The 115,343-nt window shown below is 50.6% G+C and carries 116 protein-coding genes and 2 pseudogenes (2 of these 118 running past the window's edge); 79 read left to right on the top strand and 39 right to left on the bottom strand.

Annotation, left to right across the window (positions count from 1 at the left end; genetic code table 11):
* The 5 genes in view from RCA23_RS04410 to RCA23_RS04390 are tightly spaced (at most 60 nt apart) and all read right to left on the bottom strand, a layout consistent with a single transcriptional unit that may run on beyond the window.
* A protein-coding gene (locus RCA23_RS04410; RefSeq protein WP_044049265.1) for a TRAP transporter small permease subunit crosses the window boundary here: on the bottom strand, positions 1-49 show its beginning. 452 nt of this gene lie to the left of the window's left edge; only the first 49 of its 501 coding nucleotides appear in the window; the start codon lies at positions 47-49; the stop codon falls past the left edge of the window.
* A gap of 56 nt (positions 50-105) precedes the next feature.
* Positions 106-1,119 (bottom strand): TRAP transporter substrate-binding protein DctP, encoded by a 1,014-nt coding sequence (dctP, locus tag RCA23_RS04405; protein WP_044049264.1) that lies wholly within the window; start codon positions 1,117-1,119, stop codon positions 106-108.
* 60 nt (positions 1,120-1,179) lie between these two features.
* Entirely contained in the window at positions 1,180-1,791 is a 612-nt protein-coding gene (gene leuD, locus RCA23_RS04400) for a 3-isopropylmalate dehydratase small subunit (protein ID WP_044049263.1), read from the bottom strand.
* Positions 1,791-3,197: a 3-isopropylmalate dehydratase large subunit gene (gene leuC, locus RCA23_RS04395; protein ID WP_044049262.1), complete on the bottom strand. Its 1,407-nt coding sequence runs from the start codon at positions 3,195-3,197 to the stop codon at positions 1,791-1,793. Before leuC ends, leuD begins: the two co-directional genes overlap by 1 nt.
* Positions 3,194-3,994, bottom strand: coding sequence for a GntR family transcriptional regulator (locus tag RCA23_RS04390; RefSeq protein ID WP_044049261.1), 801 nt, complete (start codon positions 3,992-3,994; stop codon positions 3,194-3,196). The genes leuC and RCA23_RS04390 overlap by 4 nt, the downstream gene beginning before the upstream one ends.
* A gap of 144 nt (positions 3,995-4,138) precedes the next feature.
* Between RCA23_RS04390 and RCA23_RS04385 the strand changes: the two genes are divergently transcribed.
* The 6 genes from RCA23_RS04385 to RCA23_RS04360 are packed head-to-tail and all read left to right on the top strand — an operon-like array spanning position 4,139 to position 11,289.
* Positions 4,139-4,705 (top strand): nuclear transport factor 2 family protein, encoded by a 567-nt coding sequence (locus tag RCA23_RS04385; protein ID WP_044049260.1) that lies wholly within the window; start codon positions 4,139-4,141, stop codon positions 4,703-4,705.
* Positions 4,702-6,396 carry a hydantoinase B/oxoprolinase family protein gene (locus tag RCA23_RS04380; RefSeq protein WP_044049259.1) on the top strand — a complete coding sequence of 565 codons (1,695 nt, stop codon included), beginning with the start codon at positions 4,702-4,704 and terminating at the stop codon, positions 6,394-6,396. Before RCA23_RS04385 ends, RCA23_RS04380 begins: the two co-directional genes overlap by 4 nt.
* A complete protein-coding gene (locus RCA23_RS04375) occupies positions 6,393-8,450 on the top strand; it encodes a hydantoinase/oxoprolinase family protein (protein WP_044049258.1) in 2,058 nt (685 codons plus the stop codon). The genes RCA23_RS04380 and RCA23_RS04375 overlap by 4 nt, the downstream gene beginning before the upstream one ends.
* A 1-nt stretch (position 8,451) precedes the next feature.
* Positions 8,452-9,072, top strand: a complete 621-nt coding sequence (locus RCA23_RS04370) for a cysteine hydrolase family protein (protein WP_044049257.1) — start codon at positions 8,452-8,454, stop codon at positions 9,070-9,072.
* Positions 9,069-9,935 (top strand): isocitrate lyase/PEP mutase family protein, encoded by an 867-nt coding sequence (locus RCA23_RS04365; protein ID WP_044049256.1) that lies wholly within the window; start codon positions 9,069-9,071, stop codon positions 9,933-9,935. The genes RCA23_RS04370 and RCA23_RS04365 overlap by 4 nt, the downstream gene beginning before the upstream one ends.
* Positions 9,919-11,289 (top strand): FAD-dependent oxidoreductase, encoded by a 1,371-nt coding sequence (locus RCA23_RS04360; RefSeq protein ID WP_044049255.1) that lies wholly within the window; start codon positions 9,919-9,921, stop codon positions 11,287-11,289. Before RCA23_RS04365 ends, RCA23_RS04360 begins: the two co-directional genes overlap by 17 nt.
* A 36-nt stretch (positions 11,290-11,325) precedes the next feature.
* Here the strand turns inward: RCA23_RS04360 and RCA23_RS04355 are convergent, their stop codons facing one another.
* Positions 11,326-11,661, bottom strand: a complete 336-nt coding sequence (locus RCA23_RS04355; RefSeq protein ID WP_169701327.1) for a hypothetical protein — start codon at positions 11,659-11,661, stop codon at positions 11,326-11,328.
* Between the two features lie 432 nt (positions 11,662-12,093).
* On the opposite strand from RCA23_RS04355, the gene RCA23_RS04350 reads away from it, so the two are divergent.
* The 3 genes from RCA23_RS04350 to RCA23_RS04340 are packed head-to-tail and all read left to right on the top strand — an operon-like array spanning position 12,094 to position 13,047.
* Complete coding sequence (locus tag RCA23_RS04350) at positions 12,094-12,423, top strand: hypothetical protein (RefSeq protein ID WP_044049253.1); 330 nt, start codon at positions 12,094-12,096, stop codon at positions 12,421-12,423.
* A 39-nt stretch (positions 12,424-12,462) separates the two neighbouring features.
* Positions 12,463-12,750: a hypothetical protein gene (locus tag RCA23_RS04345; protein ID WP_044049252.1), complete on the top strand. Its 288-nt coding sequence runs from the start codon at positions 12,463-12,465 to the stop codon at positions 12,748-12,750.
* 39 nt (positions 12,751-12,789) lie between these two features.
* Positions 12,790-13,047 (top strand): DUF3303 family protein, encoded by a 258-nt coding sequence (locus tag RCA23_RS04340; RefSeq protein ID WP_044049251.1) that lies wholly within the window; start codon positions 12,790-12,792, stop codon positions 13,045-13,047.
* Between the two features lie 90 nt (positions 13,048-13,137).
* Here RCA23_RS04340 and RCA23_RS04335 read toward each other — a convergent pair whose 3' ends face one another.
* The 12 genes from RCA23_RS04335 to RCA23_RS04280 all read right to left on the bottom strand — a co-directional run bounded on the left by RCA23_RS04335 (position 13,138) and on the right by RCA23_RS04280 (position 24,047).
* A complete protein-coding gene (locus RCA23_RS04335; protein ID WP_052377034.1) occupies positions 13,138-13,569 on the bottom strand; it encodes a nucleoside 2-deoxyribosyltransferase in 432 nt (143 codons plus the stop codon).
* A gap of 342 nt (positions 13,570-13,911) precedes the next feature.
* Positions 13,912-14,763 (bottom strand): CopD family protein, encoded by an 852-nt coding sequence (locus RCA23_RS04330; RefSeq protein ID WP_236631393.1) that lies wholly within the window; start codon positions 14,761-14,763, stop codon positions 13,912-13,914.
* A complete protein-coding gene (locus RCA23_RS04325) occupies positions 14,760-15,104 on the bottom strand; it encodes a copper resistance CopC family protein (RefSeq protein ID WP_044049250.1) in 345 nt (114 codons plus the stop codon). Before RCA23_RS04325 ends, RCA23_RS04330 begins: the two co-directional genes overlap by 4 nt.
* Before the next feature lie 34 nt (positions 15,105-15,138).
* A complete protein-coding gene (locus RCA23_RS04320) occupies positions 15,139-15,573 on the bottom strand; it encodes a c-type cytochrome (protein WP_044049249.1) in 435 nt (144 codons plus the stop codon).
* A 297-nt stretch (positions 15,574-15,870) separates the two neighbouring features.
* Positions 15,871-17,103 carry an MFS transporter gene (locus RCA23_RS04315; RefSeq protein WP_081870890.1) on the bottom strand — a complete coding sequence of 411 codons (1,233 nt, stop codon included), beginning with the start codon at positions 17,101-17,103 and terminating at the stop codon, positions 15,871-15,873.
* Positions 17,104-17,112: 9 nt separating this feature from the next.
* Complete coding sequence (locus tag RCA23_RS04310; RefSeq protein WP_044049247.1) at positions 17,113-18,054, bottom strand: VOC family protein; 942 nt, start codon at positions 18,052-18,054, stop codon at positions 17,113-17,115.
* Positions 18,055-18,137: 83 nt separating this feature from the next.
* The gene (locus RCA23_RS04305; protein ID WP_044049246.1) at positions 18,138-19,442 is read right to left on the bottom strand and encodes a TRAP transporter large permease; all 1,305 of its coding nucleotides are present in this window, start codon (positions 19,440-19,442) and stop codon (positions 18,138-18,140) included.
* Positions 19,439-19,951: a TRAP transporter small permease gene (locus tag RCA23_RS04300; RefSeq protein ID WP_044049245.1), complete on the bottom strand. Its 513-nt coding sequence runs from the start codon at positions 19,949-19,951 to the stop codon at positions 19,439-19,441. The genes RCA23_RS04305 and RCA23_RS04300 overlap by 4 nt, the downstream gene beginning before the upstream one ends.
* A 2-nt stretch (positions 19,952-19,953) precedes the next feature.
* On the bottom strand, positions 19,954-20,931 hold the full coding sequence (locus RCA23_RS04295) for a TRAP transporter substrate-binding protein (RefSeq protein ID WP_044049244.1): 978 nt from the start codon (positions 20,929-20,931) through the stop codon (positions 19,954-19,956).
* Positions 20,932-21,007: 76 nt separating this feature from the next.
* Positions 21,008-22,408, bottom strand: a complete 1,401-nt coding sequence (ligM, locus tag RCA23_RS04290) for a vanillate/3-O-methylgallate O-demethylase (protein ID WP_044049243.1) — start codon at positions 22,406-22,408, stop codon at positions 21,008-21,010.
* A 17-nt stretch (positions 22,409-22,425) separates the two neighbouring features.
* Complete coding sequence (locus RCA23_RS04285) at positions 22,426-23,103, bottom strand: FCD domain-containing protein (RefSeq protein WP_081871010.1); 678 nt, start codon at positions 23,101-23,103, stop codon at positions 22,426-22,428.
* 224 nt (positions 23,104-23,327) lie between these two features.
* Entirely contained in the window at positions 23,328-24,047 is a 720-nt protein-coding gene (locus tag RCA23_RS04280; RefSeq protein ID WP_169701326.1) for a TSUP family transporter, read from the bottom strand.
* A 311-nt stretch (positions 24,048-24,358) separates the two neighbouring features.
* Here RCA23_RS04280 and RCA23_RS16835 point away from each other — a divergent pair, with 311 nt between their 5' ends.
* The 12 genes from RCA23_RS16835 to RCA23_RS04225 all read left to right on the top strand — a co-directional run bounded on the left by RCA23_RS16835 (position 24,359) and on the right by RCA23_RS04225 (position 36,057).
* Positions 24,359-24,484, top strand: a complete 126-nt coding sequence (locus RCA23_RS16835) for a hypothetical protein (RefSeq protein WP_268870337.1) — start codon at positions 24,359-24,361, stop codon at positions 24,482-24,484.
* A gap of 84 nt (positions 24,485-24,568) precedes the next feature.
* On the top strand, positions 24,569-25,303 hold the full coding sequence (locus RCA23_RS04275) for a PIG-L deacetylase family protein (RefSeq protein ID WP_044049242.1): 735 nt from the start codon (positions 24,569-24,571) through the stop codon (positions 25,301-25,303).
* Between the two features lie 179 nt (positions 25,304-25,482).
* On the top strand, positions 25,483-26,154 hold the full coding sequence (locus RCA23_RS04270; protein WP_044049241.1) for a 4-carboxy-4-hydroxy-2-oxoadipate aldolase/oxaloacetate decarboxylase: 672 nt from the start codon (positions 25,483-25,485) through the stop codon (positions 26,152-26,154).
* Positions 26,147-27,220 carry a 4-oxalomesaconate tautomerase gene (locus tag RCA23_RS04265; protein ID WP_169701325.1) on the top strand — a complete coding sequence of 358 codons (1,074 nt, stop codon included), beginning with the start codon at positions 26,147-26,149 and terminating at the stop codon, positions 27,218-27,220. Before RCA23_RS04270 ends, RCA23_RS04265 begins: the two co-directional genes overlap by 8 nt.
* Before the next feature lie 119 nt (positions 27,221-27,339).
* Positions 27,340-28,539, top strand: coding sequence for an ABC transporter substrate-binding protein (locus RCA23_RS04260; RefSeq protein ID WP_044049239.1), 1,200 nt, complete (start codon positions 27,340-27,342; stop codon positions 28,537-28,539).
* Positions 28,540-28,589: 50 nt separating this feature from the next.
* Positions 28,590-29,462, top strand: coding sequence for a branched-chain amino acid ABC transporter permease (locus RCA23_RS04255; protein ID WP_044049238.1), 873 nt, complete (start codon positions 28,590-28,592; stop codon positions 29,460-29,462).
* Positions 29,459-30,391 carry a branched-chain amino acid ABC transporter permease gene (locus tag RCA23_RS04250; RefSeq protein WP_044049237.1) on the top strand — a complete coding sequence of 311 codons (933 nt, stop codon included), beginning with the start codon at positions 29,459-29,461 and terminating at the stop codon, positions 30,389-30,391. Before RCA23_RS04255 ends, RCA23_RS04250 begins: the two co-directional genes overlap by 4 nt.
* Complete coding sequence (locus tag RCA23_RS04245; RefSeq protein WP_044049236.1) at positions 30,388-31,128, top strand: ATP-binding cassette domain-containing protein; 741 nt, start codon at positions 30,388-30,390, stop codon at positions 31,126-31,128. Before RCA23_RS04250 ends, RCA23_RS04245 begins: the two co-directional genes overlap by 4 nt.
* On the top strand, positions 31,121-32,254 hold the full coding sequence (locus tag RCA23_RS04240) for an ABC transporter ATP-binding protein (RefSeq protein WP_044049235.1): 1,134 nt from the start codon (positions 31,121-31,123) through the stop codon (positions 32,252-32,254). Before RCA23_RS04245 ends, RCA23_RS04240 begins: the two co-directional genes overlap by 8 nt.
* A 1-nt stretch (position 32,255) precedes the next feature.
* Positions 32,256-33,731, top strand: a complete 1,476-nt coding sequence (locus RCA23_RS04235) for an aldehyde dehydrogenase family protein (RefSeq protein WP_052377032.1) — start codon at positions 32,256-32,258, stop codon at positions 33,729-33,731.
* Between the two features lie 2 nt (positions 33,732-33,733).
* Positions 33,734-34,522, top strand: coding sequence for a coniferyl-alcohol dehydrogenase (locus RCA23_RS04230; protein WP_044049234.1), 789 nt, complete (start codon positions 33,734-33,736; stop codon positions 34,520-34,522).
* 11 nt (positions 34,523-34,533) lie between these two features.
* The gene (locus tag RCA23_RS04225) at positions 34,534-36,057 is read left to right on the top strand and encodes a flotillin family protein (protein ID WP_044049233.1); all 1,524 of its coding nucleotides are present in this window, start codon (positions 34,534-34,536) and stop codon (positions 36,055-36,057) included.
* Between the two features lie 74 nt (positions 36,058-36,131).
* Here the strand turns inward: RCA23_RS04225 and RCA23_RS04220 are convergent, their stop codons facing one another.
* Positions 36,132-37,826, bottom strand: coding sequence for a thiamine pyrophosphate-requiring protein (locus tag RCA23_RS04220; RefSeq protein ID WP_044049232.1), 1,695 nt, complete (start codon positions 37,824-37,826; stop codon positions 36,132-36,134).
* A 137-nt stretch (positions 37,827-37,963) separates the two neighbouring features.
* On the opposite strand from RCA23_RS04220, the gene RCA23_RS04215 reads away from it, so the two are divergent.
* The 7 genes from RCA23_RS04215 to RCA23_RS04185 all read left to right on the top strand — a co-directional run bounded on the left by RCA23_RS04215 (position 37,964) and on the right by RCA23_RS04185 (position 47,196).
* Positions 37,964-38,914 carry a TAXI family TRAP transporter solute-binding subunit gene (locus tag RCA23_RS04215; protein ID WP_052377031.1) on the top strand — a complete coding sequence of 317 codons (951 nt, stop codon included), beginning with the start codon at positions 37,964-37,966 and terminating at the stop codon, positions 38,912-38,914.
* Positions 38,915-38,920: 6 nt separating this feature from the next.
* The gene (locus RCA23_RS04210) at positions 38,921-40,855 is read left to right on the top strand and encodes a TRAP transporter permease (protein WP_044049231.1); all 1,935 of its coding nucleotides are present in this window, start codon (positions 38,921-38,923) and stop codon (positions 40,853-40,855) included.
* On the top strand, positions 40,852-41,640 hold the full coding sequence (locus tag RCA23_RS04205; protein WP_052377030.1) for an IclR family transcriptional regulator: 789 nt from the start codon (positions 40,852-40,854) through the stop codon (positions 41,638-41,640). The genes RCA23_RS04210 and RCA23_RS04205 overlap by 4 nt, the downstream gene beginning before the upstream one ends.
* The gene (locus RCA23_RS04200; RefSeq protein WP_044049230.1) at positions 41,637-42,653 is read left to right on the top strand and encodes an amidohydrolase family protein; all 1,017 of its coding nucleotides are present in this window, start codon (positions 41,637-41,639) and stop codon (positions 42,651-42,653) included. The genes RCA23_RS04205 and RCA23_RS04200 overlap by 4 nt, the downstream gene beginning before the upstream one ends.
* On the top strand, positions 42,650-44,074 hold the full coding sequence (locus RCA23_RS04195) for an aldehyde dehydrogenase family protein (RefSeq protein WP_044049229.1): 1,425 nt from the start codon (positions 42,650-42,652) through the stop codon (positions 44,072-44,074). Before RCA23_RS04200 ends, RCA23_RS04195 begins: the two co-directional genes overlap by 4 nt.
* Before the next feature lie 5 nt (positions 44,075-44,079).
* Positions 44,080-45,621 (top strand): FAD-dependent monooxygenase, encoded by a 1,542-nt coding sequence (locus tag RCA23_RS04190; protein ID WP_044049228.1) that lies wholly within the window; start codon positions 44,080-44,082, stop codon positions 45,619-45,621.
* Between the two features lie 726 nt (positions 45,622-46,347).
* Complete coding sequence (locus RCA23_RS04185) at positions 46,348-47,196, top strand: EamA family transporter (RefSeq protein WP_044051275.1); 849 nt, start codon at positions 46,348-46,350, stop codon at positions 47,194-47,196.
* A gap of 24 nt (positions 47,197-47,220) precedes the next feature.
* On the opposite strand, the gene RCA23_RS04180 is transcribed toward RCA23_RS04185, so the two are convergent.
* Positions 47,221-47,688, bottom strand: a complete 468-nt coding sequence (locus RCA23_RS04180; protein ID WP_044049227.1) for an Lcl C-terminal domain-containing protein — start codon at positions 47,686-47,688, stop codon at positions 47,221-47,223.
* Positions 47,689-47,844: 156 nt separating this feature from the next.
* On the opposite strand from RCA23_RS04180, the gene RCA23_RS04175 reads away from it, so the two are divergent.
* From RCA23_RS04175 to fliD, 3 genes are all read left to right on the top strand, one after another.
* A complete protein-coding gene (locus tag RCA23_RS04175; protein ID WP_044049226.1) occupies positions 47,845-48,606 on the top strand; it encodes a motility protein A in 762 nt (253 codons plus the stop codon).
* Between the two features lie 38 nt (positions 48,607-48,644).
* Positions 48,645-49,868: an OmpA family protein gene (locus RCA23_RS04170; protein WP_044049225.1), complete on the top strand. Its 1,224-nt coding sequence runs from the start codon at positions 48,645-48,647 to the stop codon at positions 49,866-49,868.
* A gap of 74 nt (positions 49,869-49,942) precedes the next feature.
* Positions 49,943-51,580: a flagellar filament capping protein FliD gene (gene fliD / locus RCA23_RS04165; RefSeq protein ID WP_044049224.1), complete on the top strand. Its 1,638-nt coding sequence runs from the start codon at positions 49,943-49,945 to the stop codon at positions 51,578-51,580.
* On the opposite strand, the gene RCA23_RS04160 is transcribed toward fliD, so the two are convergent.
* Positions 51,552-52,703: a sigma-54 interaction domain-containing protein gene (locus tag RCA23_RS04160; protein ID WP_052377029.1), complete on the bottom strand. Its 1,152-nt coding sequence runs from the start codon at positions 52,701-52,703 to the stop codon at positions 51,552-51,554. The two genes, fliD and RCA23_RS04160, sit on opposite strands and share 29 nt — an antisense overlap.
* Before the next feature lie 175 nt (positions 52,704-52,878).
* On the opposite strand from RCA23_RS04160, the gene RCA23_RS04155 reads away from it, so the two are divergent.
* Together RCA23_RS04155 and RCA23_RS04150 are read left to right on the top strand one after the other, a co-directional pair.
* A complete protein-coding gene (locus RCA23_RS04155; protein ID WP_044049223.1) occupies positions 52,879-53,268 on the top strand; it encodes a hypothetical protein in 390 nt (129 codons plus the stop codon).
* Positions 53,265-53,897, top strand: a complete 633-nt coding sequence (locus tag RCA23_RS04150; protein WP_052377028.1) for an SEL1-like repeat protein — start codon at positions 53,265-53,267, stop codon at positions 53,895-53,897. Before RCA23_RS04155 ends, RCA23_RS04150 begins: the two co-directional genes overlap by 4 nt.
* 17 nt (positions 53,898-53,914) lie before the next feature.
* Here RCA23_RS04150 and RCA23_RS04145 read toward each other — a convergent pair whose 3' ends face one another.
* From RCA23_RS04145 to RCA23_RS04125, 5 genes are read right to left on the bottom strand one after another with little or no spacing between them, the layout of a single operon-like run.
* Positions 53,915-54,205 carry a hypothetical protein gene (locus RCA23_RS04145; RefSeq protein WP_044049222.1) on the bottom strand — a complete coding sequence of 97 codons (291 nt, stop codon included), beginning with the start codon at positions 54,203-54,205 and terminating at the stop codon, positions 53,915-53,917.
* A gap of 29 nt (positions 54,206-54,234) precedes the next feature.
* Complete coding sequence (locus RCA23_RS04140) at positions 54,235-54,534, bottom strand: flagellar biosynthesis anti-sigma factor FlgM (protein ID WP_044049221.1); 300 nt, start codon at positions 54,532-54,534, stop codon at positions 54,235-54,237.
* Between the two features lie 34 nt (positions 54,535-54,568).
* Positions 54,569-55,309: a flagellar basal body P-ring formation chaperone FlgA gene (flgA, locus tag RCA23_RS04135; RefSeq protein ID WP_044049220.1), complete on the bottom strand. Its 741-nt coding sequence runs from the start codon at positions 55,307-55,309 to the stop codon at positions 54,569-54,571.
* On the bottom strand, positions 55,306-56,451 hold the full coding sequence (locus RCA23_RS04130; RefSeq protein ID WP_236631423.1) for a flagellar assembly protein T N-terminal domain-containing protein: 1,146 nt from the start codon (positions 56,449-56,451) through the stop codon (positions 55,306-55,308). The genes flgA and RCA23_RS04130 overlap by 4 nt, the downstream gene beginning before the upstream one ends.
* Before the next feature lie 5 nt (positions 56,452-56,456).
* The gene (locus RCA23_RS04125) at positions 56,457-57,050 is read right to left on the bottom strand and encodes an LPP20 family lipoprotein (RefSeq protein WP_052377027.1); all 594 of its coding nucleotides are present in this window, start codon (positions 57,048-57,050) and stop codon (positions 56,457-56,459) included.
* A 248-nt stretch (positions 57,051-57,298) separates the two neighbouring features.
* On the opposite strand from RCA23_RS04125, the gene flhA reads away from it, so the two are divergent.
* From flhA to RCA23_RS04105, 4 genes are read left to right on the top strand one after another with little or no spacing between them, the layout of a single operon-like run.
* A complete protein-coding gene (gene flhA / locus RCA23_RS04120; protein ID WP_052377026.1) occupies positions 57,299-59,461 on the top strand; it encodes a flagellar biosynthesis protein FlhA in 2,163 nt (720 codons plus the stop codon).
* Positions 59,462-59,472: 11 nt separating this feature from the next.
* Complete coding sequence (locus RCA23_RS04115; RefSeq protein ID WP_169701324.1) at positions 59,473-60,774, top strand: hypothetical protein; 1,302 nt, start codon at positions 59,473-59,475, stop codon at positions 60,772-60,774.
* Positions 60,771-61,577 carry a MinD/ParA family protein gene (locus RCA23_RS04110; protein WP_044049217.1) on the top strand — a complete coding sequence of 269 codons (807 nt, stop codon included), beginning with the start codon at positions 60,771-60,773 and terminating at the stop codon, positions 61,575-61,577. Before RCA23_RS04115 ends, RCA23_RS04110 begins: the two co-directional genes overlap by 4 nt.
* A complete protein-coding gene (locus RCA23_RS04105) occupies positions 61,574-62,299 on the top strand; it encodes a sigma-70 family RNA polymerase sigma factor (protein ID WP_044049216.1) in 726 nt (241 codons plus the stop codon). The genes RCA23_RS04110 and RCA23_RS04105 overlap by 4 nt, the downstream gene beginning before the upstream one ends.
* A gap of 8 nt (positions 62,300-62,307) precedes the next feature.
* On the opposite strand, the gene RCA23_RS04100 is transcribed toward RCA23_RS04105, so the two are convergent.
* Positions 62,308-62,664 carry a hypothetical protein gene (locus RCA23_RS04100; protein ID WP_044049215.1) on the bottom strand — a complete coding sequence of 119 codons (357 nt, stop codon included), beginning with the start codon at positions 62,662-62,664 and terminating at the stop codon, positions 62,308-62,310.
* A 2-nt stretch (positions 62,665-62,666) separates the two neighbouring features.
* Positions 62,667-63,209 carry a DUF7302 family protein gene (locus RCA23_RS04095; RefSeq protein ID WP_044049214.1) on the bottom strand — a complete coding sequence of 181 codons (543 nt, stop codon included), beginning with the start codon at positions 63,207-63,209 and terminating at the stop codon, positions 62,667-62,669.
* 94 nt (positions 63,210-63,303) lie between these two features.
* On the opposite strand from RCA23_RS04095, the gene flgB reads away from it, so the two are divergent.
* From flgB to RCA23_RS15925, 12 genes are all read left to right on the top strand, one after another.
* Complete coding sequence (flgB, locus tag RCA23_RS04090) at positions 63,304-63,690, top strand: flagellar basal body rod protein FlgB (protein WP_044049213.1); 387 nt, start codon at positions 63,304-63,306, stop codon at positions 63,688-63,690.
* A gap of 1 nt (position 63,691) precedes the next feature.
* Positions 63,692-64,108, top strand: coding sequence for a flagellar basal body rod protein FlgC (flgC, locus tag RCA23_RS04085; RefSeq protein ID WP_044049212.1), 417 nt, complete (start codon positions 63,692-63,694; stop codon positions 64,106-64,108).
* 15 nt (positions 64,109-64,123) lie between these two features.
* Entirely contained in the window at positions 64,124-64,825 is a 702-nt protein-coding gene (locus RCA23_RS04080; RefSeq protein WP_044051270.1) for a flagellar hook capping FlgD N-terminal domain-containing protein, read from the top strand.
* Between the two features lie 67 nt (positions 64,826-64,892).
* Positions 64,893-68,654, top strand: a complete 3,762-nt coding sequence (locus tag RCA23_RS04075; protein ID WP_044049211.1) for a flagellar hook-basal body complex protein — start codon at positions 64,893-64,895, stop codon at positions 68,652-68,654.
* Between the two features lie 66 nt (positions 68,655-68,720).
* On the top strand, positions 68,721-69,440 hold the full coding sequence (locus RCA23_RS04070; RefSeq protein ID WP_169701323.1) for a flagellar basal body rod C-terminal domain-containing protein: 720 nt from the start codon (positions 68,721-68,723) through the stop codon (positions 69,438-69,440).
* Positions 69,441-69,501: 61 nt separating this feature from the next.
* Positions 69,502-70,290 carry a flagellar basal-body rod protein FlgG gene (flgG, locus tag RCA23_RS04065; protein WP_044049209.1) on the top strand — a complete coding sequence of 263 codons (789 nt, stop codon included), beginning with the start codon at positions 69,502-69,504 and terminating at the stop codon, positions 70,288-70,290.
* Between the two features lie 10 nt (positions 70,291-70,300).
* Complete coding sequence (locus RCA23_RS04060; protein WP_044049208.1) at positions 70,301-70,984, top strand: flagellar basal body L-ring protein FlgH; 684 nt, start codon at positions 70,301-70,303, stop codon at positions 70,982-70,984.
* Between the two features lie 13 nt (positions 70,985-70,997).
* A complete protein-coding gene (locus tag RCA23_RS04055) occupies positions 70,998-72,134 on the top strand; it encodes a flagellar basal body P-ring protein FlgI (protein WP_081870886.1) in 1,137 nt (378 codons plus the stop codon).
* A gap of 12 nt (positions 72,135-72,146) precedes the next feature.
* Positions 72,147-72,497, top strand: a complete 351-nt coding sequence (locus RCA23_RS04050; RefSeq protein ID WP_052377023.1) for a rod-binding protein — start codon at positions 72,147-72,149, stop codon at positions 72,495-72,497.
* A 2-nt stretch (positions 72,498-72,499) separates the two neighbouring features.
* Positions 72,500-76,741 (top strand): flagellar hook-associated protein FlgK, encoded by a 4,242-nt coding sequence (flgK, locus tag RCA23_RS04045; RefSeq protein ID WP_044049207.1) that lies wholly within the window; start codon positions 72,500-72,502, stop codon positions 76,739-76,741.
* Between the two features lie 16 nt (positions 76,742-76,757).
* A complete protein-coding gene (gene flgL, locus RCA23_RS04040; protein ID WP_044049206.1) occupies positions 76,758-78,047 on the top strand; it encodes a flagellar hook-associated protein FlgL in 1,290 nt (429 codons plus the stop codon).
* Positions 78,044-78,880: a transglycosylase SLT domain-containing protein gene (locus RCA23_RS15925; RefSeq protein ID WP_052377022.1), complete on the top strand. Its 837-nt coding sequence runs from the start codon at positions 78,044-78,046 to the stop codon at positions 78,878-78,880. Before flgL ends, RCA23_RS15925 begins: the two co-directional genes overlap by 4 nt.
* 4 nt (positions 78,881-78,884) lie before the next feature.
* Here the strand turns inward: RCA23_RS15925 and RCA23_RS04030 are convergent, their stop codons facing one another.
* Positions 78,885-80,657 (bottom strand): chloride channel protein, encoded by a 1,773-nt coding sequence (locus RCA23_RS04030; protein WP_052377021.1) that lies wholly within the window; start codon positions 80,655-80,657, stop codon positions 78,885-78,887.
* Between the two features lie 57 nt (positions 80,658-80,714).
* On the opposite strand from RCA23_RS04030, the gene RCA23_RS04025 reads away from it, so the two are divergent.
* Positions 80,715-81,518, top strand: coding sequence for a flagellar hook-basal body protein (locus RCA23_RS04025; protein WP_044049205.1), 804 nt, complete (start codon positions 80,715-80,717; stop codon positions 81,516-81,518).
* A gap of 32 nt (positions 81,519-81,550) precedes the next feature.
* Here RCA23_RS04025 and RCA23_RS04020 read toward each other — a convergent pair whose 3' ends face one another.
* The 4 genes from RCA23_RS04020 to RCA23_RS04000 all read right to left on the bottom strand — a co-directional run bounded on the left by RCA23_RS04020 (position 81,551) and on the right by RCA23_RS04000 (position 84,090).
* Positions 81,551-81,790 (bottom strand): hypothetical protein, encoded by a 240-nt coding sequence (locus tag RCA23_RS04020; RefSeq protein WP_044049204.1) that lies wholly within the window; start codon positions 81,788-81,790, stop codon positions 81,551-81,553.
* Positions 81,791-82,309: 519 nt separating this feature from the next.
* Positions 82,310-82,723, bottom strand: coding sequence for a hypothetical protein (locus tag RCA23_RS04015; RefSeq protein WP_044049203.1), 414 nt, complete (start codon positions 82,721-82,723; stop codon positions 82,310-82,312).
* 118 nt (positions 82,724-82,841) lie between these two features.
* Positions 82,842-83,213, bottom strand: coding sequence for a flagellar export chaperone FliS (locus tag RCA23_RS04010; RefSeq protein WP_044049202.1), 372 nt, complete (start codon positions 83,211-83,213; stop codon positions 82,842-82,844).
* Between the two features lie 337 nt (positions 83,214-83,550).
* A complete protein-coding gene (locus RCA23_RS04000; RefSeq protein WP_044049200.1) occupies positions 83,551-84,090 on the bottom strand; it encodes a flagellar basal body-associated FliL family protein in 540 nt (179 codons plus the stop codon).
* Between the two features lie 291 nt (positions 84,091-84,381).
* Here RCA23_RS04000 and RCA23_RS03995 point away from each other — a divergent pair, with 291 nt between their 5' ends.
* The 21 genes from RCA23_RS03995 to RCA23_RS03895 all read left to right on the top strand — a co-directional run bounded on the left by RCA23_RS03995 (position 84,382) and on the right by RCA23_RS03895 (position 101,773).
* Positions 84,382-85,536, top strand: a complete 1,155-nt coding sequence (locus RCA23_RS03995; RefSeq protein ID WP_044049199.1) for a sigma 54-interacting transcriptional regulator — start codon at positions 84,382-84,384, stop codon at positions 85,534-85,536.
* A gap of 14 nt (positions 85,537-85,550) precedes the next feature.
* Entirely contained in the window at positions 85,551-85,865 is a 315-nt protein-coding gene (fliE, locus tag RCA23_RS03990; protein ID WP_044049198.1) for a flagellar hook-basal body complex protein FliE, read from the top strand.
* 42 nt (positions 85,866-85,907) lie between these two features.
* Positions 85,908-87,659, top strand: a complete 1,752-nt coding sequence (fliF, locus tag RCA23_RS03985; protein ID WP_236631392.1) for a flagellar basal-body MS-ring/collar protein FliF — start codon at positions 85,908-85,910, stop codon at positions 87,657-87,659.
* A 28-nt stretch (positions 87,660-87,687) separates the two neighbouring features.
* Positions 87,688-88,728 carry a flagellar motor switch protein FliG gene (fliG, locus tag RCA23_RS03980; protein WP_044049196.1) on the top strand — a complete coding sequence of 347 codons (1,041 nt, stop codon included), beginning with the start codon at positions 87,688-87,690 and terminating at the stop codon, positions 88,726-88,728.
* Complete coding sequence (locus RCA23_RS15920; RefSeq protein WP_052377019.1) at positions 88,725-89,744, top strand: FliH/SctL family protein; 1,020 nt, start codon at positions 88,725-88,727, stop codon at positions 89,742-89,744. Before fliG ends, RCA23_RS15920 begins: the two co-directional genes overlap by 4 nt.
* A complete protein-coding gene (locus RCA23_RS03970) occupies positions 89,741-91,072 on the top strand; it encodes a FliI/YscN family ATPase (RefSeq protein WP_044049195.1) in 1,332 nt (443 codons plus the stop codon). Before RCA23_RS15920 ends, RCA23_RS03970 begins: the two co-directional genes overlap by 4 nt.
* A 1-nt stretch (position 91,073) precedes the next feature.
* The gene (locus RCA23_RS03965; protein WP_044049194.1) at positions 91,074-91,493 is read left to right on the top strand and encodes a hypothetical protein; all 420 of its coding nucleotides are present in this window, start codon (positions 91,074-91,076) and stop codon (positions 91,491-91,493) included.
* A gap of 57 nt (positions 91,494-91,550) precedes the next feature.
* Positions 91,551-93,503: a flagellar hook-length control protein FliK gene (locus RCA23_RS03960; RefSeq protein WP_044049193.1), complete on the top strand. Its 1,953-nt coding sequence runs from the start codon at positions 91,551-91,553 to the stop codon at positions 93,501-93,503.
* A 17-nt stretch (positions 93,504-93,520) separates the two neighbouring features.
* A complete protein-coding gene (locus tag RCA23_RS03955) occupies positions 93,521-94,114 on the top strand; it encodes a flagellar basal body-associated FliL family protein (RefSeq protein ID WP_044049192.1) in 594 nt (197 codons plus the stop codon).
* A 14-nt stretch (positions 94,115-94,128) separates the two neighbouring features.
* Positions 94,129-95,121, top strand: coding sequence for a flagellar motor switch protein FliM (fliM, locus tag RCA23_RS03950; RefSeq protein ID WP_430903336.1), 993 nt, complete (start codon positions 94,129-94,131; stop codon positions 95,119-95,121).
* Positions 95,122-95,133: 12 nt separating this feature from the next.
* A complete protein-coding gene (fliN, locus tag RCA23_RS03945) occupies positions 95,134-95,448 on the top strand; it encodes a flagellar motor switch protein FliN (protein ID WP_044049190.1) in 315 nt (104 codons plus the stop codon).
* A gap of 131 nt (positions 95,449-95,579) precedes the next feature.
* Positions 95,580-95,855 (top strand): flagellar biosynthetic protein FliO, encoded by a 276-nt coding sequence (locus RCA23_RS03940; RefSeq protein ID WP_044049189.1) that lies wholly within the window; start codon positions 95,580-95,582, stop codon positions 95,853-95,855.
* Positions 95,848-96,609, top strand: coding sequence for a flagellar type III secretion system pore protein FliP (fliP, locus tag RCA23_RS03935; protein ID WP_044049188.1), 762 nt, complete (start codon positions 95,848-95,850; stop codon positions 96,607-96,609). The genes RCA23_RS03940 and fliP overlap by 8 nt, the downstream gene beginning before the upstream one ends.
* 6 nt (positions 96,610-96,615) lie before the next feature.
* Positions 96,616-96,885, top strand: coding sequence for a flagellar biosynthesis protein FliQ (gene fliQ / locus RCA23_RS03930; RefSeq protein ID WP_044049187.1), 270 nt, complete (start codon positions 96,616-96,618; stop codon positions 96,883-96,885).
* Positions 96,882-97,703 (top strand): flagellar biosynthetic protein FliR, encoded by an 822-nt coding sequence (gene fliR / locus RCA23_RS03925; RefSeq protein WP_052377018.1) that lies wholly within the window; start codon positions 96,882-96,884, stop codon positions 97,701-97,703. The genes fliQ and fliR overlap by 4 nt, the downstream gene beginning before the upstream one ends.
* Positions 97,696-98,853 (top strand): EscU/YscU/HrcU family type III secretion system export apparatus switch protein, encoded by a 1,158-nt coding sequence (locus RCA23_RS03920; protein ID WP_044049186.1) that lies wholly within the window; start codon positions 97,696-97,698, stop codon positions 98,851-98,853. Before fliR ends, RCA23_RS03920 begins: the two co-directional genes overlap by 8 nt.
* Position 98,854: 1 nt before the next feature.
* Positions 98,855-99,073: a hypothetical protein gene (locus tag RCA23_RS03915; RefSeq protein WP_044049185.1), complete on the top strand. Its 219-nt coding sequence runs from the start codon at positions 98,855-98,857 to the stop codon at positions 99,071-99,073.
* 217 nt (positions 99,074-99,290) lie between these two features.
* Positions 99,291-100,103 carry a hypothetical protein gene (locus tag RCA23_RS15915; RefSeq protein WP_052377017.1) on the top strand — a complete coding sequence of 271 codons (813 nt, stop codon included), beginning with the start codon at positions 99,291-99,293 and terminating at the stop codon, positions 100,101-100,103.
* 9 nt (positions 100,104-100,112) lie between these two features.
* Complete coding sequence (locus tag RCA23_RS03905; RefSeq protein ID WP_044049184.1) at positions 100,113-100,922, top strand: hypothetical protein; 810 nt, start codon at positions 100,113-100,115, stop codon at positions 100,920-100,922.
* 129 nt (positions 100,923-101,051) lie between these two features.
* Positions 101,052-101,405, top strand: coding sequence for a cyclic nucleotide-binding domain-containing protein (locus RCA23_RS03900; protein WP_044049183.1), 354 nt, complete (start codon positions 101,052-101,054; stop codon positions 101,403-101,405).
* On the top strand, positions 101,405-101,773 hold the full coding sequence (locus tag RCA23_RS03895) for a cyclic nucleotide-binding domain-containing protein (protein ID WP_044049182.1): 369 nt from the start codon (positions 101,405-101,407) through the stop codon (positions 101,771-101,773). The genes RCA23_RS03900 and RCA23_RS03895 overlap by 1 nt, the downstream gene beginning before the upstream one ends.
* Before the next feature lie 13 nt (positions 101,774-101,786).
* Here RCA23_RS03895 and rpoN read toward each other — a convergent pair whose 3' ends face one another.
* Positions 101,787-103,262 carry an RNA polymerase factor sigma-54 gene (rpoN, locus tag RCA23_RS03890; protein ID WP_044049181.1) on the bottom strand — a complete coding sequence of 492 codons (1,476 nt, stop codon included), beginning with the start codon at positions 103,260-103,262 and terminating at the stop codon, positions 101,787-101,789.
* A 354-nt stretch (positions 103,263-103,616) separates the two neighbouring features.
* Here rpoN and RCA23_RS03885 point away from each other — a divergent pair, with 354 nt between their 5' ends.
* The 3 genes from RCA23_RS03885 (at position 103,617) to RCA23_RS03875 (ending at position 108,457) form a co-directional block, all read left to right on the top strand.
* On the top strand, positions 103,617-105,476 hold the full coding sequence (locus RCA23_RS03885; RefSeq protein ID WP_052377015.1) for a flagellin N-terminal helical domain-containing protein: 1,860 nt from the start codon (positions 103,617-103,619) through the stop codon (positions 105,474-105,476).
* Positions 105,477-106,716: 1,240 nt separating this feature from the next.
* Entirely contained in the window at positions 106,717-107,070 is a 354-nt protein-coding gene (locus tag RCA23_RS03880; protein ID WP_044049180.1) for an HGGxSTG domain-containing protein, read from the top strand.
* 307 nt (positions 107,071-107,377) lie between these two features.
* Positions 107,378-108,457 carry an IS481 family transposase gene (locus RCA23_RS03875; protein WP_044049179.1) on the top strand — a complete coding sequence of 360 codons (1,080 nt, stop codon included), beginning with the start codon at positions 107,378-107,380 and terminating at the stop codon, positions 108,455-108,457.
* A gap of 27 nt (positions 108,458-108,484) precedes the next feature.
* On the opposite strand, the gene RCA23_RS03870 is transcribed toward RCA23_RS03875, so the two are convergent.
* Both RCA23_RS03870 and RCA23_RS03865 read right to left on the bottom strand, forming a co-directional pair.
* Entirely contained in the window at positions 108,485-108,748 is a 264-nt protein-coding gene (locus tag RCA23_RS03870) for a tyrosine-type recombinase/integrase (protein WP_169701322.1), read from the bottom strand.
* A 47-nt stretch (positions 108,749-108,795) separates the two neighbouring features.
* A complete protein-coding gene (locus RCA23_RS03865) occupies positions 108,796-109,206 on the bottom strand; it encodes a hypothetical protein (RefSeq protein ID WP_044049177.1) in 411 nt (136 codons plus the stop codon).
* A 66-nt stretch (positions 109,207-109,272) separates the two neighbouring features.
* Between RCA23_RS03865 and sbmA the strand changes: the two genes are divergently transcribed.
* The gene (gene sbmA, locus RCA23_RS03860) at positions 109,273-110,520 is read left to right on the top strand and encodes a peptide antibiotic transporter SbmA (protein ID WP_044049176.1); all 1,248 of its coding nucleotides are present in this window, start codon (positions 109,273-109,275) and stop codon (positions 110,518-110,520) included.
* Between the two features lie 240 nt (positions 110,521-110,760).
* Positions 110,761-111,468 (top strand): annotated as a pseudogene (locus RCA23_RS03855) (IS6 family transposase).
* 137 nt (positions 111,469-111,605) lie between these two features.
* On the opposite strand, the gene RCA23_RS16730 reads toward RCA23_RS03855, so the two are convergent.
* Entirely contained in the window at positions 111,606-112,541 is a 936-nt protein-coding gene (locus tag RCA23_RS16730; protein WP_236631391.1) for a L,D-transpeptidase, read from the bottom strand.
* A gap of 296 nt (positions 112,542-112,837) precedes the next feature.
* Between RCA23_RS16730 and RCA23_RS03845 the strand changes: the two genes are divergently transcribed.
* Genes RCA23_RS03845 through RCA23_RS16395 form a run of 3 tightly spaced genes read left to right on the top strand, consistent with a single transcriptional unit; the run spans position 112,838 to position 114,166 of the window.
* Entirely contained in the window at positions 112,838-113,461 is a 624-nt protein-coding gene (locus tag RCA23_RS03845) for a DUF6854 domain-containing protein (RefSeq protein ID WP_044049175.1), read from the top strand.
* 32 nt (positions 113,462-113,493) lie between these two features.
* The gene (locus RCA23_RS03840; RefSeq protein ID WP_044049174.1) at positions 113,494-113,802 is read left to right on the top strand and encodes a DUF3764 family protein; all 309 of its coding nucleotides are present in this window, start codon (positions 113,494-113,496) and stop codon (positions 113,800-113,802) included.
* A gap of 25 nt (positions 113,803-113,827) precedes the next feature.
* The gene (locus RCA23_RS16395) at positions 113,828-114,166 is read left to right on the top strand and encodes a hypothetical protein (RefSeq protein WP_169701321.1); all 339 of its coding nucleotides are present in this window, start codon (positions 113,828-113,830) and stop codon (positions 114,164-114,166) included.
* Here the strand turns inward: RCA23_RS16395 and RCA23_RS16725 are convergent.
* Positions 114,094-114,297, bottom strand: a pseudogene (locus tag RCA23_RS16725) (IS6 family transposase); the annotation flags it as partial. The gene RCA23_RS16395 and the pseudogene RCA23_RS16725 sit on opposite strands and share 73 nt — an antisense overlap.
* Before the next feature lie 32 nt (positions 114,298-114,329).
* Positions 114,330-115,343 carry the 3' portion of an IS481 family transposase gene (locus RCA23_RS03835; protein WP_044048845.1) on the bottom strand. 66 nt of this gene lie beyond the right edge of the window, so 1,014 of the gene's 1,080 nt are visible here — the last part of the coding sequence; the start codon falls outside the window, past its right edge — the gene reads right to left on this strand; the stop codon is at positions 114,330-114,332.

The following is a 115,343-nucleotide window of genomic DNA, read 5'->3' as shown; positions in this document are numbered from 1 at the left end:
AAATCCCGGCCATCACGTATAGCAGTGTTTTATATGTGGTATTGATCATAGATCGTCTTTCATGGACAACGCAGGCCCGCCCGAAGGGTGGACCTGCGAAAGGGCTTATTTTGCTGCATCGAGATCGTAAAACAGCTCAACCAAGCGATCATAATTGCCTGTGCCGCCGGGCTGTCCGGACATAACTTCCTTCATACGCTCCAATGTTTTCTCCCGTGCCGCGGCAAGGTAATTGGCTTTGGCTGTGCCTTCTAGCGACACGACTTTCATGCCCGCAGCATCAAGCGCGGCAAAGTCGTCATCCCGTTTGGCGCGCAAGGCTTTAACACTGTCTTGCTCGTGCTGAATTGCCACATCTTGAAGGATTTTTTTGGCCTCATCAGAAAGCGAGTTCCACTTTTCGTTGTTCACAATCACACCGAGATCTGTCGAAAAGAAGCAAGGTTCGATGCGGTAGTTCAAAAACTCGTTCCACTTCAGATCAATCAGGCCAATCTGAGTCCAACCTGTCGCATCGACAACGCCGCGCTGAAGCGCAGAGTAGACTTCACCTGTTGGCAAATCAATGACCTGCGCGCCAAGATAATTCGTGAAGAATGCATTATAAACGTTGTTCCCACGTAGCTTCAAACCATTGACTTCGAGGTTGCCCGCCGCATCAAAGGTGGGTTGCTCACGCGTCCACAGATTGTAGCAAACACCACTGTCGAACCAACCGAGGTACTTAAGGCCCATTTTTTCTTGATGAATCTGGTCGATCAGCGCAGTGCCACCATTTTTACGCGTTTCAACCGCTGTCAGATTTGACGACACCATAGCGTCTTTCTCTGGAAGAGCTCCTCCGTAAAACGAGCCAGGCGTATAGACCATATCAACGATACCATCGCGCACGGCGTCAGGCTGTTGGAACATGCCAATCGCTTCAGGCCCACCGCGCACGTCAATCTGGATGACGCCCGCGCCTTTTGCATTGACCTTATCGACAAAGCTCAAAAAGCTTTTTGTGTAAATTAAAGTTTCAGGAAATGCGTGCACGGCCGATATTGTCTCTTCAGCTTTAAGCGTGCCCGCAACGAGTGTGGCCCCGGCTAGGAGGCTCCCCAGTAGTTTCATCTTCATCGTTTCTTTCTCCCTGTTTTGAGGCTTGCACCCCCATTGCCCGCGCAGATGGCGGCTTTTTCAATCCGCGCCGTTGGGCCAGGCCCAAGCGGTGGTTTGATATCGAGTATTTTTGAACGCAGCGATGGCCGCTCTGTGATGGCGCGTAAGATCAATGTCGTCCCAGCCATTGATCAATTTCAGCGCCCAACTGTCATCGATTGAGAAACGCGCCCCAACAGACCCAAGCTGAAGACTGCGGGCGCCAAGATCTATCGTGATGGTTTGAGGCCTGCGCTCTAAGGTCTGCGAAAGTGTCTCGTAAGTCGCTTCGTCAATCTGAGCCGGTAACAGCCCATTGTTCACGGCATTTGACGCAAAAATATCCCCAAAACTTGGCGCAAACACGGCACGGATGCCTGAATCAACCAACGCATAGACCGCCGCCTCCCGCGAGGATCCGCTGCCAAAATTGCGGCCCGCGATCAACACGCTCATGCCGTCCTGGGCATTGAGCGGGAAATCAGCCTTCAAATCCCCCGCCTCCTCGCGGCGCATGTCATGCAAAAGAAAGCGCCCGTAACCCTGCGCCCGTGGCACGGACATAAAGCGCGCAGGGATCAGTTGGTCGGTATCGATATTCGCCTGTGGCAGACACACGGCCATGCCTATATGTGTGCTCCAGCCAGCCATCACTGGCGCCCCTCAAGAAGCCGGCGCACATCTGTGAGCATGCCCGTGACTGAAGCCGCAGCAACCATCGCCGGGCTCATGAGATGTGTGCGCGCACCGCGCCCTTGGCGCCCCTTGAAATTGCGATTGGTTGAGGATGCGCAGCGCTGGCCTTTCTCAACAAGATCACCATTCATCCCAACACACATTGAGCAACCAGAGGCGACCCAATCCAGGCCAGCTGACCTGAATATCTGGTCAAGCCCCTCCGCTTCAGCCTGAGCTTTGACCTTGGCAGAACCGGGAGAGACCTGACCAGGTATCTTTGCCTTACGGCCCTTGAGCACATGCGCCGCTTCGCGCAAATCCTCTATTCGCCCATTGGTGCACGAGCCGATAAAGACTTGATCCACTGCCGTACCCTCAAGCTTATCACCAGCCTTGAGCCCCATATACTCGAGCGCATCACGGACAGCCTCACGTTTGGCGGGCGTCACATCATCCGCCGCCGGCACTGCAGCCGTTATCGGCAGCGCTTGCTCTGGACTGGTGCCCCAAGTCACGGTCGGTGCGATCTCAGAGGCATCCAACACCACCTCACGGTCAAACTGAGCATCTTTATCACTGCAAAGCGCGCGCCACTCCGCACAGACTTGTTCCCATGCCGCGGCTTTAGGCGCAAAGGGACGGTCTTTGATATAAGCGAAGGTTGTCTCGTCTGGCGCTATGATCCCAAATCGTGCGCCGCCCTCAATCGACATGTTGCACAGCGTCATCCGGCCTTCCATGGACAGCCCTCTGATGACGGCGCCTGCGTATTCCACGGCATGGCCTTGCGCCCCATCGGTTCCCAGCTTGCCAATCCAGCCAAGCGCTATATCCTTAGCCGCGACGCCGAAACCCAAGGCGCCTTCGACACGGATGCGCATGGATTTTGGTTTGCGCTGCCATATGGTTTGCGTGGCCAGCACATGGGCCACTTCTGTCGCGCCAATACCAAAGGCCAGCGCACCAAAGGCACCGTGGGTTGACGTATGGCTATCACCGCAATTGATGAGCAAACCGGGCAGCGTCAAGCCCTCTTCGGGGCCCACCACATGGGCGATGCCCTGTCTTGGGTCATCCAGATCATAGAGGCGGACCCCATGGTCATGAGCGTTCTGGCGCAGTGTCTGGATCATGCCCAATATCTGCGGGTCACAGGTCTGCGAACTGCGTCGCGTCGGCGCATAATGGTCAACGAAAGCAAACGTCAGATCAGGCTCGCAAACAGATAGTCCCCGCTCTTTGAGTTTGGCAAAAGCATGATGCGACCCCTCATGAACCAGATGGCGGTCAATCCAAAGCAGCGAAACACCGTCGTTGCGCCGCAACACTTCATGCGCAGCCCAAAGCTTGTCCAACATGGTTTGAGAGGTCGGCTTCATATGCCGCCCTCATCCTTGCCAATGGCAGGTTCCCAATGGCGCGCGGAGCCCTGCCCAACACGCATGAGCGGCATTTCGAGCCGGAACATATCCGGTCTGTAGAGCCCTGCGAGGTACTCGACACCGTCTCCATGCACATCCCGCACAACCCGCCGCAATGAGAGCAATGCCGAGCCAACTTCAACATCAAGAGCCTTAGCGACTTCAGGACCGGCCAAGGTGGCGCTTACGGATTGATGCGCCTCCTTTATCTGCACGCCACTTCGCTCCAAAAGCTGAAAGAGCGGCGTTGTGGCCAGATCATTCTCGGAATAGTTTTGCGCAATCTGAGCCGGCACATAAGTTGTCAAATGAGAAAATGGAACATTGCCCGCAAGCCGAACCCGCGTCGCAATCTGAACTTCGATATCTCGCTTAAACCCCATCGCGAGGGACACGAAATCGGGCGCGCCACCGTAGGTGAATGATAACAGCCGCGCGGTCGTCTTTTGGCCCATCTCGACCAGTTGCGGCATGAGTGTGTTGAAATTCATGGCAGCGCGCTGGGCCACTGCTGGGCGCGCGCGAACCTTCGTTCCGCTTCCAGCCCGGCGCTCTATAAAGCCTCCCTGCGCCAGTGCGTCCAGCCCACGACGGACAGTGACTCGACTGACACCAAAAGCCTCGGCGAGTTTCTGCTCGCTGGGTAGGGTTTCACCATCTCGCAGATCACCGACCGTAATCTGATCGCGCACTGAAAGGTAAACACGGAGCGCCTTGGTCCCCTTTGGCAATATCTGAACAGACTCAGCCCGCATTCATGATTCCTCAACCGTACCCAGTTGAGCGTAAATATGTTCCCTACAAAAGCAAGTATTAGTATTCAGAATATCCAAAAAAAAAATCTGGAAAGATACAATATATGTATTACAGATAGTACAGGTTAAGCGAGGGAGACGGCGATGCCTGTGGTCGAACTGCACGTATTAGAAGGCTATGATTCATCAGAAAAACAACGCCTTGGTCAGGCTTTGACAGATGCTGTGCGATTCGTGGTCCCAGCTACCCCAGAGCTTGTCACGATCATGATTCATGACATGCCAACCGAAAATTACTATCGCGGTCGTATCCAGCGCAGACCGGCAGCGGCAAGGCCGGACCCAGAGCTCATCGTAAAAGATTATCTCTCAGCCATGGAAGCGCGTGATCTGACAAAGGCAGGCGCATTGTTGGCTCAGGGCTTTACAATGTCTTTCCCCGGCACCGGGCCAATGACGACGCTTGACGCGCTGATACAATGGTCGAAGCCACGCTACAAATTTGTCACAAAAACATATGAAGGTTTTGATGCGCTTCAGAGCCCAGACGAGGCCTCCATCGTCTATTGCCGCGGCACGTTGCAAGGCGAATACCACGATGGCAGCTGCTTTGAAAGCATCCGTTTTATTGATCGCTTCGAAGTCGTTGATGGAAAGATTACCAAGCAGGATGTTTGGAACGATATGGCCGAAGTGAGGGCAAATACATGAGTGAAATTGATCCAATAACCCTATCGGTGCTTGCGGGCAGGATGGAACAAATTGCAGATGAAATGGACGCAACCCTCTTTCGTGCGGCCTTTAATCCCATCATCGCCGAGGCGCATGATGCCAGCCATGGGCTTTATCATGCGGTCTCGGGCGACACTTTGGTGCAAGGCAAATCGGGATTGCCAATATTCGTTGGTGTGATGTCTTTTGCGGTCAAGGCCGTGATCGAGAAAGCTGCCAAAGACGGCGATTTGCAAGATGGCGACATTTACATCTTCAATGATGCCCATATTGGCGGCACACATCTGTCAGATATGCGTTTGGTGCGTCCATATTATCACGCGGGTAAGCTGTTTTGCTATCTCGCCTCGGTCGGCCATTGGCACGATGTCGGCGGCGCTGTTCCCGGAAATTACAACCCGGCCGCCACTGATGTTTTCCAAGAAGCCTTTAACTTGCCACCCGTGAAACTTGCGCGTGCCGGCAAGGTGAACCAAGACATCATCGACATTCTAATGCGCAACACCCGCCTGCCACAATCCGCCATGGGCGATCTCAACGGTCAGTTGGGCGCGCTCGATCTGGGTGTGAAGCGGATGGATGAGCTGCTAGATGAATATGGTGGCGTGACGATCACAGCCGCACTTGAAGCCTTGGGCCACCGCGCTGAGGCGCTCATGCGCTCAGAGTTGACGGAGCTGCCAGATGGGCGCTGGGAAGCGGAAGATTACCTGGATAACGACGGGATCAATGATGCGCCGCTTAAGATCAGAATCGCTCTTGAAATCAAGGATGACACCATGCTTCTTGATTTCACAGGCTCGGCTCCTCAATGCGCCGGTCCTGTAAACATTGCCCTGCCGACAGCCGTGGCAACAGCGTACGTCGCAATCAAACATATCTTTCCTGCGCTACCTGCGAATGCTGGGGTCATGCGCCCTATTGAGGTCGTCGTGCCCGAAGACAGCCTTCTGGCCGCGAAGTTCCCCGCGCCAACGGGCGGATATACGGAAACCATCCTGCGTATGATTGACGTTGTATTTTCTGCCTTTGCGCAGGCTGCCCCGGAGCGGGTGGTTGCAAATGCATACGGAACAATCAATGCGCTTTCCATTGCAGGCAAGCGCAAAAACGGCCAGCCATGGGTCATGTTTTCCTTCTACGGAGGCGGTCACGGCGGCTCTATCGAGACAGACGGTCTAAACCATGGCAACGCGCCAATCTCAACCGCCACAATTCCGCCAATGGAAATTTTAGAAGCGGCCTATCCTGTGATGTTTCGAACATGGGCTCTGCGCCCCGATAGCGCAGGAGCTGGGGCGCATCGCGGCGGCTTAGGCGCGATCTATGAAATTGAAGTTCTTGAAGAAAACGGCGCAGAAGCCTTTCTCTTTGGAGAGCGTGGTTGCTTCGCACCCAAGGGAATCGCAGGTGGTGGCGATGCTGCGCTCAATGTTTTTCAATACGAACAAGATGACGGATGGCACAGCCCCCCGCTGACCTCAAAGATGCGTGGAATTACTCTAAAAGCTGGGCAAGCTGTACGCCTACAAACACCGGGAGGTGGAGGCTACGGCAGGGCTGATGACCGCAGCCATGAGGCCATCGCCCGCGATGTGGCGCGCGGATTAATGAGCGACGTCGAGGCTGACGCCGTCTACGGAACAAAGTGGCGGGAGGGCACCCTATGAGCAGCCTCATGATCGGTGTCGATGTTGGCGGCACATTCACGGATATTTTTGTTCTCAACGAAACAGCCGGCACAGCCCGGGTTGCAAAAGTACCCACCACGCGCCCTGACCAATCGGCGGGCTTCCTAGATGGGATTAAACAAGAGGTCAGCGATTTTTCGAAAATTTCTGTTGTTGTTCATGGAACAACCGCAGGCACCAATGCGCTCTTGGAGCGCAAGGGCGCCAAGACCGGCGTCATCTGCACGCAAGGACTGCGCGATGTGCTCGAAATGCGCCGGCGAGATCGCCCGCGCACCTGGGGCCTTCGCGGGAATTTCGAGCCTGTGGTTGACCGCAGAAACCGCCTTGAAGTGCCTGAGCGCACGCTGGCAGATGGCACTGTGCGCACCCCCGTTGATCTTGACGCGGTACGCAGCGCCGCGCAGGCCTTGCAAGCCAATGGCTGTGAAAGCGTGGCAATCCTATTTGCCAATTCCTATGCCAATACGGCAAATGAAGAGGCCGCAGTCGCGTTGCTCCGTGATATTTGGCACAATCAGCATGTCTCCGCGTCCTCCGAAATTCTACCGGAAATACGCGAATTTGAACGCTTTTCAACGACGGCGCTGAATGCCTATCTACAGCCAGAGGTTTCAGGTTACTTTGCCCGTTTGGAAAACGCGCTTAAGGCCGACGGCTTTGAGGGCGAGTTCATGATCGTTCAATCCAATGGCGGCGTGATGGCGGTTGATACGGCCTGCCGCCTGCCTGTACGCACTGCCCTGTCGGGACCGGCTGCGGGGGTCATAGCCGCGGCCTATATCGCCCAATCGGCAGGCTTTGAAAATGTCATCACCGGCGATATGGGGGGCACAAGTTTTGACGTGTCGTTGATTTCAGCGGGGCGCTCGATGCTTTCGCCTCAGACCTCCATTGATTTTGGAATGGTCGTGCGCAACCCGATGATCGAGATAACCACAATCGGCGCGGGCGGCGGATCTATCGCTTGGGTGGACAAGGGCGGTCTGCTCAATATCGGCCCACAAAGCGCCGGGAGCAACCCGGGACCAGTGGCCTATGGCCTGGGCAATACAAGACCGACGGTGACAGACGCCAATGTCTTCTTGGGACGGATTGACCCTGAAAACCCAATTGGTGGGGAACTTGAGCGCCTGGATATAGACGCCGCGGGCCGCGCAATTGACGAGCATGTTGGCAAGCCATTGGGTCTCACAACAGTGGAGGCCGCCGAAGCCATCTTGAAAGTTGCAAACAGCCGTATGGCTGGCGCTATTCGGCTCGTGAGCATCGAACGAGGATTTGACCCGAAAAATTTTGCCTTTATGCCTTTTGGTGGCGGCGGTGCATTGCACGCTGGCGCGATGCTGGCGGAAGTTGGTATCGCGCGGGCGATTGTCCCACGCTACCCGGGCGTGACCTCCGCTATGGGCTGCGTTATTGCCGATATGAGGCAAGATTTTGTTCAGACCATAAATTCGCGCGTTGATATGCTGGATAAGGCGGCATTGGCGGCCTTCATGCACGCACATGTAGATCAAGGCCTGGCTTTGCTTGATGCCGCAAGAACAAATTTCGAAGCCCGCGAGCTAAGCTTTGAGCTTGATATGGCCTATGTCGGACAAACTCATACTGTTTCGGTGCCGCTCAAGGTCAAAACAGACGGAAGCACTGTGGCAGCCGTCACGCGTGCCGAAATCGAGACTGCCTTTGATGCCACATATAAAGCAACCTATGGCAGATTATTGCAAAACGGCGTGCGGCGCATTTTGAACCTGCGCAGCGCGGTGACAGGCAAACGTCCCAAGTTTGACCTGAGCACCCTTGCACCGCCCGAAGGCGGACGGGCGGAAAAAGTTGGGGTGCGCCGGGTGCACTTTGGCGACAAATGGTATGACACGGCCATATATGATCGCCTTGCCTTGCCCTCAGGAACCAAAATAGTTGGCCCCGCCATTTTGACCCAACCTGACACAACTGTCTTGATCGAGCCCCACCTGCAAGGCCGCGTAGATCGGTTTGGCAACACCATCATTGAACCTCAGGAGGAATGAAATGAGTGATCTGAGTACCTGGAACCTGTCGCGCACAGCCTTGCTGACCATCGACTTACAAAATGACTTCCTCCACCCCGAAGGAGCCTACGGGCGCGCCGGCCAGAGTTCGGCGAAGATCGCAGCCCTACCAGGTCGCATTGCTCCCTTGGCGCGCGCCTTGCGATCTAAAGGGGGGCGCTATTTTTCGGCGCAGTTCACGCTTGTCCCTGACAAAGACGGAGAGCCGCTGATCGCCCCGCACCTCAAGGAGCTTCGCCCCTTCCTTGACAAAGGAGATTTTGCGCCAGGCAGTTTCGGGCACAGTCTTGTCGACGCGCTCCACCCTGCGGATTTCGTCATTGAAAAAGTGGCTTATTCAGCTTTCTTCCAAACGCGTCTCGAGTATTTGATGCGGGCCACAGGCATTGATCATCTGATTGTGGGCGGGATCGTCACCAATGGGGGCGTGGCCTCAACACTACGCGACGCGCACCTACGCAACATTGAAACACTCATGCTGACAGACGGCTGCGCCGCCTTCAAAACCGAGGTGCATGACGCAACACTCCTGTCGCTTGATACTGTCACCAAACAAATGAGCTGCGCCGAAGCCTTAGCTCTGATCGAGGGAAGATCATGAGCCTTAAAACTCGTTTTCAGAATAAAAAAATCGTCGTTATGCCAGGCGTTTACGACGGGCTTACAGCCTCGCTTGCAGAGGCGGCCGGCTTTGAGGCGCTTTACCTAAGCGGGGCTGCTGTCGCCTATACACGCCTGGGGCGACCGGATATTGGGCTGACAACTGCCTCTGAAATGGCGGATACAATGATGCTGATTGCCGATCGCACATCTCTACCTGTGATCATTGATGCCGATACAGGTTTTGGAAATGCGCTCAATGCACAACGCACAATGCGGCTTTATGAGCGCGCAGGCGCATCTGCTCTGCAAATCGAAGATCAAACCTTCCCAAAACGCTGTGGTCACCTGTCCGAAAAGTCGCTGATCTCCACTGGGGAAATGGTTGGGAAAATTGCGGCCATGGCCGACGCCCGAAGCTCTGACGAAACACTGATCATCGCGCGCACTGACGCCATTGCCGTGGAGGGCTTCGGCGCTGCCGAAGATCGTGCTGAGGCCTATCTTGAAGCCGGCGCGGATGTGTTGTTCATTGAAGCACCACAGGACCGAGCCCAATTGGAACAAATTGCAGCGCGCTTCTCTAAGCGCATCCCACTTTTGGCGAATATGGTTGAAGGGGGGGCAACCCCCATTACGAGCGCCGATGATCTGGAAGATCTTGGTTTCTCCATTGTAATTTTCCCTGGTGGCATCGTGCGCGCAATCGCACGCACGACGCAAGACTATTACCAAAGCCTCGCCAAACATGGCTCCAACAAGCCATTTGGAGAGCGAATGTTTGATTTCGATGGCCTCAACGCTGTGATTGGTACGGCTGATATGCTCAAAAAAGGTGCGCGTTATTATGGCTCCAACGGTTAAGGAGCCCCCCCAGAAATTCGACTTTACGGTCGAAACTCTGATCGTCGGAGCTGGTGCCTGCGGCCTGATCGCCGCCCTGTCAGCAATGGAGGCGGGACAAGAGGTTTTGGTGATAGAAGCAGATGCGGTTCCGTCTGGATCGACGGCGCTCTCTGCTGGATTGATCCCTGCCGCGGGGACAAAAATTCAACAGGCCGCGGGAATAAAGGATAGCACCGCCCTATTTGCAGCCGATATTCAAGCGAAGGCCCATCAAGAAAACAACCAAGCGCTGGTCGATCTTTTGGCGCAAAATGCAGCTGAGGTGATCGACTGGTTGACACAAACGCATGGTCTTGCCTTTTCGCTGGTCGACGATTTTGATTACCCTGGCCATTCAAGCCGCCGAATGCATGGCTTGCCGACCCGAGCGGGCAGTGAGTTGATTGATGCTCTGAGAAGCGCAGCCGAACGGGCGGGTATCGACATTATTTGTGGGCGTCGTGCAGAAACGCTTTATTTCGCGGATGGCTTGGTTCATGGCGTCGCTGCCCTGCGCCCTGATGGCGGCATTGAGACGATTGGCTGCGACCGGCTGATCCTTGCCTGCAACGGCTTTGGCGGCAATCGCGCGCTGGTGTCGGAGCATATGCCTGACATTGAAAATGGGCTTTGGTTCGGCCACGACGGCAACCGAGGCGAAGCTGTGCTTTGGGCCAGTCAGATCGGCGCGGCAACGGAACACCTCGGGGCGTTTCAGGGGCACGGAAATGTCGCCCATCCGCATGGTATTCTCATCACATGGGCAACCATCACAGAGGGCGGTGTGCAAGTAAACGCTGCGGGCGAGCGGTTTTGGAATGAAGCCCAAGGCTACTCCGAAGCGGCACGGGCAGTGCTATCGCAAGCACAGGGTGTAGCCTATGCTATTTTTGATGAGCGCATCGCAGAAATCGCAGAGCAATTTGAGGACTTTAAACGCGCCAAATCTGAGGGGGCTATCAAGAGTTCAGGCACGCTCGAAGGGCTGGCCCAAGCTCTTGGTCTACCTGCTGACACCCTCAGCAAAACGATTGCAGAGATCTCGCCAAACGGCACTGACCGTTTTGGCCGAACCTTTGGTGAAACGCTACTCAGTCCACCCTTTTGCGGCGTGCGCGTCACGGGCGCACTTTTTCACACGCAAGGCGGGCTGCAGGTGGACGCATCCGCACGGGTGATCCGAAAAAATGGCGGGGTGATCTCGAATTTATACGCCGGTGGCGGCGCAGCCTGTGGTGTCTCCGGCAGCGGTGATCGTGGCTATTTGTCAGGCAATGGCCTGCTTGCCGCAGCGGTGCTTGGCCGTATCGCTGGGCGCGCCTTGAGAGGTTGAAGGCACAGACATCAATACTGTTTTCAAACGCTCGTTTTACCGTGATGATTTTATTGAAAAAAAACTGCACAACACAAAGCCCTTCAAAGTTTTGTGCTCATAACGGAGAGCATGAACCTTGGCCCACCCACCCATTGGCTGCATCGTATCGGCGGTGTACTCGGCGCCGTTGTTTTTATCCCGCTGCACCTGCTCTTCATTCATCATCGGTTCACTGAGTGCTGAAAAATCTGTGATATTGGCCAGGACTACAAAGGAGTGATCACTTTCTTTTGCGACAGTCCAACCAGTGTGCACCGCACTTATAGTGGACATGTGATGTTCAAGCCTGGCGATCATCTCCGCCCAAGTGCATTTGAAAGTTGCGCGCATGCAAGAATTCTTTTGTCCCATTGCCGGACCGTAGTGTAAGATTAATCGCTTCTATTACTATTGAAAGCAATGTTCCTTATTGTGCCCTCTGAAAACCGTTTTTCAAAGTGGAGCGACTCTAATTTTTTCCATCTTGTGCGAATTTTCTAGGCCATGATTTCGGTATATGAAGGTTTAATATTAGACATTCACTCAGCCTTTACCAAACCGCCAAGCTCACTATTCGGGCTCTGTTAAACTCGAATTCGTTGGGGGTGTTTAAGGCGGCTCTGTTTCAAAGCAAAATTTTCGCAATTTTACACTTCAATATGCCGCCTTAGCAATCATCGGCTTATGTCTGAAATTCGGCAAAACCAGTTCAACATATGCCGTGGATTTTTATTTTTAAACGTTTTTAATTGAGCCATAAATCCATTTAAGGGAAAATCAAATATGGCGATGATCGCAATGATGATGCCCATTTTGCCAGGAAAGAAAGACACTTGGCTTGCAATGATGGCGCAGATGACCGGTGATAACAAAGCTGAGGCGGACGCGATCAGGACTGGAGCTGGATTGCATGAACGGTCATTTCTCCAAGAAACACCCGCAGGAGATTTCGTGATCTTAACGTTTGAAGGCGATGATCCAGCTGCTGGTTTTGCGAAAATGATGGCCGATCTGCCACCAGAATTCGCTGAGGGTGCGATGGATGTCCATGGTCTAGATATGGCGGCACCACCACCGCCAATGCCGACTTTGATCTACGATAGTCGTCGTTAATTTGACAATTAGATGAAATGTTAACTCTTGGAGGTCCACATGCAAAAGCTATCAATTATCAAGTTCAAACCTAAGCCAGGGTGTCTTGATGAATTTGCTGCCAACTTAAGCGCATACAATGAAACAAAGCACCGAGTTTTCCACCTAATGAAATCGGGCGAAGAGTTGCACGCGATCGTCATACGAGATGCCAATATCCTGGCTCAGGATGCCGCCGAGGGCGTTACGTTCCTGGACAGTCAGCGACATCTTCTACAGGAGTTCGATTCCGTAAACAGGCATACAATCCCGTTAAGTGGCGATTTAGTATACACCACCGTGAAATAATTGCGAGCTTAAGGCTCCCCTAAGAAAGGCAAGTTATCGATGTTATTTATGGTAAAAGTTACGCACGATTACTCGACATGTCAGGTGCATCACCCAACAAAAGCAGACCTTTATAAAAATACGTTAGCGAACTTGGGTGACCATGGAATTAAAGTTCATGGGCAATACTCAAATCGGCTCATCCATACAAACTTCATCATATGTGAAACAGACAGCTTTGAGTCATTAGATGCAGCTTTTGATCCAATCCTTGAGATGGGTCATTTTGAAGCCACTCCCGTTATGAAGCGGGATTAATCAAGCTCTCCCGCATCCCCTCAGCAAATTTGCATTGTCTGACAGGCACTCATCAGCATCAATGAGGAGAGATGTTTTGTGCCTTCAGGGTCAGCCCTGCGGGTTGAGGGATGAAATCGCAGGAAGAAGGTCATCAACATCATTTACTGTTTTGCTGATCATTCCGTCCACAAATAAATTCCTAAATCGTCTTTCATAGGCTGTAATTGCTATGATGGGCCGATCCTTCGCGTAGGTGAAGCCAATTTCAGCCGCCGTACCGGAGTCGATGTCCTGACCCGTTATCAGCGCAACTGTTAAGTCCGCCGCCTTCAATGCCGTCAGATCAGCATTAAAGATTTTATCCTTTGTGCCTTGGCTCAAATTCGTGCCTTCCAACTCAGAGTCATCAATTCCGGATTGATCCCTATGGGGCAAAAAGCAATTGTAGCCACGCCCTTCCAATTCGGCAGCGATAAGCTCGAGATAGCTTCTCTCATGCGCGTTGAACAATGGGCCTGCGATATATATATTTTTGATCATGCGTTTAAACTCACCTATTTAGGTTAACTATGAACTTATGGAGGGAGATTTAAAAAAGCCAGCCTGCATGGCGGTCTGCGTCCAGTGTTTCAGCGCAGGCATTTGATCGCCCGGACCGGCCCCGGCTCGACACCATCATTTTGACCTGTCCCGGTTCAATGCCGCGGATTTGATGGCACGGGTTGCACCACAGCACACAGACTATGGCACTCAACAGCGGGTGACGTCCGCCAAGTCGCTAGAGGATTTGGACCTCGCCAAAGCCTATGAAAGCTGCATCCCGAATACGGGCCGCTTAAAGCGGCGCAGGTCGATAACAGGGGTGTCGTCGCATATTATATATCATAGGGGTAAAGTAAGATTTGTTGTCAAAACGGCTGTCGTGCCGAGCAAGGCACTTATAATCACCCATTCAACCTGTATGGAGTTGGATAGATGGCGCGCTGCGGATGGATCGCCCGAGCGAAGCGCAGGAACGAACCTAAGTTTATTTGCAGCGGCAAGCACCAAAAGTAAGCCCAGCAGCAAAGTTTTGACAATCAACGCCCGCCCATATTCAGTTTCTATAAGCGCTGCGAGAGATCCAATCAGATGGTAACTCATGTAGATTCCCGCGACAATCAGCCCGGGAACAGTAAACGAAGCGATAACACCAAACTGATGCCCAACGGTCGCAGCCGCAACATAGGTTTTGCCAGATGATGCCAAACGTCTCAGCGGTGTGAGAATGCCAATCCAAAGCGCAATTGCTAACAAGTGTATCAGCAATGTGAGGTCCAAAAGCAAAGCCGCACGGTCAGAGATATGGCCGACCTGGCCGAAAGACCCAACGGCAATGACGCCCCCCAACATGGAAATCCAAATCCCAACGCGCCCAAGGAATAAACCTAGGATGAGAAGACATAGGCCTAAAACACGCGCGATTAACGCTGTACCAACCGGGGTCGCCCATAGGAGGCCGAGCATTTCAGGATCAATCATACCGCTGGCATCACCGGTCAGGTTGGCACCGCGCAGTAAAAACGCAAAAATCGCGGCAATCAGTCCTAAACACGCAAATGCCGCAGCCAGACCATTTGTTCGATCCAGTTGAAATATTCGCGTCGCCATGACCGTCCCGGTTGCCGTTAAAACACCGAGATAAAGTGAAAATTTCGTAATGATGGCCGCCAGACCAAAAATATCAAGCATCATTGTTTTACAGTGAAATTGAACGTGCCATTTAAGGCATGACCATCCGCCCCAAGTCCGCGCCACTCAACCACATAGCTCCCCGGCCCCATATCTTGCATGGGCAAAGCAAATTCTTGAGCAAAGGTTTTCTGTCCGCCTAGATCCACGTTGATTGCGCGACTGTCGGCATGTGATAATGTTACCCGCGTAAGGCGAATATCACCTTTGAAGTCCATCAAAACTTCGACTGGCATTTCCGACACGATTGACCCATTGGTGGGTGTTGTTCCATCGAGGGGGGAGTGGGCCACAGCGGTTGTTGCCCAAATTGCAATAGCTCCGGCGCATAGAATAATCTTCATCGTTAGTCCCCGCTATTTGTTTTGTTACAGACGATCAATTGATCCCATTGGCACGTTGTAATTCTCGAATATAAGTGATGATCATGGTGACATCACCTCTCGTCAAACCTTCAATCGCTAGCATATTACCAAAGCGCCAATGGTGGGCCTGAACACCCAATGCAACGGCCCGTTGAAAGCTCTCGTCAGCGTGATGGCTTGGCTCGTAAATCTTATGTATCAAAGGTGGCGCTAACCCATCCTTGCCTGCCGCGTTTACGCCGTGGCAACTCGCGCATTTTGCTTCAAAACCAAGTTTGCCGATCTGAGCGTGCTGTGACAGGCTGTCAGGCAACAAAACCATGGCCAGCGGCGCAGCTTCGACGCTTTCGACATGGTCAAAAGCGCTCGTTTTTTCTCCATCCGGCCAAAATGAATAGCTAAGGACAGCTGCGACCACAAAAGCCGAAATTATGATGGTAGGTTTCATAAAATGATTTTATGTTGCTTTGCATTAAAAATAAAGGTTTTTATAGATTTAAGGACGTGAGCAGCCTCACTTAAGTGGTCCAAGAAAGTTTGTGCATGATTGGCCTTTGGTCCATCGGTGTCGTGGCTTCGGACGTAGGCGCTCGTTCTCTTTTTGTAGCCGCTTCAGTTCCTTAAGTTGTTCTACACCCATTCCGCCGCACTTCTTCTCCAAATATTCCGTGATCACCTTCAACCTGCCCTGCCCGCGTTACCTAAATTTAAGCGAACACCATCCCTAGCGCCCCTCCCACAAAACTTACAGATCCGGCATGTCTTTGGATAATATACGCAAAGCCATGGCGGCCAAAAATATCAATCCAGCAGCACCCCAAATAAGGGGTGCCGCAGCCAACCAACTTTCTGAACGCGCAACGACAAAGCCCACAAGTGGCGCGCCGATCAATTGCCCAATTGCTGAGGCCTGTACCAATCCAGCGTTGATAAATGTTCGCACAGATGGCGCGGCCGATAGCCGTGGAATAGCCGCAAAAAGGGAGCTGGGCACGAAGCCGGAAACAAAGGACAACAGAGCTGACGCCGCAAGTCGCAGCCCTATAGGCGCAGCCTCCGCCAACACAAGAGGAGCCAAAAGCGCCAATCCCACAGATGCGGTACAAATCAACGCCCAAGAGGCGACACCGGCGCGGTGCAAAATACCAGAGAAAAAATTCCCCCCGGCATTCAGCGCAATGAAAATCGCCGTTACTGCCGCAATTTGAAACATGTTGTCCGTTGACAACTCTCGAAAAATCTTTGGTAGAAAATTCGCAAAAACATAATATTGCGCCGAATATACTGCAAAACAGCTCGCCAGAACGGTCAGATAAAGCCAGCCATGGAGGCCCATCTGCGGTACAAAGGGCACTGTTTTGATGCCAGAATGTCTCTGCTGCACATCCAACCGCGCAATAAGCCAAGCCATGCCCAAAAGCGCAATGGCACTCACCACCCAGACGACACGCCAACCGAAGATCGGCAAGATCACAGCGCTGATGAGCAACATCACGCAGGTGCCCAGTGGCAAATACATCGCCCAATAGGCCATCGCTGCGCTGGCCTGTCCTTTCGGCGCCAATTGCCCAATGAGCGGCGGCAGGCATAAAACGCAAAGGATGAACCCAAGCCCCTCAAAAGCGCGGGTCACAAGCAGCCAGCTCACATCTGGGGTCATACCGCCCAAAAGACTGGCGCACATGCTGATCATCAACCCCGACAAAAGCATGGGTTTGAGCCCGAAAACCGACAGCGTAAAGGACAGCAGCACGGCGCAAACCGCGCCCATAACCGCAAAAAGCGATGCGACCCAGCCAGCCATAACCAAGTCAAACCCAAAGTCACTTTGTAAATAATTCAGGCTCAGAGGGATTTTACCAATCTGAAAAGCCGCGACCACCCCAGTGGCCACCAAAAGCGCCACCGGCCGCCAGCTTTCCACCGGTACAGCCCTTCGTGGAGGTTTCAATGATCGTCCGTCTTTGGGGCCCTGCATTAATCAGCCCTATTCTACCGGCGGCGTTCCGTGCGTATGGAAGGTCTCAATGGTTTTTAGCCCCCAAGCCTGCCCCTTTTTGCGCTCGCTCTCAGTCCAAACCACCGGCTCCCAATCGGGCGCCAAAATCAACCGAGCACCGGAATTTGCAAGTTCAATCCTATTGCCGGCAGGCTCCCAAATATAGAGAAAAAATGTGCCTTGGATGGCATGTTTATGGGGACCGGTTTCAATGTGAACACCATTTTCAAGGAAAATATCTGCGGCCCGCAATATATCCTCACGTTGATCTGTGGCATATGTGAGATGATGGAAACGGCCTGTGCCCGCGCCATGTTCTTCCGTACAGGCCAAATCATAGGTCTTATTATTCACGGTAAACCAACATCCACCGATCCGGCCATTGTCGAGCTGGATCATTTCTGTGACCCGGCTGCCAAGGCAGGTTTCCATAAATCGTTGAAATTCTTCAACATTGGCTGCCAAGAGGTTCAAGTGATCCAGGCGCCGGGGCGCGGCACCGCGTCCGTGATAGCGCTGAGCAATATTTTTTAGCGCTGGCTTTTCTACATCTGGGGCATGGTAACGCTGCGTCTCCCAGTAAATTTCAAAAACATGTTCGAAAGGATCTTTGAAGCGAAAGGCGCGCCCATGTCCCGGGTCGCCATCCACCCATCCGATCACCTCATAGCCACTGGCCTCAATTTTGGCGACACGCGACAGCAAGGCCGCTTCAGAGGAAGCCCGATAGGCAATATGCGCCACACCGGTGGTGTGATGCCGGGTCAGTTTCAAACTGTGATGCTCATAATCATCAAAGGCGCGCAGATAGGCACTCGTTGCATCTTGCTCGGTGAGCGTGAGCCCATAAACGCGCGTGAAAAAATCCAAACTGGCGTCAAACTGATTTGTGTAAAGCTCTACATGCCCCAGATGTGCGATATCATTCATCCGCCTATGCCCCCTGCTGCGAGCATCATGCCCGGTGTTCGCTCTTGTTTGAGGTGAGATCCGATCATGGTGCGCTCCCGGCTCTAGTTAAACATTGTATTGGGCAAGAGGAGTGAAATCTGAGGAAAGGCGATCAAGATCCCCAGCGTCACCAGCATGGCCAGCCAAAAGGGCAAGACGCCGCGGAAGATATCGGCCAAGGCCACTTTGGGGGCCACAGATTTGACGATAAACACATTGATGCCCACCGGCGGCGATATGAGCCCCATTTCTAATGTCAGCACGACCAAAACCCCAAACCAAATGGGATCAATACCCATTTGCAGGACCACCGGGAAAAATATCGGAAGCGTAAGCACCAACATCGCAAACCCCTCCAAAAAACACCCCAGGACCAGATAAACCAAGAGCATCAAGACCAAAGTGCCCAGCACGGGGATATCCAAGGCAATCAGCGCTTCGCCCACATAGGTTGGCACATGGCTGAGGGCGAGGAATGGATTGACCATATGGGCGGCGATCAAGATCAGCATGACCGTAGCTGTGGTCACAACAGAGGCCCGCGCCGCTTGCCAGAACGCGGACAGTGACAGGCTGCGCGTGACGATACCATAGATAATGACAAAGGCAGCGCCCACTCCAGCGGCCTCAACCGGAGAAAATAGCCCCCCATAGATGCCGCCAATGGTCGAGGCAATCACCAATAAAATCGGCAAGGCACCCGTGACTGCGGTCAATTTTTCAGACAATGACCTGCGCAGGCCGGGCGGGCCGGCTTCGGGACGAAACCAGCAGATGATGCTCACCGTGATCACAAAGATGGCTAAGAGCAAAAGCCCAGGAAAGACACCGGCCAAAAATAAGCGACCGATGGATTGCTCGGTTAAAATTGCAAAAATAACAAAGCCCGTCGACGGTGGGATCAAGATTCCCAAGGTCCCCCCCGCCGCCACGACCCCGGTGGATAAACGTGGATCGTATCCATAGCGGTCCATTTCCGACAAGGACACTTTACCCATGGTGAGGGCAGAGGCCACGGACGACCCAGATAGCGCCGCAAAACCACCACAGCCCAAAAGGGTTGCGGATGCCAATCCACCGCGAATATGGCCAATGACGGCATAAGCGGCATTGTATAATTGCCGGCTCATTCCGGTTGTCGAGGCGATATTTCCCATCAGGATAAACAGCGGAACCACGACCAACTCACTGCTGGAGGCGAGCGTGAAGGTTTCCGACGACAAAAGCCCCATCGCTCCATTCCAACCGTTCAATGCCCAAATGCCCAAAAATCCGACCAGAAACATGGCAAAGGCAACGGGAACACGCAGCACCAAGAGGATCAGAAGGGCAACAATACCGCTAAAACCGAGAGCTTCTGCACTCATGAGGCCGTCTCCTTTGTTGAAGGGCGGTCGACCCCAGGCAGGCACAACTCAACCGCACGCAGGGTCATGCCAAGGGCGGTAATTATAGAAAATCCAGCCAATCCCCACTGAAACCATGCTTTTGGCAAGCGCAACAGATTGGTTGAGAGGTTCAACATGACGCTCAACTTAGCGCTGTCGATAATCGCATAGGCAATAAAGGCAAAAACAACAGCGCCCAGAAGCGCGGCCAGAATATCAATTGCTCGGTTCAAGGCGGCGGGAAAGCGCGGCTCAAAGAGATCCACGGCGATATGTCCACGCTGGCGATCACAAAGCGCCATGGCGCCAAAGACCAAAACGACCATCGACATCGAAATCAAATCTTGCGAGCCATAAAGTGGCACGCCAAAACTTCGACCGATCACATCCACCAATATGACACCCACTTCGACGATAAGGCCCAAGGCGCCAAGGTTGGCGGACAAGCCAATCAGCCTGTCCGCCCAGATGCGCAAATGCGCAATCATCTTTATTTGGCCTGCATCGCAGCTTGCGCTGCTTGACCGCCTACCGCATCAACATATGCGCCGGTGACCGGTGCAATCGCCGCCGCAAAAGCCGCGGCTTCCGCTTCAGTCAGGTCAACGAATGTATTGTCATCAAGCAAACGAGCTGCGGCGACACCTTCAATCGCAGTTTCATTCCATGCGTCCTCTGCACTTTTCGACAGGGGCATTCCTCTGACATTGTCCAAAGCCGCGCGATGCTCTGCCGATAGGCTGTCATATTTCTTTTTGTTCATCACCGCGTAGAAGGACAAGCGACCAAGGTTCGCGCCAAAGGTGTAACTGTTGGCAACCTCGTCCAATTTAAAGTCATTCAATGTCGATGAGCCTGTAATGACCCCATCAATCAAGCCTGTTTGCAACGCATTGTAGACTTGGTTGATCGGCATTTGAACAGGCGTCGCTCCTAAAGCGGTGGCAACATCGGCCGCCGTTGCGCCCGCGACCCGCACCTTTAGCCCAGCCAAATCAGAGGGTTTACGGATCACATGGTCTTTCATGATAAACACATTGGGCTCAGACGTCCAAAGAGCGACAGGCACGGTGCCCGGGAATTCGCTGGCGAGGTGATCGCTGTAAGCCTTCCACATTGCCGCATAGCCCGCGTCCTCATTGCTCAACGTGCCGGGCAGCTCGACAATCATGGTTTTTTCAAATTGCGAGCTGGTATAGCCAGGCAGGCCCCAGGCAATATCGGCCACGCCTTGCACGACGCGCACATATTGCTCCACGGGCCCAGCGCCCAATTCACCGCCATGATAGCCGCGCACCGTCAATGCGCCCCCCGTCGCCGAATTGAGATCAACGTTCATTTTCTCGATAACCGAGGCATTCACTGTATGGAACGGTGGGGTAAAATTGGCAAAGCTCAACTCCTCTGAGCTTGCCGGCAGGGCCGCCAATGTTAAGGCGGATACTGCAAGTATATTGGCAAATTTCATCGTCTTTTCCTCCCAGGATCAACTTTTGTTGGTCTTATGTTGGCGCAGCGCCATAACAACACTGCGCCCGTTTTTATCAGTCAGCCTTTGTGCGCCAACTGTCTGCGTAATTCTCTCTTGCGTCCTTGGCATAGGGTGTTGCTGATACCCGCACGCGGATTTCAGTTTGCTGATGCGGTTCTGTAGAGGTTTTGCCGGTGGTTTCCGGTTCGCCCCATTTAAGGGTCAAAACATCCCCAATGTTCACATCCGCCGCCACGACGCCCAGGCTCAAAAAGCAGCGCTCATTGTAGCTGTAGCCATTGAACATGCTCATCCCGACCATTTTGTCGCCTTGCATCACCATATCCGCCGAAGAGGAGGCATAGTTTGGCTGCGGGAAATCGATCCATTTGAATGGCGTACCCTGTTCAAGGCCACTTGCGATGACTTTCAACACATCTTCGCGGTTCCATTCGAACGTCACCTTTTGGCGGTTTGGCGCATCTTTCAATTTAAGCAGCGCGTCCTTGCCGATGAAATTTTCTTTCTTCCAGCCAATATAGAAGCCATAGCCCAGCTCAAACGGGTTGACGTAATAGTCCGAGATCTCTTTCGACACAAAGCTACCACCAATCGAACCAGCCGCCTCATAGCTGTCAGCGCCCAACCAATCACGGTATTCCTGCATCATACCATCGCCGGTGTAAATTCCTGGCAAAGGCGATGGAATCCAGCCGGATTCCAGTGTGTTGGTCGAATAGGCACGGCTGCCCACCTGCACCAGATCAACGCCAATGTCGCGCGCCGCCTGCTGAATGGTGGATTGAATATAGTGTTTGTCGTCATAGGGTCCCCAAATCTCCAATCCTGGTGCCCCGGCCATCCCGTGCCGCAGCGCCTGCACTTTTTTGGAGCCCACATTGATCCAATCCACATGGAAGAACGGAATATCCGCCACCGGGCCACCATTGATTTTTTCAAAAATCGCCGGCGCATCCGGACCTTGGATCTGGAAACGGTGATGGGTGCGCAATACCCGCTCGCCATCCGGGCGGCTGTTGGAGCGCGGATCATGGAATAGGCGCACTTTCCAAGTGCCAATCGCCGCTTGAAACTTCACCCAATTTGCCGTTGGAGCGCGGCCCACCAGGATGAATTTATCCATGCGCTCGCGGAAAATAATCATATCCCCGATGACATGGCCCGCAGGGGTCACAGGCACAAAATGCTTGGCACGGTTGAGATCGAAATTGCCAAAAGCATTGATGCCTACGTAGGCAAGAAAAGCCTCTGCATCTGGCCCCTCGACAATCAACTCATCCATATGGTGCGTTTGATCAAACAGAACCGCAGACTTGCGCCAAGCGGCCTGTTCATTGCGCCAATTGGTATATTCTGGCGCAACCACAGGATAGACATACATGCCGATCTGCGAATTGCGCAGCATATCTACTGCATTCCCGTGGCTTTCGATTTTTGCACTTAAACTTGTCATAGAGTTCTCCAAGGACGTTATTTTTCAGTAAGAAGAGCCAGCCCAGGTACGTTTCTTGCCCGGGCCGGCTTTTGTTCGGTGAGATAGTTAAAATTCATCAAGGCCAGACGCGCGTGTTCGCGCGCCAAAGCCTCCGCACGGCTGCCTTCGCGGTTCTCAATAGCTTCAAGAATGGTGCGATGCTGCCGCTGAGCATGTTTCAAGGACTCCTGAAAATCCGGGATCAATTCCTGATCGCTCAAAAAGGCCGAAGGGGACGCCAAGGGCAGTTGAGCCATCCGGTCCAATTCGCGGATCATGAGCGCACTGCCAGACAGATGCGCAATAATATCATGAAACGCCCGATTGGCACTGACATAGGCGTCAAAATCAATCCCTCCGCTTTCACTCAAGGCCGTGTCAATCTGGCTCAGGATGGATTTCGCATGGGCGAGAAGATCTGGATCCGCGCCGCGCTCTGCCGCCATACGGGCCGCCGTGCCTTCGATGACCCCGCGGATTTGGATCGCATCCGCGATATCTTCTTTGGTAAAGCGCGCCACCCGGCACCCGCCCGTCGAAATCCGATCCAGCAAACCCTCCGCCACCAGCCGATCCATGGCTTGCCGCAGCGGGGTGCGCGAGATGCCCAATTGCTCAGAGACCGCGATTTCAGGCAGACGTTGACCGGTTTTGAATCGACCTGCCATAATCATAGATCGTAGCCCAATCAGAGCTTTTTCCGTTTGATTGAGGTGTTTTGATCCCAATGCCGCCTCCAAAACCAATCTGTCTTACGTTGTTTGCTCTCAAAATTGTATACAATTGTCCCGACATTGAAAGTGATTCTTTAAAATAGACGGAATTTATCGCAAATCTACGACGTCATCGCACAATATTGTATACATTAATCAGGTTTGACGGCCGAAAAAATCCGCGCTTACCCCGACCCGAGCGCTTTGAAAATCAAACTCAATACCATCACAAATAATAGAATTTGGATAATTTCATCAAACCGCTCCGCTGGGAACTTCGATATGATCCACTCACCAAACGGCATGCCTATAAAGATCAGCGCCGTGCCAATCACCCCATATCCCGCCAACTCCAGCGTTAACAATTCGTAGTGCACCAGCAGGGGCATTTGCACCAAAGACATGGCAACAAAGAACATGGAAACCACTGCAATAAAACCAGAGCGTGACAGCTTAATGGCATTCAGAAAGGTTATAGACACAGGCGCCGAGATACCCGCCGCCCCCTGCAACGTCCCAGCAATAAACCCAACCAACGGCCCAACTCGCTTGGCGACTGGCAGAGGAAGGCTCCAATCCGGCTTGACCCTGCGAAAGATCAAATAGGCAATCACAATAGCGCTGAGTATCACAGACAAGAGCGCAGGCGGCAGATATGCCAAGCCCAAAGTGCCCACCCCGGCCCCCAGGAGCCCGGCGCCCGCAAAAATCCGAGCAAAGCTGCCTGTGACTCGATGGCTTCGAAATTTCCAACTTTGCCAAACATTGGACAGGAAATTCGGCACCGTGAATGCAGCCACCGCTGTCGGCACGTCGTAAAGTAAGGAGATGATCGGTATGGCGATTATAGGTGCACCCGCGCCTGTTGCCCCCTTAATCATGCCGCCAAAGTAAAAAGCGAGCACCAAACAAACTATATTCACCCATTCCATCGCTTGCCATCCAACTAAACACCCCAAAGGCTCCGCACCCCCTTGTCGAGGCCGCATACCGCTGCGCTGGCATGGCATATAACTTCAGCCTCATCAATTGATGCCGCGCATAGAACGCACAAAAAGCCCTTAGGTCATTCAATGAATTCACCTCCAGGGATCGTCAAATTGTATACATTATGGTGGTTTTCTTGGCGAATTTCGCGAAAATACGGTAAGAATCACTTGCCGAACAAAATTTCTGTATGCAATCTGACATCACCTCTGCGCATGTTCCGACCACTATGAAAGAAACTCTCCGTGTCAAAACGCAAATTCCACCACTCCGGCCAGGCCCGCTTTTGGACGTCATCTTCAAGGACGAAACCAAAGATGTGTTGCGGGACCCAAGGGTTATCTCTGGCCGGTGACCTGGGCGGTCTTGCGCATAAGCCTCGGCGTCGCGCAGCGGTGGCTTTTCCAGCCTGAAACCACTTCTAGAAAGAGGTTATACGATGACTGATCAAAAATCTGCCCTGGTTGTTTCTGCCCATTCCGCTGATTTCGTCTGGCGCTGCGGCGGGGCCATCGCCTTGCACCAGAAACAGGGCTATGACGTCACCGTGGTCTGTCTTTCTTACGGCGAAAGGGGCGAAAGTGCAAAGCTGTGGAAACAAGACGGCATGACCCTGGAGCGGGTCAAAACCGAGCGGCGGATCGAAGCCGAGACTGCGGCTGCCGCCCTCCATGTGCACGACATCCAATTTTTTGATTTGGGCGACTACCCATTGGAATTGACCCGCGATGATAAATACAAGCTGGTTGATGTGATCCGGGCAGTGCAGCCTGATTTCATGCTTAGTCACTCCAAGATCGACCCCTATAACACCGATCACGCCTATGCGACGCAAGTCGCCCTTGAATGCCGTATGATCGCCCAAGCCTGGGGTCATAATCCTGGGCAAAAAGTGCTTGGAGCGCCGCAACTCTATCTATTTGAACCCCATCAAACCGAACAAATGGCGTGGAAGCCTGATACCTTCCTCGACATCACACCTGTTTGGGATCAAAAACGCGCGGCCATTGAATGTATGCGCGGTCAAGAACACCTCTGGGAGTATTACACCCGTGTCGCCCAACAAAGGGCCAACCATTTCAAACGCAATTCAGGCGGGCAATCTGGTGGCCGCGATTGCAAATATGCCGAAGGGTTCCAGTCAGTGTTTCCCCGCACGATCGACACGTTATGAGCCGCCGCGCGGGCCTCAGTCATCCTGAGCGATACACAGATCAAGGGCCACTTAGTTTGGCAAACGGGCTGACGCAAACCGCAACCGCTTTTGCGCCCCTCAAAAGGAGACACCGACATTGACATCTCTTAAATCCTCCCAAAATCACGGCGTCTTGCCAAAGCTTAAGGGCGCTTGACGTGAACGTGGTTGTCCAGACTGTCGCGCGCGCCGATCCTGAGGTCATCGACAGGCTCGCACGCGCAGGTGTTGCCACGGTCCATGAAGCCCAAGGCCGCACCGGGATGTTGGCCAGCTACATGCGGCCAATTTATCGCGGGGCGAGCATCGCAGGATCTGCGCTCACAATCCTGGCGCCACCGGGCGACAACTGGATGCTCCATGTGGCAATTGAACAAATCCAGGCTGGTGACATTCTGGTTCTGGGCACGACACAGCCATCCGACGCGGGCTATTTTGGGGATCTTCTGGCGACATCGGCAATGGCGCGCGGGTGCCGCGGTTTGATCATCGATGCGGGTGTGCGCGATGTACGGGATCTTGAAGCGATGGGCTTTCCGGTTTGGTCAAAGGCGATTTCAGCCCAGGGCACCATTAAGGAAACCTTGGGATCTGTGAACGTTCCCATAATCTGCGCCGGTGTTGAAGTTGAGGCCGGCGATGTGATGGTCGCAGATGATGACGGAGTCTGCCTCGTCAAACGCAACGATGCGGCTGAGGTGTTGAAAGCCGCTCAAAAACGCCTCGCCAATGAGGAGCTCAAACGCGCGCGATTGGCCAAAGGTGAACTTGGCCTTGATATGTATAACATGCGCGCGCAGCTGGAGGCCAAAGGGTTGAAATATGTCTAGTGGGATCCCATGCATGTGGATGCGCGGCGGCACGTCTAAGGGCGGATATTTTTTGGCATCCGACCTCCCGGCAGACCCGGCGGAACGCGATCTATTGTTGTTGTCGATCATGGGCTCGCCTGATCCGCGCCAAATAGACGGCATGGGCGGGGGCGATCCTCTGACCTCCAAGGTCGCAATCGTCGCACCATCCAGGCGGCCGGGCATTGATGTTGAATATTTATTTTTGCAAGTTTTTGTCGAGGAAGGCCGCGTCAGTGATGCACAGAACTGCGGAAACTTGCTGGCTGGCGTGGCCCCATTTGCCATTGAGCGCGCATTGGTCACCGCGCAAATCGGCGAAACACCCGTGCGCATTTTCATGCAAAACACCAGCCAAGTTGCAATCGCGCGTGTTAAAACGCCAAACAAACGCGTCACCTACTCTGGGGATGCCCGCATTGACGGCGTTCCTGGCACATCTGCGGCCATAGCCGTGACGTTCGAAGACACAGAAGGATCCAGCTGTGGCGCAGTTTTCCCGACCGGGCAGCCCATAGATACGATCAACGGCATTGAGCTCACCATGATCGATAATGGCATGCCCTGCGTACTGATGCGCGCAATCGACCTCGGGCTAACCGGTACAGAGGCGCCGAGCACGCTTGAGACGAACGCAACCCTACGTGCGCGCCTCGAAGCCATTCGCCGCATCGCCGGCGCCCGCATGACTCTCGGCGATGTGGCCCGCAAAACGGTCCCAAAGGTGACGATTATCTCACCGCCCCAAAATGGCGGCGCCATTACCACCCGAACGTTCATTCCCCACACATGTCATAAAGCCATTGGCGTTTTGGGCGCTGTGAGTGTCGCGACGGCCTGTCTCACAAAAGGCACCGTCGCAGAGGCCTTGGCCGAATTTGATGCAACGGATCTGATGACCCTGTCCATTGAACATCCAAGCGGCGAAATGACAATTATGGGCCGCACTGAGAATGGTCAGCTCGTCGACATCGAAGTCTTGCGCACCGCCCGAAAACTGATGGATGGTGCGGTTTTTGCGTCCAGCAAAAATGTTGCAACATAAAACTAGACTCTCTGGACTATATCAGGTCCAATCGAAAAAAAAGGGTCCGGACGCGAATGAGGCCCACGGCCAGCCCAAATTGTTGGTCGTTTGTTTAATTAGTCACCTGGGAGGACATAATGTTCACAAGAACTCTGAGAAAACTTGCCACAGTCGCGACGGCTATGGCTCTCTTTGCATCGGGCGTACAAGCGGCCGATGTTATAAAAATTGGCGCAATTGCACCCAAAACGGGCGGTTTGGCCGGCGGTGCGGTGGTGACGCAATGGCCCAATGTTGAATTATGGGTTAACCAAGTCAATGCGCGCGGCGGTTTGGATGTCGGCGGCAAAATGATGCAAATTGAGCTGATTGAATATGACGATAAAACCAATCCTGGCGAACATATCAAACTGGCTCAACGCCTTGCGACACAAGACAAGGTCGATTTTATCGTGGCGCCCTATGGCACCGGATTTAACATTGCGACCGCGCCCATTTACGGAAAATTTGGCTACCCAATGATCGCCGTATCAGCCATCACCGATAAAATGGAAGAGCTGACACAGCGTTATCCAAACCTGTTCTTTACCCTCGGGACAACAACGGCATTCGTGCAGGGCGTGACCGAAATCTTGGTCGAGCAGCGCGCCGCAGGCACGATTGGAAATGAGGTTGCAATGGTCAACGTTGCCGATGCCTTTGGGATTGAATTGGCCGACCGCGCGCGGGAACTCTTCGCAGCAGAAGGTTTTGACATTGTTTATGACAAATCTTACCCCCTGGGCACTCCAGATCTTTCACCGGTTATGAAGGGCGCGAAAGAGAGCGGTGCAAAAGCCTTTATCGCCTGGTCCTATCCACCCGACAGCTTCGGTTTGGCCGAGCAAGCGATCATCGAAGATTTGGATGTAAATGTCTATTATTCCGCCGTTGCAACGAGTTTTCCAGCGTTTAGCGGTGTTTACGGCAGCAAAATCAATAATGTGCTTGGAGCCGGCGGAACCAATGTAGATGATCCGGCAATCGCAGCCTATCGCGCAGCACATTCTGAGATTACCGGCAAAACTGCGGACTATTGGGCCTCTGCCAATACCTATGCGGCTTTGCAAATTTTGGAACAAGCAATCGTCGGCGCTGCGACTTTGGACCGCGACACGGTCACGCAATATATCAAGGATAACAGTTTCGACACAGTGATGGGCGATTTGAGCTTTAAGAACAATTTTTCCGATACGTTTTGGTCAGTTGGCCAATGGCAAGACGGCGTATTTCGAGGCGTTAAAGGATCCAACGTCGAAGGTGCCGTTGATGTCCGCCTAAAAGATGGCTGGAAATAATATAGAGCAAATCCCCGGCGCGCCGACCGCGCCGGGGAGAAACAAGCATCATGCAAATCATCGATATAATTATTTCGGGCCTCCTGCTTTCAGGCACCTATGCGCTGGTCGCTATGGGTTTGAATCTACAATATGGGGTCGCGCGCATTATGAATCTCGCAAATGGCGAGGTTTTGGTCTTTGGCTCATTGGCCGCATTTTGGCTTTACACATCAAGCCAGATTAGCCCGCTTTTGACGATTTTGATCGTGATACCCATCAGTTTCATTGGGAACCTTTTAATTTATAACCTTTTATTGGCTCCCCTGGTGCGCCGCTCCAAATCTAGGGGAGCGCTCGAAGTGGATAGCATTCTGGCAACCTTCGGCATGTCCTTCATCTTGATTGGCATAATGACTTCCATAGAGGGTGGCTTTTTCGCCTATAAATATCTCAGCGAGCCCATCCAAATTCTCGGGTCAACAACCTCATTGAGCCGATTGGTGGCGTTTTTAATCGCCACATTGATCGCCCTTGTGCTGTATCTGTGGCTCAATAAAACACGCTCCGGCGTTGCGGTTCGCGCCGTCTCTGTGTCGACCGAAGCGGCAGGACTGGTGGGCATCAATGTGCCAAGACTATCGGCCGTCGCCTTCGCCATAGGTGGAGCGATAACGGCCGTCGGTGGCGCCCTGATTTCGACCTTTATCACGCTGGATGCATCCATCGGTGTGGTGTTCACGCTTAAGGCGCTGATCATCGTTATCATGGGCGGCGTCGGCGAAATTCGCGGTGCGATCATTGCGGCCATTATTCTCGGAATTGTAGAAACCACCGTGGCCACATTGGTCGACCCTGGCCTGACCTTGGCTGCTGCTTACTTCATCTTCGTTTTGATCTTACTGTTTCGCCCGCAGGGCCTGTTTGGAAGGCGCAACACATGAAAGCCTCAACTGTTCAAGAATTGATCATTGCAGCAATCCTTGCGTTTTTAGCAGCGCTTTGGCCCTTAGTTGTGGATATTTATTGGCTGGGCATTGGCGTTGATGTCATGATGTATGTCGCGCTGGCCACATCCTGGGTCCTCTTTTCCGGGCCAACACATTACATCAGCCTCGCAACAGCCGCTTTTTTCGGCATTGGCGGTTTTTTGGTGGGCTCAGGCATGAGTGACTATGAGGCCAGTTTTTGGTCCATGGCGGCTTTTTCGGCCTGTGTTGGGGCGGTTTTAGCGGCGTTGATTGGGCTCGCCACGCTCCGCCTCTCCGGCGTCTACTTTGTCATCTTCACCTTGGGCTTGGCAGAAATGATCCGCAATTTGGTCTCCTGGATCCAAAATAACTTTCTGGGATCACGGGGTCTTTATGTCTTTACCGATTTCACCGACAAACATCTCTATTGGATGCTGCTGGGTGTTGCCGTGGCGGTCTATCTTTTAGGCTGGATCATCAGCCGATCTCGGCTGGGTTTTGCACTTCGAATTATTGGCGGTGATGAAACTGTGGCGCGGCATGTCGGCATAGATACAGCCACGGTCAAGGTGATCCTATTCACCACGACCGGATTTTTCGCTGCGCTTGTCGGCGCCATCATTGCCCCACGCTGGAGCTATATTGAGCCCAACCAAGTCTTCTCACCACAATTGAGCTTCTTTGTGGTGATCATGGCACTTTTGGGCGGCGCAGGCCGGCTTTGGGGGCCAGTTGTCGGGGTCATCCCCTTCTTGCTGATTTGGAACTGGGTCGACACGAACTTTCCCAACCAATCCATATTGGTGCTGGGCATTGCCTTTTTGGTGATTGTGTATTTCCTTCCCCATGGCGTGGTTGGACGGCTTGAACAATTGCGCATCTGGTCGAGGACTTTGAAATGAGACACAAGACTCAATCTGTGCTCTCTGTGCAAGGCGTGACCAAACGCTTCGATGGGCTGGTGGCTGTCTCGAAAATGTCTTTTCATGTAGCCGCGCAGGAGATGGTTGGGGTGATTGGCCCGAATGGCTCTGGCAAAACCACAATGATGAATTTGATTTCTGGCGTCTACACCCCAAGCGAGGGGGGGATTTCTTTGCACGGGCGCCAGATCTCTAATCTGCCACCGCAACACATTTGCCGTGAAGGGATCGGACGCACCTTTCAACTGGTACGCCTTTTGCCGGGCCTTACTGTTTTAGAAAATGTCAAAGCCGGGGCGGTGTTTGGGCATAAACGCCGCTGGGGTCGCGATGCAGATCAATTCGCCTTGGAGATGCTGGAGCGCGTCGGCCTAGAGGGGCAAAGCCATGCGCCCATTTCTACGCTCACATATATTGATCAAAAGCGTGTTGAACTGGCGCGCGTATTGGCCGGGGAACCCGAAGTTCTCCTTTTGGATGAATGGCTCGCTGGTCTCAACCCAACGGAATTGGAAACTGGAATCCAACTTATTCATGATTTGCGTGATGAGGGGAGAACTGTCGTGATGGTCGAACACGTAATGGATGCCATCAGATCGCTGTGCGACCGTTGTGTGGTCATGTCTTCCGGGACCAAAATAGCCGAAGGCACACCCGAAGAAGTCCTGTCCGATAAAGAAGTCATTAAAGCCTATCTGGGAGATGACAATGCTTGACGTGCGAGGGCTCAGCGCGGCCTATGGGCAACATCCAGCTTTAAATGAAGTGTCACTCAGCGTTGGACCCGGTGAAATTGTGGTCATTTTGGGGGCCAATGGGGCCGGGAAATCAACTCTGCTCAGAGCTATTGCCGGAATATGCGAAGGCCGAGTTTCCGGCCAAGTGATGCTGAATGGCGCATCGCTTACCGCGCTCAACTCAGATCAAATTGTTGAGCAAGGCGTGGCGCTGGTGCCAGAAGGGCGGGCAATATTTGGCGATTTGACGGTCAAGGAAAATTTGCTACTCGGCGCCTATTCCGCCCGCGCCCGCGCCGATGAGGGGCAAAATCTTGAGCGTGTCTTAAATCTCTTTCCCAAATTGATTGAACGGCAAACTCAAATCGCGCGTACCATGTCTGGTGGCGAACAGCAGATGGTGGCTATCGGCCGTGCAATGATGTCAGCGCCGGATATATTAATGCTGGATGAACCCTCATTGGGCCTATCTCCGCTATTGTGCCGGGAATTGTTCCAAAACCTTGCTGTCGTCAAAGATCTGGGCATTGGCGTTTTGCTGGTTGAACAGAATGCCAAACAAAGTTTGGCCATCGCCGATCGCGGATATCTACTGGAAAACACCCGTATCACACGCGAAGACAGCGCGGCGCAGTTGCGCTCCGATCCCTCAGTTCAAAAGGCATTTTTAGGGGCTAACAACACTACGCGCAATCAGCCGCCGCCTCAGACGATTGAGACGCAGCCTGTGGAGCCGCGCTTTACCCCAGGCCCGGCTTTGCCGCGCAGGAGCGCCGAACAGCTGATTGGAGGCTCGATTGAGGATCTCATTTCTTCAGCCAGCGAAGCATCGACGCGGGCCTTGACCTCTCCGTCAAGCAGCAGAGTTAAGCAGGCAGAAAAGGTGGCGCAATCGCGCCTGGAGTCCGTGTTGAAAGATATAGAATCCGCCGCCGCCGCCGCTCGCCGTCAGAGGCCGGCCTCGCGCCCGACCTACGTCGCCTCTCCATCGCCACAGCCCGTGCCACACGAAGACGGCCCACCTCCGCCTGTGGTTGAAATTTACAAACGCCCGCACGTCGAAGTCTTTCGCAGACGTCCATCGGGCCAATTTGAAAGGGAGTAACATGCTCGATAGCACCCACACGGCCGAAAATATAAAAGGCCTCTTCATCAATGGGCAATGGCAACAAACGAGCGGTCATTTTGACGATCTCAATCCGTCCGACGGTCAGGTTTGGGCGCGGGTGCCCAATGCCTCAGTAACGGAAACCAAGCAGGCGATTGACGCGGCCCAGCAAGCCTTCCCCGCATGGTCAGCTCTGAAATTTCAAGAGCGCGCTGAATATATGTTGAAAATCGCGGCGGCGATCGAACGCAAGGCAGATCAATTTGTCAACGCCGCCCAATTTGAAGGTGGCGGCTGGTATGGCAAGGGCATTTATGAGACCAAGGCCATGCCGGAGATATTCAAGGCCGCAGCCGCTTTGTGCTATGCTCCAATTGGAGAGATCCTGCCTTCGTTAAACGGTAAAGTCAGCCAAGCAATCAGAACCCCTATGGGGGTCATCGGTGTCATAAGTCCTTGGAATGTTCCAGGTATTTTGGCCGCACGTCCGTTTTCTTTCGCAATGGCCATGGGCAATACCATCGTTCTCAAGCCTTCGGAAGAGACACCCTATATGGGCGGCATTTTCTTCGCTGAGGTTATGGAAGAAGTGGGACTGCCCCCCGGAGTGTTCAACGTCATTACCTGCTCACGCGATAACGTGGCATCGGTGGGCGATGAAATGGTCGATAATCCGACGGTGAAGGGTGTGGCATTTACAGGCTCAACCGCCGTTGGCAGGCGCATTGCCGCCAAATGTGGCGCGCATTTGAAAAAAGCCTGCATCGAGCTCGGAGGTAAAGACAGCCTCATTGTCTTGGATGATGCGGATATGGACAGAGCGACATCCGCTGCAAGTTTTGGCGCCTTTATGCATCAGGGCCAGGTGTGTATGAGTGTGGAAAAAATATTGGTCCAAGACAGCGTCTATGACAGTTTTATGCAAGGGTTTGTGGCCCGCGCGGCCAAATTGAAAACTGGCAATGTTGCCGATAAATCGAACGTTATCGGACCCTTGATCAATGATCGTCAGGCAGAGCATGTGAAATCTCAATTGCAAGATGCCCTGGCCAAAGGCGCGAAACTTGCGCTGGGTGGCACTGTGAATGGCCGCTTTGTTGAACCTACAATTTTGACTCATGTAAATCCAAGCATGGATATTTGGCGGGATGAAACCTTTGGTCCCGTTGCAATCGTCAGCCGCTTTCACACAGATGCAGAGGCAATCGCGATGAACAATGATACCGAATACGGTCTCTCCTGTGGGATCATCACAAGAAATGAACATCGCGCGATAGACATGGCGCAGAGCCTCGAGACGGGCATGTGCCATGTCAATTGCGCACCGATCAACGATGAAGCCCACGCCCCCTTTGGTGGCACAAAGGCAAGCGGATTAGGCCGCTATGGCGGGCGATGGTCGTTAGAAAGCTTTTCTGAAACGCGATGGATCACCCTAGACCGTGGTCAAAAACCCTTCCCACCTGTGTTTTAATCATGCGCGATTTAGTCAAAGGAAAACGCATTGTCGTCACGGGCTCCTCTTCTGGCATTGGTTGGGAGACAGCGCGCCGTTTAACGGAGCAAGGGGCAGAGGTGCTCGGGATAGATATGACCAAAAACTTCGACCATGTTGAAGAATTCTATCGCGCAGATCTGTCCGACCCCCGCGCAATCGACGCGCTTATTGATGTCTTACCCGATAGGATTGACGGGTTGGTCAATAATGCCGGCCTGCCTCCCACCAAGACTGCAGACCTGCTGCTTCGGGTGAACCTCGTTGGTTTGAAACGCTTAACTTATGGGCTCATCCCAAAACTCGCGGAGGGTGCCAGCATTGTGAATGTCGCCTCACTCGCCGGGATGGGCTGGCCCGACTCTGTCGATGCGATCAAAGCCGCCGAGCATTTAGATTTCTACAATCTTGACGCATTCATCGCGCAATGGAACGTCACATCTGACGGCGGGCGAAGCTATTTCTTTTCGAAAGAAGCGCTTATCGCTTGGACCATGCAAAACCGATGGACCTGGCGAGACAGGGGCATCCGCATGAATTGCGTCAGCCCCGGCCCCGTCGATACTCCAATTCTTGATGATTTCCTCCAAACCCTGGGAGCCCGGGCGGAGGAGGATCGTCGGATCATGGACCGCCCGGGCCGCGCGGAAGACATCGCGCCCGTGATTATGTTTTTGTTAAGTGACATGACCAGCTGGATTCGCGGGACAAATATCCCGACAGACGGCGGCATGGCGTCAAACATTCTGTGCAATAAGCATAGTTTATAAGGAGAGAGAATATGAGTTTCTTAGGCTGGATAATTCTCGTGGTCATCTGTGTGGCCGTTTTCATTGCCCTTGCAGCATGGTGGTATGACCGTGCCACAAATGAAGTGGCCCTCCTGCGAACCGGGATCGGTGGTCGGCGCGTTGTGATTGATGGCGGGGTCATTGCAATCCCCTATTTTCACGAAATCAGCCGCATCAATATGCAAACCCTGCGCCTGGACGTCAGCCGTCATGGGGAGGCCTCATTGATTACGCAAGATCGTTTGCGGGTCGATGTCGGCGCGGAGTTTTATGTGTCCGTATCCCCCAATGCCGATGCGATCACACGCGCCGCGCAAACCTTAGGAAAACGCACATTCCAACGCGATGAGCTTCGCAATCTGATTGATGGCATGATGGTTGACGCGCTCCGCTCTGTCGCAGCGCGAATGACCATGGATGAATTGCACGAAAATCGCGCCCAATTTGTGGCCGATGTGCGCGACGGGTTGAAAGACACTTTGGCGCGTTACGGGTTGCAATTGGACAGTGTGTCCCTAACTGGCCTGGATCAAACTCCCTTCTCCGCGCTTGATGAAAATAATGCTTTCAACGCCGTAGGCATGCGCAAACTTGCTGAGGTGATTGCCAAATCGAAGAAAGAACGCGCCGAAATCCATGCCGATAGCGAAGTCTCTGTTCGCCGTGCAGCGATGGAAGCCTCACGCAAGAGCCTGGAGATTGATCTCGAAGAACGCCGGGCGCAAATCGCGCAACAACAAGAGATTGAAACCCTCGCTGCGGCACAAATTTCTGAAATCGCACGGCAAAAGGCCGAAAGTGAGCGGGCCTCAAGTGAAGCAAAAATCCAAATGGAGACATTCATTCAAAAAGCTGAGGTCGAACGGGAACGCGATATCCTGATCGCCGAGCAAGAGAGTAAAATCGCCGTTTCTGCCAAAAGCACTGAAGAAAGCAAAGCGCAGGCCTCGGCGGATCTCGCCCGTGCAGAGGCGGTCAAAGCCCATGAAACGATTGGCACAACCCGCGCCATCGCCGAGGCCAATCGCCGGGCTGAATTGGCGAAACTATCGGCACAATCTGAAGCCGCAAATACGGCGCTGCGCGCATCGATTGCCGCGGAAAATGAGAAATCCACAGCAAAAGATAAAGCGGCGGCCATTCGCGAGTTGGCGGCCGCAGAAAAAGCCGCACAGATTGCCCAATCGGAAGCCAATCGCGCGCATATTGAGGCAGAAAATGCCCGGTCTGACAATATGATCGCGATGGAGCTGGAGAAAAGCCGGCTCAACGCCATGCCCAAAATCATCACTGAAATGGTGAAGCCAGCAGAGAAGATAAAGTCTATCAACGTGAATCATATCTCTGGCATGGGTCATGGGGTGAGCTCTGGTGGAAAAAGTGATCCGGTCGGGCTGGCGATGGACTCCATCATGGATATGGCCGTCCAATTGCCTCTGCTCAAGAAAATTGGGGATCAGATGGGGGTCTCTTTTGACGAAGTCGCAGATTTCAGCAAGAAGCCAAAAGACTAGGACAAAACCAAAGGCCCAGGCAGCTCACACGGCCGCAGCACCCCCACACAGGCTGGCATCCTCCTGCAATGTGGTTAATGCATGTCTGAGACGGCACAGCGTAGATCAAGCAGTACCTGGCGCTTTTCGGTTCTTATGATGCCAACTGCACGTTGGAGCGCCGCCGGCAGCTCGCGCCCATCTTCGATCCGTTCGGCATGCGCCCGTGACGCGCGCGCGATGGCAGCGAAGTCTGGAAGCGGTTCAAGCGAAGTCAAAGGAACGGTGTTTGACATCGCAGCCGAACCGTCAGGATAGCCATTCACCACAGACCGGCGCACAGCATTCCACATTGCATTATTCTTGATGATCGTGAGAATGGGCAGGCGCAAAGCCTCTGCGATTTGGTGGCAAGCCACGGGATTGGCGAACATATAACTGCCATCACCCATACATGCGATTGTCAGCCGGTCCGGTCGCATCAATTGCGCGCCAAGCGCGGCAGGCATCGCCCAGCCCAGCCCTCCTGCGTGGACGTTATTGAACAGCCTGTTCGGCCCCTTCAGTGTCATATATGCGGGCAATAGGCCCAATTCAGAAAATGCAACGGCCTCCTCGTCCATTATCTCAGACACGCAGTGGCTGATCCATTCAGCGCTCATTGGATTTGTATCGCCTGCCTTGGCTTTGACTTGGGCCGCGTCCCGCCTCTGCGTTGCCGATTGCGCAAGAGCTTTGCTGCGCTGTCCGGCTGCCGACGGTGCCCGCGCCGCGCGGTCAACTGCGAGAATCGCCTCGACAGAATCTGACGAAATGGCAAGATCGGTCCTAAATCCACGCACTGGCATACGCGCGAAATGAGGATCCGGGCCAATGTGTACGACAATGGTTTCTGGACCTGGGGCATTGGTTGCCTCAATCCATGGTGTATCACTATCAAGGACGATAATAAGGTCGGCATCACTTGGCCCGCTGGCATGATAGCCCTGCAAAGCCGGATCGTTTGACGGCAGGACATTGCGCAGCAAAAAAGGTTCAAACACCGCAATCCCATGTTTCGCTGCAAGGGTTGAAAGCGCCCTCGAAAGACGCCCTTCAGTGTCACCGCGCTGGCAAATGATCACGGGGTTCGAGGCCGTTTCAAGAAGACGCGCAAGTTTGATGATGGCCTCTGGATCGGGCAAGATCTTGGTCGCAGAGGGTGGCATCGGATGATGCGTTTGCGTGATTTCTGGCACTATTTCGGACAAAGGTTCTTTCGGGAGTGAGAGGTAAACGGGGCCTTGAGGCTCAGAGGTTGCCAATGACATGGCTCGCATAACAAGTTGTTTTCCCTGCTCAGGATAGCGCATTTCGTAACTATATTTCACCAAATCCCGAACGAGAGACGTCTGGTCAAACATCTCTTGACCATATTGGATCGGCGTCATTCGCGCGCCCTTGCGGCCGCGCTCTGAAATCGGTGTGCGACCTGACATGACCAACATCGGGATATTGTCAGACGCCGCGTTGATCACACCCATCACGGAATTGGCGAGCCCCACATTCACATGCACCATCACCGCCTGGGCGCGACCTGTGACCAAGTAAGCGCCGTGAGCCATTGCGACGGCGGCGGTTTCATGCGGTATCGTCAATGCAACAGGCGCCGCAGATGGATCACGCCGCGCGAGAGCTTCGATGATCGGCGGAAAATCCGTACCGGCATTTGCGAACATATATTGAATGCCAGATTGCGACAGCCCCTCCAGCAAAGACTCCGCGCCCGTTTGTTCGTGACTATGGTCCATCTCTTATCCCTTGCGCCTGAATAAGTTTATTAGGCCTTGTCGGATCGCAAAATTCAAGTAATTTGGTGGATAATCTCACATTGTGGGATTTTAAGAGTTTACTTCGGCAAACCGAAGACAATCTGGGAGGATTACTAATGAAATTTTTATGTACAGCCGCCGCCTTTAGTGTGGCCGCGCTCGTGGGGAGCACCGCATCTGCGCAGAACGTTGGAATTGCGACGTCCAATCCGGGATCTCTGTTCCATAATATAGGAACCGCGGTCGCGAATGCGGCGAATGCAAACGGTCTCAACACGACGATTCAACCCGCAACAAGCCCAAACCAGTTCATTCCCTTCGTCAATGACGGTGGCATCGAATTCGGCGTGGCGAACCTGCAAGAGGTGAATTATTCGATCACGGGCGAGGCCTGGTGGAACGGTAATAAGAATGAAAACATCCGCGTCGTTGGTCAGTTGCAACCTTTGGTCGAGGCCATCTTTGTGCGCAAAGACAGCGATATCATGACAGTTGGCGATTTACGCGGTAAAGCCATGACCGATGGATATACCGCGCAGAATACGATTTTGCCTCAGCTCTCTGCATTTTATGCCACAGCAGGCATGACACGCGATGATGTTGAACAGGTTTCGGTGGCCTCTGTGGTTGCGGGCGCAAATGCCTTTATGGCGGGCGATACGGTCGGGTTCATCTTTGCGCATGGCGCTGGCAAGGTGCGTGAAGCAGATGCCGCCGTGGGTGGTTTGCGTGCTTTAGGCGTAGATGACACCAGCGATGCGGCCCTTGCGGCGGCGCGTGCGCATTGGCCAACGGCCTTCTTCAAAGAGCTCAAAGCGGGCGCAATGCCAGGGGTTCTGGAAGATGATACTTACATCGCTTTCCCGCAAGTTGTCTTTACGCATGCAGGTGCTTCAGATGAGGCGGTCTACCAAATGGCCAAAGCGATGTATGAGCAGGGCAAAGTCATGGGTGAAACATTCCCACCTATGCGCGCGTTCAAACCGGCTGACATGCGCGGAGACATCGGCATTTCAGAATTCCATCCCGGTGCGATCCGTTTTTATGAAGAAGTCGGGTTGAAATAAACGTCGATGAAAGACACCGCGCAAATTCAAGAGGGCGTTCGCGGCCTCTTGCCTGGGGGGTGGAGCACGCTCAGCAATGCGCTGGCGGCTCTGCTGACCTTGATGGCCATAGGCTGGGCGATGTCGTTCCAGCGCCAAATCGGTCTTGATCTTTATCCTCAGCAATTCTTTGCGGCGATGTTGGCTTTGACTTTGGCATTGGCGTTTTTGACGCTGCCGTTCAGACGTGGCATAAACCGCCCAAAGGCGCCCTGGTACGATGTGGTACTGGCTTTGATCAGCTTGATTGCCGTTGGATATATTGCAGTGCGTTATCCTGACCTGGTGTTGATGATTTTCTCACGCCCACCAGAGCTTTGGATCCCCAGCGTGCTCATTGTTCTATTGACGCTCGAAGCCCTGCGGCGCGCCTGTGGATGGGCTTTAGTCATCATCATTATGGCTTTCCTGTTTTACGCTTTATTTGGCGATCTCTTCCCCGGAAGACTTCAGGGCCGCGCACAGAACTGGCAATTGCTTGCAGGCTATATGGCTGTAGACTCAAACGGCATCCTTGGCTTGCCCATGTCTGTCGCCACAACCATCGTGGTCGCCTTTATCTTCTTTGGTGTTTTGCTTGGCGTCACAGGCGGGACTACTTTTTTCACAGATGCTGCGATGATTGGGATGGGGCGATATCGTGGTGGATCAATGAAAATCTCAGTGCTCGCCTCTGGCTTGTTCGGTTCCATCTCAGGCTCTGCCGTGGCAAATGTTGTGGGCACAGGCGTTGTGACGATCCCGATGATCAAGAACGATGGTTATCCCGCGCATAAGGCCGGCGCGATTGAAGCGGTCGCCTCCACGGGCGGGCAATTGATGCCGCCTGTCATGGGGGCTGCGGCCTTCTTAATGGCTGAATTTCTGGCAGTTCCATATTCTGCAATCGTGTCAGCAGCGCTTATCCCAGCGCTCCTCTATTACGTTTCGTTGTTCATTCAAGCGGATCTTGAAGCCGCCAAACTTGGCATTCGCCCCGTGTCAAAGGATCAAATCCCTTCAGGGCGAAAAGTATTGACGGGTCTGCATTTCGCCTTTGCTTTTGCAGTGCTGATTTACCTGTTATTTTGGCAACGATATCAACCTGAGCGCGCGGCGCTTTGGGCCGCGCTTGCGCTGACAATCACATCCTTAATGATTGGTTATGGCGGTGTGAGACCAAGCATCCGGGCTGTGTTCAACGCCTTTTCCAAGACAGGCCATTCGGTTGTCGAAATTTTGCTTATTTCTGCCGCAAGCGGCTTTGTCATCGGCGTTTTGAACATCACCGGGCTCAGCTTCAACCTGACCTATCTTTTGGTGCAGGTCGGAGGATCATCCTTGATTGCACTGCTGGCATTATCGGCAATCGTGTGCATCGTCTTGGGCATGGGACTGCCGACGCTCGGGGTCTATGTCTTGCTTGCAGCTTTGGTCGCGCCTGCGCTCATTCAGCTTGGGGTCGAGCCCATTGCGGCACATCTTTACGTGCTCTATTTCGGTATGATGTCAATGATTACCCCACCCATTGCACTCGCAGCCTTTGCCGCGGCCTCAATCGCGAGGGCACCTTCAATGGCAACAGGTTGGGCTGCTATGCGCTTTGGATGGTTGGCATATGTCATACCGGTTCTCTTCGTATTCTCGCCTGCCTTGATCATGATCGGAACCCCTTTGGCCATCGGGGTTGCAATTTTGACTGCGGGTCTCGGGGTTTGGTTGATTTCGGCGGCGCTGGCGGGATATTTTAGCGGCCCGCTCTCCGCCTCCATGCGCATTTTGTTTGGCGCCACAGGCGTTCTGGCGCTCATTCCGTCAGATGCTTTTTCAGGGGCTGGTTACACCGATGCACTTGGCGTCGTGCTTGGCCTTGCTTTGATGCTTTACGATGTCTATCGCCGCCGGCAAGAGAGGCTAACATGAATTCTGCGGACAAATTGCTTGGCGTGCTTGGGCTATTTTCTGAAGAACGGCCTGAGTGGACCGCAGAGCAAATGATGAAAGAAACTGGCTTCACGCGGCCGACGCTATATCGCTATCTTAAATCCCTGCGTGAAACCGGCTTAGTGACATCGGTTTCAGGGTCAGCGTTTTCCTTGGGGCCGCGCGTGACGGAACTTGATTATTTGATGCGCAAGGCCGATCCATTGATCGCGCACGGGCAAAGCGCTTTGGAGGAGCTCACCGCGCAATCCCAATGTTCCGCTTTTCTCGTGCGTTGGTACAGGCGCAAAATTCTTTGCGTTTCCTCCCTCGTTTCTGCGCGCGCACCCGTTACAAGCTATCCGCGCGGACGCCCGATGCCTTTAGCGCGCGGCGCGATCTCGCGGGCAATCTTGGCTTGGCTGTCAAAACGCGAGCAGGAGGAGATCGGGGGATCTAATCTGGCTGAATTTGCCCGAATGGGAGCCGGTGAAACTGTTGATCAAATCCACGCAACCCTGCGCCGCGTGCGCAAAGAAGGAGTTGCGATTGCTTATGGTGAATTAACGCCCGGCGTGGTTGGTATTGCAGCGCCCATTCTGGATGCAGGCTCCGCACCGGCGGCTGCGCTTTGCATGACGGTCGCCGAGACAGAAGTCACACCAAAACAAACCACTTACCTTGCAAGCCGCGTGCGTGATCTGGCGCAAGGTATCTCTGCGAAATTGATTGACACCGACAACACCAAGCACAGCGCTCAAGAAAATAGAATGGAAACCAGATGAAAAAAATAGACGTCTTTACCCATATTTGGCCAAAGCCTTTTCATAACGCGCTGATTGATCATTTGGGCCACACAACGGATATCACACGCCGGTCTGAAGCAGTGCCTATGATGACCAATTTAGATCGCCGTTTCGAAGTTATGGATATGTTCGGGCCAGATTACTGCCAGATCTTATCGCTCGCGTCGCCGCCCTTTGAATTATATGCAGATCCCGCAAAGTCACTCGATTTAGCGACAATTGCCTCCGATAGTATGGCTGAACTTTGCCAGCAATATCCCGATCGCTTCCCCGGCTTTATTGGCACCGCAATCATGTCAAATCCCGAGAAAATGGTTGAGGACGCGCGCCGCAATATTGAAGATCTTGGCGCAGTTGGCATGCAGATTTTTACCAATGTAATGGGCAAGCCGCTTGATTTGCCCGAATTTGACCCATTTTTTGAGTATATGGCCAGCACTGGAAAGCCAATCTGGATGCATCCGTCGCGGGGTGCGAATTTCACCGATTATTTGACTGAAGAGCAGTCGGAATATGAGATTTGGTGGACTTTCGGCTGGCCCTATGAAACCTCAGCTGCGATGGCACGGCTTGTGTTTTCCGGCACCTTTGATCGTCATCCCAATCTAAAAATTATTACCCATCACGCTGGCGGCATGATCCCCTTCTTTGAAGGTCGTGTGGGCGCTGGTTGGGATCAGATGGGCGCGCGCACGACAGCCAAGGATTTACAGAAGGTTCTCAAAGCCTTGAAACGCCCCCATTTGGAGTATTTCAAGGAATTCTACGCCGACACCGCAAGCTTTGGCTCGCAAAAGGCGATTGAGCATGCGATTGAATTCTTTAGCGAGGATCGTGTCATGTTCGCCTCCGACGCGCCTTTTGATCCTGAGGGTGGGCCGATGTATATCCGCGACACAATGGCCGTTATTGATCGCATGGATATATCAGATGCGGCGCGGCAGAAAATCTATCAGGACAACGCAGTCGCGCTTTTGGGCCTCAAGCTATGATTGCTGGGCACCATATCGCAGGCGCGCCAATCTATGAGGGCGCGGTTGAACAAAGTGTTGACCCGGCGGATCAAACTGAGGTTGGCACTTATCATCTCGGATCTCGAAACTTGGTCGATCACGCAGCGCAGGTGGCGCGCAGGGCATTTATTGAGCTCAACTGGTCGGCCAATCCGCGCTTGCGTGCCCAGGCTTTGAGCGAGATTGCAGATCAGCTTGAGGCCGCAAAAGAGTCGATTGCGGATTTGGTCGTGCAAGAGAATGGCAAGCTGCGCAGCGAAGCCATGGGCGAAACCATGGGCGCGATTTCTGAGACGCGCTATTATGCAGGTCTTGCGCGCAACATTCGCGGCACAATGCAGGAAGTTTTGCCTGGTCAGATGTCGTTGTTTCACCGTGAAGCCGCTGGTGTCGCTGGCATTATTGTGCCGTGGAATGCGCCTGTCACCTTGCTCATGCGCTCCCTTGCGCCTGCTTTGGCGGCGGGTTGTACCTGTGTGATAAAACCTGCAACGCAAACGCCACTGGTGCACGCAAAACTGATGGAGTGCATTACGGGTGCTCCATCTTTGCCAAGTGGTGTGGTCAATTCCGTCAATGAGAATGGCATCGAAGTCGGGCAGGCCATCGTTGCCTCACCATTGATTGATGTGATCTCTTTCACCGGCTCCAGCAGGACAGGTCAAGCCGTCATGGCGGGGGCGTCAACCACCCTTAAACGTGTGGGTTTGGAGTTGGGTGGCAAAGCACCGGCCTTGATTTTTCACGATGCCGACATCGACAAGGCCGTGACGGAGCTGACCTACGGCTCCCTGAATATGGCCGGTCAAATCTGCGTTGCCGCGGCGCGCTTCCTTGTTCACTCAAGCATTGCAAAGAGGTTCGAAGAGCGCATGATCGCAGCCTATAGAGCTGTAAGAGTTGGGCGCGGCAGTGATCCTGCCAGCACAATGGGCTCTCTCATTGATCTTCCCAGCCAACAGCGCATTTTGCGGTTGATTGAGCAGGCTGGCGACGAAGGTCGTATGATACTGCAAGGCGGTTGGGACGGCGCCGGGGCGTTTTTGACGCCAACCTTTTTTGGCATAGAGGACGTCACCTCTTCCCTCGTTCAGGAGGAACTCTTCGGCCCAATCGTGTCGCTTGAAACATTTGAAGACGAGGCAGAAGCCATTCACAAAGCCAATGCAACGCCCTATGGTTTGGCGGCTTCCGTCTTCACCAAGGATGGAGCCCGCGCGCTCAGGATTAGCCGCGCGATCAGATCGGGCACAGTATGGGTCAACTCGCATTTACGACTTTTTGCCGAAGCGGAAACAGGTGGCTACGGTCAGTCGGGTTTGGGACGTTTGCACGGACCTGAAGGCATGCACGATTTCCTAGAAACCAAACATATCTATCTTGAACCCGGACAGGTGTAGCTCCCATGTATGACGTGATAATAAATGGCGGCGGTCCCGTTGGTACCGGCCTCGCGATTGATCTAGGCCAACGGGGCCTGCGCGTGGCCTTGGTCGAAAAATATCCCACACCCCAACCTGTGCCGAAGGGACAGAACCTGACCCAGCGCACAATGGAACATTTTCGCAGTTGGCACTGCGAAGATGCGCTGCGCGCGGCGCATCCCATTCCGGAGGGCGGTGGTATTGGTGGGATGACCTGTTACGGCACACTTATGACGGACCACCACTATGATTGGCTAAACCGTTCAAAAGTGAAAGACTACTACGCCTGCGCGAACGCGCGTCTGCCGCAATATGAAACGGAGGCAGTTCTACGCGACCGCGCGGCCGAAATAGACGGAATCGACGTGCTCTATGGTTGGCAAGGCGATGTCTTCAAACAAGATGATACCGGGGTCTCATTGCGCGTGTCAGAACGCCACGGTGAGGCTCAAAAGACCCTGCGCGGTGCCTATCTTGTCGGGTGCGATGGCGCCAAATCAATCGTCCGTAGAAGCAGCGGCATTAGGGAGACCGCGACCGAACATGGCAAGCTGATGTCACTTTTAGTTTTTCAATCAGAAGAACTCGATCAACTGCTCAAGCGTTATCCCGGCAAGGCTTTCTACAACGTCCTACACCCTGACTTTGAAGGCTATTGGCAATTTTTTGGACGTGTCGATCATGGGTTGAGTTGGTTTTTTCACGCTCCTGTGCCGCTTGGTACAACTGCGGAGAATTTCGATTTCAGCGGGATGTTGACTAAGGCGGTTGGACAAGAGTTCTCCTTCGACATTAGCTACATTGGCTTTTGGGATCTGCGCGTGACCGTTGCCGACACCTATCGTGCAAACCGTGTTTTCGTAGCGGGTGACGCGGCTCATTCTCATCCCCCCTATGGTGGCTATGGCATAAACCTGGGCTTTGAGGACGCACGCAATTTGGCTTGGAAACTTGTCGCAAACCTGCAAGGCTGGGGCGGCCCTGGCCTGCTGGACAGCTACTCGGGGGAACGACAGCCTGTATTCGCAACAACCGCAGCCGAGTTTATTGAGCGCTTTATCACAGAAGACCGTGATTTCTTGGCGACGCACAGCCCTTCGGATCCCAATTTCGCCGAGCTTTGGCAGGGGCGCAACCAAGGTGCGGACGAAGTCATGGCCTTCGCACCAAACTATGAAGGATCTTCAATTATAGGCGGAAGCGGCCGCCCTTCTGCGCGCGGGAACCACCAATTCACGGCACGCGCTGGTCACCATTTGGCACCGGCAACATTGGCCGATGGAACTCAAGTTTTTGACGCCTTTGGCTCTGGCTTTACTTTGCTCACGACCATAGGCAGCGCGGGATTTGACACGGCGGCGGAAACGCTTGGGGTGCCGTTGCAAGTATTTGAAATGTCACAAGAGGCGGCGGATAGATACCAAAGCCCAATGGTCTTAGTCCGTCCAGACCAATTCGTTGCCTGGGCAGGATCCAGCTGTGATCCGACGTTTGCACTCAAGCGAGCTATTGGTGCGAATTAGGCAAAGGGAAAGCTTGCCCAACCTCCAATTTATGTACCATTTCTTAATAAAGACCTCAACATAACCCAGCTGCCACGCCAAAACATTATGCCCAGTGGCAACACCGGGCTGCGCCTGCCTGCGCCCGGCAGGCGCAGCCCTCATTTCATGTTGAAATGGCGTTATGCAGACGTCTTTAATAGGGTGTTGCCCGCGGAATTCTGACAACATCACTGATTGCATTGAAAGTTTGGTAGCGGCACAGGGACTTGAACCCCGGGCACGCGGATTATGATCGAATACAGTATAATTTAAAAGATTAAAAACATATATTTACAACACAATTATTATGATGTGCTAATAAATGCGCTAAACTCTAACTCACATATTGCATACTCTCCGTGTTCAACACTCACAATATACCTCAAAATCTGTATGGCGTCCAGCAGAACATGTCGCGATAAGTACCCATAAAGTCGCCCTGCCCGCTTCAAGCAAGTTTACTCTGACAGTACCCTCAAATCTCTTTGTCACAAATTTCCACTTGCATAGTTTTCTTTTTTACCACCTTGCTTGTGACAGTGATATTGGCATCGATGTTTACAATTTTGAATTCACCAAACGCAAAGCAGACCCAGAAAAGGTTTCTATAGTCGCAGCAAGTTAATCATCTTACACTGCATGACCGGACGGTATATAATGCTAATATTCACTTCGAAAATTAGAAAATTGCCCCAAAAAAGCTTTATGGGGATTTTGTATTTTGCCGCAGGCATGTTCTTGTTTGCTGCTGTGGATACCATGGCCAAAGTTCTTACTGAAAGTTTTCACCCTCTCCAAGTCGCATGGTCAAGGCAATTAGGCCTGTTTATGGGAATTGTAGTGTTGTTAGTAATTAAAGGGACAGTCATACTACAAACCGATCACTTTTATCTACAGGTTTTGCGAGGCTGTTTAGCAGCAGCTTCAGCCCTAATGTTTATATTTGCAATATCAGTAGTGCCTATTGCTGATGCTGTAGCAGTAAGCTTTGTAGCACCCTTTTTTGTTACAATTTTGGGTGCACTGGTTCTGAGAGAAAGCGTAGGTGTTCGAAGATGGACTGCAATCGCCATCGGCTTTATTGCGTGTTTGATAATTATCAGACCTGGTTTTAGTTCATTTCAACCAGCAGTACTTTTGGTTGTGATCGCAGCGCTTGCTTATGCATTTCGCCAAATAGTATCGCGAATTTTGAGCAGTTCCGATCTCACAATTACAACGGTTGCGTATACAGGGCTGACCGCGAGCTTTCTTTTATCCATTCCACTTCCACTAGTGTGGCGCACACCGGTTGGAAGTAACGAATTTATATTGATTGGAGCGTTGGCGACACTGGCAGCCTTAGCTGAAATATTGGTTATTAAAGCCCTCGAGCTAACACAAACTGTAGTTCTAGCACCGATCCACTACACTTTATTAATTTGGGGCACCGCATACGGTTGGATGGTGTTTGGTCAGTTCCCAGATCAATGGACCTGGTTTGGTTCAGCAATAATTTTTGCAACCGGAATTTATGTGGCGTTGCGAGAATGGAGTAAGAAAAATCAACGCTGACTTCTTTCCTCGCTCTAAAACGGCCTAACGATCCGAAACAAGACGGACAGCTAATTGCTGTTGTGGGAAGAACCTGCCATATTTCAGGCCCGTCATAAAACTGACACTCCAACGGCTGCGTGGGGCGATCCAATTTGCCTCCGATGTCCAATACGGCTCGCTCGCAGTATTTGGGAAAATATTTTTATCAATTTTTGGCGCAGGACATTCAAGGCAAACGATACCCTCCAATTCTGCCAGGCTGGGTAAACGCCATTTCCCTCCAAGCTGTTCATTTGCCTGTAAAATTGCCTGGTCTATCTCGGCATGGCTGAGCCGCATAGCCTCCCCCTGACACTGGTCCTTTGTCGGATCCCATCGCTGACCCAATGAGCAACGCAGCCAAATGATACCCTGTTCCAAATCGGTTACGAAGTTTCCCTGTTTGTAGAATTGTGCATGAGTTGAAGTCGCCAAAATCAGCCCTAATATCAAAACTAGTTTCTTTAACATTTTTCTCTCACCGCTAGAGTTAGTGTGTTACATACAGCAATATGTATACCACCTTCGACTTTTTTGTGCGGAGTTAAACAATTTAGTTTCCGACCAATTCCAACTTGGTACGAAAATTGAAGATGAAATGTCGACAACGATGAAAAGGTACTCAGAATGGATCTAGCTTCTCTTATTGGCCTGGTGGGCGCAGTTGGCATGATCGTGGGCGCCATGCTCTCTGGGGGCGGCCTCGGGGCGTTCATTGATACGGCATCGATCTTGATCGTGTTCGGCGGAACATTTTTTGCTGTCATGTATACAGCGCCCCTGCCCGTTTTTCTGGGCAGTTTTGGCGCCATGTCAAAAGCGTTTTTACCCCCCGTTAAAAAGCCAGATGCTATGATTGAGCGCATGATCGAACTGGCAGCTGTTGCGCGGAAAGATGGCATGATGGCTCTTGAGGGTCAGGCCGTTCCCGACAAATTTTTCGAAAAAGGTTTGCAGATGTTAGTCGATGGCGCAGATGAGCGCACTTTGGTAAGGCAAATGAACCAAGAGATCAAAGCAATGAAGCTGCGCCACGAGGCTAATCAAGGCGTCATCAAAGCTTGGATCGACATCGGTCCAGCAATGGGCATGATCGGAACCTTGGTTGGTTTGGTGCTCATGCTGGGGAATATGGCGGATCCAAAAGCGATCGGCCCTGCTATGGCCGTGGCTTTGCTGACCACCCTATACGGCGCGTTTATAGCCAATGTGCTGTTCGCTCCCATGCTCACGAAGCTGGAAGGCTATACGCTTCACGAGACGACCTATCGCCAGATGGTCATTTCCGGTCTGAGCGGTATTGCCAAAAGCGAAAGCCCGCGCACGATCCAAGACCAGATGGCAGCAAACTTGCCGCCGAAACAACAAGCAAAACTTGAAGCGGCGTAACATCATAAACACCGACTTGCGCCACACCGGAGGCTGTTATGGCTGAACCTGCCGATATTGAAGAAGACGAAGACGAAGACGAATGCCCAAAGTGTCCGCCAGTCGGCGCGCCGGCATGGATGGCAACTTTTGCCGATATGGCTACATTGCTGATGGCCTTTTTTGTTCTGATTTTGTCCTTTGCAGAATTCAATACACCAAAATTTAAAATGATTTCCGGATCCCTTAAAAACGCTTTCGGCGTCCAAAAAACTGTGCCCGTGGTGGAACAACCCAAGGGGACAACCGTGATTTCTCTTGAGTTTAGCCCCTCGCCTAGCCCCTCTGTCACCCAAGAAATGACGCAGCAAACAACGGAACTGCAGAAACCCGAAATTGAGGTTGATAGTAAAAAAGAAGATTCAGTAGACGGCAATCGTCAAGACGATTTTGGCCAAAATCAAGGGACCGGACAGACAGGTGACATGCAAGGCGAACGCACGGCGGCACAAATGGATGCGGCTGAATTGGGTGCAGCGCTTCAATCCGCCATTCAAGATGGCGATGTCTCCGTCGAAATGCTGGGGGAAAATGTTGTAATCAATTTCCCATCCCCTAACGAAACGGAAAAAGATCTACCCAGTCTGCTGGAAGAGACTTTGGCAGCTTTGGCCGAAGCACGAAACGCCAGCGGACAAGCGAAGAGCGAAATTCTTTTGGGCGGCTTGGAACAACAGCTGAAAGAGCTGTCCATGGCCGTTAACGCCGAGGGCAATGGGCCCGGACCCTCCGCGAGGGAACAAGAAAACGAGGTACGCGAACAAGCCGTTCTTGCCAATGCGACGCTCACCGAAAATCAATTGGCAGTAGCGCTACAAGATGAAATTGAACAAGGTTTGGTGACCGTTGAACGTCGAGATGGTTCTGTTTTTGTCACAGTAGGTTCGGGCGGCGCTTTCCCCTCAGGTTCAGCAGATCTCACAGGCGCCGCAACAGATATTCTAAGCCGCGTGGCTTTTGCTTCTATGACATCCAACAGCGAAGTGACAGTCACCGGCCATACAGACAATGTTCAAATATCTGACGGCGCGCTCTATAGAGACAACTGGGATTTGGCCGCAGCGCGGGCTGCGAGCGTGGTGCAATCTATGCAATCCACCGGACTTGTGCCCGCCGGCAAGTTAAAAGCTGTTAGCCTCGGCGAAACCAAGCCTGTCGCGGATAATGACACACCCGAGGGGCGCGAAAAAAACCGCCGTATCGAAATTGAAATCAGTTTTTAACCCACTCACAAGACTTAAAATCTTCTGAAGCTGGTCGTTAAACTACACGAGAGTCAAGCAAAGGGCATAGGTTCATGGCTGTTGATTATTTGAGTACTTTAAACAGCGGCGGCTCCGGTCTAAACATCACGCAGCTGGTGGACAGTATAGTTGCAGCCGAAATTGAACCTGCAAAAGCACTCATCAACAAACAGGTGAGCGAAAACGATCTCGCTATTTCAGAGGTTGCAAAATTTCGCGCGCGCGCAGCAACTCTGGAAGGTGCCCTGAGCGTTGCAGGTGCAACCGGCATATTTCAAGTTCAAAGCTCCAGCGCCGCCACCGCCATTGCCGTGACGGACATGAGCGCATTAGAAACCGGATCTATGTCTGTAAAAACCAATCAATTGGCCACAAGGCAGGTGCTAGAATTCGAAGGTTTTGCCTCACTCGACGCGACAATTCCAGCGGGAAATTTAACTATAGAAACAGGTTCTTGGTCCGTAAATAATGTGTTCACAACGAATCCGGGCGGCACAGCGCAAACGGTTACAATCGCCAGCGGTGGCACATCCCTGTCCGAGTTTTCAAATGTTTTAAATGCTTTAAGCGGAGTGACAGCTCAGGTTATTGCCAAAGGGGATGGCACATTTTCCTTGAGTGTCATGTCTGATTATGGCGCCGAAAATGCATTGCGTCTGACCGCCTCATCTGGCGGGCCAACAGATTTTGACACGACTGACGGCGGCAATGAAATTACTGCTGCGCAGGATGCCGAACTGATTGTCAACGGCATTACTATTTCACGCGAAACCAACACTATATCTGATATTGTAGCGGGTACGACCCTGACGCTTAATGAGGTCACAACCTCAAATGTTAATCTAACAGTCGCCACAAACCTAACAACCGCTAAAGCTGACTTGCAAGCTCTGATCGATCAAATCAATACAATGCGCAGTTATTTGGCAGCAGCAACAGCCCGAGGGGCTAATGGCACAGAACCTGGCGCATTGGCCGGTGACGCATCCATATCTGCCATCAAACGTGAATTGAGCTCAATCACAACAGCGCCCCTAAATGGATTTGGAGATAATCCAGTATATTTGTCAGAGGTAGGCGTTAAAACCAATAGGGACGGAAGTTTAAGCCTCGATGAAACTCAACTAGAGACAATTCTAATCAACAATCCAGAGAAGCTAGATGCGATTTACAACTCCCTAAATGCCATAGAACTCGACACATTAGAGGTCAGCTTTAGCTCCAACGCAACGCCACCTGAGGGCGTACATAGCTTTGCCTATGATGCCGCCAGCGATACCGCAACGCTCAATGAAATATCGCTATCTTCGAGAATTAACAGCGCAGGGGCCCGGGAATTTTACAAAATCGGCGGCACATTTAGTGGGTTGGTCATTAACGCCGGAAACCATGTACAAGCGGATGGCGATCTCAGCACCAAAGTTTACGTTGGTCAGTCCCTTGTCGATAAGTTATCAACCTACTTAGAGACGATTACGGCCACCTCAGGGGACATAACCAAAAAAGAAACATATCTGAATGCCCGTTCGAGCGAATACAAGGAACAGCTTACCGAAGCGGAGACAAAGGCCGATATTATACAGGCTCGAGAGCTTCGTAAGTTTGCAGAAATGGAAAAAGCAGTCACCCAACTTAAGTCAACTGGTGATTATATTACGACACTCATGGATGCCTGGGCGAAGGAGAGCTAACTTTAATATCTTTCGCAATCATCAGCTTATTCATCTTCTGTATCAGCGTGGTTCGACCAATATTAAGTCGATCAGCTGCTGCACTTACCATCCCCCCTGTTTCCTGAAGCGCAGCCTCAATCAACACAACTTCAATGTCGCGCAAATGGCGACGTAAATCGATGTGGTCGTCATGTTCAAACCAGTTCCGATAGTCTTCCGGTTGAGGCAATATGGCCTCGTCAGAACCGAACACTTGCCCCGTCGCATGACCTGGTAAATCACGCGTTGCCTCCCACATCGCATTATTTTCTTCCTCAGGAACAACGCCAGGCACCCGAAGCGTTAAGAGGTTTTCGCGGACATGTTTGCCACTCACCTCCGCACCGGAAAAGATTATAAAAGCCCGTTCCACAACGTTTCTAAGTTCGCGCACATTCCCGGGCCAATCATAACTCATCAAGGCCGTTAAAGCGTTCTGTGAAAACACGGGCAGGGGAACGCCTGGAGATTGCTCGCGCCGTTTATCTATAAGTACGGTAAGCAATTCCAAAACATCCTCACCTCTTTGTTTTAAAGGTGGCACCGTGATCGGGAAGACATTCAATCGATAAAATAAATCTGCACGAAATGTACCTTCCTCAACCATATCCTGCAAATTTTTATGTGTCGCGCAGACAATTCTTAAATCCAATTTAACATCGCTCTTGCCGCCAACTCTCTGGATTGAGTGGTTTTCCAAAACGCGCAGTAATTTGGATTGTAAAGCGAGTGGCATATCTCCGATTTCATCTAAGAAAAGTGTTCCACGGTGGGATTGTTCAAAGCGACCAATGCGTTGTTTGTCAGCACCGGTAAAGGCACCTTTTTCATACCCAAACAACTCTGACTCAATAAGATCACCCGGAATAGCGGCGCAATTTAGCGCTATCAACTTGCCTGATCTCGCACTGTGCGTATGAATTTCTTCTGCCACCAACTCCTTACCTGCTCCTGTTGGACCACAGACCAATACAGGTCCGTTGGAAGAAGCAACAATTTCTATAAGATGCCTCATATCCATCGTTGGCTTTGAGCTTCCAACTATGATTGAATCATTTTTATGCGCGGTTAACTTAGTCAACTTGTCATTTTTACCATTCATAGCGTCGCAACATAAGATTATGTCTACAATATAATTAATACAATAAAAATCCTATACTAAGATGTTAGTAACATCTAACTTCTTGTGTGTTGCCAGTAAATTAAATATGTACTTAAATATACTCTTATCGCAAATACTCCAGTTTGCTGGCAAGGATGATACTTGAGGTCGCCACATGGAACGCAAAGTCTCAACTGCATTGGTAGCTGTACCTACGGCATCGACTGCGATTGCGTTACGCAAGCCTAAACAAGAATCGAAACTGTTGCTGGCAGATGGAGACGTCATTCTGACAAATCGTGAAGAGGTTCGCAATCGCTTGCCCGATATTCTGGGCCGGGCGTTAGCACGCGCCTGGTTGGATTTGCAATTTGAAAAAGACTTTATGACGGACCCCTTACAGGCGCTGGCGGACAGTGGTGTGCACCTACCATCAACTATGCTTGTAGAGGTCAGTAAGACCACTGCGGATCGACCTAAAATTGTCGTTTATGAACAGCAGCAAGGATCAAAGTTTAAGTCTAGAGTTCTGTATTTGCAATTGGTTATGGTGGCCGGAAAATGAGCGTACCGCGCCATATATTGCCCTTGTGGTTTTTACTCGCATTCCTGGTTTTACCAAATTTCCTTTGCGCCAATACCCACGAAACGGATACCGACCAGCAATTTGAGGAAGCCGTCACTGCAGTCCATGCAAAAGCCTATCGTAAGGCGCTCATGCTTTTCAAAAATCTTGCCGAAGATGATATTAGTGACGCTCAGTTCAATGCTGCCCTGTTGATTAAGGCAGGAATGGGACAGCCGAGAAACTATTCGGAAGCCTACTATTGGGCGGTTCTGTCGGATCTCGGCGGAGAGCCCCGCGCACAGACCTTAGTATCCGAACTCGCGGGCATCTTGCCTGCAGAGGACATGGACAGCAACCACACTCGAATTTTGGAACGGTTGACCAAACAATTGGCTGACGGCACATCTCACGCAATCATGAAATTCGCGCGACTTCACTTTGAATTTTTAACAGAGCCGGACTACGAAACCGCCTATATTTGGTATTCGATTGCACAAGCTGTGGGTATAAAAGGTGGTTTTGAAGGCAGTAGGGATGTTGCAAACTACTTGGAATCTATCGATTTGATTGCCGCTCAAAATAAATCTGTCGAAATTTTTGAAAATTCTGCTTTCGCTGAGAATTGAATTCTTAATAAATTTGTTTATTTGCGGTCTGATTGAACCGCATTAGAAATCACCGCGTCTATAGCTGATTTATGATTATCAAGTTTAGCTTCTAATTCGTCAAATTTACGCACAAGCTCGGCCAATTTTTGAATCACCTGCTCGGTTACGGGAAACGCTCCCCGTTCAATCTGACTTTGCTCAATAATATCTGAGACTAAAGTCTGAATTTGAACTCTACAAACGCCTAGATCATTGGGGTTGTTTCTTAAATCCCAACATTTTGAAATGAGGGCCGCGGCTTCATCTAATGATTTGTCAATTTCCATTGCGATGACTACCAAATACTGCGAACAGTTCAGCCCTTCATTTCTAGGTAACTTTCCATAAGGCGCTCGGAGACCAAATCTAGATTAATCGGGTATTTCCCGGCTTCAATCTGTTGCTTGATCCGGCTTACAACCTCGATATCAATCGGTGGTGTTTCCCCCAACGCAGAGACCGAAGCCTTTATAGACAAGCTACTGGCATCGACAGAACCCGCCGAGACCGCTGTAACGTCTGCGGACGCTTGCCCACCTCGGGGCGGCGCCGCCTTGGCATCCTGTGCGCCTGGCACAAGCATTTGCCGCATGTTATGTTTAATAGCGTCAACCATGACATCCTCCTGATAAACCATTAACGACGCAGATCTAGTTGATGTTAGCGATTGGTGTAACTTTTCTTGAACTTTTTACACGAACCGCAATTATTTTACCCGACTTTATATTTCTTACGTCCGTAATATCACCAATCTGCGCATTATCAAGGGCTTCGCCGATCGTTGAAATTTCTAGGCCAGATATTCGTTGCACAATTTGCACCGGCTGCCCAGTTGTCAGCGCCCAATCGAACTCTAAGTTGCGCGCGCGGAGTGGTTGCATTGCGCTTATAGCTTGAGTTGTTCTGCGTCCTACCACATCTTCTATCCGATAGAATGAGCCTATTCTCGATCCGCGTGGCGCGGGAGTGAGTGTCACAATATCGGGCGTTAAAACTTCTCCTTTTTTAACACTTGCTATTAATACGACGACTTTAGGTGAATTGTTAGCGTCAGGTTGATTGTTTTCCTTAAACCCAGGGGACGCGTCCACAACTCGGATCATTACCGACCATGATAACGCGACATCTTGATGTGGACAGGTAACGGTCACGGTATCCCATTTGCCCGGGTATTTTGCCTCCACAAGAAGAGCCTGATCGCATGTGTAGTAAAGCCTATGATCCGCAACTTTCGGCACGGCCATGATGTCTTCATGTGCCAGCCGCTCTAAGATTGCAGATTTGATATCTAATCCGGTCACAACCGTATTGGCCAAAGCCGGTGTAAGAACGGCAATGGCGGCTATCATCGGTGGGATCAGTAACCCAAGTCGATGCGAAAAGGCTCTCATTTCAGCTCCATAAATTGAACGGTTTGACCGGCAAAGAACGCGCTTGTCCGTGAACTATCCAAAGGACGAACTTCGGCGGATTGATCGTTTAGGACTTCAATTTCCAGAATTTCATAGGGCGTATCCCTGCCCTGTGTATAGGCAAGATGATGGCGGGTGAGGCCATCATTCCGGCCGAAAGGGGCTGTGAGTGTTCCTTCGCGCAGGACCAACTTAGCGGAAAGGGATTGGCACATCCTTTGAACAATCATATCGCGCGCCATATCACGCGCCATAGCTCCGATTTGCGTCAAGATTTCTTGCCGAGTCGCGCGGGAATTTGCGTTCACCAACTGGATTGGCGTGGTGCGATTCAGTAACAATTCCCGCGTCACCACCCGCACCAAAGGCGCGCTCTCCAAGCTGGGATCAAATAACTTACTTTCAACTTGGACCAACAGACCGTTTTTGAACGCACTGCTTTTACTGCCAGATAAAGAAATAGTAGTGGATAGGGTTTTTGCTTGAGCCTTGGCGCCAGCCTCTTGCAGCACACCAAGGGTTAAAGATGTATAGTCAAACTCCGCCGCCAGACTGGATTGGCTTTGCCTGCTAACGTCGGATGCCTCAAATAGGGTCACACCGTCGAGCGCGTTGATGTCGCGATCTAGCAGCGCTGCGGTCACCTCTTCAGTTGCAATCAGCCAGGCGGGCGCAGAAGCCGCTAGTTTTACCTGCGGGCGTTGTAGCCCAATGTCCAAAACGGCCCGGCGAGCGCAAGCGGGCGGTGTATCGATGCGCCCAACATAAGCTTGAATAGCAATCCTTGCGGTGGAGCGGGTCACCTTCTCCTCCACTATCCTATAGTCAAGAATCTGACTGTCTGGTCTGACCACCAATACATCACTTGTCAAAACAGCGTTAGAGGTGACGCTATAACCGTTTATCCTTGCGCCACCCTTGAGGGCCGCCTGATAGAGCGCATCTTGCAAGGCGCGGGACCTGAGGCGCGCATCAGAGGCTGCGCCGGTCGCAACCGCCTGTCCCACGGCCTCAACGCGTTTTATTTCACCCTCGGCCGATACAGGCATAGCCGCAATAAATGTGACGGCGATGAGCACATATTTTATGCCGCGTAAGACTGTTTGACCGCCGGCCCGCATCACGATCACCAGCTACGGTTGGCGCGTAGCAATTGCCGGATTGTACCGCGATCAATTTCGAGCGTTACAGCATAGGTGTCAGAGCCCTTTGGTTCGATCTTAACCGTGCGCGCACCGGCAATCAATCCCGCCAGGGATGCGCGGAAGACATCAGATTGCACCACATTCTCGGAGACCTGCGTATCCCCCAGCACGGTCAATCCATGCACCTGCTCTGTCAGCATGCGCATGGCGTCCATTCGCGCGGCTCGGATGGCCATGAGACGGCGTTGGTTCAAAGTCTTACCTGGTTGGGATCCGATCGAAGAATAGCCTATAGCGGAAATTGTTGGAACAGTTGCCGATGCGGCAACCACTGGCACGGGCAAGTTAGATGACAGAGGGCTGGCCGCTTTCTTCGGCGTGTCGGACTTGAGAGCCGTCCGCACAACTTTCAATTCTTTGGCTTGCTCTTGCGACGTAATCTCGGCTTGAGTTTTTCCGGTTAAGTCAAAACCGGACATAAGATCACTGCAACCAGACAGGCTCAAGGCGCAAAGCCCGGCCACAATGGTCCAAACATAGGGTCGCGACGGTTTTTGGGTCGAATGATGGCGCATTGTTCATAGCTCCTGTGGGAATTCATTGCCTCAACCCTGCAGGTTCCATGCCAAGCAGTCTTCTCCCACTAAAAAAGATTTAATCAGTTGGCACGGGTTTTGCTTCTTCTAGCTTGTAAGGCCTTCGCCGCCTACCAAAACAAGGAACACAAGACCGTGAAATCGTCCATTTATTCAATAAACACGACTCTTATAGCTGCGCATGCTCGCTTTGCCAGTGGTCGGGTTTTTGACGGGGGCACCATGTCATGGATCTGACACGCAACCAAATCCTGACAGCTGACCTTAAATCTGCCATGGGCGGTTCCGTTCTGCCCATTGGCATTTTGATCTTGGTCGCGATGATGGTTTTGCCATTACCAGTCTTTCTTTTGGACACATTCTTCGTGGTCAATATAGTCCTGTCCCTGCTGATACTAATGGTCGCCCTGCACACCCACCGCCCACTTGATTTTTCCTCTTTTCCAAACTTAATCTTGATCGCAACGGTCTTGCGATTGGCCTTGAATGTGGCTTCAACGCGCATTGTTTTGAGCGAAGGTCATACAGGCAGTGACGCCGCAGGGCAGGTCATCAAGGCTTTCGGCGATTTTGTAGTCGCTGGGAATTACGCAGTTGGCATCTTCGTTTTTGTCATTCTCGTGATTATCAATCTCGTGGTTATTACCAAAGGTGCCGGCCGAGTATCGGAAGTATCCGCAAGGTTCACCTTAGACGCCATGCCCGGAAAACAAATGGCCATTGACGCCGATTTGAACGCAGGCATTTTGACGCCAGAAGAAGCGACCGCACGCCGCCAAGAAATTGGCAATGAGGCGGATTTTTATGGCTCCATGGATGGGGCGTCAAAATTTGTCAAAGGTGACGCAGTCGCTGGCTTGCTGATCCTTGCGATTAACATCTTGGGCGGGCTGATTATTGGTATCGCGCAGCATGACATGGCCGTCGGCGATGCCGCGCAAGCCTATATCTTGCTCTCCATTGGTGATGGTCTTGTGGCCCAAATCCCGTCGCTGCTGTTGTCGATTGCCACAGCCATCATCGTCACCCGCGTCTCCTCAACCCAGGACATGGCTCAACATATTGGCGGCCAGGTCAACCTCTCACGCGCTTGGATTCCCACCGCACTCGTCATGTTCATAATTGGATTGGTTCCAGGCATGCCTAACCAATTGTTCATCGCTTTTGCGGGCATGGCAGCCGCAGCTGCTTATTTCTCCCGCCAATCAGAGGCTCAAAAGGTGATAGACGATGAGCTAGAGGAGCTTGCCGATGCGGATGATGAGGAGCCAGAGGCGGACTCTGTACTGTTATCAGATATCACCGATTATTCAGCAATCTCAATGCAACTAGGCTATGGATTAATTGGCCTGGTCGATGAAGAACAATCGGGCCCTCTCGTGAGCCGCGTCACTGGTATTCGTCGGGAAGTCTCTCGCGGCTTGGGCTTTGTGGTCCCTGGCGTGCGCATCCGTGATGATCTGTCCTTGGAGCCCAACCAGTATCGAATCCGCATCGGGCAAACCATCGTTGGAGAGGACATTATATATCCCGACCGCAAGTTGGCCCTACCCGGTGACGGAACACATATTCAGCTAGATGGAATTGAAGTGAAAGATCCTTCCTTCGGCATTGATGCCATCTGGATCCGCCCAGAGCAGCAAGCAGAAGCCGAAGCCCATGATTATGCCGTGGTTGAGCCTGACTCTGTGATTTCCACCCATTTGAGCCAGTTACTCACCAAACATGCCGCTGACTTGGTTGGACAAGATGATGTGCAAACCCTCTTGGATCGTCTGTCCGAAATCAGCCCAAACCTTGTTAAATCCATTGTGCCAAAATTAATTCCACTTCACGTGCTGACGCTCGTCTTACGCCGATTGCTATCTGAACGTATACCAATTTCTGATTTCCGCCGCGTGCTGGAAGGCCTATCGAATCTTGTTGGTCCCAACATGGGCCCCAATGAAATGGCAGAAGCCCTGCGCCCCTCTTTGGCCCCACTTCTGATCCAGCAGGTCGCGCCACTTGGCACTGTATTGCCATTGATGACCCTTACACCTGAGCTTGAGCAGCTGATGCTGCGCACCGCGCGTCAGAGCGGCGATGAAGGGTTGATATTAGAAGGTACTTTAGCCCAGCAACTCATGCGCTCTATCAATGAAACAAGTGAGAAGCTAAGCGCTGAAGGCCGCCCGAGCATCATGGTCGTCGCGCCCCAAATTCGCCGGTTGTTTTCCGACTTCGTCCGCAGCCATGTGCCAGACATCATCATCCTGAGCTTTACGGAATTGCCGGAAAACCGACGTGTTGAAGTCTACGCCACAATCGGTGGATTTGATGCCCTTGCCTCTGATGACGACCGCGCTGATGTGCCGAAGGCATCAGAACGCCAACCTGAAACCGTATGAAGGGAATAAACATGCCCACAATCACAGTGACAGCTCCCGATAGCGCTATGGCGATGGATGAAGTTGTAAGGCAACTTGGATCTGAAGCCTATATCCTTTCCACATCCCACCAAGATGGCCTGGTGCAGATTAAGGCGAGCCTTGATCCACTGAACAGCTCTCCTCGTCGCCCCAAAGCCATTCAAACTGTATTTGAAAAAGAGATGGAAAAACAGTTTTACTCTTTCCCCAAGGTACAGACTGACCCTGCCAAAGATGGCATAAAAAACCCTGTAAAAAAATCATCAGAACAGATAGTTGAGCAGGATTCCTTAACGACCCCAGGCAAACAAGCGGCGCGAATCGAACCGAGTTTAAAAATCGTACCCTCGCAAGCAAAACCGGGCCAAGACACAAGAGAAGAGAAAGAAAACCAGAGTATTGAAGCGCGTGTCACGAAATTGGAGCAAGAATTAAAACTTATTTCACCTTTCGGTCTTGAAGAGAAAATATCAAAAGAAGGAGTCCTAAGCGCTCCTTTATCATCGAGCCTTACCCATCACAGTTTGGTGCAGTTGGGCTTTGATCGCAATTTAATTCATGCTTCCATGTTGATACAAAGCGCCCAGGGCCTGCCAACTTCGAATACTAATCTAATCGCCCACCTATCTAAGCAGATGGTTGCGCATGAGGCACCGAGCACTCTGGACGCAGATGTGATTTTAGTTGTCGGCCCCTCTGGCAGCGGAAAGACCACTTTAAGCGCAAAATTTGCTTCTATGATACACGAAAACACGAAAACACGTGGTGTAAAGTTTGTCAGCTTAGCTAACATCAATCGACCTCACTCCAGCCTTTTAAGACACTACGCAAAACTGTTAGATGCCCCAATCTCTCGTTGGTCAATTTCCCGACCAAAGGCCTGGCGCCCAATCGAGTCCAATACGATACAAATTATCGATGTGGCCTGTACAACTAACGAAATAATTGAGATTTGGCCTGAATTACAAGCTCACTTTGGTGATCACAAAGTACAGGTTATAATGGCTATACCAAGCGGTTTAGCCACCGATAGGCTTTCCAATGAATTAGACAAGGCCACGGAGTTAAATGCGCATGTTGTGCTAACAAAGCTGGACGAATTTGAATTTTCCATTCCAGAATTCTCCAAACTGCTTACTAAAGCAGCCAAAGTAGGTTGGTTGACTGGCAGTACTGATCTCAAAGGAAATTTAGCGAAAGCCACAAGTCAAATTATGGAACAACATTTACAAGCATATGCTATAGAACCTACAACAGAAGTAGATAACACGAGTTTGGGCAAAAATTCATGACCAGCACAATCACAATCGCTAGCGGTAAGGGTGGCGTAGGGAAGACATGTATTGCCGTTAACCTGGCGATTATGTACGCGCAACTTGGTCATCGAGTGTGCCTTTTTGATGCAGATTTTGGGTTAGCCAATTCTCACATATTGATGGGTAAAAATGCTCAAAAAACACTCTATGATACGCTCACTGGTGATTTAACAATTGAAGAAATAATCGAGACTGGACCCGATGGCGTGAAGCTTTTAGCGGGAGGGAGTGGCCTGGTTGACATGATGAACATTGACGCGCGCGCGCGCTATCAACTCATTCGAAATGTCGACTCTTTGCAAAGTAAAACAGACATTCTCATTACCGACGCCCCTGCAGGCGCGAGTGACAGTGCTTTGGCGTTTGTTGCCGCATCCCAGCGCGTGCTGGTCGTGGTGGTTGCGGAACCCACAAGTTTCATGGATGCTTACGCGGTCATAAAGGCCGCCCAATATGAACATAAGCTTCATCATTTTTCCATCGTCATTAATATGGCGAAAGACGGCGCGGAAGCCTTCAAAAATTTTGAAAAATTCCAGAGTATTGCCACAAAATTTCTAGATGTAAATCTGACCTTTGCAGGGCATATCCCCTTTTCAAACGCAATGCGACGCGCGGTTGTACAGCGCAAGGCGCTCCTTTCCACCGCATCTAAGGCTCATGAGAAGGAACTCATGGCCTTCAAGTCGCTTGCGCGGGAAACACTGAAAGCTCCAATGAACGCGTTTGACGGGATACGTTTTTTCGACGGATCTACCTCACCGAAAGAAGGATCATGACTGTAAGTAAGGGATATTACCAAGAGCAGAAACCGGACCCGGAAGATCTGATTATGTCAGAACTGCAAACGGTCCGAAAACTCGCGTTTTATTTCTATGGACGAGCAAAGGGTGCCGTTGAAGTGGATGATTTACTGCAGGTCGGATATATTGGCTTAATTGACGCAAGCCAGAAATACGTCAAAAAACCAGGTGTAACCTTTAGCAGCTACGCCAAAATCCGTATTCGCGGGTCTATCGTAGATCATTTGAGGCGCAGCTCAAATTTATGTCGCACGACAATCGCGATGAAACAAAAAGTAGATAAAACGATCCTAAGCCTAGAGCGAAAGTTGCAACGCGCTCCATCAGACGATGAAGTTGCTGGGATTTTGGAATTGACGACCGAAGAATTACGCCGGTGGCAACAGGCTTTTGAGGCAAATTTACATCAATCGCTAGATGAAATGCATGATGCACATTCCATTTGGTTCGTTTCCAAAGAAGCCAATCCGGAAGAGTCCTTAAGCAATAACGAAATGAAAAGAGGCTTGAGAGACCAATTGGCAAAGCTATCAGAGCGCGAAGCTTTGGTCATGCAGCTCTACTATGTAGAGGAATTGAATGTTTATGAGATTGCAGAAATCCTTGGGGTGACCACCGGACGTGTCTCACAAATCAAGAAATCTGCGATTGGTCACCTTAGAGAAGGAATGGCCGAATTCCTTGAGTCGCCCAGCTAAAAGAGAACTCACATGGAAAACTCTGTGGTTTTACATTTTGAGCTTTTCAACTTTGAGTTTTCTTGTACCAAGACTTTTTCATTCGCAAAATCTATGGAAAACCGCAAACGCCGCTGGTCATGATCGGCGATAATAACCCCATTTGAGATCGCCGTAATAATCAAAGTAAAACTCCCCTGTGGTTGGGTTAGCTGTGCGGTCTGTCCAACTTTAGCCCTGTTGACCACCAGCTCAAATGGACCGATCATTGGGTTTGAACAGCTCATTGTACGATGCTCAAATCTTTTTAAAGATCCAAGGCTTGTAATCCCAACACCGGCAATAACTCCAAGGGCCAAAAGACCGGCTATTGTAGACGCTTTCATGATTATTCCTTCGCTTTTTTGGCCGGCTTCTTCGGCGCGGACGGCGGCGCTTCAGCTTCTACTTTCTCGGCTTTATTTGCAGATATCAATTTCTCTGCATCAGCATCACTGACATTAATCGTGGTATTTTCAAAAAACTGCATTCCGTTGACTTCGGTTTCTTTTATGATTTTGACCAATTGCCATCCAGTCGGACCATCTTGTGCCGTTAGTTTAACAGGCTCCTCCGATTTAGCCTTTGGCTTCATCGCGGCCAATTTATTCTTTGGCAGAAACTCCCCCATATGATCCTTCACAGATGAGGGTTCATCCAAACCAATACGAACAAATTTTTGCCGAATGATCCAGGACTGCGCAGCCATTGTTGCCAAGCGGATGTTGACATCTTTCTCCACATCATACCGCTCTTTCAAGAAAGATAGCGCATCATCCAAGGTTTCGTCTTGTACAGTTTTAAGAATTTTAGTGCGGATACGCATTAAATTTGCAGAAAGTTTTTTACTGGCGTCTTCCCGCGCTGGAGATTTTTCTGAGTTCTTTAACATTTTTTTTCTTTCTTAGGACCGTTTGGCATCCAACTTGCAATTATCGCTCCAAGATGGGGAGCATCCCTCTAAGAGTTGAAGAAACGAGACAGACATGAACGGTATCCGCGATCACTTCGGTTTACATGATGACGCACTAGCATTGCGATCAAAGCGCAATAATATCTTGGCGTCAAACATCGCTAACGCAGCAACACCGCACTTTAAAGCGCGGGATATCGATTTTGAAGCGGCTCTTGCTAAGGCTATGCCCTCCGGCCCAATCACGACCACCAGCAGCAATCACATCACAAGCGGCGGAAAGTCAATGGGCGGTTCGCTTGAATATCGCACGCCAATCAACCCATCACTCGACGGCAACACTGTTGAATTGTCGGTTGAGCAGATGGAATTTTCAGAAAACGTTATCCGCTACCAGACATCTTTGACGTTTTTAAACCGTAAAATATCGGGGCTCATGTCCGCGATTAAAGGGGAATAAAATGGCTGGTATTCAGAATATTTTTGACATCTCTGGCCGTGCCATGTCGGCGCAATTAACTCGGTTAAATACAGTCGCCAGCAACCTTGCCAATGCGAAAAGCTTTGCAGGAAGTAAGGAAGAGGCATTTGTGGCTATCAAACCGGTATTTGAAACTGAATATGCCACACATGCAGAAAGTTCAGGCATTGCATCCGTTAACGTAAGCGGAATTACAACTTCAGATCTGCAACCCCAACGGGTCCACCTGCCCAGTCATCCGAAAGCTGATGAAGGAGGTTACGTTTGGGGATCTGCAGTCAACATCGAAGAAGAGATGGTCGAAATGTTAGAGGCATCTCGTCAGTACCAAAATAATTTAGAAGTCGTCTCCACGTTGCGCTCATTAATGATGCGCACGGTAAATATGGGCCGCTAGGTGAAAGGAAAAATCATGTCAAATGTAGATTCAGCCGGGGCCGCGGCACAACAAGCCATATTTGATAAACTTGGGATCAACACCAATAAAACCGCCGAACAACGCGCATCTTCGGACAAATTGGGCCAAGATGACTTTTTACAGTTGATGACGGCACAGCTTCAAAACCAAGACCCGTTTGCGCCCATGGAAAACGGGGATTTCATCGCGCAAATGGCTCAGTTCTCCACAGTTTCGGGCATTGAAGAGATCAATAAAAATCTAAGTGCACTCTCGGCCGACATGAGACAGGCCCGGATCGCCACGGCCTCGACACTGCTTGGTCATTCCGTTTTGGTGCCCGGCGGCCTGGCCCGACCCGATAGCAATGGAGAAATTCATGGCGTTTTTGAGTTGCCGCAGGCAGCCAGTGCGACGCGCGTGAGCTATTCCGATGCCGCCACCGGCGAGCTGCTGCACAATGAAGATCTGGGGCCGCAGGGCACGGGTTTAGTCGGGTTTAGTTGGACGGATATCCCCGCCGCATTACGAGATGCCCAGCGCAAAATCAAGGTCGATATTGAGGCAAACACCGGCAAAGGCATGGAGAGTATCGGCCCCTCGGTTTACGCAAAAGTGCTGTCCGCCTCGTCCTTCGGAGATGAATCTACCACCGCCACGCTGGATGTCCAAGATTATGGCACGATTAGTGCAAACAGCATTGATCGCATTCGTTAACGCGTTGAGAGCAACACAACACGCTTAAGGCGCTCAACAGTCGCCGGAAATTAAGAAAGGGTACAACATGTCATTTTATACCGCTTTGACTGGGCTAAATGGTGCTCAAGCTGAGATTGCATCAACGTCAAATAACATTGCGAACGTTGGGACCACGGGCTTTAAACGCAGCCGGGCCGAGTTCGGTGACATCTTCGCGACCTCTCCTTTGCAAAACGCGTCCTCATCGATTGGTTCGGGTACCATTCTAAAAGGGGTGAAACAGCAGTTTACCCAGGGTAACATCGCGTCGTCACTGAACGCGCTTGACCTTGCGGTCTCAGGTCAGGGGTTCTTCGCATTGAAACCATCTTTGACCTCAACCCAAACGGTTTACACACGGAATGGCTCTTTCAACGTCGACAATGATCGCTACGTTGTAGACAGCGCAGGCCAATATTTGATGACCTATCCTGTGAACCTTGACGGCTCGGTGACCGCCAAAGATCTCGACAGCGCTGTTCCATTGCAATTGCCCGTGACCTCGGGTGAGCCCAAAGCGACAGGAAAAATCGATCTAGGGGTGAACGTCCCGGCGGATGCACCCGTTGTCACACAATTAAGCCAATTCGAAGATGGCTATACTTTTGACGCAAATGACCCCAATACCTACACAAACTCAACATCTATCACCATCTTTGATGACCTCGGAAACCCAACGATTGCAACGATTTACTTTATCAAAACCCAAAACGCCTCCGGCGATGATCCAACCAACAAATATGACACGCGTTTGGTGATCAATGACACAATCATCCAACCTGATCTGGTTAAGGCCGTGGATGATACCGAAAAGCAACTATTCATTGATCGCTTTGGCAATCAAACCACTGAAGTGCCCGACGATAACTACTTCCTAGAAGGCAAAGGATCGCCACTCTATAAATTGGATGATCTTAAACAACAGGTCTCCTCACAGCCGGCCACATTGCGCGGCGAGCAAAGTGCTTTTGACTTTGGTGAAGAAGGCGACAAATTGGTTGAGATCGTGACTGATCCACTTTTGTTCAAAGCGACGCGCGAAGGTGGAAAAAGTGATAGTGATATTTTCTGGGGCAAAGATTTTTTGACGGTCAATGTTGATGACAGTGATGCACCTGTCTCCATCGATGTCCGTCCCGGCCTTTACAACGCTGAACAACTCGCGTCAGAGGTGGAGCGCGCGATTAATGAAGCTTACGGAGACGACAAAAAAATCCAAGTTTATCAGAATATTGACGATAAAATGACAATTGATTTATTCAAACTTGGAGCAGATGGATCATTGAGCGGTCTGCAAAATAAAATCGAAATAGACATTCTTCAAGACACATCTGTGTCCGAACTCATGAACTTGGATGTGGAGGGCGCGTCACCTGACTTCAGCCGTGAAGAATTTCTGTCACACACGCAAACAAGAATAAACGATGAGCTCAACGACTATATCTATGACGCAGACGACACGTTGGGTTCTGGCGCTTCAGCACTGGGCGTCGAGGGCCGGTTATTTACTCGAACTATTGGCGCAGCGATGTCGTCAATTTATACATCGCCAGAGGTTATTGAAGTTACGCATAAAGAAGAAGGTGTCTCTCCCGACAATAAGCGGTTTCTGTCCTATTCTTATTTTGGAGATCGTCCAACATTATCCGTGTATGATAAGAAACTCGCACTGAAAGGCGTCACGGGTGGCGTATTAAACGCTTCAGGAGATGCCGTGGTCTATGATAACACGCAAAATACCTTAACCATCAACGTGCCCGCTGATTTTGGCATACCCGCGTCCTCTGCAATACGGCTTGTTGGACCCATTACAAATGCCACGGGTGATTTTGAAACCCATCTCAATGGCCGTGAACTGCGTGTCTTTGAAAATTCATTGATTGAACCGAGTGTTGGAACAGCGTACCGAAGCCTTCGCATTGACACTTCCGGCTTGAACTTGCCTGAATCGAGATTCGAGCTGGCCGAAACTAACTTATCAATTTTGTTTGAAACATCACAAAATCTAGAGGCCTTTGTGGAGGGTGCAGTTAACCCAGTCGAGGGCGCTTTTGAGACATTCAACTCCAAACGCATTGTCGTGCGCGAAATTGGATCTTCGGCGCAGCGTTCAACTTCACAAACCACCACGGCTGCAGCATCGGCATTATCCTTTGGCAATACATTGATCGGAACATCCGCCGCCAAAACAGCTCTTGGATTGGACACACCCAGCTCAAAAATTTCTTGGATTGACGAAAACAACCCTCCGATCAAGATAACCTATGATGAATTAGAACAACGCTTTCAATTTACAGCCGATCGGACCGTACTTGGAACTGGGACGGGAAGTAATTTTAACGCCTTCTCTGTTTACGGCGCAGCAGATGCAGAAAGCACCAATGGATTGGGCATTCCCTCAAGTGGTGCCGCAGAGCAAGTGCTCATCCGCGGCGGAGAAATCTTGTCTACAGAATCTTTTATTGCAGACGGCGAAGAGGTCAGGCTCAACGACAAACGCTACGGGATCAGCGTGCAATATAACGGCGACACTAAATCTTTTACCGTTGCCAGTGGGTCTACCGGAGAAACTATTGCCGCTAATGGCGCTTTGGGTGTGGGCGAAGATCAAAAATCGTCAAATATTCAAATCGGCCGTCGGATCATTTCAACCGACGGCGGCGGAGCTGCAGATCAAAGTGAAGTTATTAGTCTAGACAATCGCATCATCGGCGGAGGCGAAAATGCACTGTTCGGCTTTGGTGCAACGAAGCAGGACTTTACTTTCCAAGAAGGTCGCGGTCTTGCGGCTGCGCCGGCTATTTCAACCGGGCGCGCGGCCCAGGGGGATTTGACCGAAGTATTCCGGCTAACCTCCTCCAATAATGAAAACCGCTTCAACGTGTCAGTCAACGGGATCGCGGGGATCATCGACATCCCGGCGGGGAACTATGTGGGAACCACATTGGCGAGCGCTTTGGAGGAAAGGATCAATCAGATCACCTCCCCCCTGACCGGAGAAGCTGTTGGCGGTGTGACTGTGCGCTTTTCTGCCGCGGATAATAACTTCACCTTTACCACCGGGACCACCGGGGAATCGTCTACCATCAAAGTCAAAGGCGCTGCACGCCTTGGCCTGGATGATGTGCCTTTGGGTGTGGGATCGGTTCCGAAGATCTTTAACTTGGTGCAAGCCACAAATTCCGACGGCATTGCCCTATATGTCGATGCGCAAGGGGATGTAGTCACCACACCACCAGAAAGCATGGTGGATGGTTATTATCCGCTCTACATTGACGAAGGCGAGTTAACCTTCGACAAAACAGGTAAACTGGTGAGCCCGAAAAACGACGTACGCTATGAACAACAAGCAGAAGGGTTCTCGATCTCCCTAGATATCGACTACTCCCTCTCCAGCCAGTTCGCGCAGCCATTTTCTGTATTGTCCGTCGAGCAGGATGGTTTCACATCCGGTCGTTTGGATGGTTTGGAAATTGACAGTTCCGGGACCATTCGCGCCAACTATACCAACGGCCAAAACAACCCATTGGGTAAAATCGTTGTCGCCAACTTTAACAACCAAAACGGTCTAAAGCAGATTGGGAACGCAACCTATGTGGAAACTGCCGTCAGTGGCACGCCGCAGGTTGGCGAAGCGGGCGCCGAAGGGTTTGGGAATATCCTCTCAGGTTCGCTGGAGCGCTCGAATGTGGATATTACCGAAGAGCTGGTGAACTTGATTACCGCACAACGGAACTATCAAGCCTCGGCCAAGGCCATCGAGACCACGACCAGCTTGACCCAAACTATCATTAATATCCGCATGTAAGTGGAGCGGCAGGAGTAGTTCATCATGGATAGAATGATACATACGGCACTCAACTCGATCAAAACAATGAACGATGTCCGCACGACCTCTGCAAACAACCTGAGTAGTGTGGACATTCCAGGGTTTCGCAAGGATCTGCCAAATGATGGTGGCTCTGCATTCGTGCAAGCCATGGATCAGGCAACCGCCCGGGTCTTCAGACTGGAAACTGGAAAGGCCGGATTTTCGGACAGTCCTGGACCGCTCAAGCAAACCGATCTAAAAACTGACATTTCCATTGTTTCCGCGGGTTATTTTTATGTGGAACCTACAACAGGTGGAGACATATCCTTAACACGGCGCGGCGATTTTGCCCTAAACCCAGATGGTTTTTTGGTAAATGGTGCCAATGAAAAAGTGTTGGATGATAATTTACAGCCTCTACAACTCCCACCGTTTAACGACCTTAAAGTATCGAATATCGGTGAAATTTCGATTGAGCCATTTGATGGCCCCCCGGGCCAGTACGTTCAAGTCGGGCGGTTCGGCCTCACATCAGCCGTCGGGGAAACGCTGACAAAACATGCCGACAGTCACATACGAAGATTTGACGGCAGCGTGCCTGCGCCCGATCAAAAAGTAACCATTGTTCAGGGCATGCTTGAAGCATCCAACGTAGACGCTGTTGAAGAACTCGTTTTGTCTTTAGAGACCCAACGTCAATTCGAAATGAATATTAAATTCATTAAGCTGGCGGAAGATATTGACCGCGGCGGCGCCGAACTTATGAGGCTTCCGCAAAACTAGAAACAGCTTTGGCATGGCTCTTGCAGTAATCTATTCGAACCTCTGGTCTAGGAGTTAGAAGATGTCCACAGCCGCCATGCATGTCGCCAAAACTGGCCTCACCGCACAACAAACCAAGATGCAAATTATTGCTAACAATCTTGCCAATGTGAATACGACCGGTTTCAAAAGCGATCGCCCCAATTTTGAAAGCCTGCTGTATCAGGTGACCCAATCTGCGGGCGGGCAAACGGCTGATGGGACAATGTTGACATCCGCTTCAGCAGTTGGAACAGGCGTCAAGCTTCTGAATACACAAAAACTTTACACGCAGGGTGGACTGTTGTCTACGGATAACTCCCTGGATTTGGCAATCGACGGCGCTGGTTTCTTTCAAGTTTTAATGCCGGATGGGCAAATGGGCTACACGCGCAACGGTACATTTTCGCGCAATGGCCAAGGCACTCTGACAACTTCCAGCGGTTATGTCGTTCAGCCAGAAATTCAAATCCCAGAAGGCACCAACGAAATCAACGTGTCCTCCGACGGCATCATTTCGGTCATGCTCGCCGGACAATCAGACCCGCAAGAGGTGGGGCAAATCGCGCTTGCCAACTTCGTCAACCCACAGGGTTTGCAAGCGATTGGCGAGTCTTTTCTGATTGAAACAGGCGCCAGCGGCCCACCGGTTGAAGGCAACCCTCGCAGTGCCGGTTTTGGCAAGTTAAGCCAGGGTTTCCTCGAAGGTTCAAACGTTAATGTTGTGCAGCAATTGGTCAATATGATCGAAACTCAACGCGCCTATGAAGTCAGCTCAAAGTCGATTTCAGCCGTGGATGAAATGATGCGCTTCTTGTCAAATAACTTGTAAGGGAGTGAAAATGAACCTCTCCAAAATATCCTTTGGTGTAATATTTTGTACATGTCTCACATCGTTGACAGGATGTGTCTCCACCTATTCGGAGGAGCAAAACAGTGCAGAATACCAGCCAGTCTCACCAATGACCTTTGCACCACAGCAGCAAACCCGCTACCCGTCAGGGGCTATTTACAACTCCGCTCAAGCTGGGCTCTTTGCAACGGATCGCCGCGCAAGCCGAATTGGCGATATTTTGACAGTCTCTTTCGCTGAGAACTTTCAGGCGACGAAGTCCCAAAACGCCGCCAACAACAAAGCCACCGGGTTTGACCTAGACATGCCCAATATTTTAGGCCTAAACCGATTGGAAAGCTCGCTGAGTGCCGGAACGGATCAAAGCTTCTCTGGTTCTGGATCAGCTGCACAATCTAACAGTCTTACGGGGCAGATGTCTGTCACCGTTGCTCGGGTCTTCGAAGGCGGCAATCTTGAGATTTTAGGTCAAAAGAAGCTGACCCTGAACAATGGGGATGAATATATCCGCGTGCGTGGAATTGTGCGCCCGGAAGATATCAGCTCAAATAATGTCATATCATCTGATCGCATCGCCAATGCTGAGATCAAATATATCGGTGCAGGTGATGTGGCCAATACGGCAAAAGCGGGCTGGTTGCAGCGCATTCTTACTGATTTATCCCCTTATTGAGGCTAATGAACCCATGACCCTCCCTCCCCCTTTCACGCGCAGCATCGCAGCCGTTCTCTTCGTGCTCTTGGCGCAAACGGCGGCCCATGCCGAACGCGTTAAAGATATCGCCAGCGTGGCTGGGGTTAGGGCGAACCAACTTGTTGGCTATGGGATCGTCGTGGGCTTAGCGGGCACTGGGGATGGCAATTCTGGTCTAACCTTGCAGTCAATGCAGGCTATGGTGTCTCGGTTTGGGCTGGTCACAGATGTCTCAGGTCTTAACGCTAAGAATGCAGCTGCGGTTATGATCACCGCAGAGCTGCCCGCATTTACGAAAGTAGGCCAAACCCTCGATATCACGGTATCCACAATGGGCGGCGCCAATTCTCTACGCGGCGGCACCCTATTAATGAGCCCCCTTCTGGGCGCCGATGGTGAAACCTATGCAATCGCCCAAGGCAATCTGGTTGTGGGTGGCCTGGGCGTCCAAGGGGCCGATCAATCCTCGCTTGTGGTCAATGTGCCGACTGTCGGGCGCATTCCCCGCGGCGCATCTGTGGAACGTATGGTGCCCAGTGCCTTTTTGGAAACCCCACATTTGGTCCTAAACCTACATCGCGGTGATTTCACCACAGCATCAAATACTGCGGAGGCTATCAATAGCATTTTCGGCCCTGATGTGGCGGTGCCATTGGATGCAAACTCGATCCGTGTGCGTGCTCCAGTTGATCCAAGTCAGCGCGTTTCCTTTATGTCCTTGATGGAAAACGTTGAAGTGCAGCAGGCCGAACCTCCCGCACGGGTGATTATCAATTCGCGCACCGGCACCATAGTCATCGGCGGCAATGTGCGCGTGACCCCTGCCGCCGTCACGCATGGCACGATGACCGTGAGCGTCAACGAAGATTTCAATGTCGATCAAGGTCAAACCGTTGTCACCAATGGCGATCAAACCGTGGTGGCACCGAATGATCCGGTGATCACACCTGACACAGACATCCAGGCCGAAGAAGAAACAGCGACAGCATTCGTATTTGATCCGGGTGTTTCACTCTCCTCATTGGTCAACGCAATCAATGCGGTTGGCGCCACCGCCTCTGATTTGGTCGCGATCTTAGAAGCCCTACGCGAAGCCGGTGCCCTGCGTGCTGAGCTGATAATCATTTAGGGGGATCCGTCGATGGCAGATTTTGCAGGCATGTCGAGCCAATCTTTCGCATTGGCTCAGGCGCGCGACACAATGCGGGCCAGCGCCGCCTGGAGCCCGACCCATTTGGATCGCAGCAAAAGCGAAAAAGAACAGCTCTATGAGGTGGCCAAAGAATTTGAATCGATTTTTCTTGCCGAATTTCTAAAACAAGCGCGCCAGGGGGAATTGGCCGAGGGCATGTTTTCATCTGAAGCCGGCAAGACCTTTCAAGGCATGCTGGACGTTGAAGTTGCACGCAGCAGCTCCACCGGTATCTCACTCGGCCTTGCTGAAGCCATCGTCACACAGTTGGGCGCCGGCCTGTCCGATCAGGTGAAATAGCCATGGCTGGTTTATACGATATCGGCAGCAGTGGCATTCAAGCCTATCGCAAAGCCCTCAGCGTCACCGGACAGAATATTGCAAACCTGAACACCGAAGGCTACCGTCGGCGCGAAGCCTCAATGGAAGAAATTTCCGCGACACAAGGCGGAATATTGAGCGTGTCGGATCAAGTTGGCTTGGGCGTGCGCGTGTCGGATATTTCCCGCGCCTTTGATGGCTTCATCGCCGCACGCGCGCGCGACAGCCAATCCGATTTCTCCCGCGCCGATACCTATAAAGACGCGCTCAATACTCTGGAATCGGTGCTCTTGCCCGAAGACTATGATCTGACCTTCTCAATCAACACCTTCTTCAATGGCATCAGCAGCATTGCCCAGGCGCCTGGGGATCTTGCCGGGCGCGTTGTGGCGCTTGAGCAGGGCAAGGCGCTGGCCTCCGCCTTTGCGGCTTTGGCTGGATCCTTGGATGCCCTTCAGACCTCAATCGAAAGCGGTATTGAAAGCGCGATTTCCTCTTTGAACATTGAAACCCAAGGCCTGGCCAATATCCAAGCCACGCTGATTTCAGCAGGCGGCAGCGGCAATGCGGCGAATTCTCTGTTGGATCAGCGGGATAAATCCATATCCAGCATCGCAGAGTTTGTGGGACTCTCCGCGGATTATCAAACCCGAGGCGATGCCACATTAAGCCTTGGTTCCACAGGCTCGGGTCCCATACTCGTGGAAAGCAAAAACGCCGCAGCCCTCTCGGCCAGTTTTGAAGAGGGTAAGGTGACTATCTACGCCGGCGGTGGTGGCTCACTGCGCCCCACCAAACAAATCACCTCCGGCATTATCGCAGGCCTGGTCGCAGCCTATGAGGCCATCGGACAAACCACGCGCGATCTCGATGGATTGGCCCGAACCGTCATGGGCGACCTCAACACTGTGCACAGATCGGGGTTGACCCTCAATGGTTTGCGCGGTGGGGATATGTTTTCACTTGATGCAATTGACGTTCATCAATCCACCTCGAATTTAGGATCCATTGCCACATCAATCTCTGCACCCGCGGGTGTGGTCAGCGACGCAACGCTGACCCTGACCTATGACAAGGCCAATAATATCTGGAATGCCGCCAAACCAGACGGTGCAATTGTCGCCAGCGGCACAAGCTCGGTGGAATTCCAAGGCGTCACCATAGCGATCAGTGGCGCGGCCGCGGATGGAGACGAAATCTCTTTGTCGATGTCACAAGGCAAAGCCGCCAATATGAAATTCTTGCTGTCCAAAGCCGAAGAGTTTGCGGCCGCAGGCGCGATCGTGTCGTCAGAAAGCCTCGAAAATTCAGGCTCTGCCAGCATCTCGGTTGGCTCTTTTTCAATTCCTGAGCCAAGCGGACTGACAGATTTAACACAGCTGTTGAAAAACGATTCCGGCAGCGTCGCCGCCACACGTTTACGCAATGATGGCGTTATTGGCGTCATTCCCGCTGGGGTGAGCAATATTGACCTGTTCTCTCTCAAAACCCAGGACAGCCTGTCCTTTAGCCTCTCGGACGCGCAACAAAATAATCTCTCAAGCCTCACCGTTACACTCGGCGGTGTTGACTATGAATTTGATGCATCCGCCTTCAACACACGCCGCATCGAAGACCTCGCCACAAATATGTCCCAGTTCGCTGAGATGTTGAACAATGGAACGCTGGTCACCGCTGATCAGAAAAATTTCGCCGATCTCGGACTTTTTGCCGCTGGAAACAGTGGTCTTTTATCCATTGCAAGCGGTGGCGACGCAATGACCGGCGGTTCCATTTTGGCCGGTGACGCAATTTCTGGCGGCCTGTCAATTGGCAATGCGACAGCGTCCCAAATTCAAGTCTTCACCCGCGAAGGCCGGCAAATCGCCGGTGTTCCTTTAACCACATCAGAGGTGATCAACTACCTGACCCCGGCCAATGGATTTTTGGATCAAGCCGAATATAGTGCACAATATTTGAATGGTGGTGCAGACAATAATTTTCAAGGCAGTAGCATTCAGCGATCCAGCCCATCCGGGGCGCAAACCCTGCGATTTTCCACCAGTGGCTTCGCCCCCCCAGTTTGGTCCGGGGACAGTTTCCCCATCACTGTGCCCACCCAAGCACAAACGATCTCTTTGTCCATTGGGGCAGAGGGCGGCGTAGATTTTGAGGTCCCGCAGGGGGTCATGGCAAATTACATCGCCCAAGAGATGAACGCACTCAGCGCTGATCTGGGGGTGAAAGCACAGGCCCAGACCCGCCTGCGCCTCTCTGCGGTGCCCGATGGGCAGATTAGTTTTTCTCTAAAGGCTGAAAATTCTGAGCCCATCGATTTCGTTGGCACAGTGTCCAATTCTGATCTCAGAGATCTTGCTGTGGTGATAAATGCAAGATCCTCTGAAACGGGGATAACCGCGCATGTATCAGCCGATTTTTCGCAACTGACTCTCAACAATGCCGAAGGCTACGACATTATTGTTGGTGACGTGGCGACCGCGGGCAGTGGCGTTGAGCTCCGCCCGATTGGTCAGGCCGGTCAACCGCGCACAACGGCGCCCGTGACATTGGGTGCGGCCGGCAGCACAACCAAATTCGCACGGTTCGGTGGTGAAATCACCTTAACAGTTCCAAAAACATTCTCTCTCACAACAGATTTTGGCGTCAAAAATAGTGCAGCAGATCCCTTTTCAGACGGATCTATCCGTCGAGAAATTGACCCCGGAGGGTCCTGGATGGCCTTGGATTTCGCCGCAAGTGAAGGGTTGGATGGCAATGAAGCGCGGCCGGATGGGAGCCTGGCCAGCGCCGCAGCTGCCAAGTTTTCGATCGCGCTCGAAACAGACGGATCCGACAGTAAGATCAACGCGGCTGTGCACACCGCCACCCTGACAGACCTCAGCAGTCAATCCATCGCAGCAGCCTTGGCAAAGCAGATCCGCGCCGTGGCCCCTATACCGGTTCTCAAAGGTGTGGCGCTGACGCAAAAACCCAGTGAAGGCGACGCCATCACCCTTCGCCTCGGGCAGCAAGACTTTGTACTGCGGATGACCGATGGTGAGATTTACATCACAGGGCCGGAGGCCGGGCGCCTCTCCGCAAGCTTCAATGAGAATTTAGAGCTCACCGTCAGCGCGCAGGACGGCTCTGAAATGGGGGCATTTTTGCAAGTGGCTCCAAATAACAGCGCCGCGGCGCGCGCAGTTTTTGGAGTATCCGAGGCGACGCAGAGCGAGGTGATGACGGGCCGCAGTTTCACCGCAAGCGCCTTGAGTTCCCCCCGCAGCCTCACGTTTCAATCCGGCGGGGTGAGCTATAGCGTGCAAGTCGCATTGGACAGTAACGCTGACCTGTCCATCACCTCCGCATCCCCCCTACCAGCCGGCACAACCGTGACCGGGAGCGCGCCAACAAGCGGCATCTATCAGCTCCAACTGACCCGCACCGGCGCCAGCCTGGCTGATGATTTTCGGATATTGCCCAGCGCAAATGCAACTGCACTGGGCCTATCGGTGACACCGAACCAGCTCACCGTCGATGAAAACGGATTGCGGATCTCAACCACCGACCAAAGCGCCATCGGCATTGAGGCCGCCGCAGAGAGCTTGGTGTCGGAACACATCTCACTGCGCAACCTCCCCAGTGAAGAGTTGATCGTCATTCTAACCGGGGGCGGCACGCGGCGTTTGTCAGCGCAGTTTGACCGCGAAGATGTCCCAGCTTCAGTCGGCCTGCCACGATCCTTGGATGTGGTGGTGACGGATGCGGCGAGTGGCCGAATTGAAATCATAGACCATCTTTCAGGCGACACGATTGCCAGCCGTTACCTCGACGAAACCGGTATGTTTAATGTGGCTGGCGTTGATTTGGTATTAAAGGGCACCTTGATGGATGGTGACAGTTTCAGCGTGGCTGGAAACGTCAATGGCCAGGGCGACGGGCGCAATATCTCCCAGCTCTTGGCGCTGCAATCCACTGATCAAAACTCTGGACGCGGCGGGTTTTCAGAAAAATTCAGCGCATTGATCTTGGATGTTGGTGCCAAAGTGCGCTCCTCTGCGATTGCGGCCGCCTCAACCGAGGCGGTGAGAGATGCGGCCATGGAGATTGAATCTGAGTTTTCCGGGGTGAACCTCGACACAGAAGCGGCGCGGCTTCTGGAGCAACAACAAGCCTACCAAGCTTTAGCGCGGGTGTTGAGCACAGCGAAAGAGCTGCTCGATACTCTGTTACGCTCGATTTGATGAATGGGATCTTAACATGACGATTAGTACCAAGATGTTCAACCAACAAACCATCAGCAATTTGAGCCGTCTCTCCGTTCAATTGAGCGAGTTGCAAACCCAGGTGGCTTCTGGACAGAAACCCATCAGGCCCTCGACCGATCCGATTGCAACATCAAAACTGTTTGCCGCAAAAGATCTCCAGGCCGGTCTCGAGCGCTTCCGCAGTAATATGAACAGGATCGAAGCGCGCCTATCGGACACGGATGAGGTCACAGGACAGGTGCAAAACCTGCTGATCCGGTTAAAAGAGCTGTCAATCCAGGCCTCAAATGACACGTTGAATGCAGCAGATCGCATGTCCATCCGCAAGGAAGTCACCCAGCATAAAAATGCGCTGGTCGCCTTGGCCAATAGCCGCGATACGCAGGGGCAAGCCCTATTCGGCGGCTATCAGACAAATGATGATCCCTTCAAAATCAACCTTGACGGATCTGTGGCTTACAGCGGTGACAATGGGTTGCACAGCCTGCCCGTCTCGGCCTCGCTCAACATTACAACCGGCGTGGATGGCGTCTCAAGTTTTATGCGCGTGCAGACCCAAGAGGGCACAAAGTCTGTGTTTGACATCGTGCAAGAGTTTGAAACTTCGCTTGAAAAATCAGCTGTATACGCCACGCAAAGCACGGTCACTTCAGCCGATGGAGCGCTGCTGACCTTTGACATCGGTCCCAATCCAACCCCTTTGGGGCTTCGGATTGAGGGCCCCAATGGACAGGCGGATATCTCTGCGGATATTGTCTTTGGGACGATGGACAGCATGATCGCAGCGGTCAATGCAAAAACAGAATTAACGGGCGTGCGTGCCACGGCCGCAGAAGACGGCAACGGGCTGGTTTTACTCAGCACAGATGGCAATGGCTTCACCATCTCACATATCGACTCTGATGGGGTCACAGGCGCCGAAGCTACGCCCAGCAATACGATTAAATTACAGCAAATTCAGGGTGATGGACGATTGGGAGATACCGTCACTTTGGTCGATAAAGACAGCGATTTGCAAACCTCGCTCTCCGGCTTAGACCAAGCTATTGATCATTTTTCCTTAGTCCAAGCCCAGGTCGGCGCCTATGCCGCAACCGCGCAAATGCAATCTGAACTGCTCGCACGCAAAGAGATTACAGTTGCCGAAGCCATTTCAGGAATAACAGATGCCGATCTGACCGAAGTTGTCACTCAATTGCAAAGCCTCTTGGTCAACCGGGATGCCCTACGGCAGGTTTTTGCAAAAGTTGGGCAACAGAGCCTGTTTGATTTGATCCGATGAAACGCCTTTTCGCCCTCCTGATCATTTTAGCATTAACCCCATTATCAGCGCAGAGCACTGTGCGCGATTGCGAAGAGCTGGCGACGCAAATAGGACAGAACGCCGGTCTGCCGCAACACCTGTTACCAGCAATCGCACGCATTGAGTCCGGTCGCAGCCTAAATGGCAAACGCAAAGCTTGGCCCTGGGCGCTCAATCACGCGGGCAAAGGGCTTTACTTTGAAACAAAATCCTCAGCTCTTGACTACCTAACCACCGCAACCGCGACAGGGCGCACCAATATTGACGTTGGCTGTATGCAGATCAATCACTATTGGCATAGCCAGGAGTTTAAGTCGTTGGAGCAGATGATTGATCCCGTCCAAAATGTGACCTACGCCGCGAAATTCTTACGACAGCTGTATAGACAACACGGCTCTTGGGCCGATGCGGTTCAGCACTATCATTCACCAGATGAAAATCGGGGTAAGCGATATTTCAGCGGATTTACAACTGCGGTTGAGACTATGAATAGCACGGCAAGCAACTCAATTCCCAACCTCGCAATTGCCCCTACTCACTATGAATTCTTCAATCTCGGCACTGCGGGCCAAAACAAGGTCGACATGGGGTTCCAGCTGGCATCAAAGGCAAGTGTTTATGCCCAGTCGAGCACTGTCATACATCCAGAATACGCGCGATTAATTGCCAGCCTAGGGCAATCGGAGGAGACCAATGCACTCATCATGCCGCCATCTTTAAATGACATGACGAAATCTCATCAGGTGCGGGGTGTTTTGCGAAAGCATTGGTCAAAAGTTGAGGCCTTACGCAAATCTCTTGCGGTGAACTAATGTCCTATTTTTCGACATCCTGAACTTGTTCTTGGATGTCCAAATATGCGGAAAATAAATCGGATTCACTCACAACACCGATCATTTTTCCGCCAGGTTCCTCAATCACCGGAATTGTTTCACCAACAAAACCTGACGCCACTTCTATTGCCTCGAGCATGTTTTGATCTGCCTTCAAACGCAATGGCCTGCGGTCCATGATCTCCCGCACCGCCTGATCTTTATCAGCCCCCATGAGGTGAATAATCGACAATTTACCTTCCAGATTACCGTCGTGAGACAGGCAATATGCCTCGGTCTGCCCAGCTTCGCTAAGGAGTTTTAACACGGCGGCAACCGTCGAATCTGTCGGGGTGGATACAAAATCATTATGAGCGCGCTCCAACACGCGCGCTTGAGATAAGCTAAACTTGCCACGGCCAAACTTTAGATCAATTCCTCTATCCAAAAGCTGGCGATCAAAAAACGAATTACCAAATAAATTTGACGAAATAACTTGGCTCACGATCACAGCAAGCAATGTAATGAGGGTGAACTCATAGGAAAGCGTGAGTTCCAAGACAATAAATATCGTCGCCAATGGCGCACCAACGACGCAGGCCGCAACAGAAGCCATACCCGCCAAAGCCAAAGCCATGCCCAAACCCGGCAAACCGATAAGGGCGAAACATTTGGCCAGTACAGCGCCCGTAGCTGCACCAATCAAGAGCGAAGGTGAAAAAACTCCGCCAAAGAAGCCAAAACCAAGGCACAGACTGGTTATGACGATTTTGACCAAAAGTAAGGATAAAATGAAACCTAAACTTCCCTGGATATTTAATACCGACGCCAAAACACCCGTACCAAGGCCCAGAGCCTCGGGTATGAAAAGGCTAACTATGATCACCGCCAGTACGGCGACAAAAATAGTCTGATAAACAGGCCGATTCAATCGAGCATTTAAGCCCGCAAAATATCGCAAGCTATGCATGAAAATTATGGCCACCAATCCAAAGACGACACCAGCAATGGCAACGGGTAAAAATGCACTTACCAGAGTTGGACCGACTTCAACGATTTCAAGCGGATGGGGTATGTTAAAAAAGTAACTCTCCATCGCAGCCGCCACAATAGCGCTTGTCGCTATCGGAGCCATCGCACTTGGCGAATAATGTCTTAAAATCGCCTCATGCGCGAAAATTACCCCTGCAATCGGGGCGGCAAAACCAGAGGAAATCGCCGCGGCGACACCGCAGCCAATGACCACATCCGTCCCAATCCTTAGGTTGAGCACCTTTTTTGCAGCCGTGCCAGCCGTGGCACCAAAATGAACCAAGGGGCCATATTGACCAACCGAGGCATATCCAGCGGCGGAAACTAACGCAGCCATCGTCGATGCTACGCCTGTCTTTATATCCAATTCATCGTTATTTTGATGTGCGGCATAAATAGAATCCGCCGGTCCATTCCACTTTGAGATACCGAAGAGTTTTCTCAAAATTAAAATTGCAATCGCTGCCAGAATTATAAAGAAGCATATTTTGATATCTAAAACGATTGCGCCCAATTGTATAAAACGCGCATCCCCAAACAAATCTAAATTTTGTGCGAATTGTACAAGGTATACAAATCCACCAACTATTACCGATACTATCACACCAATAGCGGCGCCAATTCCTGAGCTTGCGTATATGCTTAGGATGGATTTGGATGACGATTTAAGCTCAAAATGTTTGATTTCATACCCCTTTGCTAAATTATTGAACGGACCAATCTGAAATTTCAACTTATTTTTCACGTGTTGGCATGATTGCTGCACAGCAGGCTGTGAGTAACTGTTCAAAAGGGGTTAATAATGTACGGAATTATCAGATCTGGCATGTCCACAGCTATGCATGAAATTGCAGTCGTCTCCAACAATATCGCGAACTCGGGATCCACTGGCTTTAAGAAAAGTGATGTTTCGTTCAACGATATTTATGGCTCCGCCACGCCCGACACCGTGGCGCGCACGCAAGCCGGGTTCGGCAGTGCCATCGCTGGAACCCGTCGAAATGATGGGCAAGGCGCGATTGTCGACCGTGCCGGTGCGCTTAATCTCGCGATCATTGGCCCCGGAATGCTAACCGTTTCGCCCCCCGGCCCAGACGGTGCCTCGTCCGGAAACCTATTTTACACGCGCAGCGGCGAGCTCACGATCGACAAGGATGGCTATCTGAAAACTGGTGATGGCGCCTTCGTCCAGGGGACCGCGGCGGGCGCAGAAGCGGCTGCAACTCTGTCCGCGCTGCAGATCCCATTTAGCGAAGGCGAAGACGCCTTGACCGGCCTAGAAATTACATCAAGTGGCCAAATTTCGGCAACTTATGGCAGCTCAATTATCGACCGCGGCACGCTCGCCCTCGCAACTTTCGCCAATCAAGGTGCCCTCAAAAACGTTGGATCCGCACGATTTGCAGAAACGACTTACTCCGGCCAACCGTCATTCGGAGTTGCAGGACAATCGGGCTATGGCACGTTGCAAGCTGGTGCGTTGGAAGGATCCAATGTGGACATTACGCAGGAAATGACCGTCATGATCCGCGCACAGCAACAGTTCAGCGGCTCAGCACGCGTCCTCCAGGCCAACTCCGATATGGTCGAAAAATTGACACGATAGTCGTTATCTTAGGCTCGAACACTGATTCGGGCCTAAGAGTCCCTCTCGTCGTCTGAATACCGCGGCATCTCAAAAATATACTTAAAAATTAGTCCAGCAATCCCGATTGCAAAAATAATGGCTACAAAATGCCAAGCTGTCAGGTGTTTTAATGGTTCAAACTTGCTACCTGCGATTGGGATGCAAACAATGAAAAGTGAAGCCGAAACAAGAAAATAGCGAATAATCAAACAGCGGCGGCAAGGCGGAATAGGCTTTTCTTTTTCAGACATTTCGCTGCTCTCTATCTCGTAATTTCCTTCCCCTAGTTATGACCATTTTCAGTAAATTTGTCAAAGTTTGACGCAATTCATAAAATATTTGCTAGCCTAATTAATTTTCCCAGATAAGGTGACGTCCATTAGCTACATAAATGGAGCCCCTGTTGGTACCTTTACGCCCAATAGCAAGTGAACCTTACTTTCAGCCGCAACCTGCGCCAGTTACTGCGCTTGCGGGTGCGATTGGCGTAACCGACAAGCCCCAAACGAGCTTAAGGCAAACCCATTTCGGGGTTGGTCCAACAGAATCTCTGAACACAGTTCCAAACTATAACGCGGATCATCCGAAGGTTCAAATATTCCATCCAAGCCAAGCCCCTTCCGCACAGATCACCGAAAATTTGATAATGGCTCGGGCTCTTATGGCTCCCGCATATGCGCATTCCGGTGCCGCAACCAAAATGGCACGGTTATCAAATATGTTTCAGGATTTGCCTAGATTTGGGTCAGCGGTAAACTTGCTGTCGTAAGCTATAAGCCGTCGAAAACTGAGACCTCTAACTCTGGAAATTCAGTCAGCCATTCTCCATCTTCAATTTTGCTCCAATCCCAGCCAGCGGGCGCCGCCAGCTCTGGCTTAGATCTATACATAAAGATAAAGGGTTTGAACGATTTGGCATCCGCTTCTGCATTTATTTCAGGTGCTTTAACCCCCGCTAAAGCAGAAGAAAAATAGCCCTTTATCTTGCGAGGGGACCCACTCTTATCCACTGTAATACGATGATAAGCATAGCTATTTAAAATTTCTGCGGCATCTTCAACTTCCGCTTCCATCAAATGCCTCAAGTAGCCCTCAGCCGTGGCCAACACCATCTGTTCATTCACGTCAGAATAATGTTTCTGCAATTCTTCCGCGTATTTTCCACAGAATGCTTCTAATCCCATCTCCTCAGACAGGTACCGCTGCGCAATTAGGGCACAAACGGAGGAATAGATCCATGAGGGACAAAATGCAGCCAAACTCGTCTCCACAACTTGCTTGTTGAGTTACAGTAGATCCCGTTTATTTAATATTTCTCCAGGCGTCAATTATCTCATCCAGAATGCCACTGCATACAGCCAAATTAGTTGTTACGTCTCTTTTGAGGGTCTTTTGCAATTGCTCGCGGACGAATTCGTAGATTTTGAATAGGTTACTGGCAATTTCAAAGCCTTTTTCGAAATCGAGGCTTGTTTGCAGGATGTAGACCGCAGTAAAGCCTTTCGATAAATGCAGATTTCGTTGTTCTTCGGTCACGTTATCATTTTGCAGAGCGTTCAAACTGCGCGATAACTCCTTAAGCGTTAACCCTATCATTTCATGAGGGTCGCTCAATGAACTTAACGCAGCATTCTTGGACTTCCTGTATTGATCTCTTGCAAATGCATAATTCACGCTGCTCTCCCGAAGGTTTTTTGATCTCTAAGAATATCAACGGTGCTGATTCGCTATTGTTTAGCTCGAATTCAAAAACAAATTAGAGAATTTTATAATTCACCCGATCCCCGGGTTGCCTGAGGGGTCCACATACTCCGTAAATGGCACTTTGAGTGTCATTTGCTTTTTGTCATCTTCACCAAAGTAGCAGATTTCGACTTCTAAATTCCGTAAACTTGAGCCATCCTGCTCTGATGTTTCATCATTTATCCATTGCCTAAATAGGTTCATAACAGTCTCCCTAACTGGTGTATTAGTAGGGTTCATCTGCAAACTTCATGCCATGCAAACAGAATTAGGTGACCACGAATGACGTAATCTCAACTGCATGAACAAATGGGCTGTGGCCCCATTTCTGCAAAGTTTCATTTAACATATCTTTGATCTGAACCTTCAAGGTTTCTCGGCCGTTTTTTGATAAAAGAACATCTGCGTTCATACCGAGTGCTTGATCCAAGATCAGCGGGGTCAGTTGTAGTTCAAGCTCCGCCAAGACGTCCATGGATGAATTAGCGTATATTTTTTTGTCATAGACGGCCACTGCTATTTCGAAGCTAAAAAGTTGGTTGGTGCCTTCAATGTTGCCCACTAAAGTCGTTCGATATGGAAAATACTGGTATTGTGGCAGTCCCAACATTGCAGCGGCCGCCCCTGCTGCCGCATCGCTGCTCTCGGCTTCGACGTCTTCCACCGGCTCAATGACTGCGGTCGCATCACTCGGATCTGCAAGTCGATCGGCTTCAGGCGAGATTGACATATGACCCGCAAAGAACGCGCTTAAGACAATTGTTCCTGGCAGACCATAAAGCAGACCAATTTTTAATTTTCTCGCCATATCACCCTCCCCTTACTCTTAAACGGCATACTGTTAAAATTCATTAATCGTAAGTCTTGTAGAATTTGTAGTTAGCCATACCCAACTTCAAAAAATTTTGCTGTTTCAAGCTGTCACTTTTTTGACTCGTGCGATCCTATAGACTTATGCAGTAATTAATATTAATTTTTAATCAACAAATAATGCATCCTAAATTTATAAGAAAATCTCTATTTTAGCTTTTATTATTTTCTTTTGAAATTCACTTGGCCCGGTTTTTGCTTCCTTCATTTTACAACATGGAGAGTGATCATGAGTGATATATTTATTGACGCATCGCATTTCGCGCAAGCCGATCATCTATGCGAAATTATATCATCACGGAAATTGGTCGTAAGAGCTGCGAAAAATATTGCTGCGGATGCATTGGGCGGCACTTTGGTCTTTTCTGCGGCACAGGAAAAAGCCATGGGCGGAAATCAGGCTTTAATCGCTTTTGCGCGTTCCTTGAAACCAAAGTTGGTTACTATCATTGATCCCAAAGCAAATCGCTTTGCGATCGAACCGTCTTTGGGCGGTAAAGTTATTCATATTTCCCTGCCGAGCGATGACTTTTTTGCCCTCACTGTTGCCGCCGACTTAATTTGCGCCGATCTGTCCAATATGATTGCGGCGGACCCTATGACCTCTAATTTGTTATCATTGGCAAGCCGGGTGGCGAAGTCTGACGTTACTGTATTCATAAATGGTCCTACGGGCACGGGTAAGGAAGTATTGGCCCGTTTCATTCACGACAAATCTGCTCGCCATGCTTCTCCATTTGTAGCCATTAATTGCGCAGCTATTCCAGAAAATATGTTGGAAGCTGTTTTATTTGGTCACGAAAAGGGTGCTTTTACCGGGGCGTCGGTGGCCAATAAGGGCATATTCCGCGCGGCCAATCTGGGCACATTATTGCTGGATGAAATTTCCGAAATGCCCATTGGATTGCAGTCAAAAATTTTACGCGTTTTGCAAGAGCGCAAGGTAACCCCCCTCGGGGCGCAGACCGAAATTGATGTCGATGTCCGAGTTCTGGCGACAACAAATCGAGATATGCGCTCTGAAATTCAGAAGAATAATTTCCGCGAGGATCTATTTTATCGACTAAATGTGTTTCCCATGGCAACCCAATCGCTTTGCGATCGCGCTCTGGACATATTACCCATCGCGGTCGCCCTACTGCGAAAGCATGCGCCGTCGCTCGAAATGATCCCTTGGTTATCCGAATGTGCGCGGGATGCGCTGTTGGACCACTCATGGCCCGGTAATGTCCGTGAACTGGAGAATGTCATGCAACGTGCGCTGGTGCTGCAATCCGGCGGTGTCATTGAAGCCGAGGATATCATCATTGATGTCGCGCCAATGACACAAATAATGACCAGCCCACCTGCACAACATGCCGCTTTAAGCCGGCTAAGTAGCTAAAGAGGGAGAGCGAGATGACCCAGATCAGTGGATTGAAATTTCAAGTTGAGCAGACACATCTGCAAAACCTCAAAAAAGCGGAACAAGCGCTGGGGACTGAGGCCACCGGACCCAGCTTCTCCGAGCGAATTGCCACCGGGCTAAAAGATGTCGCTGGTGCGCAAAACGATGCCTCTAAATTGGCACAAGATTATGAGCTAGGGCTCGAACAGGACTTATCTAAGGTCATGGTAAGTCAGCAGGTCTCCTCACTTGGCTTCCAGCTAACCTTAAACCTGCGCAACAAGGCGCTCAGCGCTTACAAAGACATAATGAACATGCCGGTCTAATTGGGCCACCAACTTATACGGGCAACAAGGATAACCTGACTCATGGCTACGAACTCACAAATGCTGGACACTTCCTCTGCCGTCAACGTACGGGGCGGTAACTTGGCGACTATGCCCGGAAATTATCTCTCAAATATCCGCACCATCACCGCGCAACCAAGTTTTCAACGTGCCTTTCCCGCGATAATTGCGGTCACAGCGATTGTGATTTGTGTTGTGGTCTTCGCCCTGATGCAGAAACCCTCGAGAACAACGCTTTATGCCTCACTGCCCGAGGCGGAAAAGTCGCGGATTTATGACGCGCTGATCAATAGTGGTGTCGATGTTACGTTAGATCCTACGACTGGCGAAGTTATGGTCCCAGCTGAAGACTATCACAGCTCACGGATCAAATTAGCCGCTTTGGGCCTGCCAGAATCGGCGCCAGATGGCTATGATTCACTTACAGATATTCCAATTGGCACCTCTCGCTCTGTTGAAACAGTCCGCTTGAAACAAGCTCAAGAAATTGAGCTCGCCCGCTCAATCATGGCGATATCTGCCGTGAAGTCTGCACGAGTCCATTTGGCTCTACCCGAAAGATCCGTCTTCATCCGTGAACAAATTCCGCCAACGGCCTCGGTGTTTTTGCAACTTGATCGCGGTCGCTCCCTTGACGAAAATCAAGTGCTCGCGATTATCAACCTAGTCTCGGCATCCATCCCAAGTATGTCCAAGGATAATGTAACCGTGGTGGATCAAGTTGGCCGGCTCTTGTCAAAATCACCTGATGATGCATCCTCAATTTTGACCGACAACCAATTGCAGTACCGCATGCGCCTTGAAAATATTTACCGCTCACGCATCGAAAGCTTGGTTGGCCCCATCGTGGGTGGTGGCAATGCGACGGCCCGGGTGAATATTGAGTTCGATTTCACCCGTCGCGAAATCACTGAAGAAAGCGTAGATCCAAACGGAAACGCCCTGCGAAGCGAACAAAGCTCAGTGGATATGACATCCAACCGTCCGGCTGTTGGCATTCCAGGTGCCACCTCCAACACGGCTCCCAATGAGGCTGAATTGGTTACCGATGGCAGCCAAGCCACCAACAGCTATTACTCCGAAAGCAATGACGTTCAGAATAAATCCTCAAGCGAAGTACGCAATTATGAGGTCAGTCGTAAGACTGAAACCACATCCCAACCGATGAACCAAATTGTCCGGATTGACGCGGCTCTATTGGTTCGGGACCGCACTGCTATTGACCCAGAAACCGGCGAAAGTGTGGTGCAACCTTTTGACGACAAAGTTCTACAGGACATTAGAAGTTTGGTCTCAAGCGCCATTGGCTTGAAACCAGAGCGGGGCGATACGCTGATTGTGAACTCGCAACCCTTTATGCAAGAGCTGCCGGATGCAGTAACAATCAAATGGTTTGAAGCTAGCTGGGTGAAAGATCTCGGGAAAAGCATCGCGATGATCCTGATGCTGGCCGTTGTGTCCCTTGGCGTGATCCGGCCATTGCTCTCACGACTTCTGGTTCCGGCTGGCGGTGACGTCGTCGCGCGCGGTGGCGTGTCGGATGATGAGATCGAGGGGATGGAGTCCATCGAAGTCAGCGCCGGTGAAACGCTGGAGGAAATCAAAGCGAAACTTAAGCCTAAAAAGGCGAATATCTCGATGGAAATGCTCGATACCGCCAATACTTATGACGATAAAGTCGCTCTCATCCGCATGATCGTGGGCGATGAAGCTGGCCGGGTTTCGAACGTGTTCAAGCAACTGATGCAAAAAGATATGGATATGTTAGGGTAAATCCTTAGGGATATTGAAGGGGAACGATATGGCAGATCCGGCAGTGGAACCAGAGGGCGAAGAAGACGCCATCGTAGAGCTCACAGGCACTCAAAAGTCAGCTATTCTGATGATGCTCCTGGGCGAGGATGAGGCCGCAGAGATCCTCAAAAACCTCTCGCCACGAGAAGTGCAACACTTGGGCGGGGCGATGTATTCGGTACAAGGGGTGGAGCAAAACACGGTGAACGCTGTGCTTGATGAATTCCTAGCCATCATCAAACAACAGACCAGCCTAGGCCTCGGCGCCGGAAACTATATTCGCAACGTCCTGACCAAAGCCTTGGGTGGTGACAAAGCGCAATCCGTGCTCAGTCGCATTACCCCTGCTTCCTCCGAGCGACCCATTGAAATTCTAGACTGGATGGATGCCCGCGCGATTTCCGAATTAATCCTTGATGAGCACCCGCAAATTGTAGCGCTAATTATCTCCTATCTCGACTATGGATTGGCGGCTGATGTTCTTGGGCTTCTGCCACTCGAGCTGCAACCTGAGGTCGTACGTCGAATTGCAACCTTAGAAACCGTACAACCCGATGCCGTGCGCGAGCTTGAGCGCGTGATGCAGCAAAAGTTTCAGGCCAACACCACGCTACGCGCGTCTCAAATTGGCGGCGTAAAAGCAGCAGCCAAGATTATGAACTTCACAAAAACCGCGATGGAACAGCGGATCATGAAAGATATCAAAAAGGAGAACAAGGACCTCATGCAGTCGATCCAAGACAATATGTTCGTCTTCGACAGCTTAGTCATCTCCGACGAGCGTTCCTTGCAAACATTGTTGCGGGCTATTGATGCCGAGCTCTTGGTGCTTGCGCTTAAAGGTGCTGACGAGGTTCTGCGAGAGAAATTATTTAGCTGCATGTCAACCCGCGCCGCCGCCAATGTCAAAGACGAGATGGAAGCGCTCGGCCCTGTCCGCCTGACGGAAGTGCAAGAGGCGCAAAAACAAATCATCGCCGTCGCACGCAAGATGTCCGATGATGGCACAATTGTATTGGCCGGCCGCGGTGGAGATGAAATGGTATGAGCGCGGAATTCATCCCCCATGGCGGCTTGATCCGCGCCGATGATCTCCAACAAGGCGTACCGTTGAAACCGTCGGAAATCACTCAGTTCATTCGAACAATTGACGCCGAAGTCTTTGAGAGGAAGCACGCAGCGGCGGAAAACTCATTCCAGCCCAAAAGCCTATTTGATCTGGCCAAAGCTGCCTCTGAACGTGAGGTCGCTCAGGTTTTGGATGCCGAGATCCAATCTCAAACCGAAGCCGAAAGCCTGCGCGAACCGCTGGAGACCTTAGAAACGTCAGAAATCGACAACACGCCCCCCCTTGAGGCCACGTCCGAACCTCAAGATAGCACAGAACCAGAGCCGACAGAAGATCTGGCTGACGATCTGCCAACACCCGCATCAGCCAACCTGCTTACACCAGAACCAGAGGCCCCGGAAGAAATGGCCACCACCGCGGCCACTGAGGAAGCCTATGAACGCGGGTTTCTGGACGGGCAAAAATCTGCGGAAACCGAAGTTGAACACATGATGTCCCACGCGCTTGGTCTCTTGGACCAAGTCACGCAATCTTTTGCGGTGCAAGTTGACGGAGCGATAGAGGAGCTTGCAACATCCATTGAAGCAAGTGTTCTGAGCCTCGCCTCGTCACGTGCGGGCATGGCGATTGATGCGGTCCCAGAGGCTTTCCTCCAGAGAATCAAGACCCTGGCCAATCGCATTCATAGCTCCGCGACCCACCCCATTGTGCGGTTGAACCCCCTCGACCTACTTGTGCTAAAACCCATTCTGGAGCAGTCTCAAGACTTGCTCAATCTTCGCCTCGTGAGTGATGTAAATTTACAGCGTGGAGATATCGATCTTTCCCTTGAGAGAATCCGTCTCACCGATCTGTTACCACGCGTCGACCAGCCGGCGCAAAATATTACTTACACGCCATTGGTTCTGGCGGCCGACGCTGTCTTGCCACAAAGGCCACCCGAGATCGGAGAAACTGCAAACGAGGAACAGCCCGTGGAGGATCCGATGTTATGAGCCAAAGTGCCGTTGCCATACTGTCCCGCCGCATTGAAAAAATGGCGACTGCCCCCACCCTCGTAGCCTCTGGGCGCGTGACGCAATTTGATGGTCAAATCATTGAGTGCGATGGATTTCCAGTATCCGTCGGCTCAATCTGTCACGTCACCGGCCCAAGTGGCACTATCATTGACGCCGAAATCATTGGCTTCAAGAACGGTCAGAATGTTGCTTTTCTCTATGATCAAAACGCCGATATCGAAGTTGGCGCCTTGGTTTCTGTCGCCAATAATGGACGCGAGGTTCAAGTGGGCGAGTCTTTGCTTGGCAGGGTTATTGACGCACATGGCCACCCCTTTGATGGTCTCGGGCCTCTGCATCTGGCTGAAACTTGGCCCCTTTATGGAAAATCTGTCAATCCACTGGACCGCGCGCCCATCACCCAACCTTTGGACGTCGGTGTGCGATCGGTGAATGCGCTGCTGACTATCGGCAAAGGCCAGCGGGTAGGAATCGTCGCCGGATCGGGCGTTGGCAAATCCGTCTTGCTGTCAATGATGACCCGGTTTTCTAAAGCAGATGTCATCGTCGTGGGCTTGATCGGTGAGCGGGGCCGTGAAGTGGGCGCCTTCGTCGAGCAAGCCATGACAGCAGCATCCCGCGAAAAAATTTGCGTTGTCGCAGTACCTGCGGACCGGGCGGCTCTGCTCCGCATCCGCGGCGCAAACCGCGCCACTGCCATTGCCGAATATTTTCGTGCCAAGGGCAAAGATGTGCTCTTGATCATGGATTCCTTGACCCGCGTCGCCCATGCCAAACGTGAAGCCGGATTGGCCATGGGTGAGCAACCTACAGCCAAAGGCTATCCCCCATCCGTCGTATCCATGATTCCCAATCTCATCGAACGCACAGGAACAGGCGGGTTGGGTGAAGGGGCCATAACCTCAATTTACACCGTTCTTGCCGATGGAGACGATACCACCAATGATCCAGTGGTGGATACAGCTCGGGCAATACTAGACGGGCACATCGTTCTATCGCGCAAACAAACCCAGTTAGGCATTTACCCCGCGATTGATCTCACCACCTCGGTGAGCCGCGTCATGAATGAGATTACCGATACCCAACACCAAAAGGCGGCACAGAAATTCAAACGCCTAGTGTACCTTTACCTGGAAAATCGGGATTTGATGTTGATGGGCGGATATGCGGCTGGGCAGGATCCAGAACTGGATCTCGCCATTGCTTTGTGGCCACAAATTACAGCCTATGTTGCACAGCAAGCAAATGAATCTGCCGATTACACCACCTGTAAACAGAACCTTATTGACCTAATGGCTGAATAAGATGTCACGCAAAGCCCGCCTGTATGAATTGATGGTCAAGCGCGAAAACATCGAACTTCGCCGCAAGGCCGAGGTGCTTAACGAATTAATCAGTGATCAGGACGTCTTGCGCGATCTCGATCAAAAACTCGCACGAATGGTGGAAGAAAACCAGCTCGAACCGGGGCCTCAAAGCGTCCAAACGTTGAGATCTAAAGCCTGGTACGGTCGCGAAATGGCACGCCAACAAGAATTTACCGCCAATAGGTTGGAGTTTCTTGGTCAAGAAATTGTCACCAATCGAAATTTATTGGCACAAAATAAGAATAAAGAACGTATTATCGCCGATAAAGCGCTTGAACATCGCAAGGCCGTAGCCCTTGACAACGACCAACGTGCTGAAACTTTAATGCCGTCCAAACCTCATAGCCGGCGTTTTTAGATAAGTTGGCATCAAATTTGCTATCTTACTGTGACGCTTTAACGGGAAAGTCGCGAAATGAATGACCTGGGTCTAAATCTGGACGGTCCTAAACCGCTGAAGGGCGTGTTAAATGTCCTGGGCAGCGCTGCGGTTACACCCCACGGCGGGCAACAATTCGCAACTGTCTTAGAAAATAGCGTTCAATCTGATCTGTCTCAAGTTGAGGCAGCGCTTGAGAACCGTGAACCGGTCCTTACGCAGCCCGCGGCGAAATTTACCTGGACACCGCCTATCGATGAAATTGAGGTTCCCGGGACCATCGCACACCACCCCGTCGATCCCATTACAGATGCGGCAATCTTGCCTGATCCTTCGATGCCAAGCATGGAGACGCCAGCCACGAGCGATGCCGTACAGCCGATTTTGCAAGAGCAACCGGCGAAGCTGTTGGATCTGGCGGAGACGCCTGAAGTCGAACTGACTATTACGCCGCAACCCAAGGCAACTGCAAATCTGCACATCGCTCCTATTGCCGAGGATAATCCTAAACTTAAGACTGAGACTGATGCTGACATTAATTTGGGCACCCCGGCCACTCAGCCGCAGTATAATTCAGAGCCAAATCCAACCGAGCAACTCGATGCGATGCGCCTTGAACCTGAGGGTAACGCTGCGTTGGTGGAGTCATCTCCAACAATAGAAACGCCCGTCGCCACCCCACACATTCTGGACATCCCCGCATATATCCAAGATCCCAAACAGCCATTAACTCTGCCCTATGATGCCACGAAAAACGACTCTAAAGTCATGGCGAAACCAGATACTATCCCAAACATTATGGCAGAAACAGATCCGGATCTCAAAGTTCCAGAGGCAGTCAAACCACCTCAAATGCAAATGAAGGAGGTGGTGGAAGCGGCACCGTCACGCGTCAACCCAGATGCGAAACTTGATATCACCAACAAACCCATGACGCCCGAGTCGGGCCGGCCAGAAACGGTTATTCCGCCCGTTAAACACCTCACAAATACCAACACACTAAAGCAGAAAAATAACTCCTCAACACAATCCGTTAAGACCGCGCAACCATTACACACAGCCCCTATTCGCAGCGAGGCAATTCCTGACGCAAGATCAGAGAATGGGGCCATAGATGCGGCGGCGGCGCCAGCAAACTTGGCATCAAAAGAGACCAAAAATGGTGAACGGCAAGTCTTTAGTTTGAGAATCGATTCCGAACCAAAAGACACGCGCGGCTCAGTCCGTAGTGAAGCCCACATTCAGCCAAAGTCTGCGCCAGCAAACTTGGCATCAAAAGAGGTCAAAAACGGTGAACGGCAAGTCTTTAGTTTGAAAATCCAGTCCGAGCCAAAAGACACGCGCAGCTCAGTTCGCAGTGAAGCCCACATTCAGACAGATTCAGCGCTAAAACTAGAGCAAAATCCAAACTCTACCACCCCGACACGCGTCGACTCGCAGCCACCGGGGGCTACTCCAACACCAATAACATTCGAGTCCCTCGGTGACCGAAATATGTCACAAAATATCAAAGAACTTGCCACTCAAACCGGTGGAGAGCGTCTTCAAACCTTCGCATCTGCATTGGTGTTAAACACGCGTGACGTGCAATGGGGTCAGCGCTTGGTTGCGCAAATAGAGAAACTGTCCAGCAATGGAGAGGGCAAACTTGAGCTTTCCTTAAGACCAAAAAACTTAGGGGATATGCACATAAGTCTTGAGTTTAAAGGTGATGAAGCACAAGTTCGTATCGTCACAGAAACAAGCGCGGCATCTCGCGTCCTAATTGGCGCTGAAGACAGATTGGCGCAGATGTTAGACGCGGCGGGATTCAAATTATCCAGCTTGTCAGCCTCCTCTGAAGGCGGCTTAGGACAGGGACTCGGCCAACATACCCGGCAAAAACAGCAGTCAACGCCAGGCGGTACCAAAAACCGAGATACAGAGACCGGAGCCGATTCCAAACGCACTGGTGAAAGCCACAATGGCACCGTAAACGTTATTGCGTAAGTATCAGGAGATATACGATGGCAGATCAAGAGACAGATGAACCAAAGAAAAAAGGTGGCCTGGTAAAAATTATCGGGTTGGTTCTTGGCGGCCTCTTGCTGGTAGGCGTCGGTTTAGGCGCTGGCTTTTTTATGTTTGGCGGGAATGGTGCTACTCCAAGTGCTGAAATTGAGCAGATCATAGAGAGAAAATTAAAGGAAAGCGGTCAACTGCCCGAAGATGAAGCAGCAGAAGGCGAAGCGGAAGGCGAAGAACCTGCTCTCAACAAAAAAGAAACCCCGAAAGCTGACACATTTGTGACATCATATTTTGAATTTGAAGGTAACTTTACATCGAACCTTAAAGACTCGCGCAAGTTTCTACAGTTGGGCGTTGGAATTTCGACACAATATGACGAAACAGTCATAGAGAATGTTGAATTGCATCAGCTTGCGCTTCGCTCGGAAGTATTAGGAACGGTCAGTGACTTTACCGAAGAGGACGTTAAAGGAAAGATTGGACGTGACGCATTGGCAGCTCGTATAGTTGAAGCAATCAACGCTAAGCTTGAACAGCTTGAGGGTTTTGGTGGCATTGACAGTGTGCATTTCACATCATTCGTCTTACAATAAGGTACGCGTAAATTATGGCCTCATCAAAAAAATTAACTTCTGAAGAAGTAAACGCGCTTATAGCTGGCCTTGACGGTAATGGTGAGGGCTCCGGCATTGTTTCAATGGGTGAGGAGGTTGACGTTAAGCCATTTTCCTTCGGCTCTGATGATTTATCGTTGCTCGGAGATTACTATGCATTGCGAATGATTAACGAGCGGTTCTGTCGATTTGCAAGAAGTGTCTTTCTACCCATGCTTCGCATCCAACCGCGCATTTCTTCCTTTCCGCCGGAAGTTAAAACCTTCGATGAATATTCTGCTGATGCAGATAGTTTCATGAGCTTAACAACAAGCCGAATTGATGAATTACGCGGAAATAGTCTTCTAGTCGTCGCTCCAAACTTCATCTCATTGCTGACAAACTCCTATTATGGTGGAACAGCAGTGCGTCCCATACGACGTGTACCGGGAGAATTTACGGCAACGGAGCAGCGCGTCATTGAAATTATAACAAGTGGGTTGATGGATTCTTTGCAAGTTGCGTGGAAGGATTTAATGCCGGTCACATTTGCAGTGCAGGGTCACGAAGAAAATATGCAATTCGCCTCATTTGTGGATAATAGCGATACAGTAATTGTCTGCACATTTCTGGTCCAGCTGCCAGGTAGCGAACCAGCAACCTTCGACATCGTTTATCCATTGCAAACTTTAAAACCAATCGCATCTCTTCTAAGGTCTCGTGTTCAATCGGAGCATGTGGCAGAAGATATGTCGTGGCGTCAAAAGTTAGAACGCGCAATCTTGAACATTCCATTGGTTGTTACCGCGGAGTTAGCAAAGCCAAAAGTGTCTATGAAAAATTTGCTAAATCTCCAAGATGGTGACACCTTTCCCATGCAAGTGCACAATGGGATTAAAGTCCTTGTCGAGGGAAAAAATCTGTTTACCGCAGAACTTGGCCAGGTCGGTCCACAAGCTGCACTGCACTTGCGCGATCGTGTTACCACAAACAACAACCCCGAATAGAAAGTTTTGAGAATGTCAGAAAATTCTTCTTCCGAAACACCGCTCGACCAGAAACTTGCCCGCGATGGTAGCGAGAACCTTCGTGTGTTAGAAAATATCGACGTTCAAATGACCGTTGAAGTCGGGCGCTCTGAGATCACAATTCGCGACCTATTGCGTTTAAGCGAGGGCTCAGTACTTGAGTTGGACCGCTTAGCAGGGGATCCGTTGGACATTCTAATTAATGGAACAATGATTGCTAAAGGCGAAGTTGTTATGGTTGGAGAACGGTTTGGGATCCGTTTTGGAGAGATCATAGAGCCTGAGAAACGTGTTGAGGTATTGTAAGGCTCCGAATGTCATAATTTTGACATTTAGTGACAGTACAGCCCAACACTCTGATATTTTTATATCTTATTGAGGATACGTTAGTTTGGCACGATAATTGCTTCCTTTACTTCAGGTAAGTAGGAGCGATCATGTCAGACGTACAACCGTATCAAATCGTAATCATACTGATATTTCTGGGTGCCCTATTTGTAGCGCAGATCGTCATTAAGAGATTGGTTGCGAGCGGCAGGGTCACGCCAATTCAAAGTGACATGCAGATCGTCGAAACACTCCGCCTAAGCCCAAGGGAAAACCTTCATTTACTCTCGGTGAAGGGAGAGAATTTTCTACTTTGTATTGGAAAGACCGGCACGAGCAACATCCTACCGGTCTCCAATTCAGTCGAGGAGAAACTTGATGCGTAAGCTCAGACTTGCTCCTTACCTTCTTGTTTTGCTTACTGTAGCCACACCGGCTTTTTCGCAGTCTTTTGACCTTGGAGGCCTGCCGGCTCTCACGACCGAGCAAAATCTCGACGGGGAGGTAACATACTCGCTATCTTTGCAAGTACTGGCGCTCATGACTGCCGTTACGTTGCTGCCATCCCTGGTTTTAGGTATGACATCCTTTACGCGCATCATTATTGTTCTGTCGATCCTACGTCAGGCATTAGGGACTCAGCAAACTCCACCAAATCAGGTGCTCATTGCCATCGCATTGTTTTTATCATTGTTCATTATGCAGCCAACTTTGACTGAGATATACAACGTAGCCCTCTCTCCCTTCTTGTCAGAGAGCATGTCGGCAGAAGTGGCGATTTCAGAAGCTTCCGCAGTGATGAAAGATTTTATGGTGGCGAATACGCGCAGCGACACACTACTAATGTTTAGCGATATGGCTGGAGCGGACGGATACGAAAGTAACGCCGACATTCCGTTTTCGACCTTGTTACCATCCTTTATAACCTCCGAATTAAAGACGGCATTTCAGATTGGGTTTTTACTATTTCTTCCCTTTTTAGTCATCGATATGGTGATTGCGTCAATCCTAATGGCCTTGGGAATGATGATGCTGTCACCAATGCTCGTTTCCCTACCCTTCAAACTTCTCCTCTTTGTGTTGGTGGACGGTTGGGCTCTTACGGTCGGCTCTTTAGCCGCAACATTCGTAGCGACGTGAGGCAATATGGAATTTGATGGCAACATAGAGTACTTACGGCTTGCCTTCTGGCAAATCATTATGACCGCTGGACCGGTTCTCGGTGTGGCGCTTGCGATCGGCCTTTTAGTTGGCGTTTTACAGGCGGCGACATCAATCAATGAGATGACCCTAAGCTTTGTGCCAAAACTGATTTTAGTGTTGACCACAATTGCACTGCTTTCTGGTCTAATGATGACACAAATGTCGAACTATTTCGCGTTCATATTTCAAGAAATTTCTTTGGTGGGCCGGTGATACCGCTGAATGACATCGCGTTTGGTGCCCTCCCCGGCGCTCAGATGCAGGACCTGTTGAATTGGCTTTTGCAAGTATTGGTCATGAATTTGCGGGCCGGCGCATTTTTGATCTCAGCACCCTTTTTTGGATCACGCATGTTGCCCTTGCAGGTTCGTATTGTATTATCTTTTGCTTTGGGCGCATTTATTATGTCCCAGGTTGCCCCACCAAACATTGCAATATTGACCTCCTTTATGGTCATACCTCTCGTCATTCAGGAACTGGCTATTGGTTTAACCGCCGGTCTTACCTTCATGATTATATTTGCAACCGCAGGGTTAGCAGGCGAAAAAATCGCAGCCACCTCTGGACTGTCTTTCTCAATGCAAGTTGATCCCAGCGGATCAGGCCAGACCCCCGTGGTGAGCCAAATTTTAACCCTATTTTGCTTGGTTATCTTCTTCTCTATCAACGGTCATTTGCATGTCATGGGATTGATTTTGGAGAGCTATAAGATTGTTCCAATTGGAGCGCCCCTTCTCTGGGGTGTGCTCATTCAATCTGGTATCGACGCCGGTGGATTGATGTTTTCTTTCGCGGCAAGCATTATGTTACCGATCGTTGCGGTGTTGTTTATCATCAACCTAGCAATCGGCATCATAACAAAATCTGCACCTCAACTCAATCTGTTTTCATTCGGTTTTCCCATAACAATTTTCAGCGTATTCGTATTGATCACGCTTTCAATTTCACCATTTGCCTGGGCCTTTTCAGATTTAACGGCCTCAACAACCGAGTTTTTAGGAACTTTAATTCAAGGAATGCGAGATGGCTGAAGGTGGCGACGATGGCCAAGAAAAGACAGAGGACCCCTCCCAGAAACGCCTAGATAAGGCGAAAGAAGACGGTGAGGTTTTATCCTCTAAAGAACTACAAGTCTTCATGACCATGTCGATGGGCGTGGCGTTAATCTACGCCCTATATGTATTCTTGCCGCCACGCATGGGCCACTGGATTGCCTTCTTTGAATTTGGCGACCTTAATCAGTTAAATAGTTATATCATGTCCCGCATTGGGGACGCGATGGCGATTTTTATCGTCATGTCTGCAATCGTTGGTCTGCCAATTATGTTGACAGTTTTGGCCACCCAAGGCGCTTTGAGCGGTGGGATCAACTTTGCTGTCAAGTCGATGCACTTTAAGGGCAATCGTATCAATCCATTGAGCGGTTTTAAGCGTATGTTTTCAATCAACGGGCTTATGGAACTGGCAAAGGCAGTTGCCAAGGTCCTTTTGCTGACCGCAGCATTCGCCACGGTAATTTGGCTTATTTTGCCAGTATTATTAAATTTATTGAGCACAAACCTCAACTCGGCACTTTCTGAATCCTTCTCTGCGTTGATGCTGGCGCTCGGCGCTTCCCTTATTGTCTTGGCCATTATTGCAGGAATCGATCTCGCTTATGCCATTCATAAACACACCAAAAAACTCAAAATGAGCCCTCAGGAACTTAAAGATGAACATAAGCAATCCGAGGGTTCACCCGAGGTTAAATCCCGCATTCGGCGCCTCCAGATGGAGGCCAGCCGTCGCGCTTCCGAACAGGGGGCGGCGGTTGAGCAGGCCGGAGAAGCAACAGCCATCATCACGAACCCTACTCATTTCGCTGTAGCGCTAAAGTATGTTCCGGGAGAGATGAAAGCTCCTGTTATTTTGGCCATGGGACGTGGTAAAATTGCAGAACGTATCATCGCGAAGGGGGAAGAATCCAACGTTACAGTTTTTCGTAGCCCTCTGCTCGCGCGAGCTTTATACTTCACCAGTGAAATTGGTCAGGAAATTAATGATGGAGTTTACACCGCCGTTGCAGCTGTTTTGGCCTATGTGTTCCGAGTAGATCGCGGCGAGATACCGCCAGAGCCGATGTTCGAAATTCCAAATGAGTTGCAATTTGATGAATTCGGCAAAGCATTGAAAGGAAATTAGAATGGCACGCAATCGAAGACGCGGCATTGGTGAAATTATTTCCACAATCGCCTTTTTTGGCATGTCAGCATGGCTGGCACTTGAAGCGCTTGCCTTGATCGGTACGGTCCCGCAGTTTCAGGTCTATGGACTATTTGCCGCGTCGTTGATGTGTTTACTGGGTGGTTTGCGGTTTGTGATCGTGGAAATTGTAAATGCTATCAAGTCGGCGCGAAAATAATGAGTGAAAAGCCTTCCTATATTCCTTGTGGCATATGCCTAAACTATTTCGTAACATTTGATGCAAAACGTCCGCATGGATGTAAAAAGTTTGGTTTCAAATCAATTCAATCTCCAAGTTTCGCGGTTTTTGCGGCAACTGGCACGAATTGTGCTCTGTTTAAGAGTAAGTTTCGACCTAGCGACGATGCCAAGGTCAAAACAGGCAGGAGAATGAAATGAGTTCCAATATCAAATCTGTCGAAGATAGCATCAAAATTGCTTTGGACGCCGCAGATGTTGCGACAAATGTGACTGATGAATTCGCACGCATAACCAAAGATTATTCAGCCGTGGAGAGCGAAGTGAAGAAAATATACAGAAGCGCGACCATAGTTTTTGTTAGCTCCGTTGCGGCCAGTTTGATCGCCGTAGTTGTGGCGTCTATGATGTATTACCGCACTATGGAATCCATGGAGACCGCAAATAACACCTCACTCGAAGCCTTGGTCATTTTCGCAGAAAATGTTGATAAACTTGCCGCAAGCACCACCGCCCTCGATGAAGCGATGCAAGAACAAGAAAAGCTGATGACCGCGACCGAAGATGCCAATGAAGCGCTTGCCCGAATTGAGGCGCAGCAAGAGGTGTATGCCACGGTCACGCAGGATGGTTTAAGCGATATGACGGAAACCAATCTGGCGTCAGTGTCTCAATTTAGCTCAAGTGTTTTGGATAAGATCGATTCCGATCTGGCCAACCATTCCGAATCGATCACCGTCGCTATTGCTCAGCTCGAGCTGGCGCAGGCGCAATTGATTGAGGCTTTTGCGGCACAAGAAACTGCGAATTCCGGCCCACAAACACCTATGGCTGAGGTGACCACAAAGATTGAAGCCATTCTCATGCTGCAACGGGAGATTTCGGCAAAAATCACCGCTGCAAATTCACCGCCCACGCGGACCCGCACAGCGCCAAAAGCGAAATCGAAATCGAAATCGAAAACTGTAACTCCCCGGCCAAAGGTCGACGACCCAATCAGCTTTCCCTAAGGAAATTTTATGGCCCTTGAAGACGAACAGATAAACCCGCAGGTTTCCGAGGCAGAGGCGCCCCCGATCCGTCAATTTTTGAAGGTTCAGAAACAGGGAATGGGTCGCGCGGCGGTCGCACAACGTATCAAAGAGAACGATATCCTTGTGGCTATCGACGGTGAGCTTTTTCTTGGTGACAAAGAGACACTGAAAGCAGTTTTCGAAGATTATGATCCGACAATGGTGGATGATGTGGCATGGCTCGTCACCTTCTGGCGCGACGGGGTCTTTTTCAATGTTTGTTTTCACACTCCGTTGCGGGCGGATTTCGATTTTGTATCACCGGAGGAGGCCATCGAGGTCAGCGAAGGCTTTAAGAAACTGAAATTTGAGCCTATTGAAAGCTACCAAAACTTCGAAATCTTTCGCGATCTTCGCAAAAATGCAGCGATGCATCCCACTGCACCGGATCCTCTTGCCACTTATGCACCGTTGCTTTGGATGTTGGGCAATCGACTTTACTACCCGATGCTGGCCATTACCATCGTATATGGCGTCACCGCGGTGACGAATATATTATTGTTTATTCTCGGGTATATCCTGGTCGGACTTTACGTCAAACGTGCCCAGTTGAATTTGCTGCGGTCTTATCATCTGTTTGAAGACAAGTTTTATTGGATGGTCATTGGAGCCACCAATGAAATCGAAGTGCGACAGACCTGCCGCGCTTTAGATCCTGGTGTATTGTTCCCCTTCGATAAAGCAGAGCCGCCGCAAAAGCTGAACCGCCTACAGCGCAAGGCCATGCGCGAGCAGCAACCCACGACCGAAACCTAAGCGCATTACTTCGGGTAGGCCCGAAAGAACCAGTACCGGGGCATGCCACGCATGTCTGTGGCGCCCACTTATATTTTTTGACTAAATGATTTCCCTCCCATGTCGTTAAGCTGACCAAGGGGGGGTAAGATGCGGTCGACTTTCATAAACGAACTCCCCATTTCCGCCTTGCCGCGCGAAACCGTACGCGCAAGAACTGTCCTGATGGGCAATGGCATGTCCACTGATCGGGTCATTTTCCTGAAAACTGGCAAGGCGCGCGGTCGAGACGGGTTTGTCTATCACGCAGGCCATGTTTTGAACTTTAAAGAGTTTCTGGGACTCTGCAGCTATCAAACGCCCGTGACCTGTTTGCAAGACTGTGAACTTGTCCATATCCCAAGGCAGCTGATCCGAGATACCCTATGTATGGAAAACACGCACACTTGGACCTTGGCCCGCGGATTGGCCTTGGATCACCTGATGACCCAAAAGGCCCTGTAATGGCAGACTTGAGCCAACTCAAAGCCAGCGCCCCGGCCAACGGAGAGGTTGTACATCTGTTTCATTCAGAGGTACTTTTTATTAAAGGTATGCCGATCACCTCAATTTATATCATTTCCAAGGGTTCAATTATAATTTTCTCCGGTGATGGTGGCCGGGTGGTACGCTGGGCAGGGCCACATCAAATTCTAGGTATGAATGAAGTGATGTGCGGCGGTGCATGGAAGGGTATTGGCATTGCACAAGGCAACGTCGAATTGGTCGCCTATAACCACATGAACCTACGCGCTGTGATCGATAAAATTCCCAAAGCACATAAACGCCTGCTCGACGATCTGCTTTTGACAAGGTCGAGCGAAGAGCCCTAGTAGACGCGTGATCTTAGGAATGGCCCGCCATGATAGCTTCGCGGCGCCGTTGGAAAGAGGAGGGGATTTTTTGGGACATGCGATATTTCGCGACGGTACGACGCGCAAGTATAATGCCTTCTTTCGCCATAATAGTCACTATAGCATCATCGCTGTAAGGCGCATTCGGGAGCTCTGTGTCAATCAATTTCTTGATTTTGAACTTGATTGCTGAGGCGGCCTCAATGCCATCTTCACCGTCCGATTCAACACCGACGCTGAACATATCCTTTAATCGAAAGGTCCCCTGCGGTGTCGTCATCATCAAGCCAGAGGTCACGCGGCTCACAGTGCTTTCATGCACATTAATCGCATCAGCCACATCACGCAGAATAAGTGGACGCAAAGCGCCAATACCTTTTTCCAAAAAAGCCGTCTGCCGCTTCACAATCTCGGCTCCTACCGCCATCGTCGTGGCATTGCGCTGCTCAACAGCGCTTTTTAGCCAACGCGCACCGGCGACCCGCTCTTTCAAAAAGCCTTTGTCTTCGTCGCTCGCGGCTGATTTTAAGGCAGCCTGCGCATAGTCTCGGTCGATTTGCACACTGGGCAAGGTGCTGCGATTCAGATCAATGCGCCAACCATCACTATTTTTGGTAACAATGAGGTCCGGCGCACGGATGGGATCGGCGCCAGTTTCAAACAATGTTCCAGGTTTCGGATTGAAACTGCGTAGCAGGTTGATCATGTCACGCAGCTGTTCACTGGATACGCCACATTTTTTCAAAGCCTTCATATCCCCTGCGGCCAGGACATCCAAACTGTCCAACAGGATTGCAAATTGCGGACTGTTGTTGTCATGGCTTGCAGCCTGCAGTTGCAAGCATTCTTTAAGGGAGCGGGAAAATAGACCTGCGGGCTCTATGGTTTGCAGCTTGGCCAAAACCGTCTCAGCCACAGCTTCCGGAATATTCAATACCAGCGCCATATCTTCGATAGGCTGCCCCAGCCACCCAGAGGGCTCCAGAGCCTCCGCAAAGGCGTAGCCTATCATCCGCTCCTTCGGGCAGGTCAACATACGGTCAATTTCGGCGCAGACATGGGCATAAAGCGATGGGCCGCGCTCTTGCACGGTTGTGGCAATCAGGTCCCAATCCTGTGCGCCGGCGGCGCCGCTGCTGCTCGTGCCGAGATCTAACAGGTTTGAGTCAAATGTATTGTCCATACCCTCGGAGGTCATGGGACTGTCGGCCGCCTCATTGCCCGATTTGATATCCGTTGCATCAGGGTCGATGGACGCTGGCATCGGCTCTTGCGCATCAAGCGGCTCTGACTTGTCAACCGTTTCTGAACTGGCAACTTCAAGAAATGGGTTTTCTAAAGATTGCTCTTCGATGAATTGCTCAAGTTCAAAATTGTTCATCTGAAGTAGTTTAATAGCCTGCTGTAACTGGGCCGTAATAACCAGTGACTGTTTTTGCCTAATCGCTTGTGATGCCACGAATTTCATAAACTGAACCCCCTACAGTCGATAAAAGCCAAAAAATATTCCAATCCAAGTATTGAATTTGACTACCACTGTACAGAAATGTGACAGATTTAATTATTATATTTTATTTTCAATATTTTATATATATTTTTCGTTGTCAAATTGATGACACCGCTTTCTGAAATTTGAAGATAAATCCTCGAATAATCCCCGTTATTTAAGAAATATCCTTTTTTTAAAACCTATTTCACATATGAAACTAAACTTTTCCTAATCTGGTCGTTTGAATACTCAGAGGCCACTAGCGCAATCTGCACTCACATAGGTGATGTTGATATCGACGCGTGACTGGCATTGAACCAAAGGGAGACAGCTATGACTGTAATCAATACCAACACAGCGTCGATCAACGCGCAATATAATCTGAATAAAGTGAACAAAGAGATGGAGGCTGCCATGGAGCAACTTTCATCTGGAAAACGAATTAATTCTGCAGCCGACGATGCGGCGGGTTTGGCGATTTCGACACGGATGGAGAGTCAAGTTCGGGGCCTCGACCAAGCAATTCGTAATGCCAGCGATGCTCAGGCGTTAATTGATACGACCGAAGGCGCTCATCAAGAAGTAACAAATATCTTGCAGCGGATGCGTGAGCTAGCAGTGCAGTCGGCAAACGACACAAACGTTGCCAATGATCGCAAAAACCTAAACGCTGAAATTAACCAGCTTGTGACTGAAATTAATCGGATTGCGGATCAGACAACCTGGAACGGCGTCGGCGTTCTTGATGGATCTTTTACTTCAAAAACGTTTCAAATCGGCGCAGAGGCGAACCAGTCCATTTCAGTAGATGTGGATAGCGTAGCTGCAAGTGAAATTGGTTCACACTCTATCCGTACAATCGTAAACCAACAAGCAGCTACCACAAACGGACGTGGCGGATACGATATGTCGCTGAGTGGCAGCGCAGGCAGTGCAACAATCGACACAGCTGCAAATGAAACGGCAAAGTCCACAGCTGCCGCCATCAATCTGCAAACAGCTGCCACAGGTATTGCTGCAACCGCCGAAACAAATGTTAGGTTTTTTGGAGCCACTACTACTGGCGACATTTCGCTGAAAGTTAACGGTGAGACGCTTGCTAATGTGAACTTGTCGAGTGTTTCTGATTTGCGCGGTATTCGTGACGCCGTGAACGCAAAGTCTGGTACGACTGGTGTAACGGCTGCAATGGGCGCGAACGATGCAGAGGTTATCTTCACTCACGCTACCGGTGAAGACATCAAAATTGAGCGCGTGTCTGGCGATATGAACTTCCAGGTCGATGGCCTAAATATGGATGGCGGATCAACAGGAACAGAGCAGCTTACAGCGACCATTACTATGGCTTCTACTGCTTCTCCGGATTCTCTTGATACCGTTACGTTTACAATCTCTGCGGAGGGTGAAGATGACGTGGTATTGTCAGGAAATGCTACGGTCGCACAAACTCTTGCGAACTTGACCACTACTGCGGTGGGCAGTGCAACAAACAACGCTGATGGCCGCTATACTATTGCGTCTACCGGCGCTGGTAATATCTCAATCACTCGTGACGACGGCAAGACTTTCACAATAACGGCAGCTCAAAGCGAAACACAAGCTGCTGCTGAAGCGGCAGACCTCACTGTGAAGATTGATAGCGGTACGTTAAATGGCACCGCAACCACGGCTGCCTTTGGTGCTCAAAGTCAAACGCGAGAAATTTCAGAAGGAGCAGTTCTGTCATCGGGTGCCAAAAACGTGACTGTAGCAGGACAAGTGGAACTACGCTCCTCAACAGCGTTTACGGTAGGCGAAAGCGGCACTCCAGAGTCTTCTAAAGCTGGTTACCAAGGCAGTTATGATCTGGGTTTGGCATCCAATTCATCAACGCTTAATAAGATCTCAGACGTTAGTATTACGACCGTCAGAGGGGCCTTGAGCGCGATTAGCGCGATTGACGGGGCGCTCGAAAAGATTTCTGATGCTCGCAGTGCTCTTGGTGCGGTTTCAAATCGCCTCGATCACACAATCTCTAACCTGGGAAGCATAAAGATTAACATCGCCTCCTCTCAATCTCGCATTCAAGACGCAGACTTTGCTAAAGTGACTGGTGATTTGACCAAGTCTCAAATCATGAGCCAAGCGGCAACAGCAATGCTGGCGCAGGCGAATGCTTCTAAACAAGGCGTGTTAAGCCTGCTGCAAGGTTAAGTTGGGCGTAAGCTCAAGAAATCTGTCCTGAACCTGCTGCATTGGTAAGTTGGTTAGGAACAGAGAAAAGGCCTCCCTCGGGGGGCCTTTTTATTTTGTTGGCATGGACGGTTTGACCTGTTGCAGCACGCAACTTGATATGCCCTTTCGCTCATATGTAAGGCGTGATCTTTAAGATAATAAAAGCTCACCTGCTTATGAGAGCGCGCAAGCCGCATGTGCCAGTTGGCAGAAATGCAACGATGGTTTTGAGTTATTTTTTACATAAAAGGTGAGTCTGCGTTACATTTGGCAAACAGCTAATCGGCACTGATAAAAGTGACCAGCCTGGCATTAATCATATTTAAACTTGCCTGACAGAGCCGCAGAGGTGGTGGGACGGGCGAACAGGCCCCTGCTCCCTCGCTTAGCAAGTTACGAATTAAGCCAAGGTCCGAGGAGCAAGATGCATGCAACACTAGCCGTCAACCTTTCTAGAAAGAGCGTATGGCTCAAGGTCCCAGAATCGCGATGCTCGCACCTTTGTTGGTGGGCGAGCCCAGCGCCTTTAGGCGAGCTGATGCGCGTTACATCCTCAGAGAGCAGCTACGTGGCCCAATGGCTTCGGTACGAAGCTGTAGTCGTATCCAATAAGCAACAAAGCCAAGGCGGCTCCCATGGACCACTTTTTGTCAGACGCACTTGCGCAGGTCACTATTTTGTTATACTATAACATTAAATTGAAGGGCGGATCTATCATGCTCAACCAAGGTTCGAGGTTCAAGTTGCAGCTGAAGGCATTAGCATGATCCGTGGACCTTGCTCCTCAGTGCCACTGCGGTTGTTGGTAGCCAAGAAGCCCAAACGAAAATAGCCACGGCAAAATTTGGCTGCCTAACAAGTACAGGGATGGGGAATAGAACAGGGGCCCCTCAAATAGGGGGTGGGGTTGCTACGCTAGGATGTTTATCCATGTGAAAAGCTCAAAGTAACCCCCTCAGCCTAACCTTTTGCAGCAGGGCGGCCGTAGGGTGTTAGAAAACAACATTTTTGACGCAGCCCAGAGGCACCGTTTTGTTAGTAGGAAGCGAGGCAGAACACTTGAAGGACCAAGGTCCAAGGTTCGCATTCTAAGTGCCAGGATCCAAGGTCCATGCAACTCCGACTGCCGGCGGTGATGTGAGGAGTTAGGAGCAGGGAGCACGAATCTTGAACCTTGAACCTTGGCCACTGGAACACAAAGCTATCGAAGGAGATCTCAATGAATGATGCTTTCTTTGCAGCAGGGAAGGAATGGGAGCTGGGGCCAGACTGGCTGGGGCAACGCTGTGGCGCTAAAACCCGGAAGGGAACACCCTGTCAGAACCCCGCAATGAAAGGCAAGGCGCGCTGCCGCAACCACGGAGGTAAGTCCACCGGAGCACAGACCGCGGCGGGGCTAGCCAAGCTGAGTGCACTACATTGGAAGCACGGGCGTTGCACCAAGGCCGCAAAGGCTGAAACGAAGCGTCGCGCCCAGATTGGACGGGAGATCCGATCTGAGCTTAGAGACATTGAACGCGACGCGATTGCCTCGGGAACGTTAGCCAAGGACTGGCGGGACCAGTTCAAGTGACCCCATAGCTATGGTTCGGCCCTTATAGCTATCCTTGGAGAGCCGGACGTCACAACTGTCTCAGGCTGTCTCACCTCGGAGGAGTGACAAAAATATATTTAAAACAGATTCTTAATGCAGGGCGTCACAGGTGTCCCAGTTTTATAACTAACCTACTTATAAATCTGCCTTTACGACTGGGGAGTTTTTACAGGGGTGTTGATATATTCCTGAGACAGTCGGGACAGCGGGACATTTGGCGGTTAAATTGTAAAGAACGAGATTTAATCTGACAATTTTGTATATTTGAACAAAAGGAGTCAGAGAGATGAGCAACATCGAAAGTAAACTAATCAAGCCCAAGCTTGGCGTTTTGGAATTGGCAAAGCAGCTTGGCAGCGTCAGCGCGGCTTGCAAAACCATGGGCTATTCGCGTGACAGTTTTTACCGCTTCAAGAAGCTTTATGAGAACGGTGGCGAAGAAGCCTTGCGCGAGATCAGCCGTAAGAAGCCGATCATCCGCAACCGTGTACCGGAACATGTCGAACGCGCGGTGATTGAGCTTGCGATTGAAAATCCTGCCTTGGGCCAGCTGCGTGTCGCCCAAGAATTGTTGCAGCGGGGCATCGTGGTCTCCAGTGGTGGGGTGCGGTCGATTTGGTTGCGCAACGACCTGGAAACCATGAAAAAACGCCTGAAAGCCTTGGAAACGCGGTCCGCGCAAGAAGGGTTTGTTCTGACCGAAGCGCAGATTGTGGCGCTGGAAAAAGCCAAGTCACAACGTGAAGCGGCTGGTGAGATTGAGACCTACCATCCCGGCTATCTTGGCAGCCAGGATACCTATTTTGTCGGCACAATGAAGGGGGTTGGACGGATTTACCAACAAACCTTCGTCGATACATATAGCCGCGTGGCAATGGCAAAACTGTACATTGAGAAAACGGCGATCACTGCCGCCGATATGTTGAATGACCAAGTCGTACCCTTCTTTGACGAACAAGAGGTGCCCCTGCTGCGCATCTTAACAGATCGGGGCACGGAATATTGCGGCACCGTTGAGCGTCACAGCTATCAACTGTATCTGGCCATGGAAGATATTGATCACAGCAAGACAAAAGCCAACCATCCCCAAACAAACGGGATCTGTGAACGCTTTCATCGCACCATGAAAAATGAGTTCTATGACATAGCGTTCCGCAAGAAAATCTACGGATCGCTGGAAGAGCTGCAAACAGACGTTGATCATTGGTTGGCAAAATACAACGAACAGCGACCCCATTCGGGAAAACATTGCTACGGAAAAACGCCCATGCAAACATTCCGTGAAGCTCGACATTTGGTAGGCGAAAAGACTATCCCTATCACAAACCAATCTGACAGCATGTACGAAATGACACACGCTGGATGATAACAATGTCAGATTAAATAATGTCTTTTACACATTAATGCTGCTAGGGCAGCAGCCTGCAAAGATCTGTTTGGTTATGAAACTTTGAACATCGCTAGGACCGATTTGGTTAAGCTGACGGTGTCCAAAGCTGAGGGAAAGATGGTGGTTGAAATTTGCCCTATCGTTTTTCCAACTTTTTTTCCGGAGTTTAATGTGTGGCGCATAATAGTCATGGTAAAAGCTATTCAAGGTCGGCACGCTGCCAATTGCCGCGCGCTCCTCTTTAGGATCCAACCCTTTTGCGATCATATTCCCTGCCCGCCTCAAGCTCGTTTTGTCTGACAGTGCCTTGATTTTCATTGCGGTGGCTGAGGATTATTTTCTGGATTGGAGTCTATTAATTTAACTTCAAGAATATCTGGCGAGTTCAGTGCCATAAGGTCACGATACAAAGCTTCTGCCACATCCTTAGGATAAATTTGATCATTATCGCGGTAGAAAGCGAAAGATTTTTGATGCTTTTCGCGTTTGGCAGGATTGTTAAGTGTCGCCTTTGTCCAATTGTAAAGAGAATAACCGTCTAATCCGTTTCGCTCTGCTTCTTCGCAGTATGCCTTGAACTCATCGTAGGTACAGACGGCTTGCATATCATATTTTTTTGCAATCTCTGTGACTTTTATAGCTGTTGTCGAAGTACCTCGCGACCGAAGGTCTGTCGATAATGCAGAGGTGACAACAATTCTAATTTGATACAACCAGTCAGTCATGTATGCTCCATCCTTAGTAACTTAGCACAGTAAAAACAGTAGTCAGATTTTTAGAGGTTACCAGAGATGTTCAGTTCGTTTTTCCCTTCTCCTCGGTATTTTTTCGTTTCTTCATCAGCATGGATAGTGACGCTCATCATAGTTTGGTACACCTTGGGCGAGAGCATTGGCACGTTTTTAGGTTTCAACTTAAAAGAAAGCCAAACAGTAATTGGACTTGGGCATTTCATCACACCAGAATTTCTATGGTTCGACGCATATTTTTTATTTGGTGCAGGCTCAATTTACCTGTTTTGGAACTTTAAAACGAAACACACCTGGTCAAACTGGTCTATACTGGGATCAGCGTTACTAATTTATCTGTCTTACACATCGGTTCAGGTATCTGTCGTTATTAACGCTTGGTACGGACCGTTTTATGACGATATTCAAAATGCACTCACTGGTTCAGGTGAAGTAACCACCCTTGATTTGTATTCTCATCTTGGAACTTTTTCGTTAATTGCTTTTCCATACATCGCTTTAATAATTGCCAACCGATTTTTTACATCACATTATATTTTTCGTTGGCGCACTGCGATGAATGACTACTACGTTGAGCGTTGGGCGAAAATTAGAAAGATAGAAGGCGCCTCGCAGCGAATACAAGAAGACACAATGCGATTTGCAGGCATAATGGAGGGACTTGGGATTGCATTTGTGGACTCAGTGATGACCCTTGTTGCTTTCTTACCGGTGTTGGCCGCGCTCTCGATCCATGTAGAACAACTACCATTAATCGGCCAGGTTCCTTATCCTCTAGTTACAATCGCAATATTCTGGTCGACGTTTGGAACCCTTTTACTTTTAGTCGCAGGTATAAAGTTACCAGGATTAGAGTTTAAAAATCAAAGAGTAGAGGCAGCTTTTCGGAAAGAGCTGGTATTAGGCGAGGACAGTTCAGAAAGAGCTAGGCCTGAAACTCTAACAGAGTTATTTTCTAACGTCAGAAAAAATTATTTTAGGATTTTTATTCACTATACATATTTTAACTTGTTCAGATACATGTATGTGCAAGCAGACAATGTTATTGCGTACGTATTTTTAATTCCTACCATTGTATCTGGCCGAATAACGCTAGGAATTATGAACCAAATACTGCGAGCATTTGGACAGGTTGCATCATCTTTCCAGTTTTTAGTGTCTTCTTGGACAACAATCATTGAGCTAATATCTATATATAAAAGACTTCAAGCATTCGAGGCGGCTATCGCTGATTTACCGATGCCAACCGTTGATAGAGAGTTTATCGAAGCTGGCCAAACCGAGAGATAAAGTCTTCGATTAGCATCACAACGAACCTTTATACGGCTGATGAACGATGAATGGTAAAAATGGTGCTGTCAGACGAATGAGAACTCGCATCAGATTGCTGGCGCAGCCTGAATCTATGCGCTCAATAGTTGGCGCCACTCAGTAAGAGCGGCGGTTCGATTGAGCTTGAAATTGTCTCGTGAGGGCACTGTCAGAGTAAACTTGCTTGAAGCGGGCAGGGCTAATTTGTAACCATGCCGAATGACGAAACGTTCCCCATTCCACTACTTCAAAACCAGCCCTGAAGTCATCCGTCTTGCAGTAATGATGTACGTTCGATTTACGCTTTCTCTTCGTAATGTGGAGGACCTTCTTCATGAACGGGGTGTAGATGTAAGCCATGAAACGATCCGGTTTTGGTGGAACCGCTTCGGGCCAATGTTTGCTGCAGAGATTACGAGGAAAAGACGTAACCAGGCACACAGTCATTCTAATTGGCAGTGGCACATTGATGAGGTGTTTGTGAAGATCAATGGTGAACGGCACTACCTTTAGCGTGCTGTAGATCACGAAGGTGAAGTTCTGGAAAGTTACGTAAGTAAGCGTAGAGATCGCAAGGCCGCGTTGAAATTCATAAGAAAATCAATGAAGCGCAATGGCCAACCTAAAATTATAGTAACGGACAAACTGCGTTCCTACCGCGCAGCGATGATGATCATAGGAAATGCTGACCGGCAAGAAACAGGTCGCTGGGTAAACAACAGAGCTGAGAATTCTCATTTACCGTTCAGGCGACGAGAGAGGGCGATGCTAAGATTTCGACGAGCGAAAACCTTGCAGAAATTCGTCTCCATCCACACTTAAATCCAAAACCTTTTCAACCAGGAACGCCATCTCTATTCACATGCTAATTTTAAGCTAAACCGTGCCGCTGCTATCGCTGAGTGGCGTCAACTACTGAGCGCATAGATTTCGATTGTCCCATCAATCTGATGCTTGCAATCATTAGTCTGACAGCACCCTATTTTTAACTATTTAAATTACAAATTAGTTGGAATTATCAGCTTTTTACCCAAATCCAAGCTTTGATAAATGACACGAATTTCTTAGCTTGCAATATGGACAAAAAAATTCGATTTACCAACACTTTCAACCAATTCAAACAAAATCTGTGCATGCTTTGGATCCAGTCTCACGCAACCAGCCGAAGCTGGTGTGCCCAAATTTTTGATGTCAGTTGTCCCATGGATGGCATAATTGCCATTATAAAATATCGAATACGGCATCGGTGCGTCATTATATAACGAGGATTTATGATCCCTTGAAAGCCATTGAGCCGCCCAAGTCCCATTAGGTGTGGTCTTACCAGAGCGTGCGGTAGATACCTTCCAAGTGTAAACATGTTTTCCGTCTTTGATTAATTTCAATTTTTGTTCACTCTTTAAAACTAAAGCAATTACTCGATGTTCTAAAACACCAAACTCCTTTTCAAAATCTGATAAATTAAATAACTCTCTGAGCCTCTCATCGGGAGCCACTTCTAAGCTAACTTCAGAAAACGCCGAGAACGCAAAATCATCGCCCAACGCCTTCGTAGACATTTTGTCTGGAGAAGATAGGGAACTAAACAAAATAGGTTTTCTTGAGTTGAACTTTTGATCGTCATTTGCGTGATGTATTGATTGGTTTTTAAAGTCACTAGTTTCAAAATCTGCTTTTAAAGCTAATTGCATCGAGACGCCCATAGTCGTTTGGACTTCATCACTATAATTATCAGATTTATATAACAAATTAGAGTTCTGAGTATTGATTGAGAAATTAATATGCTTCAAAGAAGGCATAATCAGGGGTCCGTTTTCTTGAATTTTGTGAGTGTTTATCGGAATGAAAACCAAAAATAGAAAACAAATGACAACAGCCGTAATTAGCCTTGCCACAGTGGGTTTATCTTGAGCCAATAGTTGTACAGTTTCAGGAGATTTGTAGTTATCCAACCGTTTCTGGATTTGACCAATGCGCTCGTAAATTTCTTTCTCATCCACTGTCAAAGTCTCCTCAAACATAAGCATACCAAATAGATTATGCTTAGTTCGATTAAACGACAGCAATATATAAAAAATTACCTCAGGACGGCTCATCCCGCACTCGGCGGAGGTTAGCTTTGAAGAAAACTGTAATTTCTATCGTTCAATAGCGTTGCTGCTAGTTTTACCGCCCGCACCCCGCATAATGCTCCACTAGGTCACAATTATTCCAACCACTTTAAAATTTAGACTTGAACGTAAGTAATGCGAAGGTTTTTTGTACGTAGCGAAATATTAATCTTAGGAGCTAACAAATGTCGGAGAATTTCTACGTCAATACAGTTGGAGCTGTACCAGCTGGCAAACTATCAGAAGCTGTTTCGCTAGGTGTAACGCTTGCTGAGGAGTCCAAGGCTGCAGGATCAACTCGAGCTAGCGTTGGTACCATAATGACCGGCAACAACGCAGGCAGCGTAGTCTTTCAGCAATTCTTCCAGTCTCTAAACGATTTTGCAAATGTAATGGATGCTTTCTCTACATCAGACACTTACGGAAAAATAATGGGAACTGGATTAACAGTCACGATGCGAAATATAGCAAAATTTTGCGACGTACCTTTTGATGCACCGGCTAACCCTCAAAGAAAATACGTAGTTTTAACACGTGGCAAATCGCATATCTCACAACCAGAGTTAATGGAATTGATGGCAGAAGCATCCCCTATGTTTGCAGAAACTGGGGCGCAAACTTTTAGGTTTGCTAGAATTATGACGGGCAACAATGCAGGTGATTTTTTATTGGGTGTCACCTACCCGTCCATGTCAGAAATTGAAGCGACGTACGATGCTATCGCCAGTAACCCTGTTGCTGCAAAAATCTATAACGCACTTGATGTGAATCTTAGAACCATAATCAAGGTTCAAAGTACGGCGATGTAAAATTAGCAGCATAGCATTAGGAGTAGATAACAATGCTTGTGGTAACAACAATACGTTTATCTAAAGGCTTTAAAGCTTGGAAGGACATGGTGCATTCCGTTGGCGATAAGATGAAAGAACACGGGATGACTTTTGTTTTTGCTGGAACGCAAAAAGATGATGACAGCATGCTACACACAGTCATTCATTTTGAAAGTGAAGCACATCTTAAGAGTTTCTCAGAAGATCAGGAACTTACGCGCTTAAGAGCGGAAGCTGGAGCAATAGTGGAAACAGGTACGTTTACACCAATCACTGACGAAGCGTTTATTAATTATCCTATGGTCTTAAATTTGAAGTAAAGGAAATCAAGCGATGCACGTGAGCATGTCACACTGGGAAGCGCCAGAAATTACTGATAATATGTACGAAACAATGCAAAAACGTTTCATGCCGATGATAAAATCATTAGGCGCAACGCAATGTTTTGAAGTTCAGACAAGTGATACGACGGTGAGCATCATTGCCGTATACCCTGATGAAGTAACTTTTATAGAAGCATCCCAACGAATAGCTGAAATACGTTCTGAAGGGTCGGATAGGTGCTGTCAGACTAATGAGAACTCGCATCGGATTGCTGGCGCAGCTTTAATCTATGCGCTCAATAGTTGGCGCCACTCAGCAAGAGCGGCGGTTCGATTGAGTTTGAAATTGTCTCGTGAGTAGAAGTGGCGCTCTTGATTGAAATGGTTGTGGACTGAAGAGTGGACGGCAGCGAACTTTTGCAGACAGCGCATCTGTCGGAAGCGGAGCATAGCGCGTTCTCGTCGTCGAAACGGCAAGTGGGAATTCTCAGCTGTAAAAGACATTATTTAATCTGACATTGTTATCATCCAGCGTGTGTCATTTCGTACATGCTGTCAGATTGGTTTGTGATAGGGATAGTCTTTTCGCCTACCAAATGTCGAGCTTCACGGAATGTTTGCATGGGCGTTTTTCCGTAGCAATGTTTTCCCGAATGGGGTCGCTGTTCGTTGTATTTTGCCAACCAATGATCAACGTCTGTTTGCAGCTCTTCCAGCGATCCGTAGATTTTCTTGCGGAACGCTATGTCATAGAACTCATTTTTCATGGTGCGATGAAAGCGTTCACAGATCCCGTTTGTTTGGGGATGGTTGGCTTTTGTCTTGCTGTGATCAATATCTTCCATGGCCAGATACAGTTGATAGCTGTGACGCTCAACGGTGCCGCAATATTCCGTGCCCCGATCTGTTAAGATGCGCAGCAGGGGCACCTCTTGTTCGTCAAAGAAGGGTACGACTTGGTCATTCAACATATCGGCGGCAGTGATCGCCGTTTTCTCAATGTACAGTTTTGCCATTGCCACGCGGCTATATGTATCGACGAAGGTTTGTTGGTAAATCCGTCCAACCCCCTTCATTGTGCCGACAAAATAGGTATCCTGGCTGCCAAGATAGCCGGGATGGTAGGTCTCAATCTCACCAGCCGCTTCACGTTGTGACTTGGCTTTTTCCAGCGCCACAATCTGCGCTTCGGTCAGAACAAACCCTTCTTGCGCGGACCGCGTTTCCAAGGCTTTCAGGCGTTTTTTCATGGTTTCCAGCTCGTTGCGCAACCAAATCGACCGCACCCCACCACTGGAGACCACGATGCCCCGCTGCAACAATTCTTGGGCGACACGCAGCTGGCCCAAGGCAGGATTTTCAATCGCAAGCTCAATCACCGCGCGTTCGACATGTTCCGGTACACGGTTGCGGATGATCGGCTTCTTACGGCTGATCTCGCGCAAGGCTTCTTCGCCACCGTTCTCATAAAGCTTCTTGAAGCGGTAAAAACTGTCACGCGAATAGCCCATGGTTTTGCAAGCCGCGCTGACGCTGCC

It is taken from the genome of Planktomarina temperata RCA23, assembly GCF_000738435.1.
Lineage (GTDB): Bacteria > Pseudomonadota > Alphaproteobacteria > Rhodobacterales > Rhodobacteraceae > Planktomarina > Planktomarina temperata.
This window is presented reverse-complemented; position numbering and strand designations above follow the sequence as displayed.

Coding starts and splice junctions, on each gene's coding strand:
- RCA23_RS04255 (WP_044049238.1), top strand. CDS start 28,590: ATGCAAATCATCGATATAATTATTTCGGGCCTCCTGCTTTCAGGCACC.
- RCA23_RS03940 (WP_044049189.1), top strand. CDS start 95,580: ATGTCAGACGTACAACCGTATCAAATCGTAATCATACTGATATTTCTG.
- RCA23_RS04360 (WP_044049255.1), top strand. CDS start 9,919: ATGGCTCCAACGGTTAAGGAGCCCCCCCAGAAATTCGACTTTACGGTC.
- RCA23_RS04175 (WP_044049226.1), top strand. CDS start 47,845: ATGGATCTAGCTTCTCTTATTGGCCTGGTGGGCGCAGTTGGCATGATC.
- RCA23_RS04240 (WP_044049235.1), top strand. CDS start 31,121: ATGCTTGACGTGCGAGGGCTCAGCGCGGCCTATGGGCAACATCCAGCT.
- flgC (WP_044049212.1), top strand. CDS start 63,692: ATGGCTGGTATTCAGAATATTTTTGACATCTCTGGCCGTGCCATGTCG.
- RCA23_RS04155 (WP_044049223.1), top strand. CDS start 52,879: ATGGAACGCAAAGTCTCAACTGCATTGGTAGCTGTACCTACGGCATCG.
- RCA23_RS03885 (WP_052377015.1), top strand. CDS start 103,617: ATGACTGTAATCAATACCAACACAGCGTCGATCAACGCGCAATATAAT.
- flgG (WP_044049209.1), top strand. CDS start 69,502: ATGTCCACAGCCGCCATGCATGTCGCCAAAACTGGCCTCACCGCACAA.
- RCA23_RS04225 (WP_044049233.1), top strand. CDS start 34,534: ATGAGTTTCTTAGGCTGGATAATTCTCGTGGTCATCTGTGTGGCCGTT.
- RCA23_RS04015 (WP_044049203.1), bottom strand. CDS start 82,723: ATGGGATTAGAAGCATTCTGTGGAAAATACGCGGAAGAATTGCAGAAA.
- fliQ (WP_044049187.1), top strand. CDS start 96,616: ATGGAATTTGATGGCAACATAGAGTACTTACGGCTTGCCTTCTGGCAA.
- RCA23_RS04220 (WP_044049232.1), bottom strand. CDS start 37,826: ATGGACCATAGTCACGAACAAACGGGCGCGGAGTCTTTGCTGGAGGGG.
- RCA23_RS04000 (WP_044049200.1), bottom strand. CDS start 84,090: ATGGCGAGAAAATTAAAAATTGGTCTGCTTTATGGTCTGCCAGGAACA.
- dctP (WP_044049264.1), bottom strand. CDS start 1,119: ATGAAGATGAAACTACTGGGGAGCCTCCTAGCCGGGGCCACACTCGTT.
- RCA23_RS04060 (WP_044049208.1), top strand. CDS start 70,301: ATGAACCTCTCCAAAATATCCTTTGGTGTAATATTTTGTACATGTCTC.
- RCA23_RS04105 (WP_044049216.1), top strand. CDS start 61,574: ATGACTGTAAGTAAGGGATATTACCAAGAGCAGAAACCGGACCCGGAA.
- RCA23_RS04075 (WP_044049211.1), top strand. CDS start 64,893: ATGTCATTTTATACCGCTTTGACTGGGCTAAATGGTGCTCAAGCTGAG.
- RCA23_RS04260 (WP_044049239.1), top strand. CDS start 27,340: ATGTTCACAAGAACTCTGAGAAAACTTGCCACAGTCGCGACGGCTATG.
- RCA23_RS04320 (WP_044049249.1), bottom strand. CDS start 15,573: ATGAAACCTACCATCATAATTTCGGCTTTTGTGGTCGCAGCTGTCCTT.
- RCA23_RS16395 (WP_169701321.1), top strand. CDS start 113,828: ATGTCACACTGGGAAGCGCCAGAAATTACTGATAATATGTACGAAACA.
- RCA23_RS04355 (WP_169701327.1), bottom strand. CDS start 11,661: ATGCGCGCAACTTTCAAATGCACTTGGGCGGAGATGATCGCCAGGCTT.
- RCA23_RS15915 (WP_052377017.1), top strand. CDS start 99,291: ATGAGTTCCAATATCAAATCTGTCGAAGATAGCATCAAAATTGCTTTG.
- RCA23_RS04350 (WP_044049253.1), top strand. CDS start 12,094: ATGGCGATGATCGCAATGATGATGCCCATTTTGCCAGGAAAGAAAGAC.
- flgK (WP_044049207.1), top strand. CDS start 72,500: ATGGCTGGTTTATACGATATCGGCAGCAGTGGCATTCAAGCCTATCGC.
- RCA23_RS03880 (WP_044049180.1), top strand. CDS start 106,717: ATGAATGATGCTTTCTTTGCAGCAGGGAAGGAATGGGAGCTGGGGCCA.
- RCA23_RS03965 (WP_044049194.1), top strand. CDS start 91,074: ATGTCACGCAAAGCCCGCCTGTATGAATTGATGGTCAAGCGCGAAAAC.
- fliD (WP_044049224.1), top strand. CDS start 49,943: ATGGCTGTTGATTATTTGAGTACTTTAAACAGCGGCGGCTCCGGTCTA.
- rpoN (WP_044049181.1), bottom strand. CDS start 103,262: ATGAAATTCGTGGCATCACAAGCGATTAGGCAAAAACAGTCACTGGTT.
- RCA23_RS04295 (WP_044049244.1), bottom strand. CDS start 20,931: ATGAAATTTGCCAATATACTTGCAGTATCCGCCTTAACATTGGCGGCC.
- RCA23_RS04195 (WP_044049229.1), top strand. CDS start 42,650: ATGATTGCTGGGCACCATATCGCAGGCGCGCCAATCTATGAGGGCGCG.
- RCA23_RS04150 (WP_052377028.1), top strand. CDS start 53,265: ATGAGCGTACCGCGCCATATATTGCCCTTGTGGTTTTTACTCGCATTC.
- RCA23_RS04080 (WP_044051270.1), top strand. CDS start 64,124: ATGTCAAATGTAGATTCAGCCGGGGCCGCGGCACAACAAGCCATATTT.
- RCA23_RS04145 (WP_044049222.1), bottom strand. CDS start 54,205: ATGGAAATTGACAAATCATTAGATGAAGCCGCGGCCCTCATTTCAAAA.
- RCA23_RS04265 (WP_169701325.1), top strand. CDS start 26,147: ATGTCTAGTGGGATCCCATGCATGTGGATGCGCGGCGGCACGTCTAAG.
- RCA23_RS04325 (WP_044049250.1), bottom strand. CDS start 15,104: ATGAAGATTATTCTATGCGCCGGAGCTATTGCAATTTGGGCAACAACC.
- RCA23_RS04390 (WP_044049261.1), bottom strand. CDS start 3,994: ATGCGGGCTGAGTCTGTTCAGATATTGCCAAAGGGGACCAAGGCGCTC.
- fliF (WP_236631392.1), top strand. CDS start 85,908: ATGGCTACGAACTCACAAATGCTGGACACTTCCTCTGCCGTCAACGTA.
- RCA23_RS04190 (WP_044049228.1), top strand. CDS start 44,080: ATGTATGACGTGATAATAAATGGCGGCGGTCCCGTTGGTACCGGCCTC.
- RCA23_RS03995 (WP_044049199.1), top strand. CDS start 84,382: ATGAGTGATATATTTATTGACGCATCGCATTTCGCGCAAGCCGATCAT.
- RCA23_RS04125 (WP_052377027.1), bottom strand. CDS start 57,050: ATGCGCCATCATTCGACCCAAAAACCGTCGCGACCCTATGTTTGGACC.
- RCA23_RS04070 (WP_169701323.1), top strand. CDS start 68,721: ATGAACGATGTCCGCACGACCTCTGCAAACAACCTGAGTAGTGTGGAC.
- RCA23_RS04230 (WP_044049234.1), top strand. CDS start 33,734: ATGCGCGATTTAGTCAAAGGAAAACGCATTGTCGTCACGGGCTCCTCT.
- RCA23_RS04180 (WP_044049227.1), bottom strand. CDS start 47,688: ATGTTAAAGAAACTAGTTTTGATATTAGGGCTGATTTTGGCGACTTCA.
- RCA23_RS04235 (WP_052377032.1), top strand. CDS start 32,256: ATGCTCGATAGCACCCACACGGCCGAAAATATAAAAGGCCTCTTCATC.
- RCA23_RS03920 (WP_044049186.1), top strand. CDS start 97,696: ATGGCTGAAGGTGGCGACGATGGCCAAGAAAAGACAGAGGACCCCTCC.
- RCA23_RS04310 (WP_044049247.1), bottom strand. CDS start 18,054: ATGAATGATATCGCACATCTGGGGCATGTAGAGCTTTACACAAATCAG.
- RCA23_RS04050 (WP_052377023.1), top strand. CDS start 72,147: ATGGCAGATTTTGCAGGCATGTCGAGCCAATCTTTCGCATTGGCTCAG.
- RCA23_RS04020 (WP_044049204.1), bottom strand. CDS start 81,790: ATGTCTGAAAAAGAAAAGCCTATTCCGCCTTGCCGCCGCTGTTTGATT.
- RCA23_RS04170 (WP_044049225.1), top strand. CDS start 48,645: ATGGCTGAACCTGCCGATATTGAAGAAGACGAAGACGAAGACGAATGC.
- RCA23_RS04380 (WP_044049259.1), top strand. CDS start 4,702: ATGAGTGAAATTGATCCAATAACCCTATCGGTGCTTGCGGGCAGGATG.
- RCA23_RS04110 (WP_044049217.1), top strand. CDS start 60,771: ATGACCAGCACAATCACAATCGCTAGCGGTAAGGGTGGCGTAGGGAAG.
- flgB (WP_044049213.1), top strand. CDS start 63,304: ATGAACGGTATCCGCGATCACTTCGGTTTACATGATGACGCACTAGCA.
- RCA23_RS15920 (WP_052377019.1), top strand. CDS start 88,725: ATGAGCGCGGAATTCATCCCCCATGGCGGCTTGATCCGCGCCGATGAT.
- RCA23_RS04300 (WP_044049245.1), bottom strand. CDS start 19,951: ATGATTGCGCATTTGCGCATCTGGGCGGACAGGCTGATTGGCTTGTCC.
- RCA23_RS04205 (WP_052377030.1), top strand. CDS start 40,852: ATGAATTCTGCGGACAAATTGCTTGGCGTGCTTGGGCTATTTTCTGAA.
- RCA23_RS04340 (WP_044049251.1), top strand. CDS start 12,790: ATGTTATTTATGGTAAAAGTTACGCACGATTACTCGACATGTCAGGTG.
- RCA23_RS04095 (WP_044049214.1), bottom strand. CDS start 63,209: ATGTTAAAGAACTCAGAAAAATCTCCAGCGCGGGAAGACGCCAGTAAA.
- RCA23_RS04285 (WP_081871010.1), bottom strand. CDS start 23,103: ATGATTATGGCAGGTCGATTCAAAACCGGTCAACGTCTGCCTGAAATC.
- RCA23_RS03915 (WP_044049185.1), top strand. CDS start 98,855: ATGGCACGCAATCGAAGACGCGGCATTGGTGAAATTATTTCCACAATC.
- RCA23_RS04330 (WP_236631393.1), bottom strand. CDS start 14,763: ATGATGCTTGATATTTTTGGTCTGGCGGCCATCATTACGAAATTTTCA.
- RCA23_RS04375 (WP_044049258.1), top strand. CDS start 6,393: ATGAGCAGCCTCATGATCGGTGTCGATGTTGGCGGCACATTCACGGAT.
- RCA23_RS04345 (WP_044049252.1), top strand. CDS start 12,463: ATGCAAAAGCTATCAATTATCAAGTTCAAACCTAAGCCAGGGTGTCTT.
- RCA23_RS03845 (WP_044049175.1), top strand. CDS start 112,838: ATGTCGGAGAATTTCTACGTCAATACAGTTGGAGCTGTACCAGCTGGC.
- RCA23_RS03970 (WP_044049195.1), top strand. CDS start 89,741: ATGAGCCAAAGTGCCGTTGCCATACTGTCCCGCCGCATTGAAAAAATG.
- fliE (WP_044049198.1), top strand. CDS start 85,551: ATGACCCAGATCAGTGGATTGAAATTTCAAGTTGAGCAGACACATCTG.
- RCA23_RS04370 (WP_044049257.1), top strand. CDS start 8,452: ATGAGTGATCTGAGTACCTGGAACCTGTCGCGCACAGCCTTGCTGACC.
- RCA23_RS04250 (WP_044049237.1), top strand. CDS start 29,459: ATGAAAGCCTCAACTGTTCAAGAATTGATCATTGCAGCAATCCTTGCG.
- RCA23_RS04185 (WP_044051275.1), top strand. CDS start 46,348: ATGGGGATTTTGTATTTTGCCGCAGGCATGTTCTTGTTTGCTGCTGTG.
- RCA23_RS04200 (WP_044049230.1), top strand. CDS start 41,637: ATGAAAAAAATAGACGTCTTTACCCATATTTGGCCAAAGCCTTTTCAT.
- fliM (WP_430903336.1), top strand. CDS start 94,129: ATGGCCTCATCAAAAAAATTAACTTCTGAAGAAGTAAACGCGCTTATA.
- RCA23_RS04130 (WP_236631423.1), bottom strand. CDS start 56,451: ATGCGGGCCGGCGGTCAAACAGTCTTACGCGGCATAAAATATGTGCTC.
- fliN (WP_044049190.1), top strand. CDS start 95,134: ATGTCAGAAAATTCTTCTTCCGAAACACCGCTCGACCAGAAACTTGCC.
- RCA23_RS03905 (WP_044049184.1), top strand. CDS start 100,113: ATGGCCCTTGAAGACGAACAGATAAACCCGCAGGTTTCCGAGGCAGAG.
- RCA23_RS03895 (WP_044049182.1), top strand. CDS start 101,405: ATGGCAGACTTGAGCCAACTCAAAGCCAGCGCCCCGGCCAACGGAGAG.
- RCA23_RS04365 (WP_044049256.1), top strand. CDS start 9,069: ATGAGCCTTAAAACTCGTTTTCAGAATAAAAAAATCGTCGTTATGCCA.
- RCA23_RS04100 (WP_044049215.1), bottom strand. CDS start 62,664: ATGAAAGCGTCTACAATAGCCGGTCTTTTGGCCCTTGGAGTTATTGCC.
- RCA23_RS04305 (WP_044049246.1), bottom strand. CDS start 19,442: ATGAGTGCAGAAGCTCTCGGTTTTAGCGGTATTGTTGCCCTTCTGATC.
- RCA23_RS03875 (WP_044049179.1), top strand. CDS start 107,378: ATGAGCAACATCGAAAGTAAACTAATCAAGCCCAAGCTTGGCGTTTTG.
- RCA23_RS16835 (WP_268870337.1), top strand. CDS start 24,359: ATGAAAGAAACTCTCCGTGTCAAAACGCAAATTCCACCACTCCGGCCA.
- RCA23_RS04215 (WP_052377031.1), top strand. CDS start 37,964: ATGAAATTTTTATGTACAGCCGCCGCCTTTAGTGTGGCCGCGCTCGTG.
- RCA23_RS04275 (WP_044049242.1), top strand. CDS start 24,569: ATGACTGATCAAAAATCTGCCCTGGTTGTTTCTGCCCATTCCGCTGAT.
- fliG (WP_044049196.1), top strand. CDS start 87,688: ATGGCAGATCCGGCAGTGGAACCAGAGGGCGAAGAAGACGCCATCGTA.
- RCA23_RS04385 (WP_044049260.1), top strand. CDS start 4,139: ATGCCTGTGGTCGAACTGCACGTATTAGAAGGCTATGATTCATCAGAA.
- RCA23_RS04245 (WP_044049236.1), top strand. CDS start 30,388: ATGAGACACAAGACTCAATCTGTGCTCTCTGTGCAAGGCGTGACCAAA.
- flhA (WP_052377026.1), top strand. CDS start 57,299: ATGGATCTGACACGCAACCAAATCCTGACAGCTGACCTTAAATCTGCC.
- RCA23_RS04210 (WP_044049231.1), top strand. CDS start 38,921: ATGAAAGACACCGCGCAAATTCAAGAGGGCGTTCGCGGCCTCTTGCCT.
- RCA23_RS04335 (WP_052377034.1), bottom strand. CDS start 13,569: ATGATCAAAAATATATATATCGCAGGCCCATTGTTCAACGCGCATGAG.
- RCA23_RS03955 (WP_044049192.1), top strand. CDS start 93,521: ATGGCAGATCAAGAGACAGATGAACCAAAGAAAAAAGGTGGCCTGGTA.
- RCA23_RS03900 (WP_044049183.1), top strand. CDS start 101,052: ATGCGGTCGACTTTCATAAACGAACTCCCCATTTCCGCCTTGCCGCGC.
- flgA (WP_044049220.1), bottom strand. CDS start 55,309: ATGAGAGCCTTTTCGCATCGACTTGGGTTACTGATCCCACCGATGATA.
- RCA23_RS03840 (WP_044049174.1), top strand. CDS start 113,494: ATGCTTGTGGTAACAACAATACGTTTATCTAAAGGCTTTAAAGCTTGG.
- RCA23_RS04160 (WP_052377029.1), bottom strand. CDS start 52,703: ATGAATGGTAAAAATGACAAGTTGACTAAGTTAACCGCGCATAAAAAT.
- RCA23_RS04315 (WP_081870890.1), bottom strand. CDS start 17,103: ATGCAGGGCCCCAAAGACGGACGATCATTGAAACCTCCACGAAGGGCT.
- RCA23_RS04055 (WP_081870886.1), top strand. CDS start 70,998: ATGACCCTCCCTCCCCCTTTCACGCGCAGCATCGCAGCCGTTCTCTTC.
- leuD (WP_044049263.1), bottom strand. CDS start 1,791: ATGGCTGGCTGGAGCACACATATAGGCATGGCCGTGTGTCTGCCACAG.
- RCA23_RS15925 (WP_052377022.1), top strand. CDS start 78,044: ATGAAACGCCTTTTCGCCCTCCTGATCATTTTAGCATTAACCCCATTA.
- leuC (WP_044049262.1), bottom strand. CDS start 3,197: ATGAAGCCGACCTCTCAAACCATGTTGGACAAGCTTTGGGCTGCGCAT.
- flgL (WP_044049206.1), top strand. CDS start 76,758: ATGACGATTAGTACCAAGATGTTCAACCAACAAACCATCAGCAATTTG.
- RCA23_RS03870 (WP_169701322.1), bottom strand. CDS start 108,748: ATGATCGCAAAAGGGTTGGATCCTAAAGAGGAGCGCGCGGCAATTGGC.
- ligM (WP_044049243.1), bottom strand. CDS start 22,408: ATGACAAGTTTAAGTGCAAAAATCGAAAGCCACGGGAATGCAGTAGAT.
- RCA23_RS03960 (WP_044049193.1), top strand. CDS start 91,551: ATGAATGACCTGGGTCTAAATCTGGACGGTCCTAAACCGCTGAAGGGC.
- RCA23_RS04025 (WP_044049205.1), top strand. CDS start 80,715: ATGTACGGAATTATCAGATCTGGCATGTCCACAGCTATGCATGAAATT.
- sbmA (WP_044049176.1), top strand. CDS start 109,273: ATGTTCAGTTCGTTTTTCCCTTCTCCTCGGTATTTTTTCGTTTCTTCA.
- RCA23_RS04115 (WP_169701324.1), top strand. CDS start 59,473: ATGCCCACAATCACAGTGACAGCTCCCGATAGCGCTATGGCGATGGAT.
- RCA23_RS03865 (WP_044049177.1), bottom strand. CDS start 109,206: ATGACTGACTGGTTGTATCAAATTAGAATTGTTGTCACCTCTGCATTA.
- RCA23_RS04140 (WP_044049221.1), bottom strand. CDS start 54,534: ATGGTTGACGCTATTAAACATAACATGCGGCAAATGCTTGTGCCAGGC.
- fliP (WP_044049188.1), top strand. CDS start 95,848: ATGCGTAAGCTCAGACTTGCTCCTTACCTTCTTGTTTTGCTTACTGTA.